Here is a 115,343-nt window from a genome sequence, read left to right as displayed (position 1 = left end):
AACTTAGTGACACTCATCGTTTCGTATTTTGCAGCAACATCTATGCGTTTAGTCGATGCAGGGCTTACTACGACACGGCGACTAACCGTTTCAAATTCAGCTGGCGTTTCTGTCAAACAGATCTTGTTACCCGTGCGAGTTGCTTTGGGATGTTCCTCGTTATGCACGTCATGCCAAACAAATTCAACATCAGCAACTTTTTGAGTTACCTGAATATTTTTATACTTAGCAGGAATTTGTGTGCGCACTTCTTTTGCTTCGCTCACTAATTCTTGTACACGTACTGTTTCGTATTCTGCAGGAATATCGACAGTGCGTGATGTAGCAGGTGAAACTAACACTCGTTTTGTGAGTGTTTTATAAGTGGCTGCCACTTCAACTAAACACATGATTTCGCCAGTCGCTTCATCAATTTTCTGGATTGGGCCAACGCCTTTTTTCCAAATATTGTGAGCTGGTACGTCGACAACATCTTCAGTAACAGTCTCATATTGTGCTGCCACTTGCTCCATGCGAGTACTGGCTTCTTTAACTAAAATACGCTTCTCAATCCAACGAAATTCAGCTGGGAGAGTTTCAACCACATCATAGGCTTCAGCAATAAGAACCGACTCACCTTTTTGCTCATAACGTGCAGGCATGTAATGTTCATGGAAACACATACCAGCAGTTGCATTATTTAGGTTAATGCCGTGCTCTGTAGCCGCTTTTAGTAATTCAGCACTTGCAGGCGCACTGCCTTTACGTAGGTCGACTAACCATTGCGAACCCGCCGCACGAATTAACTTTTTCTCGGTCACAACATCATAAGTAGCTGGTAAGGCGACCATGTTAAAGCTAGCAGGTTGTACCTCAATGGTTTCAGTTACTTGCTGGTATTGTGCTGGCACAATACTCACGTTTTCACTAGCTTCCTTTACCATTAAAGTTTCGGTGTAATTTTCGTATGTAGGTTCTACCCATACACGCGCGTAACACTCACCTGGCTTAGCGTTAGGTGGAAGTAATTCGCCCTCTGGACTGGTTTTAACAACTAAAGCATCTTGCGCTTCTGCTTCACGCTTGGCGACCGCTTTCTCTCTTTCTAACAAAGCACTGTTTCGTTGCGATAATTCTTCAGCGTTATATACAGATACATTAGCGGGTTGTGACAAGTTACTACATGCAGTCAATAAAATAGCAGCAGAAATTGTACTCAGTTTGAAAATAGTTGTCTTTGCAGTTGCCATGATTACTCCTGGATAAATTTGGCGGATTTGATACTAACTTGTAAATATTTGTAAATATTTGTTACATTTTGATAATAGGATACCGTCAATTTAATGACTGTTCAACAACGCAGACTTAATTATCAAATAGAATATAAACAATAGGTTGTGTAAAAGCACAATGTTTCAGCCATTATATTGACTTTACTTTGAAGATAATCCTATCGTAATTGAAACAATTAAATGTTAAAAATATGTTTCAAAACAATTGCTAGTTCGATTATTAAAACAATCAAAAAAAATCATCGCCTAATATTTTTCAGCTTGTTTTATGAGCATTTCTAATAAGGGGCATTAATTTAGTTTTTTTCATTATCGTGAATGAATATTGATAAAAATACCCATGAAGATGTTTTATGGCAGCGACTGAGCTAAAAATGAAATGCCAATATAAAGATAAATCCGAACAGGATAATTTATCATCGAGGTATCAATAAAACAGAAGACAGCACGAATTAAAGAGATTAATAATGCAGCCTCATAAAAATGAATTCGAAATATTTGTTATTATTCACCCCAAAATCACGAATACTAGACACCTTTGTATATTCCAGACTATATTTTACAGCGTGTTAGCCTCGCAATTGATGCTTCGACCTTAACTCATATTGAAGTGATCCAACCGCTTTGGGGTGGTTATGGTCAGTTATTTAGGGCTTATGTAACGGGTAAATCGTACTCGTCAGTGATTGTGAAATATATCTGTTTACCTCAACAGGAATCGCATCCTCGAGGTTGGAATACGCCACTGTCGCATCAGCGTAAATTGCAGTCGTACCAAGTGGAAGTGAATTGGTATCAGCACTATGCAAATCTTCATACACAGCAGAGATTCAGTCCTCTGCCGCGTTGTTTGTATGTAGACCAACAAGCCAATGAAACCCTGTTAGTGTTACAAGACTTGCATACCCTGGGATTTACTCAAGTAAGAAAAACCACCACATCTGAAACCGTACTCGCGTGCTTAACGTGGTTAGGGCATTTTCATGCTAAATACATGCACGTAGAGCCAAAAGGGCTTTGGCCTGTCGGCACATACTGGCATCTAGATACACGACCAGACGAGTTAGCCGCTTTAGCCGACAGCCCGCTTAAGTCGGCAGCCCATCTCATCGACGATGCCTTGAAACAATGTCCATTTCAAACCTTGGTGCATGGCGATGCCAAATTAGCTAACTTTTGTTTTAGTCAGGATGACCATGCTGCAGCAGTCGATTTTCAATATATCGGCCAAGGTTGCGGTATGAAAGACGTAATCATGTTACTCAGCAGCGTATTGAGCTATCACGAACCAGAAGCGTTAATTAATGGCTATCTTAATCATTATTTTGTCGCGCTAACCCAAGGCCTAGCTGAGTGTCATCCGCTAATCAATCCGCTTGAGGTACAACAGGCATGGCGACCTTTATATTGTTTAGCCTGGGCTGATTTCCAGCGTTTTATTAAAGGTTGGAGTGTTGAGCATTTCAAAATCAACCCATATACCGAAGCGCTAACCGAGCAAGCGATAAAACAACTCACCACAGCTTAACGCTCATTATTGCTGATTAATTAACCACCTAAAGGCTATTATCTTATCCCTATTGGCTAAGGCTGCTATTGCCGTCTACAGTTGATAAACACTGTAGTATTTGTTGTCATCCATCGGTTATTTATTACCAACAAACACTGCAATCCTCAGTCTAATTCGAGTAAACATAGCTTCGTTTTGGGTTTGTATAAACAAAGCCATAAGCTAGGAAGTCACCATATGGAAAGTCCGTTTACGTATATTTTAATCACCTTGTTTTTTTCTAGCATTTTACTGTCGATAATCTTTTTCATGACCTGGCAAACCATGGGTAAGCAAAAATATGCGTTGATGTTTTCTTTGTCTTTTTTAGCCTCGACTGTGCTGTGGGCTAATAGTTTATTTAAAAGCCTATTTCTTTCTCATAACCTGTATTGGATGATCGGCTGCAGTGTATCCATGCTGTCGGTGGTGCTCGGGACATGGGGACATTGTTTACGCACTAACACTAAAATCCACCCTGCAACATTGCTTGGCCTAGGCATATGTGGGATGGCGCTAACCTATTACTTTACTTATATTAGCCCACATCTAGGCTTAAGAATGTCGTTGTATTTATACGTTGATGTGCTGTTGTTGATGATCACTAGTGTGGTGATTATTAAGCATCGCACCAAATCACGGCCAGCCGAAATTGGTGCGTCGTTAATGCATTTCATATTTGCCATGTGCATATTTGTTGCAGCGAGTATCGCGCTATTCCAAGGTAAAGAGATGGATGTGGAACTTATCAAGCTCTACGCCATTGTTAACTTTACCGCCCTACCTGCGGCTTATGTTGGTATGTCAGTATTTGTGATTTATATGCTGGCTTCTGATTTGGCCGAAGAAATGAAGTTGCTGGCGATGACAGATTCATTGACTGATTGCTTTAATCGTCGGGGATTTTATAGCCACGCAAAACAAAAATTACTTGAGCTACAAAAGCAGCCGCAACATGCATGCCTCATTTACTGGGACATTGATAAGTTTAAAGCCATTAACGATCAGTTCGGCCATGCTGGCGGCGATCAAGTATTAATCAGCATTACCCAGTTAATTAAACGACATATAAAAAAAGACGACTTAATCGGCCGCATGGGCGGTGAAGAGTTTGTTATATTGATCGAGCGCAGCAATTATCAAGAGTCTATCAATGTTGCCGAGCGATTAAGAGCCATGATTAACCAAACACCTATTGTGTATTGCGGCCAGCAAATTAGCATAACCGCCAGTTTTGGGGTCGTTGAACTCAGTAACCAAGACATAACGATAGAGCAAGCTATCGATCTCGCCGACAGTGCGTTATATCAAGCCAAAAGCAGTGGCAGAAACAAAGTCGTGTTTAGCTAACCTCCGTTAAGGATAACTAACCCTTTGTGAATCGAAGCCACTGCCTAAAACGATGAACGATTGCCCAGATTAAGAGAAGGTTAGTTAACTTCTATTCGAATATTATCGCTTAATGTTTCAAGCTGGGAAATTAACAGTGCGATAGTCACATTCTCCGGTAATCTTAATGTCAGCTTAGCGCTATACACCGTTTTACCTAAACTGGTGACTTGTACACGGTAACATTCTTGGTGGTCTACGCTGACTTCAAGATCCGCTAAAATTTGATTCATGTCATGGGTTAAGCCCGAGCGATCATTGCAATCTAAAGTGAGTTTACATTCTGGCGATAGATGTTTAGATTCACGATCGTACTCAGCATAGACAAACGTTAATTGTGAAAACTGCTGCTCTAATGCTTGTTTTAACGCCGCTTCCTTATCGACATCTATCATTACCCGCATCATGGCCACAAATTGTCCGTCGAGTTTAATGACTTTACTGGTTTCCCAACTTGCGCCTATTTCACGGCTAACTTGAGCAAGTGATTGCAGAAGATTGGGCTTTAAAGTCCCTAATACAGTAGTGATAAACCTATGTTGCATATAACCTCCGATCCCAATAAACCACAATGATGTTGGTATATTTAATGTGGTTTTAATTAAAGCCTAATTACAGACTAGCTATCACGCGAAAGCACGTCTGTGGTCTAGCACACAAATCAAACAAATGAGTTGTCATCAACAACCAAACATACCAATAGATTATGTCATCGAGCAGGTGAAAATGGTTGGTATAATGCTCAACGTTATAGCAGAAGAGAGCCGGGGTTAGTCATAAATTATTGGCCATAGAGATGATTTTTGCTGTAAATGTTATTTTTGCAAGCCACACCAAACTTAGTGAATTTGTATCGCTTACATCACAGAATACTCCGCATCAGTCACCACTTAACCGCCCTAGTGAATAGCAGAACAATGCTATTTTTGACACCTGTCGCACTAACCGCAACAACTTGCACAATATCACCCCACTCGCATGTGCTTTCAGTATCTGTTTGAATTTAAATAACTTATTGGAAAAATTAAGTTTAGCTTTACACTATTAAATACAAAACATAAATTAAGTCATTGTTTTTAATAATGAATAACTTGCTTTACGATTAGCTATTCATCCCTATTGCTGCTTATTGCTACCCGTAGACGCTTTCTCTAAAATGCGCGCCTTGCCCAATCGGGGTGTAAATTAATCTTTAGCGCCGTTATATCGGCGTTAAAACTTTCCATTAAGGGAACATGATGTCTACAAAATTAGCGAATCCTGCACCATTAGGATTAATGGGCTTTGGCATGACAACCATACTGCTCAATATCCATAATGCTGGCTATTTTCCAATTGATTCGATGATCCTCGCAATGGGGATTTTCTACGGTGGCATTGGCCAAGTGATTGTCGGCATGATGTGCTTTATGCGTGGCGACACCTTCGGCACCACCGCGTTTACTTCATACGGCTTATTTTGGTTAACCTTAGTGGGTATTATTTTAATGCCAAATATGGGCGTAGCCGCCAGTCCAGCACACTTTATGGGTTGGTATTTAACGCTGTGGGGCACCTTTACTGCCTTTATGTTTGTGGGATCGTTACGTTATCCACGAGCAAAACAAGTAATATTTGGTTCATTAACCATCCTGTTTTTCTTATTGGCCGCACGCGACTTTACCGATAATGCACTGCTTGGCACTATTGCAGGATTTGAAGGTATTTTTTGCGGAGCAAGCGCTATTTACTTTGCCATGGCCCAAGTGCTTAACGCTGAATATGGTCGCACTATTTTACCTGTTGGGGAGTTAACTCAGACTAAAGCTCAGGTTCAGCCCCAAGCAACTGAAGCGGAAAAAGTAACCTTACACTCGGTTAAAGCATAAATAACCCGAGCTCGGGTTAAATACTTAACAGGTCGATGCATTGCATCGACCTTTTTGTTTGCATAAATTAATGCACCAAACGACAGCCACACACGGTATTACTCGGCTGAAATAAAACCACTGCATAATCTTTTGTTTCATCGCGCTCCAATACCTGAAGACTTAATGAGTGCATACCATTCTTGTTTAAATTTATTCCGCTAACATACGACAAATATTCATAATGTGCCGGTATATCGAGACTGCCCCCGCCTAAATACTCTTGTTTAGTGGTCACTGAAATATCGTACATTTGCCTTTGAGCATCAATTCTATTCACTCTACCCGTCATCGCTAATGTGCCAGCTGAATTGCCCTCTAAGTCATAATAGCGGTAATTAATTTGGGCTAAACCATCTTTAGAAACGAGATCGACCAATAAATAATGATCGCTATCTGCAGCGCCAACTTCATGATTAAACAGTTCTGAACTGCAGCTCAGCATAAAACTCGGAGTCTTGGATGTTAACGAGTAAATGCCGCCAATACTGGCCAGCAAACACAATAGAATGACAATATTGATTACCCATAATCCTTTTCTTGCCATTGCACTAATGCCCCTGAGATCGATGAGATGAAGCGAGTCGAACAGGTAATGAGTCGCAAATGTTCACTTGTTCAAGCCATGCTGAATTGATAAATCGCTTAGGTTGGCGTAAGTCGCTAATTTTTAAATTACGAATAATAGACTGGCCCAAATAATCACCTCTGAGGGTAATGTTCAGTACTTGCTTGTCATGAGATAACGATAAAAAAGCTTTATTCCATACCGTTTCAGCACAACCTAATAAACTTTGTGTGAGCAGTTGTCCTTGACCAATCAGTAACTCATTATTGGTGTTTGAAGCTGAATACAGAATCACATCTACTTGCTGGCCCGAATTTAAGCTCACCGTTTCTATACTCAACGGCATAGTTGGGCTGACAGCATGGCCAAATTGATTAAACCACCATAGGCTTACCAGCGACACGCTAACAACTGCAATAACCACCAGCAAAGCTTGTAATGGCCGAATGACTACGCGGGCTAATTTATTGTCGGTTTCTTTACGGGCACGATGATGCCTCAGCAAATAGCCTTGGCCTTTTACTGTTTCGATAAGCGTTTCATATTGTGGTCCAAGAAAAGAGCGTAAGGTAAAAATAGCCCTGGCGACTGACGCTGAACTCAAATGTGAATCGTCTTCATGACCCGACTCTAATAATGGTTTAGCAACAACTTTCCCTTGATACTCGACCAATAATGTCAGCACATGTAACTCGGCTCTGGGAAGATGCCACACCACTCCGGTTTCCTGGTTAATTAACTCCCCTTTGTCGACACTGAACCTGCAATGTCCCAATTGCATGTAGACCGCCTCAATAATTGACCTAACTTCGACATACTGAAGTGTATGCATAAAATCTTATGAAATCTGTGATCCTTATACCTAAGCGCTTTATTCCTTAGTAAAAGTAAGTCTTTAAATGTGCAAACTGATAAATTTGCGAGCGACATCACATCATTTCATGATTTTAAAAACACACTAAACGGCTGCAAAAATGCATAAATGTGCAAAATAGTGAGACTCACATCACAAAATCCTATGACGTTAAGCACATTCAGCTTCAATAAATCGATGCCACAATCACTAAAAAACCTCATTTCAAGCCGCTATTTTTATCTGTCTTGAATCACATCTTTAATTGCTCCATTGCTTATTGTTACCACATCAAGTTGCTAACCCATTTTTACTAGCAACTCAAAACCCCCAACACTAGAGATTGGGAATAATAAAATAACGATGAGTAAAGGGTGATTATTATGAGCATAAACAGACGTCAAGCATTGACACAAATTATTGGTTTAAGCACTGCAGCAGCTGGGGCAACGTTATTAGGCACATCTGCATTTGCTGCCACAGACGCAGATGGCAACTACCGTTTAGAACTTGGTGAAAAACTTAAATATGCGCCACTTGATGCGATGCAAACAGCAAAACTTGCCTATGAAACGGGTGGCGGTTGTATGCACCAAGTATTTCACGCCATTGTGACTATGCTAGCGGCATCTGGCAGCGTAGACGCCAGTAAGTTTGCCACTATCCCTACCGCATTAGCAGGTTATGGTTGGGCAGGCGTAGTTGGCCAGGGAACATTATGTGGCAACCTTAATGCTGCCGGTATGTTGATTAATTTCCTTGACGATATTAATGGTCAAAACAGCGCCATTATTGGTGCATCGTTCCGTTACTACGAAACCAACGATTTACCGTTATCATCTGCTGAGTTCATTGCGGGCATTGGCTCTACAGATGCTAAATCACTCGAAGTAGGTAAAACCTCTATTGCTAACAGCCCACTGTGCCATTCATCTATTAGTAATTGGTCTGCGGCATCTGGAAAGCCTTTTGCGTTAAAAGGTGAACGTTGCAAACGCCTCTCTGCCAGCATGGCTTTTTATATTGTTGATTTACTCAATCGTGCCAATGCCGGTGAAGATATTTCAGTATTAGCAGAAGCAAAACCGTCTGCTGAAGCGCAAGCATGTCAGTCTTGTCATGGCGTTACCGAAACGATGGGCTCTGCAGCTAGCGTGAAAACGGATATGGAATGTACCAATTGTCACACAGGGCATTACAATTAAGGAGCGCATCATGAAGGTTAAATATCTTAGCGCCATATTAGCGAGTTCATTGTTAATCTTTGGCTGTAATAGCGACAATGATGACGAAGTTGTCACTGAGCCACCAGTGGTTGTTATTCCCCCTGTTGTTGTGCCACCAGTAGTCGTTGTACCGCCTGTTGTTGATGGCGTGAGTATTGATGATGCCAGCACTGTGGTGGTTAAACTCGACACATTTGACTCCATCACTGGCGCACTATCATTCACTGTTGCTAATAGTGAAGGTGAAGCGCTAACGAACGTAGCCAATTACGATATTGTGTATTTTGGTTTTCCTGACCCAGCCTCACCTTCCATAAAGCCTAAAGCTTGGAAACGTTGGCATGTCACTCAAAACTATCAATGCGATAGTACAGCCACCGACAGCTGTACAGGCACATTAGAAGCGACAGATACTGCGGGTAAATATACTTTTAATGTGAGCGATCTCGACTTACAAAGTAAAGCATCGGCAAATGCTGAAATGGTCTTTAAGGTTGCGGTTCAAATTAAGGGCGCGCTTGCCAGTAATGAAATTGAGTTGATTGACCCAAGCAATTAATCATCATTCAGCCTCCCCCCGGCTAATGGCGAGAGAAGACCACTTGTGCTCATTAGCTTCAGGCTATTTGCCGCAGTACTACACTGCGGCTCTTTTTATCATTTTCGCAGCACGGCTTGAATATACAAAACTGGGCTTAAATAAACAGTTTAACGCTGTACAGCTGTGAATATTGAAAACAAAAAAAGGGTTTCAACAGCGCTGAAACCCTTTTTTATTCAACACTGGCTACTGATAAATTTAACGAAGCTGTTGCATTAAGTATGCGTAAACCATTGAACTTAACTCGGCGGCCTGAGTATTGTCTGCCGCGCCAGCATGGCCACCTTCAATGTTCTCAAAATACAACACATCTATGCCCATGTCTTCCATTTTCGCCACCATTTTACGCGCATGCGCTGGGTGTACACGGTCATCACGTGTTGACGTAGTAAAGAACACTTTAGGGTATTTAACCCCTTGTTTTAAGTTGTGATATGGCGAATAGGTTTTAATGTATGCCCACTCTTCTTCGATATCAGGATTACCGTATTCGCCCATCCAACTGGCACCGGCTAATAACTTGTTGTAGCGCTTCATGTCCAACAATGGCACCTGGCACACTACGGCGTTATACAGTTCAGGACGACGAGTAAACGCTGCGCCCATTAACAAACCACCATTACTACCACCTTGAATACCAAGATGCTTGCTTGACGCAATTTTACGAGCAATTAAGTCTTCAGCAATGGCTTCAAAGTCTTCATACGCTTTATGACGATGTTGCTTTAACGCTGCTTGATGCCAGGCTGGGCCGTATTCTCCACCACCGCGAATGTTAGCCAGTACATAAACACCGCCCTGCTCTAACCAGTTTTTACCAATAGTGGCCGAATAGGCTGGTAAGCGCGATACTTCAAAACCGCCATAACCATAAAGTAATGTTGGGTTACTGCTATCGAGTTTAATGTCTTTAGCCATCACTACAAAATAAGGCACTTTTGTGCCGTCTTTTGACTTAACAAAGTACTGTTTCGTGACAAACTTATCGGCGCTAAATTGTTGCGGCATGGCTTTAATTTTATCGGCTTTTAAGCTGGCACCATTTAAGCGATATAAACTGGCTGGTTCTAAAAAGCTGGTGTAATTAACAAAAAAATCATCACTATCACGTTCAACATCAAACACACTTAAGGTGCCATTGGCTTCAAATGGCACAGATTTGCTTTGCCACTCACCTTTATCGTTTTGCATGTATCGTACAAGTTTGCTTTTTACATCATCCAGCCAAGTGACAAAAATGGCATTCTGGCTAAATGCGACTTGTGAAATAGAAGCATGCTTCGTTGGCGATACCAGTTCACTAAACTCAGGTTTTTGCGCAATGAGTTTATCAACGGGTGTGTAAACAATGGCACCTTGTTTGAAAGTACCTTTTGGGGTGACTAAATCGCTTTTTAACTCTATATATAGCTGACCTTTAAAGTAACCTTTTAAATCGGCATCTTTAGGAATAGGCAGCGACACTAACTTACTATCTTGATAAACATAATGTTTAGCGGTGTAGAAGGTTAAACTTTCTGTGACGATATTCAGCGGTGTTTTATCATCAAACATCACATAACCCGACACGGCAACGGAGGCTTTATCACCTCTAAACACTAATTTGGCTGCAGACAACGGTGTGCCGCGTTTCCATAATTTAACCACACTTGGATAGCCTGAATCCGTCATGCTTTGCGCATCACCAAAATCAGTTCCGACAAACACGGTATCTTTATCAATCCAGCTTAACCTTGACTTAGCTTCAGCCAACACAAACGGCTTTTGAGTGCTGTCGACAAACGCTTTTGCGGTTAAATTAAATTCTCGCACCTCAGCGGCATCTGCGCCCCCACGAGACAACGACACAAAGCAGCGCTCGTTTTGTGGGTATTGACATTCAATGCCTTTAAACACCCAATTAACCCCCTCGGCTTTACCAAGGGCATCGATATCAAGCACGGTTTCCCAGTTGGGTTCAGCCTTAGCATATTCCGCTAGTGTGGTACGACGATAAATACCACGCTCGTGGGTTTCGTCTTTCCAAAAATTATACAAATAATCGCCAATACGAGTGGCATAAGGAATACGGGCTTTATCGTTTAAAATCTCTAGGCTGTTTGACACCAAGTTATCAAAACCTGAGTAAGCCTTAATGTGAGTTGCAGATACGGCATTTTGCTGCTTAACCCACGCCAGCGGCTTGGCGCCTTCAACATCTTCTAACCAAATATATTTGTCTTCTTCTGCATTTACTGGTGTTGCCATTGTCATCGCACTCGCTATACATAGGGGTATGATTCGCTTAAGCATTAAAAATTTCCTTTTTGTTATTTGCTCGCGGCATTTTACTAGCATGCATCTACTTTATAGGATCCATGTAGATGTTCAATCGATAAGGAGAGCAAACTGTAACAGGCAAGCCCCATAACAGAGCAAATTATTGCTAGATTATCATGCCAATTTGGTCGACTAAGCAGGTATAATGTCGCGCTAAACATTGTTCTACCCATTCAAACAAATAAATACAGGCACCAACATGGCCAAAACCGCAGCAGCATTACATATATTAGTTAAACATCAGACTCAGGCTGAAGACATCATCAAGCAGCTTAATAATGGTGCTAAATTTGATGTATTAGCCAAAAAGCACTCTAGCTGTCCTTCGGCCAAAAGCGGCGGTAATTTGGGCGAGTTTAAAAAGGGGCAAATGGTGCCACCATTCGATAAAGTCTGTTTCAACGGCGAGCTCATTACGCCACACCTCGTCAAAACTAAATTTGGCTGGCATGTGGTGAAGGTACTTTATCGCACCTAGCAATAGTCGGTCTGAGGAATAGCGCGTCGACAATAGTCGCGCTTAGAATCAATCACACATAAGATGAATGAGTCCAGAGCAGTCTAGCGATAAGATAAGAGGTGAACGGTTTTCATCCGTGATATTTCAAGGCGAAAGTGGGCTTGATATCAACGCCCACTTTTCAAAACACCAACGACTTACAATATTTACTTGCGCAGTTTGATCGACAACTCGCCATCACGAATTTGAATATCATCTACACCATCAGCAAAAGCATTCCAAAAGCCGCGATCGCCAAACTCACCGACCAAATTGACGTTTTTCATATTTCCTAGCCACGCATTCGGAATAGGCACGCCCATTAAGCTCACGCCAACTAGCGCAACAACTGGACGACGATTAGCATCAAGATGAATATCAAGCCCAGTATTCACGCGTAAAATCTCCCCAGCCATAATCGGAAAGTCGTCTGGGATCGGGATCAGCATTTTGGCACTGGCTAAATTATCAGAAAAATCAATCGCGACACGCCGAGCAAAATCAGGATTACGGCCAATCATCGAATTCACTTCTTTCTCACTAAATGTCACTTGCCGATCAGCGTCAAACTCACGATACGCTTCAGGGGTTAACTCATCACTATTTTCACTAGCACTATCAGCTGCACGGGAATCACCACTTGATGCTGTAACCGCTGAGCGAGGTTCAACTTGCCAACCTAACCGAGTCAGTTTTTGATCCAATTGTTGCTCTTCTTTAGCATTTAAGCTAACCGGGGTGAGCGGTGACGGAAAGATATAAGTGCGGATAATAAAAAATGTCAGCCCTGCTGTAACAAGCATTGTTGCTGCAATAATCAGTAACAGTTTGGCTCCAGAGGCTCCACGTTGCAGACTGAGTGGTGGTGATCCATTGATTGATAAAGCTCGCATGATATGCCCTTTGCTATTCTCTTATTGTGCATCATGGTAATGCCCTGCTCGACTAAACAGCAAATAAAAATCAGTTTTATGGTTAGATCTAAAATACACATGGTTAATAATTTGTTAATTAAGTGGGTTTTATGTTACAAAATAAATGTAGAAATAGTTTAACTGCTGAAGACTAAGATCCAGAGATGTGATCCAGAGATGTGATCCAGAGATGTCTATAAAGCAGAGTTAACAACCACAAAATAATAACAAATAGGAATGCTTACTCTATGAAACTATCAACCATTTCAATGTCACTATTAGCTCTTGGACTTACAGCAACGGCCCAAGTACAAGCAAGCGACGACCGTTATGTCATTCAAGTTGACCCGCAAAAAAAAGGGATTGTAAAAGCTCTTGCCAAAAAATTAGGTGCACAAATTAATGTTGATGGTGAAGGTTTTATCGCCGCGACATTTACCGGCAAAGATTTAGATCAAGTTAGGGGATTACTCAATAACCCACACGTTAAGTTAGTTGAAGAAGATCAACGACGTCATTTAATGGGTTTTGCTGACGACATTGGTAATCCAATGGCAACCCAAATAACACCTTATGCAGTTTACCAATCACAAGCAAATCAGGTCACCTTTAACCCTAATGCAGGCATCAAGGTATGTGTAATCGACTCAGGTCTCGATCGCAGTAATGCTGATTTTGTGTGGAATAATATTACCGGTAACAACGACAGCGGTACGGGCAACTGGGACGAAAATGGTGGCCCACACGGTACACACGTAGCAGGAACCATTGGCGCTGCAGATAACGGTTTTGGCGTTATTGGCATGGCTCCTGGTGTTGATATGCACATCATCAAAGTCTTTAACGCCGACGGATGGGGTTACTCATCTGATTTAGCTCAAGCTGCAAATCTTTGTTCACAAGCGGGCGCCAATATCATTAGCATGAGTTTAGGTGGCGGCGGTTCAAACTCAACAGAATCAAATGCATTCCAAAGCTTCAGCGATGCAGGTGGACTCGTCATTGCCGCTGCAGGTAACGATGGCAATAATGTACGTTCATACCCTGCAGGTTATTCGTCAGTGATGATGATTGGTGCCAATGATAGTAATAACGTTATTGCAGATTTTTCTCAGTTCCCGACATGTACATCGGGTAAAGGTCGCAGAGTCACAACTGATGAAACCATTTGTGTTGAAGTTTCTGCCGGCGGTGTAGATACCCTTTCAACCTATCCAGCAGGACAAGCTACTGCGTCAAATTTATCAGCAGACGGATTCGCTCTTTCCTCATCGGCAATGGAAAACGCCGGTTCAGTAGTGGGTAACACTTTTTATATGGGTACCGCTGAGTCAACTAACTCAGGTGCTAACGGCAATATATGTGTGATCGACCGTGGTGTAATTTCGTTTTACGATAAAGTCGCTAACTGTGAAGCATCTGGTGGTGTCGGTGCCATTATTATTAATAACGAACCAGGCATGTTATACGGGACATTAGGCGATACTAATGCCACAAGTATTCCTGCTGTTGGGGCTGCATTTGAAGACAGATCAGCCTTAGTGAATGCGGCAACTGCAAATATTGATATTGGTACATCGGACTTTGGCTTTATGAGTGGTACTTCAATGGCCACTCCTGCTGTGTCGGGAATTGCAGCTTTAGTATGGTCACAACATAACGAATGTACGGGCAGTGAAATCCGTGCAGCACTTAAAGCCACAGCGTTAGACGCCGGAGCATCAGGTAAAGATGACTACTTTGGTTATGGTATTGTGCAAGCTGCTGCTGCAGATGCTTATTTATCAAGTAATGGCTGTGCAGGCGGTGGGGTAACTCCGCCACCAACGGGCGGCGATATTACATTGTCACTTAATGGTTATAAATCGAAAGGCGTTAACCAAGTTGATTTAGCCTTTGGCGGTGCAAGTTCAGCCAATGTAGACATTTTCCGCAACAACAGCAAAGTAACCACTACGGCAAATGACGGTAGCTATACAGATAGCATTTCAGCAAAAGGCGGTGGAACATACACTTATCAAGTATGCGAATCATCTACAGCCACTTGTAGTGCAGAAAAAAGTGTCACGTTTTAATTAGCTAGAAACAATCGTTATTAATGAGGCTATAGCTTAAATAATCCGAACAAAAAATCATCTCAATTTGAGATGATTTTTTATTTTTAAACCACTAAATGTCACACCTCAATTGTGCTTTGCTGATCCTATAAAAGCCCCATTAACATCACGTTAATAGTCATAACCCTGCATAACATAACAAGTACCAAGCGGTAATACCAAGCCCTTATTGCAAGCATGTTAAATCGTAGAAACAACCTTAAAAACGCAGTGCAAAACCCAACATTCACCACAAAATAATCTAGCTTTTTTATATCCCTTTCTTGTCATTAGGCGTATTGAAATGCTAGTACAACATCGGCAGCTGAATAATGAGCTTTATGCTGAGTAAAGGCTAACCAAACAACCAAGCTCCACCTTTGATCAACAGACAAACTCCTGCACCCATCATAAATAAATAGCCAAAAATAAAACCAACGGCCCCACTAGAAGGACCGGTCCCATCTAAGCGAATAATTATTCCACTGATATAAAACAAGATAAAAAAGTTTAGCATCATACTCAACATAAAATAGTCGCCCATGACGGGAAGCGCGCCACCGATAACACTACAAATGAGTAGCAAAAAGTCGCTAAATTTTTCTTTGGTTATATATTTTTTCTCTAAGACTCGGACAAAAAATACCACCAGCATAATCGCTAAATAAAGCAGTGAAATTGATAATGCGGAGTACATTCCTTGTTGTATTGTTACCGCCGTAACTTCTGGTGTTACAGCGATGTCTGGACTTGAGTCTGTAAACAAACTTGCAATAAAATGACCTATGCCGAATATTATCAACCACGCAATACCGAATGAGATGAGATCATCTCGAACAATAGGATGACTTGCCTTATGATTAACCATTTTGGCCAATAGCAGACCGAATAACGTGACTGCAGCCAGTAAACTTAACGCATACCAATATTGGTCTAGATAGAAGAAAGCAAAGCTGGGGGGAATAACTAAAAAGGATTGATAAAACTCGTTTTTTTTCGTTGTCAGACCGGTATCTTTATAAAATGCCAAATACACAATTAACGGTTGAGAAATAACAACGGTAATACAAAGGGTAACAATATCCATATAAAACATCCGTGTAGTTAAACAAAACATACAGCACCATGCCATACCGGGCTTAGTATAAACGCCAATATTGTAAACTCAATCAATAATTCATCGCCGTTAATATAGGCATGATGAACTATCACTATAATCCCTCAACTCAACACCAAGCAGGCATGAATAAGCCTATGAATTATTACAGATCTTTATTCATGTAGTTATTTCAAGTAGTTGATATTTTGTAGAGTAATAAGACAGAGCAATTAAGATAGAGTCATGAAGCATAGAGACGAGACTGAATCACTAGACTGACGTTAATAGTAGCGGCTGCTCAGAGGCCTTAAACATTACATCAATCATATCGACAGTTATCATGAATAGATAATGAGGCTTGCACCAGTATTGTGAAAACGTGATAAAATCACAACTTAGTCCATTAACATTACAAGGTATAGCAATGAACCCGATTCTTGCCATCTTCAAAGAACACAATATCAGTGACGTACAAATTAATGAGTTGTTCCAGACGTTAACTGAAAACCCATTCGCAGCAATGGCAACTATTGGTCAATTAGGTATTCCTGCAGAAAAGCTACAACAGTTGATGGGCATGGTGATGCAAAACCCAGCCTTAATCAAAGAAGCAGTTGAAGAGTTAGGACTAGATTTTTCTAAAGTTGAAGCAGCAAAAGCGCAGCTACAACCATAAGTACTAAGCCATTAAAAATGCACAAACAACAACGGCCAGTATCTTAAGATGCTGGCCGTTTTTGATTTATCCGATCACGACTGCTATTGATTACCTTCAAAGCCTGCTAACCAGGTTTTGAATAATTGGTTAAGCTCGGGCTGTTCAATGTCAGAAAGATTTGCCACCAGTTGGTGTTGAACCTTTACATGCTCCTCAATCGCTTCATCTATTGTGGCAAGACCTTTTTTAGTCAAAGCTACCGATACACTGCGCCTGTCTTCAGTGCTGTGTACACGGGCAATTAAGTCTTTAGATTCAAGCTTATCTAAGCGATTTGTCATCGCGCCAGAGGTTAACATCATCGACGATAATAACGCTGAAGGGGTTAAGGTGTAAGGTTTACCATTACGTCTTAATGTCGCCAGCACATCAAACTCACCCATGGTCAGGTCAAACTGCTTATGACAAGTTGATATTTCAGCCTCAATATGTTTTTGCAAACGCAAAAAACGCCCAAGAATCGCCATTGGCTCGGTATCTAAATGCGGCTTTTGTTCGCCCCATTGCGCTACGACTCTATCAATATCCTCCATACCTCACCCTTATCATTTTGCACTCAAAACATAACTTAAAAACTTAACGTAAAGATACTTCATAAAAAGGTACTTTACAAAAATAACTTATCAGTCCAGAATTAGCACTTATCTTTACATGAAGATATTTAATATAAAGGTAGTTTATGAATATTTTACTGGCCATGATCCCTGCATTTTTTTGGGGTACCACCTATGCGATGACCCAGCTTACTTTGCCAGACTGGCCACCATTATTACTCGGTGCCCTTCGTGCGCTGCCTGCTGGGCTTATCTTACTGGCGATTAAACCGAGCCGACCGCACAAAACCGACTGGTCTATTTTAATTAAACTCGGTGCCATTAACATTGCAGTGTTTTTCAGTTTGATTTTTATCATGGCACTGACGCTGCCATCGGCTATTTCTGGTATCGGGATGATTTCAGTACCGGTTTTTGCGATGTTATTTCATTGGGTAGTCAGTAAAAAACGTCCTAATTTGCTACAAGCACTTTCTGGTGCGGTGTTAATTGGCTTAGCTTGGATGCTGTTTGACCCTAGCTCCATTAGCTTAAACCCCATAGGATTAGTCGCAATGTTTGCCGCAATCAGCTGCATAATTATCGGCAGCACAATGACCAAAGCGTTAGGGTCGCGCATTCATTGGTGGACGATACTCACCTGGCAATTGATTATCGGCGGTACATTGCTATTCGTTGTCGCTGGTATTCAGGCGCTATTTTCACCACAACAATATCTCAATGTGGTCAGCCAATTTAGCCTGACCAATGGCTTCGGTATAAGCTGGATAATATTGCTCAACACCGTACTCGGTTACAGTATGTATGTGTGGTTACTGCAACGTATGTCTGTGGTCGACTTCACATTTGGCGGCATTGCCAATCCGATAGCGGGCATCGTCTGTGGCCTAGTATTAATAGGCGAATCATATACATCACACCAATATTTATTAATGAGTGGGATGATTTTAGCCTCTATCGCGCCAACATTAATTCAGCTACTGCGTCCAAAAAAGCTCAGTACTACCGCGAGCGATTAACTGAGCCTATGGGCGAGTCATTGAGCTAATAACTAAAGCAGAGCTCTTAACTGATTGAGCGCATCGACAGAGAAGCCTTGGTCATAAAAGTAAATGACTTTACCTTGCGCATTGAGCAACACGACTCGAGTATTATTTGGATTTTCATTACCGGTAAAGGCTTGTACTTGGTCGCCATCTTTATAGATGGTGACCACACCTTTCCATAATGGTTTAGGTATGCCTGCACGCATGCCATTATTAATCAGAGGACTGAACATTCTAGGAAACAATCCCTGAATAGTCGGAACTTCATATACCGACACTTGAGTTTGAGTCATGTCTAAGCCAATCAACCAGCGATCAATATCAAACTGTGAATCTTGCTTGTAACCAATCAACAACAGCGACAATTTACCTTGTAAATCCTCAGGTAAAGCCATCGACTCGTTTTCAAGTGTTTGACCTGTTACCGATGGAAAATCTTGCCCTGTAATAGACTGATTGGGATAACTGGTGCTACAAGCACTCAGCAGTAAAACGGCAATAATCATTAAAAAACGCATCTGTAATCCTTGTTTATAAATATCCGATTCTTTTATACGCAGCCAAATGGCAAAAGGATTGCTTGTTGCCAAATTCAAATAATAATTCACAGCATTAAAAAGCTAATGTGATTACTGTACCCTCATTTTACCCAAAGCAAAATACCATAAGCATCTCATTAGCTAGCTATTCTCTAGCTGCCATTCCTCGATGGCTTCTTTAGCAGCCCGAAAAGCCTCAATACCAGACGGCATGCCGCAATAAACGGTTGAATGCAGCAATACTTCCTGAATTTCTTCAATAGAACATCCATTACGTAATGCCCCTCGAACATGGCCCTTTAATTCAGTTGGCGCCTTTAATGCTGCCAATGTTGCAATAGTGATTAGGCTGCGCGTTTGCTTAGAAATAACATCACGCACCCAGACTTCACCCCAACAATTTGCAGTGACTAACGCTTGCAATGGTTGAGTAAAATCAGTGACATTACTAAGCGCTTTATCGACATAAGCGTCCCCCATCACCTGGCGACGTACCTCAAGCCCTTTTTGGTATTGTTCATCATTCATCTGTGGCCCCTTCTATTTTCACTTTTGGTCAATTCATTAAAAATAATCATGTCTATATACACGTTAAACTTAATCTTAAATAACACCACGCTTTTGTTGTAGCCAGTTGATAATTTGCCCAAGTAGATATCAGTTCAGTTTTTACCTTAGCAGGTAAGCGTAGCGGATATATTTTATGACTCTATCTATAAACTCAATCAAATTACTGGCTAAAACACTGCAGTTATAGGTATTATGTTACTGATTTAAAAGCATGATTCTACATCATGATTTTTATTAACTTAATGACTATCAAGGATATGGTATCGCCATGGAAAGAGGCACGTTAGTTCGTTGGAATACCGAAAAAGGCTTTGGTTTTATCAAGCCAGAAACCGGTGAAAATCAAGATGTCTTTATTCACATCTCAACCCTAAAGCACATGGCCAGAAAGCCTATTGTTGGCGATGAGATACTATTTCATCGCGAGAACCAACCCGATGGCAAAGTCAAAGCAGTAAAAGCCAGTATTGAAGGCGTGGCTGTTATGTCTAACACAACCCGTCCAGCTTCTCACACTGGTCAACATCATCGAAACAGCCCATCTCATCAAGACGAAAACTACCGTTCAAGCCCCGTACTTGGCCGCGTAATCATGCTTATTATCCTACTTGGGGTTGGTATTTTCGGTTATAAACAATATCAAAAAATGACCGCTACGCCAGTGCTGACCAATGAGAATGTTGAACAGATGGAGTGGACACCAACCGTATCAAAACCAAGCTCAATCAATCTACAACCACAGTTCAGATGCGAAGCCGGTAAAACACACTGCAGCCAAATGCGCTCATGTGCAGAAGCAACCTTTTACACCCGCAACTGTCCAGGAACTGAAATGGATGGTGATGGGGACGGAGTCCCATGTGAAAGGCAGTTCTGTAATTAAACATTAAGGAATAAGTCATAGAAAGCAGGTTTTGGCTAACCGCTTGCTTGGGCACTAGAGTGCTAAATCCTAGACCCTAGGTATGAGTCTTTAGATTCTAGGCTGAGGCATAAAGTTCCAGCTAGCCTTTATCTATTTGGCACAGGCGGCTATCGCTATTTTTTTGCCTGCTTTCGATACTGGCTTGGGGTCATATTTTTGCAGCGTTTAAAGCTGTGACTAAAATTAGCCCCATCACTAAAACCAAGGCGTTCGGCTATTTCATCAAGTTGCATCGGCGTTAATAATAGCGCTTCGGCTATGCCAAAACGAACATCGTCACGCACTTGGCGCCAACTGGTTTGTTCTAGTGTGAGTTGACGATGTAAAGTGCGAGTCGTTCGAGCCAAATGCTGGGCGATATCTTCCATTGATGCTGCTAAGCCTAAGTGTACTAAGGTGTCTTTGACCAACTTAGCAACAGGTTTCCAGTTTTGCTTTTGTTGCAGTAGCTGGTTGCATTGCGCCTCACATAATCTGGCGGTAGCTTCATTGGCTTTTAATAATGGCAAATCTAATAGCGGTGCTAATCCAGTAAAACCGTTATAACTAGCATTGAATTGGATCTCAGCACCCAGTTTTTGCTTTATACCTTCGAGTGACAAGCCTGCGGGCTGAGGCGACGTAAACTGCAATTTTATCGGTAAGTCATTACTTTCAAATACTTCTCGTTGGATCATCGCAGCGCCCAACATGTCTCTAACTAACACCAGTTCACCTAACTCACCAGGAATGTCGCATGAGAACCTTAGAGATAAATCATCTTTAAGCTCAGTTAATGTTATCTGTGAAAAAACATAGGTTAAATCTAGATAACGTAAGCCTAATTCAATCGCCTTTCTCGCAGTGCTGCTCGCCAATAGAGCATAACCCATGATGCCATAACTGGTCAGGTGATAACGGCAGCCTAACTCCATTCCAACCTTGAATGGGCATGGAGTATTGAGCATGAGGTTATTTAACACCTGTAATTCTTGTTTTTCTTCAACCAATTGCTCGTGATCGGTTAATTGGGCCTCCACCAAACCAGACCCTTGCAGCAACTGATCTTGCTCAATGCCCTGCTCAATGCCATAGGAAACAATAATTTGCACACTGGTAATGCTGCGAAATGTCATAACTTAAGGCCGCCATGTCTTAAAATCACAAATATACGTCCCTTTAGCGCGTAGATCAATGAACAATAGTTTCCTATGCTGGATAGATAATACAATTTATTAACAACGTTTGAATGATCCGTTATCCAGAAAGAATGCTCAACGTAACAAGTAAAAATAGCGATGACGAATAACAAAAGCTAATAACAAAAGCTAACAACAACCAAGCTCGTTGATAAATAACCATAACAAGAATAGAGGGCATCATGACCCAAGTGAAACGAAATCCTACTGTGGTGATCATTGGTGCAGGTATGACGGGCATCTTAATGGACATTAAACTACGCCAAGCTGGCATCACCGATATTGTAGTACTGGAGAAAAAAGACTGCGTGGGCGGAACGTGGCGAGAAAATACCTACCCTGGAGCTGCTTGTGATGTACCCGCTCACATGTATACCTATTCATTTGAACCTAATCCAAATTGGAGCCGCTTTTTTGCCCATGGACCAGAGATTAAACAATACTTTGAGCACGTAGCAGATAAATATGATGTTAAACGAGACATTCGCTTTAACGAAGCCGTTACCGATGCACAATATGCCAATGGCAAATGGACGGTAAAAACCAGCCAACAGCAAACCTACATCGCTGATTTTATTGTGTGCGCCACCGGCATTTTGCATCATCCACAATTTCCAGATATTCCCGGATTAAAAGATTTTAAAGGTACAACATTCCATACCGCCCAATGGAACCACAATGTCGACATATCCGCCTCAACCCGTGTTGGAGTTATCGGTACTGGGTCAACGGCCGCACAGGCCATACCCGAATTGATTAAAACCGGAGCTAAGGTCTCGGTTTTTCAGCGCACACCACAATGGCTAATGCATCTGCCCGATTTTACCTTTTCAAAAACCAACAGAAAGTTAATGGCTCGCTTTCCCATCATCACCAAAATTCATCGCAATATGGGCAAGTTTTTTCTAGAACATTTTTTTACCAAAGCAGTCACGGGACACTTTATCCAAAAGCATGCGTTAAATTTTTTGTGTAAAGCCAACTTACAATTAAGCATTAAAGACAAAACCTTACGCGAAAAGCTACGACCTCATTATCAAGTAGGCTGCAAACGGGTCATTATCAACACCACCTTTTATAAAGGCATTCAAAAACCTAATGCTGAGTTAATAACAGAAGGCATTGAGCGCATAACTGAAACAGGCATTATCACTAAAGACGGTAAACATCACGACCTCGATGTATTGGTGTTATCGACCGGTTTTAATGCATTTAATTTTATGCGCCCAATGAATCTCATTGGGCGTAACAATTTGCACATTGATAAAGCCTGGGCTCATAAAATCAAAGCCTATCGGTCAATGTTACTCAGCGACTACCCTAACTTCTTTTTAATGCTCGGCCCCAACACACCTATTGGTAACTTCTCCGTTATCGCCATGAGCGAGGTTCAAACTGACTACGTTATTAAACTGATCGATAAATGGCGTGACCATGAATTTGATGAGTTTGAAGCCAAGCAACAAGCCATTGACGACTTTAATGCCTACGTAAAGGAAGGGTTAAAAGACACTAGCTGGGTTGGAGGATGCCAAAGTTGGTATTTAGATGCCGATGGCGACCCAATTTTATGGCCCTACACTTGGCAGCGATGGGTTGATGAAATGAAACAGCCGCAGATGGAACACCTTAATACCCGATCATTTTAGTTGGCTTAGCCACCTTTTCACCCTTACATATCCACCCGTATTGATTCACTCGTGCTGATTGACTCATACTAGAAATAACCAGGTTTATGATGAATAAAAATACTATATTTATTACCGGCGCAGCTTCCGGCATTGGCTTAGCGACGGCAAAACACTTTCACAAAAAGGGCTACTGGGTCGGTATGGCCGACATCAATTTGGCGCAATTAACACAAGCCACCGATATATGGGATAGAACTCGAATAAGGTTGTTTCAACTGGATGTCAGTGATTTTTCACAAGTACAACACGCTATGGCTAAATTTTGTGCTGAACATAATAACTGCCTGGCCATATTAGTTAATAATGCCGGCATATTGAACATAGGCTCCTTTGAAGAAATCCCTATCGAACAACATCAGCGCACATTAAGTGTCAATGTCATTGGAGTAATGAACCTATGCCATGCTGCATGGCCCTATTTAAAAAATTCCGGCACAAGTACTATTATCAATATGTCATCAGCCAGCAGCGATTATGGTGTACCAGAATTAGCCAGCTATTCGGCCAGTAAGTTTGCCGTAAAAGCCCTTACCGAGGCGCTGGAACTTGAGTGGAAAAAATACGGCATCAGCGTATGCGATGTTATGCCACCTTTTGTGGCAACCAATATGCTTAAAGCACAGAAAAACAGCGCCAAAGTCATGCAACGACTCGGCGTGAACATCACCGCTGAACACGTAGTCGCAGTGATAGATAAACAAGTGAAACAGCCTAAAACCCATAGAACGGTCAGTGTTTTTTATGGCCTATTACATAGATTAAGTAACGTATCACCGGCATTTATCAATCGCCTAGCGATGAAGTGGCTAAGTCGATAAAACATGTGGTTTTAATCAGTTAACAATAATAAAAGGCCATAAAAATGGATAACGTTAATAAGCCAACACCATTGTCACAAGACACATCATCATCTGACAAACCGTCGCAAAACGAACTACCACAAGACGAACCGCTACAAGGCAGACGTCTACAAGCGCCCAAGCTTGAAGCGAAGCAATTAATGGTCGCCAAGTGGTTATCATTAGCGCCGCTATACAAGTTGCCAGTCACATTATTCAGATATGTATTTCTAGCGATGGACCGAGTACTGGGGCTGACTAAAATTGAAATGGATAAGGTGATTAATTTAACGGTCCCGGTGAGTACTGGCACTCCTCTTTTGGGCACTATTCCTTTGAACGAACATAGCGCCAGCGATAGCAGCCATACCATCGCTAACAGAATAAACCTTCGCATCTACCATCCTAGCGCCACCAAATCTCAAAAAACCTTAGTGTACTTTCACGGTGGCGGCGGCGTTATTGGCAGTATTAACACTCACGATCACTTTTGCCGCTATCTGGCTAAACATGGCAACATGAACATTATCTCAGTCGATTATCGACTGGCTCCAGAACATAAATTCCCCATCCCGATTTGTGATGCTATCGAAGCGTGGAACTATATCAATGCCAACCATCAACAACTTAATATTAATCCACAGCACATAGGCGTGGGTGGTGACAGCGCAGGCGGATATCTAGCGTGTATCATCGGTTTACATTCACTGCAAACATCACTACCAGTACAGGCAAAAGTAACACCCGCATTTCAGTTTTTGATCTACCCAATGGTAGATTTACAAGGCTTAACCGAGTCTTATCGCCGTTTCAATAAACAGTTAATACTCACCCGCGATTTAATGGATTATTTCAGGTTAAAATATTTACACTCTCTCGACGAAGTCACTCTGCCATTAGTGAGTCCACTACAAGCAGCAGACATTAGCGAATCGCCAAAAAGCTACATCTTAACCCTTGGGTTCGATCCATTAAGGGACGATGGCATTGCATATGCCCAGCGCCTAAAAGCGGCAGGCATCAATACACAACATCAGCATTTTGATGATTGCATGCATGGCTTTATTTCAATCACAAAACTCAGCCCGCGCGCCAAACAAGCCACTCATAACATCGCAATGGCATTAAACAGCTTTAATGAATGATCGTTATAGGTAACTGACAGCAAAACCGACTCTAGAAATCGCCAACAGATGATAAAGTTTACTCAGACGCCATGTATTACAGGCTAACAAGCCAACTTATGCTAAAATGCGCCGATCAGCTTTATGAATGTGCAATTCTCATTTGTTTGACTGAGCGTAGTGAACCCTACCGTGATTAACTAATGAGGATACACCAATGAGTAAGTTAAATGCCGAAGAGCGTAAAGCTCGAGATAACGATCGTTTTTCAAAACGAGTGGATGAACGCAGAGTAAAAGGCGAAGATGTCGTTGCGTATGCACTTGCCAATGAAAAAGCGTTTAAGTTTCTGACCAAAGATGAGAAACACAGTCTTAAAGAAAGACAAGCGGCACTTGTAGAAGAAGTCAGTATTAAAAAACAGCAACAAGTTGAGCTTAAAAATCAGCAAGAATTAGACAAGGTTCAAGCTGAATTTACTGATACCGCGCAGTAAAAATCCATCAACAGCCATTGTTAATGATGATGGCTGACCACATTCAAATACTTATTTTTATACATTCTAGCCTATAAAAATCGGTATTTGAAAGCTGGTGAAGTTTGCTAGCGAACAGGCTTGCTGCCATAAAACACTACAGCATTTAATCCTAAATTCACTTCAAGAAGCATTTTAAGTAGCACAAATATTGTTAACTAAATAGCAATTCTCTTATCTTGAACGAGTTGTAAAAATTTATTCCCCCTTCTTTATTCATTCCAAATCATTATTAAAAAGCTTAATCTGTCCACTGACTCTGACCGACAGCTCTCATTGTTTGCTTTATTATAGTTATACTTTAGATAAATAAGGATTTTGTAGATGAAACGGATGTTATTTAAGCTTTGTATCGCGCTGCTCGCGTGTGGATTATCTACAAATGTTTTTGCAAGCGTTAAGACATTGGTTTGTAACGATTGTTCAGAATTATCTATGAGTCAAACTGCCCTAAAAGAGGCTGTAGAGTTTACGCTGCCTTACATCATCGTGGTTGATATTAAAAATAAGGTAGCTCAAAAATATCGAGTTGAACAAAATAATCATACCAAACCAATCTTGCATCCCATCGACATGTCGACTATTGAACAGCGCGAAGTGAATTTACTTTATTCATATACAGATGAATTAGTCAGTACCATCAAAAAAGCTGAACAGAAAAATCAATTACAACCGGCTAGGACTCTGCCTACATCAATCGCTAAAATGCCTATAGCTTATACAGACAAGCACCTTGTTTATGCCGGTCATATTGACGGTAATGGCAGTATTTATGACTTCCTACAAGCAAGCTATTTACGAAATGATCTGCATGATGTTTATTTCAAAGAGCACATTCCAGCGTTAAAAGCGGCAAGTTCCATGGCATTAAAGGCAATACAAATCCCTAGCATGAATGATTTAGGTGTGTTCTTAACGATTGATTTCAATTCAACCGAGGAATTTAATCAACCACAAAATAGCTTCTTGAATGTATCGCTTGATATTGTCTCTAGTTCGTTTTTCATTCAAGGTGGACGAGATGGTTTTAACAACTCAATACCCATGACAATCAAGTCTGCGACAGGTGTTTTTCATTTTGCTGATATGGGTGAAAAAGATAAGTTTGAAGCGTATATCCGGACACTTGCCAACAGTGATTGTGCCTTTTCCGTGTCCGAAAATCAGGTTGATGATAAATACATTTATCAGTATATCTGTCACTAACACATCATTTTAACAACAACGTTATGCTAAAAATGATGGGGCGAAACACCATAAGATTCTCACCCATCAAACGCAATATCAGAGCTTAAAGAAACTGGATATAGGCTTATAAGCATTACCGAAAATAGCAGCTAAAAACTTAACCACTAAATCTCACGTTTCGTACACACAAACAAGGCATTGCCGGAAGCCAAATCCCAAGGGATGATTTTGTCGTAATCGTGTTCAAATATTTGAATATCGAAATACGGGCTTAACAATGCTTCAAGTTCAGTAAAACTGGTGGCGACCATCGCATGCGAATCTTGCCATAACTGCGTCGCATCAGACTGAGTTTTACCAATACTTAGATTGAGCGACTGCATCTCACCTTCACCGCTATAATGCCAACCCGATTCAAACACAAACTGACTATCTTCAAATTCGGCACTGTGTCTCACTAACGCCTTGTTATTGATTTTATGTTTATCAACGGTGTTAAAACAAAACAAGCCGCCGGTATTTAATGCCTTATGCACACTGGCAATACAGGCTTTAAGTGCCTCGATACCTGGAGAATAGTGAATGGAGTACAAAAAGCAGGTAATCAAATCGAGTTTTTCTTCTACATAAAACTCAGTCATATTTTGCAAACTAAACTGCGCTTCAGGGCAACGACGCATAGCAATATCGAGCATAGGCTGATTGATATCGAGGCCACTACTTTGAAACCCTAAGTCGATAAAATGCCTTACATGAGGCCCCGTTCCACAGGCTAAATCTAAATGCTGTTTACCACTGTTACCCAAAATCTGATGCAAGCGCACTATGCTATTGCTTTGCTGCTGGTAATTAATGTCACAACACATTAAATCGTAATAAGCGGACAAATCGGTATAAAGGGCATTGGTAGACATAAAAAGGGATCGGCGACATAGGCAAATTTAGGGTGGCGCATCATATATCAAATCGCACGATTGAGAAATAACTAATCAATAAGCACTAACGACTCACCACAGAATGAGCAAGGTTTAGCGTGAAACAACCACTTCAGTGAATAAGTATCTATACCTTATGCTCTGGCCTTACTCAATCCCGCCTTTACTCAATCAGATCAGCCGAGATATAAGGATTCTATCGCCTCTGGCAGCATGGGCTTATACAGATAAAAACCTTGGGCTAAATCACATTTATAGGTCTTAATGTAATCAAGCATAAATTGGTCTTCCACCCCTTCAGCGATAACTTTTAATCCTAGGTTATGTCCGATGTCGATAATAGTTTTAGCAATCGCTGCCGATGAGCTGCTACTCTCAACATCTTGTAAAAATGCTTTATCTATTTTGAGATAATGCAATGGCAAAAATTGTAAGTAACTAAATGATGAATAACCTTTTCCGAAATCATCCAGTGCAAAAGTAATCCCATATTGATTAAGCCGTAACATAATTTCTTTTACACTGAATTTATCTTCCATAAAAATCGATTCAGTTAATTCAATAATAAGATATTTACCCTCTAACTTATAATGGGTTAATGTATCAATTAAATGTGTTATTAGCGCTTCGTTTTGAAATTCTAAACAGCTTAGATTAATTGAAATAGCCAACTCAGTAATACCAGTATCTCGCCACTTCGCTAATTGTAAGCAGGCTTTAGAAATCACCAAGCAGCCGATATCAATAATCAGCCCAGTTTGTTCTGCTATTGGAATAAATATATCGGGTGGGATCACTGTGCCATCTTGCTGAGTCCAGCGACATAACGCCTCAACACTAACCACTTTCATTGTTTTTAAATCAACTTTAGGTTGATACGCCAAATGTAAACCATTATTTTCAATGGCTTGGCGTAGCGCTTGCTCTACAGCAAGTTGAGTTAATGCCTCTTTTTCAAGCGCCTGACTATAAAAATGAAAGCTGTTTTTACCCAGTGATTTTGACTCATACATAGCTAAATCCGCTTTACGGATCAGCGCGTTGGCATTGTCATCATCATTAGGGAATAGTGAAATGCCAATACTTGAGGTCACAATAAATTGACGAGAACCAATAGTAAAAGGCTGTTTAATCAATGCCAACAAGTCTTGGCAAACCTGTTTTATGGTCATTTCAGACTCTATTTTTTCTAAAACAATAATAAACTCATCACCACCTTGGCGGGACAAAGTATCAAAATCTCTTAAGCGTGTTTGAAGTCGTCGAACCACTTCTTTTAGCAGCAAGTCACCTGCGTCATGGCCTTCTGTATCGTTGATTTTTTTAAAGTCATCTAAGTCTAAAAATAACACCGCTAACTTTTTATTTTCTCTTTTACTCGTCGCAATAGAATGGCTAATTCTATCCAATAATAATGCACGATTAGGTAAGCCAGTGAGTGCATCATGAAAAGCATGATATTCAATAGTAGCCTCATACTGCTTTTGCACTGTCACATCGCGAAAGCACCACACTCGGCCATAAATTTGCTTCTCTTGTATCTGAGGTAAAGACCGGTAATCAAAAAAACGGTTATCGAGTAACTCTATAGTGCCAGTTAAATATTGAAAAGGGTCATGTTTAAGACGATCAATAATAGATAACATATGTTGTTTATCTTTAATAATGCTAAGAAACTCTTCCCAATGCGATACAGGTTTAAAGCCTATATCGTCAAAAAATTCTTGCCCCATGGTGTTAAATGACAATAGTTCGCCATTTAATCCATACACAAATAAAATCTCACCGGTCGAATTAACCGTCGCATTTAATAAACCAATGGAATGTTCAAGCTTATCTTGAACCAGTTTCATCTTTGCTAACTGGTCATTTAGCGTTTGGTTACGCTCGTTCAACTCATTTGAGATAAGAAATAAAGAACGCTCTAACATTTTTACACTTTGCTCGTTTTGAGCATAAGCATCTGATATTGAATTTAAAAAAAGGTCATTTTTTGAAATAAACACATCATCTTTCTGGTTACGTTTAAGCTGACGCAATAGCAGTTTATGCATTGTTAATATCACTATTTCTCAGAAAATAACGTGACAGCCATGGTCTGATTATGTAAACCACACCGACCAATAGACTTAATAGGCGATATTTCACCATACGAGTAGAAACCCGAAATAGCGCACTGAGCAGATAAGCCTTGTTTTATAATTTCTAACTCTTCTTCAACCCGTTGCCGTAAAACGAGTCGACGACCGACACAACTGATTAGAATAGCCAGTTCAGGCTGTATCCCCTCAAAGGAAGAGACAGCATCCTCTGCGGCAAGTTGAGCGCCATCAAGCAAGTCTTCATTATTAGAATGCATTAACTGACATGTCGCGCCTGTTGGCATATTACCTGCAAACAACATGCTTTTTTGCAGTTCATCAATGGATAATATAGTGCGAACCACAATTTCTTGCTCGCCATCGAGTTGTAGCGCTAACGGATATAGTAAAGCAGAAGCAGGCAAACCAGCAGAAAACTCACCTAAAAACTCTTTATATAAATCAAGAGCTGGCCGCCCATCGAGTTCATAAAGCACATTATCTATCGACTGGGTGATCACCCGTTTAGGCCCAAATGGACGCCAGCCTCCTAGACTACCAAAACCAACAGATAATCTTTCACCATAAAGCCCTACCAGCACAATAAGACCACTTTCTATTCGCTGATTATGCCATACCGTGGTTTGACTAAAACGCTCCCCATCACCGGCTAAGCCTCCCGTTGCCATAACGCCTTTAGGCAAGTGTTGCTGTAAACCATCAACCAGTTCAGAACCATTAACCACATGACCATCAGAAATAACGAAAACATGCTTTAGCCCATCAAAGCTTAATTGATCTATCAACTGCTTTGCTAATTCAGCGCAATGCTCAAATTGGTTTATCGAATTGCTGACAACTTGCACCTGGGTATGCTCAAAATCAATTGCGGTAACGCATATACTGTCGTCAAACAGACAATCATCTTGTATTTCACCGCTAGTGCTACAACCCACTATTTGCGCATTAGGAAAAGCTATTGATAGCTCATCATTAAGCTTATTGTCTAACATTAGCTCAGGTGAACCAAATGCCAGCACCAAATTAATCGCTGAATTTTGCAGTAACGGTTTATCCCAATGGCTATGTTGATATATTGTCTGAAAAACGTACATTAGTAGCCTCTCACTAAAGAGTATTCATTAAGTTGTAGCTTAAAACGTTACTGCAAGCAACAGGCACAAAGAAATGGCGCTACACAAGTAAGTAAACTTATTAATTATCGCGCCAACACCAATACACTTAAATATCTAAAAAGTAAAAAACCTCTAAACTTATAGTGTCGAGGTTTTTTAGTATCCAACATCTGGATTATAAATTTTAATCAACTTAGCTAAGCAAGCAGCTATTCACAATGACTTAAATATACAACAACCACTTCAAAATATTGAAGCATCAAAGTTCACCCCCTAAGCGCAAACTAAGGGATTCCTATAAATGACTAGCGTACCCACCGCATCAGCTCATTCGCATCTATCACCGCACGCTGTCTTTTAATTAGGCTTCCTGCTGAGTCAAAGAGGAATAGTTCAGTTACTCGTGCGTTATGCTTGGCGATAAACGCATCGCCCTCAGGCGTTGCTGTTCTAGCAAGCAGAAAGTACACGTTATCACCAAGATGAGACCGAGCTTCATTCATCTGCTCTGTTTGGGTGATACTTGAAACAAGGTTAGGATCATAGACAAATACTACCGCAGGTTTGCCCGTACCAATTTGTTCAAGATTAGACGTAAACCCCTTGGGCATCAGCATTAACAACAACCCAAACAGCAATACTATGGATGCTATGACACTTATCGCAACCCAAGGCATTTTACGAGGCGCGTTGGTAGGTTTATCCATAATGATAGATCTCTCTTTTAAGTGTTGAAATACATACCCAAGCAAAACAGTATAATCAATAAACCTGAGGCTTAGATTAAAAACGTCTGGGATGAATAGACAATAGGTGATTTAGACGGCAATAACGTTTACTCTGCCCTCACTAAATATCGACCACTAAGAACATAATGCAATACACTGTGCATAATGCAAAGTGTACAGGCAACACATCATCACGTGTGCCACTGCATGTCGGCGCAGTTAACGTTCATTTTGTTATTGTTTTAGAATGAGTGACTTGAGTTATTTCTACGTATTTTATCTGAAGGATTAATTTTTAATGGAAAAAGTGTTTGAAAGATTGATGTATGCATCACGTTGGATCATGGCGCCGATTTATTTGGGATTAAGCCTAATCTTATTCGCCTTAGGCATAAAGTTCTTTCAAGAGATCTTTCATATTATCCCCAATATTTTCTCGATAAAAGAAGTCGATTTGGTGCTAATCACCCTATCGTTAATCGACATCACTTTAGTCGGTGGTCTACTCATCATGGTGATGTTTTCAGGTTACGAAAACTTCGTATCACAGCTTGATGTGGGCGAAAACAGCGAGAAACTCAACTGGCTTGGCAAGATGGATGCAGGCTCGCTAAAAAACAAAGTAGCCGCATCTATTGTGGCGATTTCGTCTATTCACCTACTTAAAGTCTTTATGAATGCCGAAAATATCGCTAACGACAAAATCATGTGGTATTTGCTCATCCACATCACCTTCGTGTTATCGGCCTTCGCCATGGGATATTTGGATAAGATTACGCGGAAGTAATAGCAGATTTACGTCCTAGAAATAGCATAGACAATATCGTGGGGCAGAAACCTTACTCTGCCTCACTGATTTAGAATGAAACCCCAAACGAAGTGCATAAAATAGCCAGTTGGGAGATCCAACAAGCTTAATAAAAATCATCAACCTATTTTAGGAGCAAAAATTTACCTTACTCGGGTAAATACCTAACAAAGTCACCATCATCTAGAACATTTTGCAATACCGTGGGTGAGATTGGGATCAAACCTACGTTTAAACCAAAAGGCTTAAACACTTTATTCAAAACCACAACGCTTGGGTTGCTTCTATTATTTTCTATATCAGAAAGCTTTTTACGAGAAACGTTCACTAACTTTGCATATTTTTCTTGGTTCAAACCGAGTACCTGTATGCGTAACTGAATTAAGGCATCTCCTTGTGTAATGTTAGAAAATAGTAATTTAGTCATAACATTATTAATAACTGCCCTACGTAACTTAGCATCCTTAATAGCCGTGTTCGTAGACGAACGTTGCCTAGTTTGAGTTTTATCACTAGTTGTTACATCGCTTGCAAATGACTTACCTCTAAGAGTTCCCTCCAATCTAGGGAGCGGGCCTCTCTGAACAACAACGGGTTTTCCAGCATCTGCAACAGTCATATGGACAACGCTGTTATCAACTCGATTCGTTATAATTTGGTCGCTTCTAGTCTGTATACGTTCACCCTCGCTGTTAAATTTCATATTGCTATCAGAATTATGTTTTTTTAAGAAGTTAACTGTATTCGTTAAATTTTTCTTTTTCATAATAATTCCCATTGTTTTAATTTTTCATCTAGAAAATCAAACCCAAATGTTGGCATATTCACTATTTGATCAGGAACACCACGATCGATTAGCCTTTGCTTTAAACCGACTAGTTGATGTGCTGTTGTCCTTAGTTCATTTATCAATAGTTCTGGATCAATTAAATCACTTAAAGAGTAGGCAATCTCAATAAAATTAAATTTACCACCAAGTTCAAGATCTGGAGCAGCCCATTTCGTTGTTCTTGGTATACCATCTGGATCAGCTTTCATAGGCGCAAAGTCATAAATGGGGGTTAACCTTATACCCTTGTCATCTTTATAGAATGAAGTATTTCGTCCGTGGTTATCGCTATTACCAAACGCAATATTTAATAAGTCACGGCGAACCCATTCAATAATAAATGCCTCAACATCAAAATGCAGGTGCTTCTCTTTGACTGTATTACTCTGAGTGATCAGGTCAACCAACTCACGTATTGTCTCACCATGATCTAAAATAGTAGCTGGCGGTTTTTTTAACATTGAGTACACAGATTCCATACCATAACGTTTGGTAGTCCCATCTACTTGAGTCTCTATATCGAACCTTGGCAACCAAAGTGAATGATAGTTTTCACCTTTTTCTAGTTTCATGTCTGCTACAGGTATAGTACTAAAACCCATAGCGGTTAACTCATGATAATAGTGGTATTCGGCAACTAACACCGCATCATTAACTCCCCTTCTATTCCCTCTTGGGAATTTAACGAGGTAATACATATCATCAATATTTGTATTGTCTTGATAGGTATCTATCCACACGACATCGTTTTTGCTACGTCTTAGTAGCAGTTTTGGGGCTTCTCCACCTGCTCCAGTAGCTCCACCAGCAGCGGCCCCCCGAGTTTGTGCGTAACTCAAAAAGTCTGCACCTCTACTTGCTACGTCTGAAACTTCAAAGTATTGATTAGGAACTCTATTAACTGCTTCTATAGATTCTTTGATACGCAAATTTCCAATGGGAGAAATAGTGCCATATGCTAGCAACACGAACTTTTGTTGATTGGCTGACATCCCATCAGTATCTATTTGAGTCAGCCAGTACTTTCGGCTTGAGCCACTAGGGATGATGTCGTCAATGAACTTCAACCAACCTTGTTGTCCATTGTCATCAAAATAGAATTCAACAGGGTGATTTATAGATACTGCATGGTGATCATCCGCAGAAAGATTAGCAATTATATAGTCAAGTTCATAATCGACTTCGGTAGCGTCAAATGTGTAATCAGCATTATTCGGGAATGTAATCGTCGCAATATCCTTCCATGAGTTATCAATGAAAGCTTGTACAGTTAGTTCATTTAAATTTTCAAGATTAATATCTTCCATTGAATACTCTTTTTTATACTTAATGAATACTATTGTACTCAAAAATATGTAAACCCTCAATAAAAGTAACTTATAGTACTCAATAATTGTTATCACCTTCAATTACTGAGTACTATAAGACTCATTTAGTTGTTTGTTCTTGTCGTTAATTTGGATAATTAGAAGATTGCTACGCTGATAGCTAATACGTCTTATAATACTCAAAAGCTATCGGGCCAGTTTATTATTGAGTTGTATAATACTCAACAATGAGCCATAACACTACGTATTGAGCATTATATAACTCAATAATCGCATGTTTACATAACATCCTTTAAATGCTTGGCTGACTAAACTTAAATAAAACGCCAAACAACAAATTGAACGCTTATTTAAGAAAAATAAATTCGACCTACACTTATGAATACGAGATAAATATCAGTCTTATCGGTATTCGTCATTGGATATTTGGATAAGATTACCCGCAAGTAATATCAGGCTCACTTGATGTAAATAGCAGAGATAAATAGTTGGGGAAAGTTAACTCTTCCCCACTTATTTTTAATAACTTTTTTGAAATAGACGACACAACCACAATCTACATTCGAGGTTTACACTCATTCCTGCGGATGGACTTAATTACTTTTTCATCATTTATCTAGCCACTATCCGGCTATTAAACTGATGTTGATATGCTAGCGGGTGCGTTTAGCACTAACGGTTAACATCAGCAGACCGATTGCAGTAGCAAAAAATAAATACGGTACACCCGCCTGCCAACTTGCTTGGCTATTCACACCAAAAAAATCGACATATAGTGCAGCTTGAATGGGCCCCATGTACCAAAGTGCCGGATAAAGCACTTCAAACATCCGTTTTGTTCCTGTAAACGTGCCACAAAAATAGGCCAAAGATACAGTAAATGAAATGGCGATAATCAATTGAACCAGCAACAACCACTCAGCTCCTCCTGTAAAGCGCAGCACACTTCCCATACTTGCTAAGCCTAATAACATCCATGCTGCTGAATAACTGGCTAAGCTTTGTAATATGGGGGATTGTTTGCTGTAAGTCATCAGCTCTACCGTATTCGATTGTTTTTCTAATTGGCCTAACTGAGAAATCACTAACACGCACCACAACCATGAAATGGGTAAAAAAATGCTGAGAAGTAAATCCTGGCTGATAAACAACTGAATACCATTCAACACCAGCAAACCGATAAACCAATATACCGAATGGCCTTTGAGTATTAATTTTAGCTCTAATCTTAATAAACGAGTAAAAGCGAAATGCTGAGTTAACGTGACAAAAAAACTATCCAGTAGGCTAACCACTTTGGTTTTTAATGTGAAATTCATCCATAAATCTGGTTTGTTTTCAGATAGTGAGTGTGCGCTAAAACGGTCAAAAAAGATAAACGCTAACACTAAACAACCAAGACAAATAAGAAGCAAAGGCAGCGCTCCCCAAAGGTGCATTATCGTCGGCTCTATTCCTTGCCAAACAAAGGTATTTATTTCGCGTGTTTCATCACTGATATTTATGCCTATATTAGTATTACCTTGCTGTAGCGGAAAGCGCTCTGCGACTTCTGCATCTAAATGGTCGACTAATGCTCCGATCCCAGACACGCTTTCAATGGTTTGAACAATAGAGCCAATCCATAAGAAAAAATAAACGACGTTGCCTAACCCGCCTCTAAGCCACTTAATTGACTCAAACATTATCGCGATAGCGGCAATAGCCAATAGCATTGGCAATACAAAAACGAATTGTGGCCATGCTAACGCCCAAAGATCGATTTGATAACTTTCACCATAATAAAGCTGGATCCCAATACTACTCAGCAACATAACCAGCACAATAGAAACCAGAATAAATACACTTGTGCACCACTTGGCTAATAAAAAAGTCAGTTTATTAATCGGGGTTGCTGCGATGAGTTCACAGGTCATTGATTTTCGGTCTAATTCAAGAGCATTTTTGACTAGATAAAAACAGATAAGAGGCAAAAACAACACGTTCAACATCGCAAGGCATATACCAAGCCAGGCGCTATTGTAGATACCACGATAACCATTAATCACTAGCGTTTGATAATGGGCATCGGGGGATGGGAAAAAAAGTAATGTTAATACCGACATCGCCAGAAGTGTTACTACAAAGCTTTGCTGGCGAGTTCGTTGTTTAAAATCAGCGACAATGCATTGCCAAACTTGATTCATTAACTTGCCCTCGCATAGCCAATTTGAGCTTGTCGGTTACTGGTAAAATAAAGGTAAGCATCTTCTAAGGATGGAGTTCTTGAAATGGCTCTTTCATCGGGGCAATTGTCAGCAATAATGTTGAGTTCAACCATGGTGTCTTTACGCACACTATGGCTAACAATAAACTCATGCTGAATTTGCTTTAGTTCACTGAAATTTGCGGTGAGTTGCCAGCATTTATTAGCGATCTTATCTTGAAGTGCACGTGGTGATTCTGATTGAATTAAACTCCCTGAGTGCATAATCGCAATACGGTCTGCAATGGATTCAACATCGGCCACGATATGCGTAGAGAATATAATGCACCGTTCACCTGCTAACTCGGTTAATAACTGGCGAAAATTAGCACGCTCTTGTGGGTCAAGGCCAACGGTGGGTTCGTCAATAATCAGCAATTTGGGATCATTAAGTAAAGCCTGTGCAATACCAATTCGTTGTTTCATGCCGCCAGAATAGCCTTTCAATGGCATATGCGCAGCGTGCGTTAGGTTGAGTTTATGAAGTAAATCGTCGATGGTGTGATTTGCGGTTAATTTATCTAACCCTTTTAAGCTAGCCATGTAGTGCAGAAATTCGATGCCGGATAACTGATCATATACCCCAAAATATTGTGGCAAATAACCCAGCTCTTTCCTCAATACTTGAGGTGACTTAAGAATATCTTGCCCTTGCCAGAAGATATTCCCATGGGTTGGTTTTGTTATTGTTGCGAGAATACGCATCAAGCTAGATTTACCCGCACCATTAGGACCTAACAGCCCCAAAATCCCCGGCTCAACTTGCAGCGACAGCGATTTGATTGCAGGCTTAGCCTTTTTCCCACTTTGGTATTGATGACTAAGTGATTGAATATCCAATAACATTGTATTTCCCTATATAGATCAAGATGAAATAACAATGCAAATACAGCGCCAAAAATAACCTATTAAAATTCAACAAGTTAAACTTAACTTAATTAGAGTATTTACAAATAATGCTGAATTTAACTAACTATTGGTGAAATAAGTAAAGCTTTGAGGCCAATATCGTTCACATCGCATCCTAATCAGACTTAACGAAAAAACCGTTACATATTAAGCAACAAGCGAAAAACAAAAAGCCTCAATACGGTTAGGAATCGAGGCTTTCTCTTTTCTTTTAAAAGAAATTTGGTTTTAAGCTTTTAGGCTTGAAACAACATTTGATCTAACGCAGGAAAAATCAGCTTAGAGCAAGGCTTTTTGTCACGAAGCGTAGTGTTTTTCTACGTGAGTGGAAAAGTAACGCCGCTATAACTGATTTTAACCAGTTAGATTACATCATGCCGCCCATTCCGCCCATACCACCCATTCCGCCCATATCTGGTGCAGAATCTTGTGGTACATCAGCAATCATCGCTTCTGTTGTGATCATAAGACCAGCAATAGATGCGGCGAACTGTAGCGCACTACGAGTCACTTTAGTTGGGTCTAGGATACCCATCTCTAACATGTCACCGTAAGTGTCGTTACCGGCGTTGTAACCGAAGTTACCGGTGCCGTTTTTAACAGTGTTAGCCACAACTGAGGCTTCTTGACCTGCGTTAGTAGCGATTTGACGAAGTGGCGCTTCCATAGCGCGTAGGGCAATAACCACACCGTGCTTTTGATCTTCGTTTAACACGTCAATGTCTTTGATCATGCTTGCTACGCGAACAAGGGCAACACCACCACCGGCGACCACACCTTCTTCAACCGCTGCGCGAGTTGCATGCAATGCATCTTCTACGCGCGCTTTTTTCTCTTTCATTTCAACTTCTGTTGCTGCGCCAACTTTGATTACTGCAACACCGCCAGCTAACTTAGCCATACGCTCTTGAAGCTTTTCTTTGTCGTAGTCTGAAGTTGAATCTTCAACTTGTTGTTTGATTTGCGAAACACGTGCAGAAATTTGCACTTGGTCGCCACTACCATCGATGATTGTAGTGTTATCTTTAGTGATGATTACGCGCTTAGCTGTACCTAAATCTTCTAGAGTGGCTTTTTCAAGTTCTAGACCGATTTCTTCAGCGATAACAGTACCGCCAGTTAGGATAGCAACGTCTTGAAGCATTGCTTTACGACGGTCGCCAAAACCAGGAGCTTTAACAGCAGCAACTTTAACGATGCCACGCATGTTGTTCACAACGAGTGTCGCTAAAGCTTCGCCTTCAACGTCTTCTGCAACGATAAGCAATGGCTTACCTGTTTTAGCTAGACCTTCAAGGATTGGCAACAATTCACGGATATTAGATACTTTTTTGTCTACTAATAAAATGAATGGGCTGTCTAATTCAATGCTGCCAGTTTCTGGCTTGTTGATGAAGTATGGTGATAAGTAACCACGGTCAAATTGCATACCTTCAACAACGTCTAATTCGTTTTCAAGCGCTTGGCCTTCTTCAACGGTAATAACGCCTTCTTTACCGACTTTTTCCATTGCGGTTGCAATGATGTCGCCGATTGACTCGTCAGAGTTAGCAGAAATTGTACCTACTTGAGCAATCGCTTTAGTGTCTGAACATTCTTGAGAAAGTAGTTTAAGTTCAGCAACGGCTGCGATAACTGCTTTGTCGATACCGCGCTTAAGGTCCATTGGGTTCATACCCGCTGCAACTGCTTTTAGGCCTTCAACAACAATAGCTTGTGCTAATACTGTTGCAGTAGTGGTACCGTCACCGGCTGCGTCATTGGCTTTAGAAGCAACTTCTTTCACCATTTGTGCGCCCATGTTTTCGAACTTGTCTGTTAGTTCGATTTCTTTAGCAACTGACACACCATCTTTGGTGATCATTGGCGAACCAAAGCTTTTATCTAAAACAACGTTACGACCTTTAGGGCCTAAGGTTACTTTAACTGCGTTGGCTAGGATGTTAACGCCTGCAAGCATTTTTACGCGTGCGTCGTTACCAAATAAGACTTCTTTTGCTGCCATTTTTTGATGTTCCTTTAAATTTAATGATTAATTGGAAAGTCGATTGATGCGTGAGGCTTAGCCTACGACTGCCATCAGGTCAGCTTCTGACAGGATTAACACTTCTTCACCGTCAATTTTTTCTTTCTTCACGCCATAACCTTCATTGAAGATCACCACGTCGCCCACTTTAACGTCAAGTGGTGTAACTGTGCCATTTTCTGAGATACGACCGTTGCCTACTGCAAGGATTTTACCGCGAGTTGATTTTTCTGCTGCGCTGCCTGTAAGCACGATACCGCCTGCAGATTTAGATTCAACTTCTAAGCGTTTAACGATAACGCGGTCATGTAATGGACGAATATTCATCTATGAACTCTCCTAATGATTTGATGCCCAAAAAGCGAGGCTATTGACTAACAAATAAGGGTTTCCCCCTTGATGCATGTGATATGGGGGTGACTGGTCACAGATCCAAGGGGAATTTTAAAAATAATTGCACTTTTTTTACGTCTGTTTTATTAAAGCAATGCTAATCCTGATAGAATTCGGCTCCTTTGAAACACCAAACGTTTGAGAATAGATGAAAGACAGACACGGGTTGCTCAGCGCACCTATTGGTCGTGTACTGCTTAACATGACTTTGCCTAACCTGATTGGGATTATGACCATTCTGGGTGGCAGTCTGGTGGACATTTTTTTTATTAGCCAGTTGGGTACAGATGCACTGGCAGCAGTGAGCTTTACGTTTCCGGTAACCTTAGTGATTACGAGCATCGGCATTGGCATTGGCGCGGGTGTGTCAACCAATCTTGGTCGTTTGATTGGATCTGGGCATGCGCCCGAATCCAGAGTGTTTTTATTTGATGCCTTGTGCATGACACTGCTTATTATTTGGGGCTTGTCGATACTCGGCTGTGTGTTTATTGAACCTATTTTTAGTTTGCTTGGTGCTAACGGTGCCAGCTTGCCATTAATTAATGACTACATGTGGTACTGGTATTTAGGTGCGCCTGCCTTGGTGCTATTAATGGTGGGTAATCAAGCATTACGTGCCACAGGTGACACTCACTCACCGGCTAAAATTATGATGCTGGCCGCCATTATAAACCTGGTTCTCGACCCGTTACTTATCTTCGGCATTGGCCCTTTTCCGCGTTTAGAAATTCAAGGCGCGGCTATTGCGACCACACTCTCTTGGGTAGTGGCAATGTCATTTGCTGGCCACTTGATTATTGTCAAACGTAAACTGGTTCAGTTTGCTGAGTTTGATGTGGGTCGATTAATTTTACATTGGAAAGTCTTATCCCATATCGCCCGCCCAGCGGCGTTAATGAATGTAATAAATCCTATTGCCAACGGCATTATAATGGCCATGTTGGCACGGATTGATCATGCGGGTGTGGCTGCCTTTGGTGCCGGAATTAGGCTTGAGTCGGTATTATTGATTGTGGTGATGGCGCTGTCGTCGAGTTTAATGCCGTTTATTGCCCAAAACCTAGGTGCCAGCCAACCTGATCGCGCCAAAAAAGCCTTATTGATGTCGTTGCGATTTGCTTTTGTATTTCAAACAATCTTGTTTATTCCGCTGTATTTTTATGCCGAACCTATCGCAAGATTGTTTACTCACGACCCACTGGTTATTGAGTGGTTGAGTTTTTATATTATGGTGTTGCCTGCCTCTTATGGGCCACTTGCCATTGTTATTATGGTTGCTACTAGCTTAAATGCTTACCATAGGCCGTTGAGTTCACTGGTGATTAACTTGTGCCGCTTAATGTTATTAATGTTACCGCTGGCGGCGCTAGGCTCGTATGTTGGCGGAGTGAAAGGGATTTTATTGGCGTTACCCATTGCGAATACATTGATGGGGATAGCTTGTTATTACCTGGCGACGCAAATTAGTGAGCCAAAAGAGATTAAGCACACGGTGCCTTGTTCAGATAACTCATTAGCCACTGACGGCGAGCAAGACGACACTAATAAACCAACCTCTCGCCTTGGCGAATATTAAACTGTGTTAATAATGGCAGCCACACTTGCTTTTTAATCTGTGTCAGTGGATTAATAACAATATATCACTCGCAACAAATCTTGGTTTAACATGAAAAAATCCATTTACGCCGCCATGCTCTCTGGCATTGTTTGCCCTGGCAGTGGCCAGATTTGGTTGGGTAAAAAGCTACTCGGCTGGGGATTTATCAGTGTCAGTATGGTGTGTATTTTGGTGATAATGGATCAAATTATTAGCCGTGCACAAGTGATTGCGGAGCAAATTTTAACAGGCAATATCGGCAACGATTTAACCTCCATTTATGCTGCGGTATCCAACGTTGCCATCGACAGTAGCTCAACCATGCCGATACTCACTTGGATATTTTTAGCCAACTGGGGATTAAGTATCATCAGTGCATTTTGGTTTGGTGCTCAGCAAGATAAGCAACTCCAGCGGCAAGCCGATTCCGAGACAGGCGCAAAAACAAAAACAGCCAAGTAATGCATCTGCATTAGTCGGCTGTTTACGTTATATTTGATCAAGTGCTAAACACGGCGCTTAACAAAACACGCTCTACACATCACGGCAAATCACAGATCAAACTTGGTCTTGTTAAATAAGTTGGTATTACCATAATGTGTATTAAGATGGTGTGTCATAAGTGGTATGTATTAAGACGGCTTGTCGTCATCTTTGGGCTTAATAGGCTCTACATCTATAATATCGTCGCGATTGTCGTCATGGCGCTTATCTTTAATGTCATCATCACGATCATTTTTAATGTCATCATCAAGATCAACTACCTCAATTTGATGGCTACGTGGACGATCATTTTTATGTTCAAAATCACCGTCGAAAGTGTTGCCCTGTTGATCAAATGGCTTTTGCCCTGCAAATGGACCGGACTGTCCAAAAGGACTTTGTCCGCCACCAAAGCCAGGGGGAATACCACCATTAGCCACAACACGAAGTTGCATACGTTTATATAAAAACGCCGCGATAGGAGCGCGGGTAAATGGGGTTAATAAAATTAAGCCAATAAAGTCGGTGACAAAACCAGGAATAAGCAATAACACCCCTGCGGCAGCCAACATCATACCTTCAACAATTTCTTGCCCCGGTGCTTCACCTCGGGCTAATTTTTGTTGCACACTCATTAAAGTACTAAGGCCTTGGCTGCGTACTAATGACACTCCAACAACCGCGGTAAATAACACTAACGCGACTGTGGTCCATGAACCAATTGAGCTGGCAACTTCAATGAGTACATTGAGTTCAATAACCGGTATTAAAACAAATATTAACAATAAAATAAAAAACATATTGGCCTCTAAGGATCGCTTTTTGATAGAGTGACGACTTATAAGATAACAGAGTGGCGACCTGTAAAAAAACTGTTGCCGATGAAACTTAAATGGGGGTGAACGGGTCTCTTTTCAAGACGCGTCACGAATATCACCTCAGTTTAATGAAAATGCGTTTAAAAAAGCGTACTGTGATGACCTTGTGCATGATAACAGCATTAGCTTAAGTAAACTTTAAGACAACTTATGTATAAACCTGAACTGCTATTGATATTAACCACTTGCCCAGATGCTGACATTGCAGCCAGTATTGCGACTGCATTAGTAGAGGCAAAGTTAGCGGCATGTGTACAAATAGGCCAAGCCGTTGAGTCAATTTATTATTGGGACAATAGCATTTGTCAGTCACACGAAGTGCCAATACAGATAAAATGCATGGCAATTGATTACCATGCAATTGAACAGCTCGTGATCACAATGCATCCTTATGAAGTACCAGAATTCATTGCCACTCCAATTACCGGTGGTTTTGGCCCTTATTTACAATGGATAAAAGACAACTCACCATCATGAAAAAACTCGTCGCCATATGCCTGACATCATTGTTAATGATGTCATCAATGATACTCGCGCCAGCAGCACACAGCGCTAATGTGTTGAGTAATAAATTTAGCTTTTTAAGCAGCGAACCTGAGTTAATGAAGGTTAACGATGCTTTTGTGTTTGATTACCAACAACAAGGTAATCAGCTCAAAATCAATTTTGTCATTGCAGAGGGCTATTATTTATATCGCGATAAGCTGCAGTTTTCGGTCGACGGTGCGGTGATTGGTGATATTGAATTACCTCATGGTAAAAACCATCATGACGAATACTTTGGCGACCAAGAGGTGTTTTACTCGTTTGTTGAAATCCCTATTGCGTTTAAAGAAGCGCAAGCCGATGCGGTATTTCATGTCACCTTTATGGGTTGTGCAGAAGGTACCTTGTGTTATCCGCCAACCAAGCACGATGTAACGTTAGCAGCGATTGAAGCAAATGACGGCACGTTAAGCAGTAAAAAAGTGATTGGCGCACCTGATGATACGCAAGCATCAACAACGGCAACCGATACACCAGCGGCACCGATTACTCAGCAAGACACGTTAAACCAAATGCTCCAAAACGATAGCCTATTATGGACTTTAGTTATTTTCTTTGGTTTAGGTATTGGCTTAGCATTAACACCGTGTGTGTTTCCGATGTACCCTATTTTGTCGGGCATTATTGTTGGTCAAGGCAAGAAACTCTCTACCGCTAAAGCCTTCACCCTATCAATGGCCTACGTGCAAGGCATGGCAATTACCTATTCATTATTAGGATTAGTGGTTGCCTCTGCCGGACTTAAGTTTCAAGCGGCCTTGCAACACCCTGCTATTTTGATTTTCTTGGCGGTGATGTTTGTGCTGCTGAGCTTATCAATGTTTGGCATGTACGATTTAAAACTGCCATCGAAGTGGCAAGAAAAAATGAACTCGATGTCGAACAATCAAAAAGGTGGCAACCTTATTGGTGTGTTTATGATGGGAGTAATTTCAGGTTTAGTCGCTTCGCCTTGTACCACGGCGCCGTTATCTGGCGTGCTGATTTACGTGGCGCAGTCTGGCGACTTACTGCAAGGCTTTTTAGCACTGTATGTACTCAGCATGGGCATGGGTTTACCGTTATTAGTGATCGGGACTTCGGGTGGCAAAATCTTACCGCGCGCAGGAGCGTGGATGGACATTATTAAAACTATCTTTGGCTTCTTGCTGATTTCAGTTTCTATTGTAATGATTGGTCGTATTTGGCCTGGTTTAGTGTCCGATTTACTTTGGTCAGTATGGGCAATAAGCTTAATCGCTTACTTAATGCATCAAAACAGGTTGTCAGAATTTAACTGGAAACAAAGCACCCGTGGGGTGTTGTTATTACTGGCTTTGATGGCAAGTTTCTCCTATGGCTTCCAAGCATTGATGAGCAGCTTTGGTCATCAATCCTCAAATATGACCCAAACCAGTATTGATGGCAAAACCAACACCGAAGCCAATCACTTTATCCGTATTAAGTCGCTGGAAGACTTAGAAGTTGAATTGGATAAAGCCAGTATTAGCGGTAAAACGGTGATGTTAGATTTATACGCCGACTGGTGTGTGGCGTGTAAAGAATTTGAAGCAATTACCTTTAAAAATGCCGACGTGGAAACGCGTATGAACCAAATGGTGTTATTGCAAGCTGACGTGACTGCCAGCGATGACATTGATATCACCCTTTTAGAACATTATGGCGTGTTAGGTTTACCGACATTATTAATGTTTAATAGCGACGGTGAGCAGCGTGAAGACTTGCGGGTTACCGGCTTTATGGGACCAAAAGACTTTGCTGCTCATTTAGATATACTGTTAGCAAAGTAAGTTAACAGACTGACTTAACAGACTTACTTAACAGACTAAGCACATTAACTTACTGGGCTGAGTGAATGTGCAAAGTGAGAGCATTCATCAAATCAACTTAATGAATGATCGCATGTTGTGCTGTGTACCGTAAAAGCAGTTGGTAGAATCATTTAGTAATACACTATATAAAACAGTATCTTTAGCCACTAAAGATGCTGTTTTTTGCTTTTAGGCTATTAAAGTCATCGAAAGTTAACTTTTTTCTTATACAATAAGATTTTGTATCCCTCATTCAAGGCGCTTTATGGAACCCGCTATCCTGATTATCACCCTACTTTGCGGAATGCTTGTCAGCCGAGTGGGTTTACCGCCGCTGATTGGTTATCTTGCTGCTGGTTTTGTATTGTTCACCTTAGGCATTGAAGACACTAGCTTACCTATTTTGCAGCAACTTGCTGACTTAGGTGTCACCTTATTGTTGTTTTCTATTGGTCTTAAACTTGACCTTAAAAGCCTGTTTAAAGCCGAAGTTTGGGCGGGTTCAAGCTTACATTTAATTGGTTCGATTCTATTTTTTGTGCCAGTGCTGAAGTTATTGGGCTTTTTAGGCATTGAACAGCTCGACGGATACAGCTTCAATCAACTGATGTTAATTTCCTTTGCATTAAGTTTTTCCAGTACCGTATTTGCGGTAAAAGTGCTTGAAGATAGCGGTGATATGCAGTCGCTCTATGGCCGAGTCGCGATTGGTATCTTGATTATGCAAGACATCTTCGCGGTGATATTTTTAACCATTTCTAAAGGTAACATCCCGTCGGTTTGGGCATTTGCATTGTTATTACTACCGCTTGCAAGACCGCTTATTTATAAAATATTTGATCGGGTCGGCCACGGCGAAATGTTGGTATTGTTTGGCCTTGTTATGGCATTAGTGGTGGGGGCATGGTTATTTGAAGCCGTCGGTTTAAAACCCGATTTAGGCACATTGATTGTGGGTATTTTACTCGCTGGGCATGCTAAATCATCTGAATTAGCCAAATCTATTTATTTCTTTAAAGAGTTATTCTTAGTCGCATTTTTCTTAACTATTGGGTTAAATGGATTGCCGACCTTAGCCGATATTGGTTTAGCGGCGATTTTAGTTGCGCTAATTCCAGTGAAAATTTTGATGTTTGTCTATCTGCTAACTCGCTTTAAGCTGCGGTCGCGAACCTCGCTGCTCGCCTCGTTTAACTTAGGTAACTACAGTGAGTTTGGTTTAATCGTAGCAGCAGTCGCGGCACACAAAGGTTGGTTACCACCAGAATGGTTGATCATTATTGCAGTGGCATTAAGTATTAGTTTTTTATTTGCAGCGCCGTTTAATAATAACGTCAGTAATATTTATCAGCGTTTCCAGTCTAAATTAACCAAACTCGAACGCCACCCATTACACCCAGAAGACAGACAAATCCGTATTGGTAATCCACGCTTTTTGATCTTGGGTATGGGCCGTATTGGTTCTGGGGCATATGATGAATTACGCGCCAAATACACCGGCGAAATTTTAGGGATTGAACACAAACAAGAATTGGTTGATTTTCATCGAAATGAAGGCCGTAATGTTGTGCAAGGTGACGCTAGCGATACTGACTTTTGGGTCAAGCTTGAACGAGCGCCACACTTAGAGTTAGTACTATTGGCAATGCCACATCACGCGGGTAATTTGTTTGCAGTGCAACAACTGCAAAAGCTTAATTACGAGGGGAAAATCAGCGCGATTGTGCAATACGCTGAAGATGCCGAGTCATTAAAAGAATCTGGTGTTAATACTGTGTATAACTTGTATGAAGCTGCAGGTGCCGGTTTTGTAGACCATGTGATTAAAGAGCTACTCGATTCACCGCCAGAACTGGTTCCAAGTTCAGTTGCTGCTAGTAGTGATAAGCCAAATCAATCGGCAATAAATGAAACGACATCTGAGTTGCCATCATAAAACTAATCAACAATTGCAAACGCCTAGATAACTCTCTAGGCGTTTTTGTTTACTACCGCATATTTTCAATTTTGCTTCAGATAAAAAAATCTCAGTTACAGACACGGTTAAGTCATGCTATAACTCAAGTAACAAGTCTTTCCATGTCACCCTTTGTTGGATTTTTTGAAGTATGTCAAACCCTGCTCAACGCGCGACTAAATTATTTGTTCGTACATTTGGCACCAAGCCAGATGATTTATACCAGGCGCCCGGGCGAGTTAACATTATGGGCGAGCATACCGACTATAACGAAGGCCTCGCATTACCCGCCGCAATTAATTTTCATACTGTTATTGCTGTTAAGCATCGCGATGATAATTTATTTCGCGCTGTGACAACGGCGTTTCCTGGGGAAATTAAGCAATGGCACTTTGGTGAAGAAGGCCCCGTTGCTGCAGGCGATGATTGGAGCCACTATCTAAAAGGCGTTACCGCCGCCATGAACCAATCGGGGTTACGAGCCAAAGGCTTAGACTTAGCCATTGTGGGTGACGTGCCGCTGGGAGCAGGTTTATCATCGTCGGCAGCGCTTGAAATCGCTTTTGGTACTGCAATCAGTTATGCCAGCCAGCTAAACTTATCACCTATCGCTATTGCCCAATTGGCTCAGCGTGGCGAAAGCCAATTTATGCTGTTAGATTGCGGCATGATGGACCAAATCATTAGCGCGATGGCAGAGCCTGATCACGCCTTATTGATTGATTGCTTAGAATTAGAAAGCGAATCAGTGCTATTACCTGAAGAACTCAGCTTAATCGTAATCGACTTAAAACAAGACCGTCATGGTTTTACCCAACAATTTGAGCAACGCAAACAAGAGTGTAATCAGATAACCAAGTTACTTGGTCTCGATTCTCTGCGTGATTTATCATTAAGCTTACTCACAGCAGATAAAGACTTACTCAGCGATGTCCAATTTCGTCGAGCGCGCCATATCATCACCGAAAATCAACGTACGAGTAATGCCGCCAGAGCTTTGCAACAAAACAATATTGCTCGTTTTAGTCAGTTAATGGCACAGTCTCAAGCATCTATGCGCGATGACTTTGACATTATCACTGCCGACATTGACACCTTAGTGAGCATGATTGCCACTTTAATCGGTGAGAAAGGCGGCGTGCGTATGAGCGATGGCTGCGTATTGGCGCTGGTTAATCATGACCTCACCGATGAGGTGATTAACCTAGTTGAAAACCAATATTTTAAGCAAACTGGCATCGAAGCAACAATATACTTATGTTCAGCAAGTGGCGGTGCAGGACGCATCGGTTAACAATTTACAGATTAGAGAGGCATAAATGGTACGTTTTAGTGTGCTGGAACCTTGGCAAGATCCCCGTGGTGGTGAGATTGAACGGGTTAGAATTGATAATGGCATCATCGCACTTGAAGTATTAAGTTTAGGCGGCATCATTCGATCATTATGGACTCCAGATCGTAACGGTGAACGCAAAAATATCGTCTTAGGCTGCGACAATGTCGAAGATTATCTAGCTCAACAAGCCTATTTAGGCGCGATAGCAGGACGTTATAGCAATCGAATTGCCAATGGTAAAACCCAATATGATGGCCATCAATATCAACTTAGCGTAAATCAAGCGAGCAATTGTTTGCACGGTGGTGTTGAGGGCTTTAATCGAAAATTGTGGCAACTCGGTACCTTAAGTGATGGGGTTCGCTTAACCTTAATGAGCCCAGACGGCGACATGGGATTTCCGGGCAATTGTACTGTGCAACTCGATTACCGTTTAGTGGGTAATAACTTGTACATTGAAATGCTGGCCAGCACCGATAAAGCCTGTCCCATTAGTTTAACCCAACACAGCTACTTTAATTTAGACGGTAATCGCAGCGACACCAATACACAGCATACCTTACAAGTGGATGCTAAAAAGTACCTCACAATGAATGATGTTGGCGTACCTACCGCAATGCAACCTACCGCAGGTAGCGATTTAGACATGGCAAAAGCCACGCCGATGTCGGTACAAACTGAGCGCCCAGCATTAGCTGCCACCAAGGGTTTTGACCATTGCTATGTGTTAGATAATCCCGGTGCAGATTTACAACGATTTGGTTGTTTAGCCAGCCCGAATAGCGGCCGTAATATGACGGTTTATACTAACCAGCCTGGGGTGCAGGTTTACGGCGCAAACTTTTTGCAGGGCACTGTAGGCAAAAAGCAGCGAGTATTAAGCGATCATCAAGCTGTGTGTATTGAACCGCAAATGCTACCCGACTCGCCGAATCAACCTGACTTGCCCGGCGATGTGTGGGTAACACCTGGCAAGGTTTATCACCACATCACTCGATATCAGTTTGATGCAGAATAATCAGCCAGTAAAATCCAATTTTAATGCCGAAGATATTGGTCAAATTGCTGTTGGGGCTTTTGCCCTGTCAGTGCCGATTGCATTTTCTGAAGAAGCATGGAGATTGTCGGCCAGTTTGCCTGCATTAAATTTGGTATTGGTGGTGGTATTGTCGCTGGCATTTATTACTCTGTTTGCTTATCAGAGTGTGTTTCAGGCAAATATTGTTAAGCGTAGACGAGCATTTTTGTTGCGGGTAATTGCAGCGTATATATTAACGTTATTGGTGGTCAGCATTGTGCTATTGGCATTAGATAAATTGCCATTAATCACCGACCCAATTTTAGCGTTAAAACGGATTATTTTAATCGCGATGCCCGCGTCCATGGGTGCGATTATTGTCGACAGTTTCGACAAAGAATAAACCATATAAGGAATAATAAATTATTCCTTATATGGTCAGTAATCTATAGCAGATATAAGCAGGATAATAACATAGACCACGCAATACACTGAGCCAGAGACTCAATGTTATCTGCAGGTTTAATCGTCTACGCTATCACCCATGTCATCAAAGCTATCATTGTCATCATCTGAATCATCAAATTCTGGAATGTCATCATCGGCGTTAATCGGTTCATCTGGCTCTGGAGCCGGTTTAGCCTTACGCGGTGGCGCTGTATCGGGTACTTTTGATAAATCAATTCGTAACTGATGCTTTGCCATAAACTCACTACGTGCCACCTTCCAAGCATCGCCAAACTCAGCCATAGCGGCTTTTGTTTGTTGCTCGTCTAAGTCGTGTAAGTTAACTTTAACGATGTCTTCTACGTACTCCACAATCGTATTACGGATAGTGTTGTACATGAAAATGCGCCCTGGTGACGCTTCTGGCAATTGATTATCATGAACGACGATAGTGTTACCTTTCGATGTTCTTAATTCACCAAACCAAAGTTGTTTTTTTGCAGTGTTATACATATATGCTAACGCCCTTAATCAACACATATTCTAAAAATGATGCAGGATTATTGAAGATAACATCTTCATACTGCGCCACGATTATCTGTTCTGTATTTGTGTGGGTATTTAAACAGAATATTTCTGAGAATCAATGCCTAAAACGATGAAATTTTCGAGTAATCGCATAAAAATGTTGGTTGTCGTCAATTTTTAACACTTTATCGTCATTTTTCTCACAAAATAAACGCCTCACAAAAGTGATTAACCCGTTTCAGGCCAATCACTTTGTGATCACGACTTTAGCTTAAAAACATCAAGCTTCAAGTTTTTTATCAAAATATATCGCTGATTAAAACCACAATATTAATATGTGTATTGATAAGGGTATTCATTTACTTAACGAGGATCAGCTTGTAGATCTAACACTATCTTGCCTTTGTGTGTGCCCGACTCCATTAGTTCATGTGCCTGCACCACTTGCGAGAATGGGAACACACTATCAATTGGAATGCTCATTTTACCGCTATTTAATAACGGCCATACGAACTCTGCCAAACCTTGAGCAATAAGGGCTTTATTCGCCACGCTTTGTGGTCGTAACGTTGACCCTGTCCAAATCACTCGTTTAGCCATAATACGGAAAATATCCACGTTTGCTTGTGGACCACGTTGCATGGCAACCGACACCATACGTCCGTCGGTAGCAATCGCTTTGAGGTTTTCGTTAATAAAGTCGCCACCTGCAATATCCATAATCACGTTAACGCCTAATCCATTTGTTGCTTCTAAAATCGGCTCAACAAAGTGCTGCTCGTTATAGTTAATCGCTACGCTAGCACCTTGATCAAGACAGTATTGGCATTTCTCTGCACTGCCAGAGGTCGCAAATACCGTTGCGCCTAAACGACTCGCCATTTGAATTGCGGTCGTACCGATACCGCCAGAACCGCCATGAATAAGTACCGTTTCACCCGCGTTAAGTCCACCACGAATAAACAAGTTACCCCACACGGTAAAAAAAGTTTCTGGCAACGCGGCAGCTTGCACAAAACTGTAACCGGTAGGAATGGGTAAACAATGCGCTGCGTAAGTATTCACTAATTCGGCATAACCGCCACCAGGCACTAAGGCACACACTTTATCGCCCACTTTCCATTGGGTAACATCGTCTGCCACGGCAACAATTTCACCAGCCACTTCTAGCCCGATAATCGGGCTGGCATCTGCTGGCGGTGGATAAGCGCCAACGCGCTGTTTAATGTCAGGTCCATTAACTCCAGCGGCATGCACCTTAATCGTCACCTGGCCTTCTGTTGGCATCGCAAGTGTCGATCTAGTCATGGTCATCGCACTGGGTTCGCCAGGCTGCTCAACCACTACATGAGTAAATGTTCTGTTTAAAATTGCCATAAAAATATCACCTTGGTTAATTGTTATTAAAATGTAACTATAATGAATAGCCTGTTACTGGCACCGGTTACCTGTTCACAAAATCGGCATGTTTGTTAGCAAAACATAAAGTAGTATTTTTTTTAATCAAAAAAGATTGCCTATACTCTTTAAACCATTAATATACCCGCCCGTTCAACACATGGAGCAAAATACTTGTTAAAGTACCTGTTCGTTTTACTGTCTATTTTCAGTATTCACGCCCATGCTACACCTATCCGTATCGCATCTGATATTTGGTGTCCTTATATCTGCAACAACCAAACAGGCTACGTTGTAGAACTCACACGTCGCGCTTTTGAAATCCAAGGCCAACCGATTGAATTTCAGATTCTTCCTTATAAACGCGCACTGATTGAACTGCAAAGAAACAACATTGATGCTGTACTGGCATTGACGCCGAACGCCATTGCCGAAAACCAATTGATTAATGCTGATGTGATTGTCGGCTATAACAGCAATGACTTTTATACTCTTGTTGATAGTAATGAAACATTTGAGCAGATTACCGACCTTAATAGCACTCAACAAGCTGCTGTCGTCACTGGCTATGACTATGGTGTTGAGCTCGATGCTTGGTTTGCTGCACATTCTAATACCTACTTTGCCTCGGGTAGAGACCCATTAGCGATGAATATTATTCGGCTGGTAAAAGGACGTCATTCGGTCATCATCGACAACAAAAATGTCATTGAGTACACCGCGAGTCAATTAAACTTAACCAAGCAACTTCGCTACGCTGGCACTATAGGCAAACCGGTGCCTTTATATGTTGGCTTTAATCCACACAATAAAGCTTATGCTGTAACCTTTGCTAACGGCATCGACATGCTAAAAGCCAATGGCGAATATCAGCAGATTATGAGTAAATACAAAATATTACCTGAACTGACTTCTGACGAGGCCCGCCATAAAAACCTGCAAAAATTCCTGCCTATTTTCAATTAATCTCGCTTGCTGTTGTTATGCCATACGGAATTGGCATCAGCAAGGTGCAAAACTTCGTAACACTCTAATCACTGCATAACAGGGTCAATTTAGTTACACTCCGCCTACAAAAAATATAACAAATCATCATTTTGGGATTATTGGCATCAGCTTGCTGACGTCAAAGGAGTATTTATGCGCGTGTATCGTCAGCTGCTGTTACTGGCATTAACCAGTTCAGTTATTATTACCAGTTCGGCTTCTGAAATTGTCCAAAGCAAAGGTCATTTTGTAGACAAGTTTCGTCAACTTGAAGAGAGCCTCCCAACACCAAACGATTACCGCAATGCTGCTGGCGAACCAGGTAAAGACTACTGGCAACAACAAGTTGATTATAAAATCGATGTCACTCTGGATGAAAAAAAGCGTCGCATTCAAGGCGAGCAAGTGATTACTTATCACAACAACTCACCGTATACGCTCAAATATCTATGGTTACAGCTAGAACAAAATCGTTTTAAATCAGATTCGATATCTGAACGCAGCGCCGCATTTAATGGCGTGGATGGTAGTGTTAGTGCTAACAACACTTACGGTGATAATGCCTTTGCCAAAATCAGTTTAGGTGATCTTCGTCGCCAACAATTTTTAGCTGACAATAACTTGGGTTATCAAATAGCGGCTGTTACTGACACTAATAATAAGCCTTTAAAATACACTATTGTCGGCGCCCAAATGCGCGTCGATTTACCCACCCCGTTAAGCCACAATAAATCGACGCAGTTACACATTAATTATGGCTATAACATTTTAGAAGAAGACGCAGTTGGCGCGCGTTCGGGTTACGAGCACTTCCCTGACGACAAGCGTAAAGGCGGTAATGACATCTTCTTATTGGCGCAGTGGTTTCCGCGAGTTGCCAGCTATTCCGACTACGAAGCGTGGCACAATAAAGAGTTTTTAGGCAGCGGCGAGTTTACCCTCGAGTTTGGTAATTACGATGTCAGTATGACCGTACCCAGCGACCACATCGTCACAGCCACTGGCGTATTACAAAACAGCAAAAAGGTGTTATCACCTGAACAAATCAACCGTTTAGATAAAGCTAAAACAGCCAAAAAGCCTGTATTTATTGTCTCAGAAGACGAAGCAATTACTAACGAGTCAAGCACTGCTAAAAGCAATAAAACATGGCATTTTAAAGCTGAAAATGTACGCGACTTTGCTTGGGCATCTTCACGTAAATTTATTTGGGATGCTCAAGGTTACCAACAAAAAGGCAGCCAGAACCCACAAGTGATGGCAATGTCGTTTTATCCTAAAGAAGGTGGAGAACTTTGGCAGCGTTATTCAACTGCATCGGTTATTCACACCCTTGAAGTCTATTCGCGCTTTACCTTCGATTATCCCTACCCTGCGGCCATTAGTGTAAACGGCCCTGTTGGCGGCATGGAATACCCGATGATCAGCTTTAATGGTCCACGCACCATTTGGCACGACGATGAAAGCCGTACTTATACCTTGTCGGAAAAACAATTCTTAATCGGCGTAGTAATCCACGAAGTCGGCCATAACTATTTCCCAATGATTGTGAACTCAGACGAGCGCCAATGGACGTGGATGGACGAAGGCTTAAACAGCTTTTTAGACGGCATAGCCACCCGCGAATGGGACCCTAATTTACCGTGGGGGCGTGAGCCAAGTGACGTTATTGAGTACATGAAGTCTAATGTGCAAGTGCCGGTGATGACGCAGTCAGACAGCGTGTTACAGCTTGGTCCAAACGCCTATATTAAACCTGCTGTGGCACTCAACATTTTACGTGAAGTGGTATTAGGCCGTGAGCTATTCGATTTTGCCTTTCAAGAGTACAGCCGTCGCTGGATGAACAAGCGCCCTACTCCAAGCGACTTTTTCCGCACCATGGAAGAAGCCTCTGGCGTCGACTTAGATTGGTTTTTCCGTGGCTGGTTTTACACCACAGATCATGTTGATATCTCGCTAGATCGCATTTATAAACTGCGCTTAGACAGCAATAATCCTGATATTGATTTTGATCGTCGTCGCCAAGATTATAAAGACAAACCCATGCCTTATTCGGTTGAGCGTAACCAACAAAGTGGCCTAAAAACCTGGGTAGAACTTAATTCAGATAACGTTGATTATCATGACCAATATGATCAATTTAGCGTGACCAATAAAGAGCGCAACAAGTATAACAAAAAACACGCCGAGCTAGACCCGTGGGAGCAACAAACACTCGCACGCGCACTCAAAGAAGATAAAAACTATTATGTGTTTAACTTTGCCAATTTAGGTGGCTTAGTGATGCCAATTTTACTCGAACTCACGTTTGAAAACGGTGATACCGAGTCATTGGTGCTGCCTGCAGAAATTTGGCGCCGTTCACCGTTTGAAGTCAGTAAGCTCATTGTTACCGACAAAGACAAAATCTTAGTGTCTGCCGTGGTTGATCGTCGCGGCGAAACAGCCGATGTCGATATTGAAAACAACTATTACCCAAGACAAATTATTCCCTCACGCATTGAAGCCTTTAAAGAAGAGGAACGTAAGGGCAATAAGTATCGCGACATTATGCATGACAATAAAGAAGCCCTGAAAGAGCCTGAAATAAAAGTGAAGAAGAAATAATGCGTCTATCATTTTATGCAGGATTCATGGCTATCGCGTTAGGTTTGCTGGCGGGCAATGCCACGGCCCACCAGCAAAAAGAAGCTTACACCAGTATTGTATTTAATCAGCGTAGCGGCATGCTAGAAGTCCAGCATCGGTTTTATTTACACGATGCTGAACACGCAGCCCAACAAGTGATCGATAAAAGTACCGATCTGATCGGCGATCCCGTTGGCCGTGAAGCGTTTGCTTATTATGCTATTTCGACGTTTTCGATGCAGGATCAGCAGCAACATCCGTTAACGCTGACCTATGTTGGCACCGAGTTACAGGGCAAGTATTTGTGGGTTTATCAGGAAACGCCGATCACCACTAATATGGATGGTTTTTATCTTAAGATGACCGCCCTGCAAGAGTTGTGGTCAGAGCAAACTAACCACATTAATGTCGAGCGGAATAAACGTGTGACTTCAGCAAGGCTGCACATTGCAGACTCCTGGCATTATATTGAAGTGGCTAAACCAGCCCAATAACTGACAAAACGTTATCGCAGCTAGTTTATCGAAAACACCATACTGGTTTGTCAGCCTTTATGGTGATTTTAAGCTCCAGCCACCACATCGTCTAGCGCACCTGCCAAGGTTGAATACGTCACGCACTGCACGCCGTCAGGCTTAAAGCCTGCTTTGGCTAAGGTTTTAAGTGGCTGAAATTGAAAATCGGCCAACAATACCCGAGTATTATCATGCTTACATTTAGCAATAAACTTATACAGCGCCGAGACACCACCAGAATCTAAAAGCGATACCCCATCAAAATACAACACCACCCCATCTTGGTCGCCACTCAAATGCGCCAACTCGCCAAAGACACTGTCGGCGGCAGCAAAAAATAATGGTCCATTGATTTTAAACACTTTCCAACGCGGCGGTAATTCAACATGAATGTGTTTCTTCTGCTCGCTAATGTCTTGCACCTTGGTCATATCAGCCACTTGTTTCATGAATAATAACGACGCCAAAATGATCCCTGCACTGATCGCAATCACCATGTCAAAGAATATGGTCAGTAATAAACACACCATCAACACCAGTATTTCACTGGCAGGGGCTTTTTTAACCAGATGGACAATCTTAGGCGCTTCGCTCATGTTCCATGCCACCATGATAAGCAGCGCCGACATGCCCGCCATGGGGATATAAGCTAAAACAGTACTGAGCGATAATAAAGACACTAACACCACCACCGCATGGATCATGGCCGCGATTGGGCTTACCGCGCCCGACTTATAGTTAGCTGCCGAACGAGCAATAGCAGCAGTCGCGGTAATACCGCCAAAAAATGGCGCGATAATATTACCGATACCTTGGCCAAGTAATTCGCTATTGGCGCTGTGTTTTTTACCTGACATGCCGTCTAACACCACTGCACACAGTAACGATTCAATGGCGCCTAACATGGCAATCGCAAAGGCGGCAGACAATAGGTCACTGGCTAATTGCCAAGTGAGTACCAATGGCACTTCACCGGATTGCGCGCGAAACCAAGGCCATTCAAAGTCAGGCAGCATAGAGGGAATGCCCGCCCCGATTGAGCCGTCGGCTAAGGTAAAGCTGAACGTAGAACCAATTGTCGCCACATGAAAACCGAGTTGATTTAGTACCAGCGCCACAATGCTCGCAACAACCACGGCAGGAAGATGTGCGGGTACCGCCAACTTGAGTTTAGGCCACAGAATAAACACTACTAAGGTGCTTAATCCCACCAGCAATGTTGGCCCAGAAAACCCTGGTATTTCTTGAACCAAGGTAGCCACCTTACCGACAAAACTTTCTGGCATTTCGCTAATGCTTAAACCAAAAAAATCCTTCACTTGTAATACTGCGATAACAACAGCAATACCACCGGTAAAACCCAACGTGACCGACTCGGGAATATATTGAATAAAACGGCCTAAGCGAAACAACGCCATGATAATCAACATTAGTCCGGATAACAGGCTGGCAAGCAATAACCCTGACAAACCATATTGATGCACTATGGGATAAAGGATCACCACAAACGCGGCGGTAGGGCCAGACACGCTGTAACGCGAGCCACCGGTGAGCGGAATAACAAACCCAGCAATAATGGCAGTATATAACCCATATTGCGGCGCGACCCCAATGGCAATTGCAAGTGCCATTGCCAGTGGAATGGCAATAATGCCAACGGTTAAGCCGGCTAATAAATCTTTAGCGAATGCATTGGCATTGTAGGGAGCGTCTTTTAAAGACTCTCGGAGTGCATGCCCGATACGAAGAGAAAATAAATGTGTGCGGTATTTCATTGCGGCGATCCCATAACCTAGTACGGCGTCAAGATACCCCTCATTATAGGCCGATTACCTTACAGTACAATCGAATTAAGTTAACACCTGATGATAATATAATTATCATCACATTATAATGCACGGTTTATCTAAATCCGTTAATCAAACTACAGATTGCATCGGCGCATCTTGAGTATTTGATGCAGCCAATAACGGCTCAATCAAACGCTGACTCGTATCCGCCTCAGCTTGACTGGCTCGGTCGGCGTAATTGACATTATCGACAGCGCTACAGCCCAACAGGCTTATGACCATCAGTGCCAGCATCGCCTTTCGTAAGGTCGGTTTTACCATCATCAACTGCATCTCCAAACGTGTGTATTACACCATATTGGAACAAGCATACTGATGGACGGGTTAAGGAGAGGTTAAGGTGGGAATAAACTTTCATTGAAATACGAGTTTGGAACATTGACCACTTTTTAGTGATAGTGGCATGGTCATTCAACCGAACCGATCACATTAGCAAAACTCAGCAAAGATCAATTAGCGATTCGCGATTGAATACACGAGAAGGTCACAAAACGGCTTTGGCTCTTAATATCGGGCATTGTTTTGCGCTAATGCCCTTTAAGCCGCCTACTTAATGCACTTTGGCTGATACCCAGTATTTGCGCTGCTGCAGTTTGGTTATTAGCGGTACGGCTCATGGCTTCGTCCATTAACGCTTGGTTCATCTGTGCAATGGTGGGCAGTTGTTTGGGAAAGATAATTCGGTCTTGCGGCGTTGCAGTCAATGACTTGTGTTCATTAATGGCTTCCATAAAAGCAGAGGTGTTAAGCGCTATGCCATCACTGCGGCTTACAGCATCAAAGACCATTCCTTTAAGTTCATGTAGATTACCGGGAAAGTTGTAACTGGCGAGTTTTGACGCTAAGTCGCTTGGTTGAATCGGCACAGGCAGATTCATTTCTGCTGCGGCTAGGGCGATAAAATGATTGATCAACATAGCAATATCTAACTGCCTTTCAGCTAACAGCGGTAATTTAATTTTATGTGCCCGTAAACGGTAGAGTAGATCGCTCCTAAACTTACCTGCTTGATGAAGCTTGAGTAAATCATCTTGAGTTGATACCACAAACTTACATTTTACCGGATAGGCTGTGTCGCTACCTAAAGGGTAATATTGTTTGCTTTCTAACAGCGCTAATAACTTAATTTGGGCATCCAGTGGTAGCGTGCCAATGTCGTTAAGATAGAGTACCCCACGGCCCACTTGATGCAATAAACCTGCAACTGCTTCTAGCTCGCCATTATTGTGATGATACAGTTGACCACACATTTTTTGCTCAAATGACTCACAACTAATACCCGCAAGATTAATGCTAACGAAGGGTTCATTAGGGCTATAAAGTGCATGGCAAGATTGAGCAAACTCGCTTTTACCAGTTCCGCTGGCGCCATAAATTAACAAGGGTTCAGGGCTACATGATACGGCTTCAAGATAGCGAAATTGATCTAATAGCTGTGGCTCGCAAGTTAACATGTTATTGAATGCTTGCGGGTTATCTAAGGTTCGGCTTAAAAATTTCTCTTTGATATAAAGGTAGTTTCTTTCAAGCCCGACCACTTCAAGTGCACGGCGAACTGTTCGTGCAAGTTCATCGACATTGTCTGTTTTAATAAAGTAGTCATAAGCGCCATTTTTAATACAACGAACTGCTGTATCAACCTCATTTACCCCTGTCACTATAATGACTCGAGTGTTAGGGAAATCACTGCGGATCATCGCTAATAACTCTTCACCGGAGTGAAATGGCATGGTGAGATCGACTAGCACTAGCGCATAGTCGCCAACCTGTAAGCGACTACTCACCTGGCGACTGTCGACACAAGTGTCAATTTCAGCTTCGGGAACTAGACGGTTCAGAGTTATCGCGAGTGTGCGTAACCATGCAGCTTCGTCGTCGATTAACAGAATATTTCTGGCTAGTTTCATGGGCTAATCCTGTTGTGCTAATACAAAAATAAGTCGAATTTGCGTGCCTTTGCCTAAGGTAGACTGAATCTGCATTTCGCCTTGATGTTCTTTAATTATTTTACTGCACACCGATAACCCTAAGCCGCTACCACCTTCGTTGCGCCTAGTGGTAAAAAAGGGTTCGGTAATACGCTTTAATGTGGCACTGCCCATCCCGCAGCCATTATCTTGGATACTCAAGATGGCCATATTGTTTGCAACATGTGTGTCTATCACTATTATCCCGGGCTGAGTTGAGCAAGCATTACACGCATTTTGAATGAGGTTAATTAACACCTGATGTAACTGTTGAGCATCGCCTGTAATGCTAGGGCTAGGGTCACATAACAGGGTGCTGATCTGATGAGATTTTGTTTGATTCGCGGTGAGGCGCTGGGCCACTTGAACCACATCATTTAAGCTCACTCGGGTATATTGATCGGCAATATGCGGCATGGCGTAACGTTTTAGGTCATTAACAATTCGACTGATACGTTTAGCACCCTCTTCTATAGAGCCACAACTATACTGTAACTCTTCAATAGCAATGTCTGGATTTAGCCCTGCAATTAACCAGAAAGGATTTTGTTTCTGATAATGCTTAGCGGCAGGCGTTAAGTCTTTCATGGCCGCGGTAAATAGTGATACAGCATGCACAATAAGGCCGGTTGGATTATTGATTTCATGGGCAATTCCCGCAGACAACTCTCCCAATGAAGCTAAACGACTGGCTTCTTCATTAGCTTGGCGTAATCGATGCTGCTCGGTTGATTCTTCAAGTAGAATCACCACCTGATTGTTGGCAATGGGATGAATTTGTAATTGCCAAAATTGCTGCTGATACCGCATGTCGGCAGTAAGCGATTTTTGGGTCGATAACACCTCCAATACTGCGGCTTTAAGCTTAAAAACATCGTTGTCGACATAGTAAAATCCATCTGAATCTAACAGGTGAATATTGTTATCGTTACTCCATAAATGCTGGAGTTCCTGGTTTACTATGGTCACGCCATTAGGAAGCCCATCGAGAACAGATTGGAACTGTTGCGACAATTCAGATATTTCAACTTCAATCCGCTTTCGTTGAATTAATTCGGCATCGAGCGCTTTAGTATGACGGCGTAAACTAGCGCTTATAAATCCGGTGAAAATCATCCCAATAGCAGACATAATCGCCACTAAAATTGCGAGGGCAAACATGCGCTTTTCGGAAGAGGTTAAATCAACTTTTTCACGCCCGGTGCCAAACCATTTATTAACCAGTTTGTCGTATTCGCCCGATAATTTTAACTGCCTAAGCGCCTCGTTAATTTGGTACATCAGTTCGGTTTTTGTCTCATTCGCGACAAAATTAAACGCACCATAAATTAACGCATCACTGGAACTTCGCACCGATGGATATAGCGGAAGTAAACGCCGCGCAACAAAGCTCTCAGCAATAACCACGTCGACTTGGTTTTTTATCAGTAATTGAAAACCGGTTTCATACAAATCAACATCCACGCGGTCAAAATTTTGCAGATGGTCAGATAGAAACACATCAACAAAGGCACCATTTTTAATGGCAACCCGCTTACCAACAAGATCTGCCCAATTGTTTATTAACGCCTTACCTTGCAAAGTATAAGCTTTAGCATGGGTTGCATATATAGGATCAGATTGAGCTAACTTGCGATCCATGTTCACCGGGCTAACCACAGTAATCACATCGATATCGCTGTCAGGATCATGAACATCTTTTACCAATTGCTGAAAACTCTTTCGACGTACAATAATGCGCTTATTGGTCAGCTGGCCAATTCTATCCATCAACTCAATATTAAAGCCTTGATCAACGCCGTTATTCCGCCATTCTAATGGCGCTGTTTTTGAGTGTACGCCAAAGACAATGCTGTCTTGCGCGAGCACCGGCATAGTGATGATGATAAGTAATAGCAATAGAGTTTTCATGCCGCGATATTACCTATTTTCTCCACTTGAAACTGTGCAGCATTACCCGAATTAGCAAATCATTATGTACGTTTTCTTATGATGTTAACTCGATGTGATCTACCTCTACATAAGCTATGCAAAATTGCATATACCCCTTTATAGCTATGCATGTTTGCATAGCGCATTTTTAGGCTTGTGATTGAGTTGTCATTTCTGCCCTCTATTCTGGTTATCTGGTTGTTGATTGCGCCCCCTTAGGCAAAGATTACATTGAGCGAAAATAATAGCTGATCAACTCGATGCTAATTTGGACCGTATTTTTAAAGTGAAGTGAAGTCAGTTTCACTTCAGCCTAACTAAAACAATAAGAGGCTTCTATCGTTAATGAATAAACCGTCATTACGTATAGAAGGGGGAGCAAAAATGAAAAAGATCAATCTTGCAGTCTGTATTGCTACATTAATGGGCACAGCAGGCCTAATGGGCAATGCTGTTGCCGCTGATAACTTAGCTGAATTCCATGTACAAAACCAAGAGTGTGATAGCTGTCATACACCAGATGGTGAACTGTCAAATGACAGCTTAACCTATGAAAATGCCCAATGTGTATCTTGCCATGGCACACTTGCTGAAGTAGCTGAAACCACAAAACATGAACATTATAATGCTCATGCTTCCCATTTCCCTGGCGAAGTAGCTTGTACCTCATGCCACAGCGCACACGAAAAATCGATGGTGTACTGTGACTCTTGCCACAGCTTCGATTTCAACATGCCTTATGCTAAAAAATGGCTACGTGACGAACCGACTATTGCTGAATTGGCCAAAGATAAATCAGAACGTCAGGCGGCTCTTGCTAGCGCCCCACACGACACTGTTGACGTAGTGGTTGTCGGTTCTGGCGGCGCAGGTTTCTCTGCTGCAATATCTGCAACAGACAGTGGTGCTAAAGTCATTCTTATAGAGAAAGAGCCTGTTATTGGCGGTAATGCTAAGTTGGCTGCAGGTGGCATGAACGCTGCTTGGACTGATCAACAAAAAGCTAAAAAAATTACTGATAGCCCTGAGTTAATGTTCGAAGACACCATGAAAGGTGGCCAAAACATAAACGATCCTGCATTGGTTGAAGTGTTAACTTCGCACTCTAAAGGCTCTGTTGATTGGCTGACCGCGATGGGTGCCGATTTAACCGATGTTGGCATGATGGGTGGCGCATCTGTTAACCGTGCACACCGTCCAACTGGTGGTGCTGGTGTTGGTGCCCATGTCGTTCAAGTACTTTATGATAATGCAGTGAAACGTAATATCGACTTACGCATGAACACTCGCGGCATTGAAGTGCTTAAAGATGATAAAGGCACTGTTAAAGGTATTCTGGTTAAGGGTATGTACAAAGGTTACTACTGGGTGAAAGCCGATGCGGTAATCTTAGCAACGGGTGGTTTTGCTAAAAATAACGAACGTGTCGCTAAACTCGATCCTTCGCTAAAAGGCTTTATCTCTACTAACCAACCCGGTGCAGTAGGTGATGGACTGGATGTGGCAGAAAATGCGGGTGGCGCATTGAAAGACATGAAATATATCCAAGCTCACCCAACACTATCTGTTAAAGGTGGCGTAATGGTCACTGAAGCGGTACGTGGTAATGGTGCGATTTTGGTTAACCGTGAAGGTAAGCGTTTCGTTAACGAAATTACTACTCGTGATAAAGCGTCTGCCGCTATTTTAGCGCAAACCGGTAAATCAGCTTATTTGATTTTTGATGATTCTGTGCGTAAATCACTGTCAAAAATTGATAAGTATATTGGTTTAGGTGTTGCACCAACGGCAGATAGCCTAGTTAAATTAGGTAAAATGGAAGGTATTGACGGCAAAGCACTTACTGAAACCGTTGCGCGTTACAACAGCTTAGTGAGTAGCGGTAAAGACACTGATTTTGAGCGTCCAAACCTACCGCGCGCACTTAACGAAGGTAACTACTATGCAATTGAAGTTACACCTGGTGTTCACCACACTATGGGTGGCGTGATGATCGACACTAAAGCTGAAGTCATGAATGCTAAGAAGCAGGTTATCCCAGGCTTGTATGGTGCTGGTGAGGTTACTGGCGGTGTTCATGGTGCTAACCGCTTAGGTGGTAATGCCATTTCAGACATCATCACCTTCGGTCGCTTAGCGGGTGAAGAAGCTGCAAAATATTCTAAAAAGAACTAATCGATTTAGAATTCACTGACTCGCTAGTATCAGTAAGCCACAGTTCATTGCTGTGGCTTTTTTTATGCGTCAATATCTCCATACCTATCAAATTAACATGAACTAGGGGTAAGAGATGAGAATAGAATGATAAAGATATTAAGCTTAGCCATTAACCACTCTCAAACTTGTCATTTGTTTTACTAACAAAACGAATTAACCCGTCAATAGCTGGCCTATTGCAAGTCTTCTCATGTAAAAAATAACGCAGTTAGCAAGGAAAAAGGCTGTTTGCGAGGCGTTTATTATCCCGAGTTCTGGTTAATTAATGCATAATCGACGGCACAGTAAATTTGCATTAACTCACTAGCTAACTCAATGGCTAATTCACTCGCTAATTTACAAAGCTATCAAAGGATAATAATGAAACAGTCTATAGTTCACATCGCGCTAGTGGTGAATGATTACGATGAAGCCATTAATTTTTATGTTAATAAATTGAAGTTTGATTTAATTGAAGACACCTATCAAGCAGAACAAGACAAACGCTGGGTTGTGGTGTCGCCTCCTGGGTCAAACGGAGTGTCGTTGTTGCTAGCTCGTGCATCTAAACCGGAGCAGCATGATTTTATTGGTAACCAAGCCGGCGGACGGGTTTTTCTTTTTTTGAATACCGACGATTTTTGGCGCGACTATAACCGCATGCAACTCGATGGGATTAAATTTGTGCGCCCACCTCAAGAGCAAGACTACGGCACAGTTGCGGTTTTTGAAGATCTGTACGGCAATCTTTGGGACTTACTGCAGTTAAACGATAAGCAGCCAATATAGATAATTAATCCACAAAACTAGCCAAATCCTAACCAAACATTTGATTCCGACACATAGGGAAAAGCGTTTTTCATTTTATGCTGACTAACTAAACCACACATACTGCAAGCTAACTAACATAAAAAAGCCAGTTGGAATATCCAACTGGCTTAATCAAAACCGTCACTCTATTTCAGAGCCGGTATATGTGCTGTAGCACTATTACAAAGCAAATTTATAATAGACGTAAAAACGAGTGTCAGTTAAGTCGTCGCCAGTTGAGTAGTTAACTATGGCGTGACGTGCGCGTACACTCAGGCCGTCGACGTATTTAGCCAGGTCGTACACCACTGAAAAGTCGGTTTCGTCGATGTCTTTGCTTGAGTCGCCATCAATTTCATAGCTAGCCCAGTTAACATAGGTGCTAACGCCGCTTAGTGCTGAGTCGGGTGAAAAATTATAAGCGAGTTGAGCACCGTAGCCGTCTTCGTTAGCACGTGATGACTGAACCACTTGTTGAATGATCACTTTTTCATCGCCAAATGGAGCCACTACGTCGCCATCGCCAGTGGTCACATACTTAAATGTGGCATCAAATCCGTTCCATTTCATCCCTAAATGGAAGCCTGCTTGGTAAGTGTCGAATTGTGCAGCGCTTTGGTCTAGTAGACCTGTAGAGTCTTGTTTTAAATAAGACGGAATGAAATACCAGTTGGCGGCACCCATTTCACCGCTCATATCTAATTTAACATGATACTGGTTGTACACATCTTCCATTGAGTAGTACCACAAGCTGGTTTTAGCTTTTACCGACTCTAACGGTAGATTGTAATCTAAACCTAAAGCGTAAATAGGGTTGTCTTCAACATCGATGAAAACGCCCTTACGTGCAAATTCACCTCGGATACCATCAGCCACACTAGCAAACTCTTCGTTAGTCCAACCCATGTAGTCAGTGATATACAGTGCTGATACGCCCAAGTTCTCAATTGAGGTATTTTTAATACTGGCACCACGGTAAGTGAACGGGATTGCTCTTAATGGGAACGGGTTCATCATAGGAGTGCGTAACTCTTGAGCACCAACGACTATTTTGGTGTCATACCAATTACCGCTAACAAAGTATTCTTGTAAACGGTTAACTGATGTACGTTCTACCACAGAGCCTGGTGCTCCTCCACCAACAAGTCCGTACAGACCATCATCGTTTGCATCCCAAATTGGGTTAGCTGAAGCAAATGAACTGCCAAAGCTTATGCCGTTAGCCTCACCAGAGCGCAGGTAAAAAAGTCCACCGAATGAGGTATCGCGTCTGTCTGTGCTATCTCCATCAAAATTACGTTGGAAGTCAAATAATTGAAATTGACCATTTACAGTACCATCATTAAATAAATTGCCTATTGGGTCAGCCGCAAAAGCTGGACTTGCAGCGAGACATGCAACAACCAAAGGCAGTAGTTTTGTTTTCATCATCATTTTTCTCATCCTAATTATTGTTAACTTTTCTTGTGGTCGAGATATTAAGGTGCCAAATGGCCGACTTATGGCACAACAAAGTCAAAACGAAGGTGGCAGCTACCACAGTAGTTTTCTGACTTTTGGTGTACGTTGTGACATTTAACGCAGTCGGTTTCGGTGCCAAAATGGCGATTTTCATGTGGGTTTGTTGGCTTAACATCCTTGGTTTTAGCGGCTAGCTTTTTAGTGTTGTGGCATGTCACGCACTTAGACATAGTCACAGGCTCACGCGTTTCAGCTTTACCATGGCAGCTAGCACATTTAAGTCCTTTAGCCGCATGAGTTTGATCCAATAAGGTAGTATTGTCAGCCATTGCAGTACTTGCGAAAAAGCTCAATGCAAGACAAAGCAAGGTGTTGCGCAGTGTTAATTTCTTCATTGTGTTATTCCATTATTCATTGGGGAAGGTGCCAAACGTCGGGCATCCATTTAACTGTCTTTACGCCCTATAGCTTGGCCACGTACTTACCGGCTAAATAGCCAAACGTATAACAACGCCCTAGTGACAATCCGAATACAGTCAGTGGGTAATCAACGCCACCATAGAAGCCGCCACCTAAGTTACCGATAACGAATAAACCGCCAATTTTTTTGCCATCAGCATCAAGTGCTTGATGATTTTTATCGACTAGCATTCCTGAACAAAGGGTTGAGATACGCATGCGGCGATGAATGCCATAGAAAGGAGCTTTAACAATGGGAAGCATTTTTGCTGAAGGCTTACCAAAATCGTCATCTTTACCTGTTTTGCAAAGCTCGTTATAACGCTTAATATTGGCAACGAAGGTTTTAGGGTCACATTCAAGTTTTACTGCAAGCTCTTCCAAAGTATTGGCTGAGTAGGTATTTGTCTGAGATGCATACACGCCGATCTTAGGCGCTGGATCTTCAGGCATATAGATTTTCATTTCTTCAGGTGAGTACAGTTTTCCAGGCCAGTCTTTAGCTTGAGTCATGTAATTTGAATCGAAGACCTGAGAGTAATTACCCGCATTTTCTGCATCACGTAGGTAGTTATTCATCAATGACATTTCAACAGTTTCATTGACAAAACGATTACCTTTACGGTTAACAGCAAGGAATGGCATATCACACATTGAAGCAGGACCTGCATCAAAATCGTGTAACATTTTGGTATGGCCAATAGGTTCAATTACGCCACCCGCCCAGTACGCCATAGAGAAACCATCGCCAGTACGATCCATTTGCTTGCGTTCGAAATGCTTTAAATCAGGAATGAAAAAATTACACATCGCTTCGTTATTCTGGTAATCACCAGACGATAAAATCACACCTTTTTTGGCTAGGTATTTGTGATACTTACCATCACGGTCTTTGGCAATAACACCGATAACTTTGCCAGATACATCTTGGATAAGTTGCTGTGCAGGCATGTTGAAGAAGAATTTAACACCCGCTTTTTCAGCCACTTTAGCCAAATCACGCATGCCGTCACCGGTGGTATATGGCTTAGGGCCACAAAATGAGGTAACAAAGTTGAGTTTATGTTCAGTGACACCATGAATACCATGTTGCACTTTTGTGCCTTGGTCTACGATTTGCGCGCCACCTTTTTTAGCACGATCAATCACCCAAGAAACCGCCTCACCAGAGTTATACGCCCATTCTCTTACAAGTTCTGGGTGACAACGGTGAGCGCTGTCACCCATAAGACGGTTTACCATTGCTTCAACGGCAGCCTTGTCGCTGTTGGCCAAATCAATACCAGAACCCGTGTTACCTTGAGACACTACAATCGCTTGTTTTTGCAATACTGCAACTTTAGCGCCGTTTTCTGCCGCAGATAACGCAGCAGGAACACCAGAAGCACCAGCACCAACCACAACCACATCGAACGTTTGTGTCGATGCGATCAGTCTGTCAGAAATCGGTTTCGGCTTAGGCATAAACTCTAACGTTGCGCCGCCATCTGAACTTTTAGCTGCGTTTTGGCAAGCTTCATCTGTTGCAGCAGAAGCCATTCCGCCACTTAGGCCGGTAAATGCAACTGCGCCAGTACCCACTGCAGCACGAGTTAAAAAGCTACGTCGTGAAATACCATTTTGCAGGACATTCGCGGTGTATTGATCGATTGCTTCCGGCTTGTTTGAATCATTATTACTCATTGTCATACTCCTTTTGCCCCCACCGTCACAATGGATACAACATCATTTACTGCGATATTGGACCCGCTCATAACCGTATAGAGCTACTGTGTTCTACTTGCATCAAAAGTAGGGCTCGCTCAGAAAGTGGGGAAAAGTCTTAATATGATAATGGTTAAATATTAACCCCAAATTCGATACGTTAAATGTATGACATATGACATTACTCATAAAGGGATAGTTATTACATCTATGGAGTAGATCTCAAAAAAAATGAATTTTGTGACTTTCTAACAAAAACATTACAAATCGCATCGACGGTGACGTAAATTCAGGATGAATATCAACAGAAAAGCGAATAATCGGAGTTAAGTCACACACTTATAAGTCATCGTGACGCATAAATAGGGGCGTAGAAACATGGATATTTCATCAGCAAAACTATTAAGCATATGTATGAGCATGATAGAATATAGGCAAGAACAAACGTAGGACAATGAACTTGGTTAACTTTACCCCTGTCAAACACATGAAGGCTTCCGATGAAATTGGAAACCAGCTAAAGAATGCTATTTTTGAAGGTAAATATGTAGCTGGCGATAAACTACCATCCGAACGAGAACTTATTGAGCTGTTTCAAATAAGCCGCACCGTTGTGCGAGAAGCAATTAAAGGACTTGAAGCGAGTGGCCTTGTAGAAATTAAACAAGGTGCGATGGGTGGTGCTTTCGTAAAACTGATGACATTTGAACGACTGACTAATGTGTGTCAGGAATTGTTCATCATGGAAAAAATGTCATTCGCCGAAGTCTGCGAGGCACGATTACAAATTGAACCTATGGTCGCAAAATTAGCAGCGCAAAACTGCACACCAGAAATGGCAGAAAAATTGCGTGAAGCCTCACGCAATGAAGAACACATATTAGACTATCCTGATACCGTTTATTTACGTCAAAAAGTGCATTATATTTTAGCTGACATGTCAGGGAATCGTTTTTTAGCTGCTATCGTCAAATCATTGCTACAAGTTATCAGTAATGCGACTACAAAATTTGAACCTAGCCATGACAAAGTCCATCCTGCGGGCCTGCATGACGGTATTATTGAAGCCGTTATTGCACAAGACGGACAACAAGCAGAGGCAGAAATGCGCGAACACTTACAAGCATTTACCCTAAGACTTAACGTTGTAGAAAAAGATTATAGAGACACTGAAAAATAGCTTTTTTTATATCATACAGCCTTGATTATATGCAGGTTCATGTTTATTCATGAGCCTGTTTTTATATCCACAGTCAAACACAATCCTACCAAGGTTTTCAACATGATGACTTAACCCACGAACAATATAACTTAGTCAGCTAAATGACCTTATCACATTGCTAACAGCCTATTTATTCTCGCCACAAACCGCGTAAATTTCTGTTTTTTAACCCCTACTGCGATCCATTTCCCAACAATTTCGAAACTGAGACCTCTTCTTCATTAAATTCTTATCAGTATTTACCTAATAAATCATATGTTATACGTTTGACGTATCACCATTTGAGTATAAACAATAAGGATTAGTATGAAAACGGAAAATCTATGGGTTCCCCTAGCTTTGGCACCTTTGTGTATTGCCCTTTACGGCTGCAACAGTGACTCACCCACAAAAACGGTTCCACAGCTTGAGGCCGCAACACCTGCGAGTATTATTAGCTGTGCCACATTAACAACTGAGTTTAATTATGCCGATACTACAATCACTAGTGCAGAACTTATCCCTGCGGGTGACGTAGAATATGCCGCAGGCGAAATCTACCCATCTCCTTCACATTGTTTAATCAAAGGGCTAATGAACGAAAGAACTGGCATAGGAATGGGCGGAGATGCCGACTATGCCATTGGTTTTGAAATGCGTTTACCTTCTGACTGGAATGGCCGTTTTTATTATCAAGCCAATGGCGGCTTAGATGGTTCTGTGCAAAAAGCGGTGGGTCGCTTCCTTATTTCTGAAAGCAAAGATTCTGGCGCACTAAACAAAGGATTTGCGGTCATCAGTTCCGATACCGGACACGCATCACCTGCGCCCTTATTCGGGATGGATCCTCAAGCACGTTTAGATTATGGCTACAATGCAGTTGCCGAACTCACACCAATGGCCAAATCTCTGATTGAAACAGCCTATGGAAAACAGCCTGACCGCTCCTACTTTGGTGGTTGCTCAAACGGTGGACGCCATACCATGGTTGCCGCTACACGTTATGCCGATTTATATGATGGTTTCTTAGTGGGTAACCCTGGTTTCAACCTACCCAAAGCTGCTGTTTCGCAAGTTTATGGTATTCAGCAATACTCAAGCCTAGTGAATGTTGATGCCGACAATGTACTCACCTCTTTACAAAGTAGCTTCACCCAAGAAGAGTTTGCACTCGTTTCAAGTAAAGTCGCTCAGCAATGTGACGCACTAGATGGTGCAAGCGACGGAATGGTGCAAGATACTTACGGTTGCCAAGATGCATTTGATTTAGATCGAGATGTGCCAACCTGTTCTGCTGACCGAGATGGCACATGTTTAACTGCTGCGCAGAAGTCAGTAATGACCAACATTATGTCTGGGCCACATAATAGCAATACAGATGAAGCCATTTATTCAGACTTCCCTTATGACGCTGGTATGGGAACTAGTGACTATTATGGCTGGGAGTTTTTCATGGCAATGATGAGAGACCCTGGCGCATTGGCATTTATATTCTCAACCGCACCAACCCCGTACGATTCATCGGAGTTCGGCTCATATGAATATGTGATGAGTCTCGATATGGATACCGATGTTGAGCGTATTTATAACATTAATGACACTTACACCGAGTCTGGCATGGAGTTCATGACGCCACCAAACCCAACAGATCTGACGATATTACGAGATCGTGGTGCAAAAATGATGGTCGTTCATGGGACTTCTGACGCGGTATTTTCACCTAACGATACGGTTAATTGGTACAAAGGGTTACAGGACGTTAATGAAAATCAAGCCGACGAGTTTGCTCGCTTATACTTAGTCCCAGGTATGAACCATTGCGGTAACGGACTCGCTACAGACCGCTTTGACATGCTTGATTCGCTTGTTGAGTGGGTTGAACAAGGCCAAGCACCTGAGAGCATAAAGGCTGCTGTTCGTTCTGAAAATACTGAGTTGCCTGCTAACTGGTCTAAGACACGCACTAGGCCATTATGTCCTTTCCCAAAAGTGGCAACCTATAGCGGCACAGGCGACATGGAAGAGGCTACTAACTTTACCTGCGTAACGCCTAAATAATGAGCAGCTGAGTAATAAGCCCCCGCAGTAATAATGACAACAGGGCCACATCATGGCGCACCTAGATTGTTGAGCTAGATTGTGGCGCTAGATTGTTGAGCTAGATTGTGGCGCTAGATGTCCATCACTGGAGTGCATTTTGGGCACAGCTTCATTTAGAGGTAAACAAAAAAGGAGCATTTTATGCTCCTTTTTATTGGTTAAAACCCACCACTTAATTTATTCAAGACTCAGAGAACCGCTGACTAAATTCTTGAATACGTTTTGCATTCACACCAGCATCGCCAATGCCTATCCGCGAAACGCTGCGTAAATCAATACGACTGCCTTGCTCTAGCGTAGAAACAACGATAATGACATCATCTGCAAAATTGAAAAAAGGCGTTGTTGCTGTACTTTCAAAGCGCAGTGTTTTTGGGTCTTGAGCTACAATGGTCCAGCCCATGGTTTTAGCGACCGTTAATGCTTTTTCATAAGCCGCTTCTACCGATAAGTCTGACGCTATAGGCTGAATATTAGGGAAAGCTTGTCGTTGTTGTGCGGCAATCTCTTCTCCGCCATAAACCAAACTATTTTTAGCGCCAATTCGGCTGTCAGTTAAAAACTCAAACTGCGGTGGTGATTGAGTGTTGGTAGTAATATCGTGAATAGGTGGATATTTCACTGGTTCGATAACCAACGCCATAATGCTTGGCGACAATATAGCTAAGCCCAGTAATAGCGCTATTGTAGAGGTTAATATGCCTTTGCCTTTAGCGTTACTGTCTTGCTTAATGGTAAAGCAGGTCACTAATGCCAGCACCGCAACCACGACCACTAAATAACCCAACAGGTTATTGTAATTACGGCTGGCCATAAAGCCGACAATTGGGTCCCACAATCCCAATGACGAGCCAAACACCATCAAAGCCGCAATCGCGACTGCGACGATGGCAACCACCAACGAAATATTACCTACATAACCTTTTTGCATAACATTAATCCTTTAGGAAACTCTAATTAATCCAACTTCACTCAGTATATAGACCAGAATTTTTCGAAATATATTACTGAAATAACAAAATATATTCTAATTAATCTCAAATCGTCATTACTGCAGAACGAGATGGCTTCAGACGAGACAATTAGCCGCTCACGTCACGGCTTCTTTGGATATTATTCTTAATATGCCGCGTTAGGATCAAGCCCTAAACGACGCATTGTGCGAATTAAATTGCTTCTATCCAGCTGTAAACTTCTGGCGACAGCGGCTAAATTACCTCGTTCCGTCGCTAATACCGTTTGTATTATTTGTCGTTGGTACTCATCGGTAGAATCGCGTAGTCCAAGGGTTAACACCTGCGATAATGCAGCTGCCGCATTACTGTCGCTGATATTATCAACCTCGGCTATTGCTGGTGCTACTGTATGGCTCACAACAAACTCGGAACCGAGATGAACACGGCTAATGCTAATAATACTGGCATGACGCCCTTGCTCGCTAATAGCCCTTAACGCAGCACGGCTGAGCAAATGTTCTAACTCGCGCACATTGCCTGGCCAATGGTATTGGGTTAACTGATCAATCGCTGTTTGTTGCAATCTTAGTTTCGCGACGCCAAGCTGATGTTGGCTTTTTTCTAAAAAATAGCCTGCTAGTAAAATAACGTCTTTACCACGCTCGCGTAATGGTGGCACAGGTAAAGGATACACACTCAAGCGATGGTATAAGTCAGCCCTAAAGCGACCTTCTTTTACTTCTAACTGTAAATTACGGTTAGTTGCGGCAACAATTCTGACATCCACTACGATGATATTATCGCTGCCGACACGTTGAATTTCACCATTTTGCAGCGCACGTAACAACTTAGCTTGCACGGCAAGCGGTAACTCACCCACTTCGTCTAAAAATAACGTCCCACCATCGGCCAATTCAAAGCGGCCACGACGATCACTTACCGCACCAGAATACGCGCCTTTTACATGGCCAAAGAGTTCACTTTCAACAATGCTTTCTGGCAATGCAGCACAGTTAATTTGCACTAGCGGTTGCTCACTGCGACGTGATTGCTGATGAATACTTTTGGCAACCAGCTCTTTACCCACACCCGTTTCGCCAGTGATTAATACTGATAGATCACTGGCAGCAACGGTATTTATCTCTGACAATAAATCCGTAATTGCGACACTGTTACCAATAATACTCGACGGGCCAGCAGTAGCTAACATGCACTGCGCCACTTGATGATTACGTTCCACTTGCACTTCTAATGCTTCAATATGTTCACTGGTACTAATCGCAGCGGCCACAGCGGCAATATAAGCGCGGGTTTCGGTTGGGTTAAGCGCATCAAAGCTACCTGCTTTCATGGCGTCTAAAGTTAAAACGCCCCACGCTTTACCATCGATATAAATAGAACTGCCCATACAGTCATGCACGTGCAATTGTTCACTGCCATCATCGACTAAACCGTCGTAGGGATCGGGCAGCGTTGAGTCGGCATCAAAGCGGGTAATATGTGGATTAGCTAAAATTTGCTGTAAGCGTGGATGGTGGTTGATCGAAAACTGTCTCGCGAGGGCTTGTTGCTTTAGCCCTACAACAGCCACAGGGACTAAATGATCATGTTTAAGTTTCAACAAGGCCACTACGTCACATGGTATAGCGCGCTGAATCGCTAAAATCAGTCGTAAGTATCGTTCCGATTTTATCAGGTCACGATTTAAGTCTTCTACAATGTCGATAAAGGGAACAATATTCATAATATGTCAAATTAACCCAATTTAGGTTAATTTGACATATATATTGATCTAGGTCAAATTAACCCTTATGAAAATTATACCTGCTAAATCAGCTAGATAAATATTGGCGTGTTCTGTGCAATGTATGGGTAGACAAGGTAATTGATTGAAGCTTATCGCTATTTTACTCCCTAGAAGGAAATCATTAATGTTAGACACTGCAACTGTTCAAATTATTAAAGCCACCGTTCCGGCTCTGCAAATTTACGCTAATGACATCACCAGCCATTTTTATCCATTACTGTTTGCACAGCATCCAGAAGTATTACCATTTTTCAATCAAACTAACCAAGCCAAAGGCACTCAGCCTAAAGCACTGGCAAATGCGGTTATTGCTTACGGTGCCAATATTGATGAATTGGGCAATTTAAGTGATGCCGTTAGTCAAATCGTTCAAAAGCATGTTGCATTAGGCATTTTACCTGAACAATATGACGCTGTTGGCAGTTGTTTAATACAAGCCATTAAAGCCGTACTCGGTGATGCTGCAACAGATGAAGTGATTGATGCTTGGACCAAGGCTTACGGCCAATTAGCCAACATATTGATTGCGGCGGAAGAATCAATTTATACAGCTAAAGAGCAACAACAAGGTGGTTGGCGTGGCGAGCGTGACTTTATTTTAGTCAAACGTGTAGATGAAAGCTCAGTGATTACCTCATTCTACTTTCAACCTTTTGATAATAAAGGCTTACCAAAATTTGATGCTGGGCAATTTTTGACCTTAGTATTTGATGATATCGACGGCGTATCAATGCGTCGTAACTACAGTCTATCTGACGCGGCAGGCAAAGATTACTTAAGAATTAGCGTCAAGCGTGAACCTAATGGCGTGGTTTCAAATCACTTACATAACAATATTCAGTTAGGCGATAAAGTGAAATTACGTGCACCCAGTGGCGATTTCATCTTACGAAAAAACACCAAGCCGTTAATATTATTGACTGGCGGTGTCGGTATTACTCCTGCGATTAGTATGCTCAATACTGAAGCGGGTTCAGGACGCGATATTCGCTTTATTCATGCGGCCATAAATAGTGATGTCCATGCGTTTAAACACCATGTCGATCAACTTGCCTCAACACATGACCACATCAAACCTTTGTATGTTTACAGCCAACCAGAACAACACTGCCAACCTCATGCCACTGGGTTTATTGATGCATCAATCATTGCAGAGCAACTCCCTGCAGACCGCGATGTAGAATTTTACCTGCTTGGCCCTACCGGTTTTATGAAAGCAGCATTGGCCATCGCCACCAGCTTAGGTGTACCAGAAAGCCAAATTCATTATGAATTCTTCGGCCCAGCTGAAGCATTAACCGCTTAATAGCCCAACAAACCAGTGAGATAAAAAAGCCCTGAGCGGTAACTCAGGGCTTTTTAGTTATTGATAAAAACGATTAAACCTGTGACTGGAGATGTCCTAGAACGGGATATCGTCATCTTCTCAATAATTAAATACTCTATTAGCTTAAATAAACTGGATTGCGCACATGGTTAAGTCATCCTGAAACTCTGAAAAACCGCAAAACTGTTTCATTTGCTGCTCCAGATACTCCAGCATAGCTTCGGGTTCATCGGGTGCTGCGCTGATGGCTTTTTCTAAGCGATCGAAACCAAATAATTCTTTGTGGGCATTTTGCGTTTCGATGACCACATCGGTATACACAAATAAGATATCACCTACATCAACACTAACCCGGTAGGTATCCCAATTTTGCTCACGCAGTACCCCAATAGGAATGCCACCTTGATCTAAGGCAACCAGCCTGTTGGCTTTTTTCAAATAGGCGTGAGGATGGCCTGCATTAGCATAAATAAGTTCTTTCTCTTGGAAGTTATAACGCATTACTGTAGCGGTTAAAAAGCTGCCACGAGGCTTTTTAGTGAAAAAATGTTGATTGATATAATTAAGCACTTCAGAAGAACTACTGTTTAAATCTTTCGGTTCAAAGGTGCGTAAGATGGCATCTATCATGGCGGTTTCTACTGCCGCGGCAGGGCCGTGACCCGATACGTCAGCAATAATCATTCCGATATCACCCTGGACATCCGGGCGACTTTTACCAAGGTCGACAATGTCTAAATAATCACCACCAGCACCTTTCATCGCTTTATAGGTATAAGCCATTTTAACAGAGCTAAGTACGATACCTTTGTCTGGCAACATCAATTGCTGCAAGCGCGAAATTTCTTCTATCTCATCGCGGATCCACACCTGGGCAGCGTTAAGTTGTGATGACGCTTCGGAAAACTGGAAGCTTTTTAGCTGGTACAAAAGCCTAAAATACAACGAGCTAACATGATGCGATTCAGTTCCTGCAGGTAAATTAAGCAGAATAATACAGTCAAATAAGCTCGATTCTTTACCAAAAGGCAGCACCCAACACATTTTTCCATCGTCCTTTAGAGGCACAATTTCCGTAATACTGTGTTGTAACGACAATGCTTTAAATTGTTGATAGAGCCGGGTGTAATGCTCATCACACAAGGATGAAAAATTACAGCTGACTTGGCCATTTTTTTTAATTAAGTAATAATTAAACTCACTTAATGTGACTGCCAAATTGGTTTTAAACCATAAGGTTTCATCAATAATGCTGTTAGCTAATGCTCTATCAATATTCAAGGGTAACCTTACTTTTGGGCTAATTTAGCAGCAAGGGCTTCATTCAAACCAGTGACACCGCTTTTTTTCAAAGTACTTTTATAGTCGTTACTAAAGGTACGGATCATCGATAAACCTTCAGCAACAAAATCGTAAATTTTCCATTCATTATTACGTTGATAAAGCTGATATGAAACCGGAATGATATTTTCTTTGGTATGAATTTCAGTATCTACCGATGCATAAACCTTTTTCTTGATTGTTTCATTGGTGTAATCAACCGTTTGATTATCATACTGTTCTAGCAACACAATATAGGTATCGACTAATACGCCTTTTAACAACACCATAAATTGACGTTTTTCGGTATCGCTTGCCTGTCTCCAATACTTACCTAACACTCGTTGTGCAGAGGCTTGTATGTCGACGTGTTTTTCAATCACATCACTGAGTGATTGTTTTTTCTGTTCGACTGACAAGGCGCTATTTGATGCGATACTAATGATATCTGTCACACCTAATTTAACGCGTTCTGTTGGTTCTTGTGCCGCCAAAGCTAGAGACGGCATCACTAGCATCATGATTAAAAAAATTATTGATTTCATTATTTATCCTGACTAAACATATATTTGCTTATTAACTCTTCGATACTGATTGATGATTCTGTTTCAATAAACTCTTCACCATCTGCCATGTTTATTTCTGAACCACCGGTAGATATTTTAACAAATCTGTCGCCAATAATACCTGATGTACGAATAGAGGCTATCGAATCATCAGGTACGGTAATCGCATTATCTAATGATATTTTAACGACTGACTCATACGCTTTAGGGTCGTAATTAATCGATTGAATTAATCCAACACGTACACCTGACATTTCGACAAAGGCACCTTCTTTTAAACCAGAAGAATTTTCAAATTTAGCCACTAAGGTGTAGTTACCACTATTAGTGACCGATGCTCCACCAATGGTAATTGACATAAATACCAAGGCCCCAATCCCGAATAATACAAACAGGCCGACGAGAAAATTGACGTAATTGTTTTTCATTGAAACCTCTAGTTATAGCGCTAATGAGCTAACGATATAGTCACTAAATAACATAATAATTGCACTCATTACCACCGCCTGAGTGGTGCCATTGCTGACGCCTTCAGCGCCCATATTTTTTTGATTTAAGTGTAAATAAAAGCCGTAATATAAAGGTATCCACATAATAAACAAACCAAATACCAATGACTTTATTTGACCAACCAGCACATCTTTAAAGCTAATGGTATCCATTACACCTTGAATATATGCACCAGGACTTTCTCCTTGAATGTGTACTCCAACGATATAGCCACCGCCAATGCCCACCAAGTCAAAAACGGCCGTCAGCATGGGAACACAAAACAACGCCGCTAATAGTCTTGGCAGCATCACATAGCGGTAACTGTTAATCGCCATGCAATCAAGCGCATCAAATTGTTGCTCGTTACGCATAATACCAATTTCTGAACAGGTCGCAGAGCCAACTCGTGCTATTACCATTAATGCTGTCATCACCGGACCTAATTCTTTAATCAGGCTCAAGGCAACTGCCGAACCCAATAAATCCACTGAACCAAATCGCACTAAGGTATCGTAAAACTGCAGTGCCACAACCATACCGGTAAAGAGCGCCGCAACAATAATGACAATTAAAGACCGATTACCAATAAAATATATCTGCTTAATCACTTGCTTAAATGACACCAGCCCAGTGAATAGGCTGCTGACGATACGCAGTAAAAATAATGTTGCTAGGCCAACACTTTCAATATTTTTACGCGTTGCGGCACCCAAGTTACTGACTGAATTAAACAAGGCATTCATTATTTTTCATCCTTATTTAACAAACGATTGAGATAAACCTCACCATCATCTCTGTAAGTGTTCGGTTGACGGTTGATCATGTTTTGAATGCGTTCATCTGGAGAGTTTTTAATCTCATCAACGGTGCCATTCGCCACCACTTCACCCGCAAACAATACCACCACGCGATCGGCAATTTTAAACACACTTTCTAGCTCATGAGTCACCACCACTATGGTCATGTTCATGGCATCTCTCAAAGTGAGAATAAGCTCGTCAAGTTCAACTGCAGTTGTGGGATCAAGCCCTGCTGAAGGTTCATCAAAAAACAGTAATTTAGGGTCCATAATAACGGCCCTAGCCAGTCCTGCTCGTTTTAGCATGCCGCCTGATAATTCCGAAGGCATTAGATGGCCGGTTCCAGCCATGTTCATTAATTCAAGCTTCATCCGCACCATAATATCAATGGTTTGGGTATCCAATGAAGTGTTGTGCTCTAAAGGTAACCTGACATTATCTGCCACCGTTAATGAACTCAGTAGTGCGCCGCCTTGGAAAGCCACGCCCATTTTTTTGCGTAAGTTACGTAATTGCTTATTTTTAGCCGTAAAAATATTCACACCATCAATCATGATAGTGCCTGACGTAGGGGTTTTAAGCCCAAGCATATGGTTAAGCAAGGTACTTTTACCAGAACCAGATCCGCCCATCACCACCAGAATTTCGCCGGGGTTGACCTCTAAATTGACGTCTTTGAGTACATGGGTATCGCCATATTGGGCAAACAAATGCTCTACAGTAATGATAGGGTTAACCATTGTTACTCACAGCACTTACTGAATCAGCTAAGTTAAACACCGTGTTTAAACGGGTTAGTTGCAGTACTTGAAGCGGTGAACCATTGGCACCAACGATATGAAATTCAGTGTCATTTTCTCTGGCTTCATTGAAGGCCTCAACCAGTGAAGCCATCCCTGAGCTATCGATATATTGCAGGTGGGTGAAATCGACAATGATGTTATTTTTACTCTTAATTAACTTTATGATGTCGAGTTTGATACTGCGAGAGTTGCTCAGATCGACCTCTCCATAAAGCTTAACCACTTGGTAATTGTTATGTGTCTCAATTTCAATATTCATTTTATATCACTCAAATTTAACCGTCAGTTCTAACCAATTACCTTTGCCTTTATGTGGGATAAGTCTTACTTTTTCAGCCACATAATGAATGAGGCAAAGGCCTAATCCACCTGGTTTACATAAATTATTTTCTGCCGGTATTAATTGCTTGTCAGTAATCTGCGAACACACATCTTTAATCACAAATAGCGCATGCTCATCATCACTGCTGACCACGATTTCTATACAGCCCTTTTTCGACATGTGATAACCATGACGAATAACATTGGCACAAGCCTCATCAACGGCCAATACGATTTCATTGACTTTACCTTCGCTAAAAGGAAAATCGCGGCATGCATCTACCACAAATTCGCGAATATTTTTTAATTCACTCGTACAAGATGAAAACGTTTTGATGTTTGACATTGGCTAGTCCGTTACCTTGTAATCAGTGTGATCGTCTGATTTGTCGTCTGCAGGTGCGTCATTTAATAGCTCATCATCTAATAGTTCGTCATCAAACTCTAGATCAAATTCGTCAGATTCAGTCTCAGCCACTTTACCGTCATTGACCAAGTGAGCATCTCGCTGCAAATAGACATCTTTAACATAGCCATAAGGATCTAACGATCCGTCTAATATGGGTTCATATTGCTGAAAATCAATCCGACTGTCTAAACCTTCCAACACAAACTTTCCGGCCCTTTGTTCAAACGACAGAATAGATAAGGGATACACAAAAACATCAACAAAATCTCCGACGGTATTACGTGCAGTACTGGCACCATAAACAGGCCACATAATAAACGGTCCATTGCCAATACCCCAAACACCAAAGGTTTGCGCAAATGTTTCTTCTTTTTTCACTAATCCCATATCGGTAGCAGGATCAAAAAGCCCCACAAGGCCGATTGTGGTGTTGACGACAAAACGTAAAACACTGCTACCGCTGTCGGTCACTTTCCATTGTAAGAGGTTATTTACTGCGTAAAGAGGTTCACTTAGGTTGGATAGCAGATTTGTCACACCTTGTCGGATCGGCTGAGGGATGGTTTCATAGCCTTCTGCTGCTGGTTTTAAAGCATATTTGTCCATGACCTGGTAATTAAAGTCCCAGCTTTTTCGATTAACCGCTTCGAATGGATCACCCGCTGTTGAGGTGCTAGCGCAGCCACTAAAAAATAGTAAAGTGGCGCCAATAACTAACAGTCGACCAATTATTCCCACTCATTCCTCCGGCTTTTTTCAAAAAATATCTGCTAACTATATCGGTATTAAGCACGACATTTAATATCGTTAATGTCACTCAAGAGTGAAAATATAACATTAAAACGGTCAAAACTATTAGTACAATTTTGATTGATCGTTCAAAAACGACTTGTGTCATCTAAAAACCCGTTAAGCGATTAAGCTTAATCATTAAGGCATGACTTAATCTATATATCGGTTACTTATTGAATATTGGTCAGTATTGCTCCGCCGCACATAATTTATTCAGACTATTACAAGCCATTATGAATCATTTATTTAATTTTGTGGGCCTTCACAAAATGATCCAATTGGTGTGTTTGAATCCACCATGTTGCCGCTTCCATCAGCAATTGAGGATTATCATTTTTGTTGGCAAAAAATGCATAAAATGACAAACCGACGTTATCGCCTTTCGCCGCAATTTTTTTATCACACACGGCAATAATTTTCGCTCTTAACTCATCTCTCATTATTCAGCCTCAACTCGGGTTAAGAAGTGGAATATATAAGGCAAAGTGACAACATTCGGCCTATTTCATATCAAATGCCTTACAACATCGTTAATATCATGTGCGGCCGATTGGCTCACTACAAATGCCGGAAAACAGCCATGTATAACGCCAAGGCATCTTCGACAATATGCCTCAATACCTGCTGCAAGTAATCAACAAAAGTGATCATAGAGAAAGCCCAGTTAACAGCGTAGACTTGATGCCTACTGTTTTTGATTCAGAGAACGAGACTCGCCATGAAATTCCTTGTTGATATTCACGCGCATACTATAGCGTCAACTCACGCTTATAGTACCTTCCATGATTACCTTTGTGTTGCGAAAGCCAAAGGTATCAAGTTATTCGCCATTACCGATCATGGCCCAGATATGGCTGATGCGCCCCATTTTTGGCACTTTGTAAATATGAGAGTGTTACCTAGAATTGTTGACGGTGTTGGCGTGCTGCGCGGCATTGAAGCGAATATCAAAAATGAACATGGCGAGATTGATTTTTTTGGTGATTATTTAAAAGAGCTCGATATTGTGTTGGCAGGGTTCCATGAACCCGTGTTCCCACCATCGACTAAAGAGGCTCACACTACAGCACTCATCAACTGTATTGAAAGTGGTAATGTCGACATTATTACTCACCCAGGCAACCCTGCTTATCCAATCGATATTAAGCGCGTCGCCGCTGCCGCTGCCAAACATAACGTGGCGCTAGAGATAAATAACTCCTCTTTTTTGACGTCGAGAAAAGGCAGTACATGCAACTGTATTGAAATAGCTAATGCAGTAAAAGTAGCAGGTGGACTGCTCGTTATGGGTTCTGACTCGCATGTTGCTTTTAGCTTAGGCGAGTTTGAAAAAGCCATTGAGGTCATTGAAACTGTGGAATTTCCAATTGAACGCTTACTGAACCGTAGCCCCGAAGCGTTGTTGAGCTTTCTGACGGCAAGAGGTCATAAGTCACTTGATGAATACTCTGTTTTAATTGAATAAAACATTTTATATCCTAAAACTGCCACAGTGATATTTACACCATAAAGATACTGCTGGCAGAGTCAGTCTCGTTGCTTCTCTAACGTAGAAAACAAAAAGGCCTGCAAAAGCAGGCCTTAAAAGTTTTAATCAACACATTGGATTATGTAATCTCTAGTGAAAATTAGAACGGAATATCGTCATCCCAGCCTTCATCTAAATCTGGAGTGAAGTTTTGTTGTGGCTGTGGTGCTGGACGCTGTGCAGGAGCATTTTGTGGTTGGAAATTACCCTGAGGTGCAGCGGCTGGCTTTGGTGCATAAGCAGGTGCAGCTTGTTGCGCTGGCGCAGATTGTTGCTGGTAACCACCACCTTGCTGGCCAGCATTAGGCTGAGCTTGGTAAGCTTCATTACCTGCAGCAGGCGCAGTTTGATTGTATTGCGCTTGTGGCTGACGAGCTTGAGGTGCTGGTGCAGGACGAGACTGTTGTTGTCCCATATTTTGTCCGGCGTTTTGCCCAGAGCTTTGACCTTGATACTGACCACCACCGGCATTATCACCTGAGTTGCGGCTGTCTAACATTTGCATTTCCATAGCGTTGATTTCAGTCTTATAACGGTCTTGACCGGTAGTCTGATCTTGCCACTTACTGGTTTGCAATTTGCCTTCTAAATAAACTTTAGAGCCTTTTTTTAAGTACTCGCCAGCAATTTCCGCAAGACGACGATACATAACAATGTTGTGCCACTCGGTACGTTCTTGCATTTGACCTTGTTGGTCTTTCCACGACTCACTTGTCGCTATAGTAAAGTTGGCAACAGCATTGCCGTTTGGCATGTAACGAACCTCAGGGTCTTTACCTAAGTTACCGACCAAAATCACTTTATTCACACCACGACTAGCCATCGAAATCTCCTGAGATTTTTATCTGTTTACTTTAACTGAATACTAAGCTGAATGATCTACACGATCTAATTCACAGAGCCTAACACAGCTCGCGCTTCGCTTAAATTGAATTTATCATCGACCTTTAAATAAGCCACTTTCTCTTCGAGCACCACAATGGCCTCTACAACACCGATTAACTGTGACAATTTACTGGCCATATCTTGTGCATCACTTCTATCTTTTACTGTAGCTTCAAGCGTATAGCTTTTCAATAACACAGGCTTTTGCATACCGAGGGTCAAAAATAACCACACACACATTAGCCCTAGCGCAACAAAAAACACCCCAGATGCGCCAACGAGCTGATAAGCTCCGCCGCCTAACATGCCGCCACAAAAAGCGCCTAAAAATTGACTAGTTGAATACACGCCCATAGCCGAACCTTTATCGCCGACAGGACAAAACTTAGCAATCAAACTTGGCAATGATGCTTCAAGGTAATTAAAGCCGGTGAAAAATAGCACTACAGCGCCACTTAACACCCAAAGGTTATCGGCATACAGCCCCATCGCGGCAAGTGACACCATCATGATCATTAACGACAACTGGAACATGGTTTTGGTGTTGTTGCGTTTCACCCCAATGATAATTAACGGCACCATTAAGAAAAATGCACCAACAAAAGCGGGGAAGTACAACATCCAATGCTTTTCTTTGACTAAACCGGCATCCACCAAATCGAGCGGCAATGCAACAAACACCGCGGTTAGCACTAAGTGCAGAATAAAAATACCTGCATCTAGGCGAAATAACTGCGGGTCTAACAACATACGCTTTAATTTTGTCGGAGTGGCGACCGTATCGCCTTTAGGCGCTTGGCTAATAGGATTGGGAACAAAAAACTGCACAATTAACATGCCCAATACTGCCAGAACTGCGGTTAATAAAAACAACCCCGTTAAGCCCATGTATTGCGCCACAATAGGCCCGACCAATAATGACAAGGCAAATGAAAAACCAATACACATGCCGATAATCGCCATGACTTTAGTGCGTTGCTCGTCTCGGGTTAAATCGGCGGCAAGCGCTAACACGGCGGCAGCGATTGCGCCCATACCTTGGACTGCGCGACCAAATACTACCCCGTAAATGTGATCCGATGATGCGGCAATTAAACTACCAATGGCAAACAATACCAAGCCACCTAGAATAATCGGCTTACGTCCGTATTTGTCGGACAAAATGCCCATTGGGATCTGTAAAAAAGCCTGGGTTAATCCGTAAGCACCAATGGCAATACCCACCCATAGCGGTGAAAAGCCTTCAAGGTGCTGACCATACAGCGCGAAGACAGGCATAATCATAAACAATCCCATCATTCGTAAACCAAACACACTGGCTAACGAAAATGCGACCTTTTTCTCCATACCCGACAGTCCATTACTGGCCATGCTGTTGCCCTTCGATAAGTAATTCAACAATATTATAAGGTGCGCATATTATCACAGCGCCAGAAATTAGCTCAAAAGGAAATCACAGTTTTTGATATAAGGTGTTTTATCTGCGCATGTTAAACTTTAGCTGAGTTTTATGCGTACCATGAAACCAACATAGTCAAAATTGATATGAAGTCCCCCAACAAACTATGCGATACTGATCGCTGTTTTGTTTTACATAAGTCATAGAGTGATATAGATGGATAAAATTGAAATACGCGGTGCCCGAACCCACAATCTTAAGAACATCAATCTCACCATTCCCCGTGACAAACTTATTGTGATAACTGGGTTATCCGGTTCAGGAAAATCATCATTAGCCTTCGATACTTTGTATGCAGAAGGCCAACGTCGTTATGTCGAATCGCTGTCGGCGTATGCGCGTCAATTCTTGAGCTTAATGGAAAAACCCGATGTAGATCATATTGAAGGCCTTAGCCCTGCCATTTCAATTGAACAAAAATCAACCTCGCACAATCCGCGTTCGACCGTCGGTACCATTACCGAAATATATGACTATTTACGCTTGTTGTTTGCCCGTGTGGGCGAGCCTCGCTGCCCAACGCATAATCAGCCGTTGTCAGCGCAAACAGTGAGTCAAATGGTGGATAAAGTGTTGGCGATGCCGGCAGACAGCCGTCAAATGCTGCTTGCGCCAGTGGTTAACGACCGTAAAGGTGAGCACGTTAAGTTGCTGGAAAGCTTATCGGCACAAGGCTACATCCGCGCCCGTATTGACGGTGAAGTATGTGACTTAACCGATCCTCCAACATTAGATTTACACATCAAACATACCATTGAAGTGGTTGTCGATCGCTTCAAAGTACGCGAAGACATGAAACAGCGCTTGGCTGAGTCGTTTGAAACCGCTTTAGAATTATCTGGTGGCATTGCAAAAATTGCCAGTATGGATGATAGCAAAGCCGAAGAACTGATATTTTCAGCTAATTTCGCGTGTCCGCATTGTGGCTATTCGATGGCCGAACTTGAGCCGCGTATTTTCTCGTTTAACAATCCGGCCGGTGCTTGTCAAACTTGTGATGGTTTAGGTGTGCAGCAGTTTTTTGACCCTGAGCGAGTCATTGCTAATGATGAACTATCGTTAGCCGGTGGCGCGATTAGAGGCTGGGACCGACGCAACTTTTACTATTTCCAAATGCTCAGTTCATTAGCTGAACATTATAAGTTTGACGTTGAGAAGCCATATGCCGAACTAAGCGACAAAGTTAAAAAGATTGTCTTATATGGTTCTGGCAAACAAAACATTGCCTTTAAGTACATTAATGACCGCGGCGATGTTGTGATCCGTAACCATCCGTTTGAAGGCATTTTAAATAATATGGATCGCCGTTATCGTGAAACCGAAAGTAACTCGGTGCGCGATGAGCTGTCTAAATTTATTAACATGCAGCCGTGTAACAGCTGTGGTGGTTCGCGCTTACGTGAAGAAGCCCGTAACGTATTTATTGGTGAGTTAAACCTACCGCAACTGACCATTTGGTCGATTGGCGAAGCTAAACAATACTTCGACACCGTAGTGTTTGAAGGACAACGCGCGCAAATTGCCGAGAAAATCTTAAAAGAGATCAGTCAACGCCTTGGCTTCTTGGTCAATGTGGGGCTTAACTATTTAAGCTTGTCGCGCTCAGCTGAAACCTTATCCGGTGGCGAGGCGCAACGTATTCGCTTAGCCAGCCAAATTGGAGCGGGTTTAGTGGGCGTGATGTACGTGCTTGATGAGCCTTCAATAGGCTTGCATCAACGCGATAACGAACGTTTATTACAAACCTTGATCCACCTGCGTGATTTAGGCAATACCGTGATTGTGGTTGAACACGATGAAGATGCGATTCGCTTAGCGGATCACATTATTGATATTGGACCAGGAGCTGGTGTACATGGCGGTGAAGTCATTTGTGACGGTACGCTAGAAGATATTCTTAACTGTGAAGAGTCGGTAACGGGTCAATATATTTCTGGTAAGAAGCAAATACACATTAGTGACGAGCGCACCCCAATCGATCCGAAAAAGGTGATTCAGTTATTTGGTGCTTCGGGTAATAACCTAAGAGATGTTGATTTAACCATTCCTGTTGGATTGTTTACCTGTGTTACTGGGGTATCTGGTTCGGGTAAATCGACACTGATTAACGACACTTTCTTTAAAATAGCCCATCGGATGCTCAATGGCGCTACCGTGGACGAACCTGCGCCTTACAGAAGTATTGAAGGCATGGACCATTGCGACAAAGTAGTCGATATTGATCAAAGCCCTATTGGCCGCACGCCACGCTCGAACCCTGCCACCTATACGGGTATTTTCACCCCAATACGTGAACTGTTTGCTGGCACACAAGAATCGCGCACCCGTGGTTATCAGGTGGGTCGCTTCTCGTTTAACGTCAAGGGCGGTCGTTGTGAAGCCTGCCAAGGTGATGGGTTAATTAAAGTGGAAATGCACTTTTTACCTGATGTTTATGTGCCTTGTGATTCGTGTAAAGGCAAGCGTTATAACCGCGAAACCTTAGAAGTAAAATACAAAGGCAAAAACATTCACGAAGTGCTGCAAATGACGGTTGAAGACGCTCGTGGTTATTTTGATGCGATTCCATCTATTTCACGTAAATTGCAAACCTTAATGGATGTCGGCTTGTCGTACATTCGCTTAGGGCAAAGCGCGACAACCTTATCTGGCGGTGAAGCTCAGCGCGTTAAACTGGCCAAAGAGCTGTCTAAACGTGACACAGGTAAAACCTTATACATTTTAGATGAACCCACTACAGGGCTTCACTTTGCCGATATTCAACTATTGTTAGAAGTATTGCATCGCTTAAAATCTCATGGCAACACTGTTGTGGTGATTGAGCATAATTTAGATGTGATTAAAACCGCAGACTGGATTATCGATTTAGGCCCTGAAGGTGGTGCTGGCGGCGGCATGATTTTAGCCGCAGGCAGCCCAGAAGAAGTAGCAGAGCACCCAGAGTCTCATACCGCGAGATTCCTAAAGCCGATGCTGGCGCTTCACAATAAACGTGTAAAGGCTAAAAAAGCCAAATAACAAGCAGAGATCACATACCAAACCTTAGGTGAATAAGAGGAGAGCACACTATGTACACTACTCAAATTCACCTTAAGGTATTGGCTATGATGTTATTGTGCGGCTTACTCAATGCCTGTAGCCAAACACCTCAACAATGCTCGTCAGCTATTATCACCTCTTGGTCTAGCGCCCATAGCCAAATTACTGAAGATATCACCACACTGAGTTCCACTGAATTTCAAGGCCGCAAGACTGACTCTGAAGGCGCCCGCCTCACTCAAGCGTATTTAATCACACGATTTACAGAGATGGGCTTACAACCCTGGCAGCAAACTTTTGCCGTCCCGTTTAGTTTTCAACATCAATTTTCGACCGTCTCTGGGGTCAATATTATTGCCACTATTGCGGCAAAAAATAGCTCAAACCGATGGCGAGTGATTACCGCTCATTATGATCACTTAGGTCAAACGGCCAATAAAATGTATCCAGGTGCTGATGATAATGCCTCAGGCATTGCCGGAATGATGGCAATTGCAGCCCAATGGCAGGAAAATCCGCCGTTAGATGATGTTAATTTGATGATTGTGGCAACCGACGCTGAAGAACCAGGCTTATATGGCAGCTATGAATTAGTGACGTTATTGCAGCAATACCCACAGATGGACATTGAGCTAAGTGTAAACTTGGACATGATAGGCCACCCAGATCGTCGTAGAGCAATCTACATGGAAGGGCAAAAAAATCTGTCAAATTTTGAGTCAATCAAACCGTTGTTGATGCAACAGACCCAATTATGTATTCGCACTCATCACACAAATTTATTAAGTGGGCGGATGAAAAAAAGTGATTGGCTCAGAGCCTCAGACCACTATCCATTTCATAAAGCGGGCTACTCCTGGGTGTATTTTGGCGTACCACCCCACGCGCAATATCATACGGCCGACGACACAATAGCCACGTTAGACATCGACTTTATTGTGGCGGTTGCTGAAACAGTATATCAAATGCTCAGCATCGATAAGCTGACCAAGGCCCCATAAACAGCCTAATTCACGCCAACAAATGTTCATTTTTCAACCAATTAACAAATCTTAAAAATCAAGAATCAGGCCAATCTTAAACTAGAATAGGCAATTTAATGTTTATTTTCAGTTTTTACGTGGTCAACTAGCATTGTTGCTGCTATAATACGCCCCCTTATCGGCGCGGGAAATCGACACGGGGTTGATTTTCTGTCTGTGAAACTTTAGCACGAGCTTCCGAACTTCGTGCGCATCCACAAGGCTACAACTCAATGTCATCTGAAAGAACTTTCCGCGAACTCGGCCTGTCTGAGTCTTTGTTGCGTTCGCTTGACGAGTTAGGTTATGAAAACCCAACTCCTATTCAAGCTGCTAGTATCGACCCGCTTATGGCTGGTAAAGATATTATCGGTCAAGCACAAACCGGTACCGGTAAAACAGGCGCGTTTGCCCTGCCTTTACTAAACAAAATCGACATGAAAATCAATGCTCCACAGATTTTAGTGTTAGCACCAACCCGCGAATTAGCGGTTCAAGTTGCCGAAGCATTTGGTAGTTATGCCAAATTCATGAAAGGCTTCCACGTACTACCGATTTACGGTGGTCAAAGCATGCAACAACAATTAAACGCCCTTAAGCGCGGACCACAAGTGATTGTTGGTACTCCTGGTCGTGTAATGGATCACATGCGTCGTGGCACATTAAAGCTAGATAATCTAAAAGCCTTAGTATTAGACGAAGCCGATGAAATGCTAAAAATGGGCTTCATCGATGATATCGAATGGGTATTAGAGCACAAGCCTACTGACAGCCAACTTGCATTATTCTCTGCCACTATGCCTGAGCAAATTAAGCGCGTTGCAGCTAAGCACTTAACAAACCCAGTGAACATCAGCATAGCGTCTAGCCAGACAACTGTTGAGTCTATCGACCAACGTTATGTGCAAGTATCACAACACAATAAACTAGAAGCGTTAGTACGTGTTTTAGAAGTTGAAAATACTGAAGGTATTATCATCTTCGTTCGTACCCGTAACAGCTGTGTTGAATTAGCAGAAAAATTAGAAGCCCGTGGTTATGCTTCATCTCCATTACATGGTGACATGAATCAACAAGCACGTGAGCGTGCTGTTGAGCAGCTTAAGCGCGGCAAGTTAGACATTTTAATCGCGACTGACGTTGCGGCACGTGGTCTAGACGTTGAACGTATTGGACACGTAGTAAACTACGATATTCCTTATGATTCAGAAGCCTATGTTCACCGCATCGGTCGTACAGGTCGTGCTGGTCGTACTGGTATGGCAATCCTATTTGTAACCAATCGTGAAATGCGCATGTTACGCACTATCGAACGCGCTACAAACAGCCGTATTTCGCCAATGAAAGTGCCTAGCCCTGAATCAGTTGCAGAGCGTCGTTTGTCTCGTTTAGGCGAGCAAATCCAAGAAACCATTAACGGTGACTTAGATTTCATGAAAAACGCTGTAGCTGAATTATGTCAACAGCTTGAAGTTGATACAGATTTACTGGCTGCTGCATTGTTACAACAAGTACAGCAAGAGCGTCCACTACAGTTACCAACGATTACCGAACGTCAACGTGATTCACGTGACGAGCGTAGTGATCGTGGTAGTGACCGTGGTGATCGCAATAGTAGCAGCGACCGTCCACGTCGTGAACGCAGTGACCGTGGCGAGCGTAGTAGCCGTCCAGCACCAAATAGCTTTGGCGATGCAGAAGGCTTAAAAGATAACCCAGACGTTAAAATGAATCGTTATGTTATCGATGTAGGTCGTGAAAATGGTGTTGGTGTAGGTAACATCGTTGGTGCAATTGCTAACGAAGCAAACATCGATAGCCGTTTCATTGGTCAAATCCAATTGTTTGATCAAGTCACAACCGTTGATTTACCAGACGGAATGCCTAAAGACATCCTTTCACACCTAAGAAAAGTGCGTGTGTGTGGTCGTCCTTTAAACATTCGTGAAGCGGGTGATGAAGTGTTTGCTGACACGACTCGCGGCGCAGGCGCTCCACGTCGCCCACGTAGTGATCGTGCTCGCAGTGACCGTCCACGTACTGACCGCCCAGCGGGTGATCGTCCGGCTAGTGACCGCCCTGCAAGTGCAGAGCGTCGTCCACGTAAGCCACGTGACAACGGTTAATCATTCAGTTGAATGACACAAAAAATGGAGCCTAAGGGCTCCATTTTTGTTTTCCGCTTTTACTCTCTACTCTCTATTCTCTATTCTCTATCCTACAAAATAAGTCTAAAAAATAATTAACATCCATTAACGTGGCGATTACCTGTTTAATATCACTATTTCTAGGTTCTAGGCTCTAGGTCGCTACGCGGCTAGATTCTATAGCAAGAGCCTAGATCGCTACGCTGCTAGGACGCTGCGCGGCTAGATGCTATAAAATCTTAGCAGCGAAGCTGTCCCTATTCCTGAGATAGCAAGCGGTGACGAGAGAGATTAAGAGATGACAAGCCGAGAGCCTAGGTGCTAGACCGCTTTATCCGTGAGCGCAGCGTTCGCTTGTTATCGCTTGTTATCATTTCCTAGCAGGACGCAGTCCGCCCTAGCAGCGAAGCGACCCTAGTGATAATCCGTTTCACCAAAGTGTTACAATACAGTCCTGAACGCTTTGGCCTGTTTACGCTTTTGATACATAGGCACAATTTGTACCACAAACACTGCACACACAATCAGCACAATCCCCATCAATGACAATGCATCGATGTTCGCACTGGTAAATACCCCGCTCCACCAGCCTAAACCGACCACTAATTCGGTGGCACTAAAACTCAATACCGGCGTTAACGATAACATCGCACTCACTTGCGCGGTTGGCCAATAATGTAAAGCTTGACCAAAACAGCCATACGCAATCAAAGTATTGGCGCCGCAAAAAAGTACTATCCACCATTGATCGAGCGTCATAGCTTCAAACTGACTAAAGTCACTAAATGGCGCCATAAGCACAATGCCTAATGCGTAAATAAATAACAGTACATTACTGGGTGACAGTCGTTGGCTCACCGACTTTTGTAACAAAGCATAGCTGGTCCACGACATCACCGAAAACTGCACAATCATAATCCCAACCAACACTTGATGATCACTTGCTTGATTTAAATCGAGCTGCGGATGGAAAAACATCAGCATGCCCAGTCCAAGCGTGGCAAAACAACTTAACTGAAATGCATTAAAACGCTCTTTGAAAAACAACACCCCACCAAATGCCAAGAAAAAAGGCGCAGTTTGGAAGTTAAGCTGTGCAGTGCCTGGAGCTAGATATCCCAACGAATAAACAAACGACACGTAATTGCACATCAACAGCACGCCAGCGAGCACCAATTTCAACCATACTAATGAAGGTAAACCGACAAATTGACGTAATGCACCTAAGCGCCATTGAATTAATAAGGTCACGACTAACGCCATGACAAACCGAAACCAGGTCAGAGTAACTGGTGTAATGAATCCACCTGATAGCTTTAATGCTATAGGCAAAATACCCCAGAAAAAGACTGCTATAGAAACAAATATCAGTCCTAAACGGGCATTCGCGCTTTCTTGTTCACTGTTCACGTTGGTTTATCCATCACATCATTAAGGCGTGAATTCTGCCTGAATAACCCAATAAAGTCTTTATCAAGAAAGGTTAACCTTACCCTTGATTGTTCGCATAACAAAAAAGCCTATTTCAACCCCTCCTTTTATCGTGCAAACGCTTTGAATGCAGGTAAAATAGCCGCCATAAAAACCTATGTACCCTACTACCTAAGGAACACTCGCATGAATCTTGCCGATTCCGTTCTTGCCGTGAACAATGATTTACCTATCCGTACCGACAAGCCTGTCCACAGTGGCAAAGTACGCAGTGTTTACTGGTTAACCGACACAGACAGTCGCCGCTTAATCCGCGACAAAGGTTACGATGTACCTGAAGATACTCCGCTAGCAATTATGGTGATCAGCGACAGGATCTCGGCGTTCGATTGTATTTTTCATGGCGAAGGTAACTTGCAGGGTATTCCAGGTAAAGGCGCTGCACTGAATGCGATTTCAAATCATTGGTTTGGTTTATTCGCCGAAAATGGTTTAGCTGACAGCCATATTCTAGATATTCCGCACCCTTTTGTATGGATAGTGCAAAAAGCCCGCCCAATTAAAGTAGAAGCGATTTGTCGCCAATACATTACCGGCTCAATGTGGCGTGCTTATTCAAAAGGCGAACGGGTATTTTGCGGTATCACCTTGCCAGAAGGGTTAAGCAAAGATCAAAAACTGCCAGAGTTACTGATCACCCCGTCAACCAAAGGTATCTTAACCGGTATCCCGGGCGTGCCTGCGCAAGATGACGTTAACATTAGCCGTAGCGATATTGAAGCTAACTACCAAGCCTTTGGATTTGAAAAACCACAGGATATCGACTTGTATGAAACCTTGTTAAAGCAAGGCTTTAAAGTGATCTCAGATGCGCTAGCAAAGCTTGATCAAGTGTTTGTCGATACTAAATTTGAGTTTGGCTACGTCAATGACAAAAATGGTCAATCAAAACTGATTTACATGGATGAAGTCGGCACACCTGATTCATCACGTATTTGGGACGGAGCCGCTTATCGTGATGGCAAGATTGTTGAAAACTCAAAAGAAGGCTTCCGCCAGTTCTTACTGAATCATTTTGACGATGCCGACATTTTGCTAAACAAAGACAGAATGCCAGAGCGTGAAGCGCTTGCTCGTGACAATGACTTACCATTAGACGCAATGATGAATGTATCGCGCACTTATATTGGTGTTGCAGAAAAAGTCACTGGTTCAAGTATTCCATTACCAGCCAACCCAAAAGCGGACATTATTAAAGTGCTACGTGAGCAGTATGATTTAATTGTATAAATTAATTTAACTGGATAATAAATAAGGCGCTAATAGCGCCTTATTTATTATTAGCTGACCACATTAATACCAATAAAAAGAAGATTATCTTCGACCCAAAATCATCATCAGTGAATAGCTACACGACCATCAAGAAGTCTTCAACTGCCAAACACTCAGCGACGGCATCTCCTAGCAATTAATTCCTAGCGATTGAATAGCTTAGCTACAAAAACTGACTTTGCTAACACCCAGAAAATGGATTCGTTCATCGCAGTACAAAATGATAACACCTTGAAATCAGAAAAATCACCTTAACCGTGTTATGTACTATCAGTTTAACTCAACAGGCCATTGCCGCCGAGACAGTGCCTGATGAAAATACTAAAAAAGAAAATATCGAAACAATTGAAGTAAAAGGCAGTGACATTGCTAACTATATCGCTCAATCAGCTAGCGGCGAATCACGTTAAGATTTAGCCATCTCAGAGATTTTCTCAATCTGTTTCAGTTATAACCGATACGCAATTAAAAGACGTCTAGCTGCAAGAGATTATCTCAGCACTTGCAGGATTATCTTTAGCGAAACAAGCTATTTGTTCAGCGGTTACTCTTACGGGATTTTAGACAGCGTTGATAAACTTTATTTCGGTTTTTCCGGTGGATAATTCACGCGGAGCATTTGGTGTATTGTCAGCTTAATACTAATGACATTGGCTTTTACTGGGCTTTATCAGTACTGGTATCGCCGCAAAAAATAGGTTAAATAGATACAAAATCATCGCTACAAGCATTTAACACTTTAAACAGAAGTGCTCATTCTGATGAAATGTGGCATCAATCAGTTAGTGAATTCAATTTCTGCAACGAATCGTCTATCCGTTTTACTTAGTAGAGTATTTGCTCAATATCTATTGTTTATTCAGTAGATTCTGCTAACGTGTTTATAGTGTTATCTTGCGCACATACTGTGCAATTGTTTGCGCCAGCGCACAAAAATGGCCATACTAAATTTATAGAGACCCACAATAACAATAAAGAACATGGAAGCGTCGATGGAAAATTTAATTAAAACTCCTGTTGAGATGTTGTCTCATTGGGTAGATACGCAAGGTGACAAAGTTTACCTTCGCCAGCCGATTGACGGTAAATATGTTGATTTCACATGGCGTGAAGTTCAGCAAAAGATGCAACAAATTGCAGGTTCACTGCGTCATTTAGGTTTAGAACGTGGCGATAAAATTGCTGTGTTGTCGAAAAACTGTGCCGAGTGGTTTATTGTCGATTTAGCATTAATGTACGGTGGTTACATTAGTGTGCCTGTTTATCCAACCGCTAATGCAGAAACTATTCGCTATGTACTTGAACATAGCGGCGCTAAAGCCATTTTTACCGGTAAACTCGATCATTGGGCTGAACAAGAAGCTGCTGTTGGCGGTGAAATTCTCCGTTTAGCCATGCCATATGACACCATGCCAGCACAATATCATTGGGATCACTTGTTAAAGCTGGGTCAGCCGCTCGTTGACGAGCCGTTCCCAACTGCAGATCAAGTCATGACCCTGATTTACACCTCTGGTTCAACCGGCAAACCCAAAGGCGCGATTCAAAGCTTTACCAGTTATGGCTGGGCGTGCGAAGCGGTGATTCGTGATTTACAAACCAATACTACTGACCGACTATTATCGTACTTACCACTAGCACACATTACTGAACGTGTGGCTATTGAAGGCTCGTCATTTTATTCAGGGGCAACGGTTTCTTTTGTAGAAAGCCTCGACTCATTTGTTGATGACATTCAACGCTGTCGCCCAACGGTGTTTTTCTCGGTACCGCGTTTATGGACAGTATTCCAATTAAATATCATCAACAAGATTGGTGAGAAAAAACTCAAAACCTTACTCAAACTGCCCATCATTAGCAGTATTGTTAAGCGTAAAATTAAGAAAGGTTTGGGACTCGACCAATCTCGCTTGAACGGCTCAGGCTCAGCACCCATCCCACCATCATTGATTCAATGGTATTACAGCATTGGCATCGATATTTGTGAAGCGTGGGGAATGACCGAAAACTGTGCTTACTCGATAATTAACTTCCCATTCAACGCCAAGAAGATCGGCACGGTTGGCCGGCCAGTTGAAGGCTGCTTAGTACGTCAAACTGAAGAAGGTGAGTTATTAGTTAAAAGCCCAGGCTTGATGAACGGCTATTACTTACAAGAAGAAGCCACCGCCGCAGCATTTACTGAAGATGGCTTTTTCCACACTGGCGATTTGTGCGAAATTGACGCAGACGGTTACATCGACATTACCGGCCGCGTTAAAGACAATTTCAAAACCTCAAAAGGTAAGTATGTTGCTCCAGTGCCGATTGAACGTAAATTAGCTCAAGACACTCATGTAGATTTAATTTGTGTTATCGGTTCAGGTTTACCACATCCGGTCGCGTTAGTGCAGCTTTCAGAAGGTTCAAAACTTCAGCCTCGTGAAGAAGTCAGAACATCGTTAAAAGAGACTCTCGATGGTGTGAATCCACATTTAGAGTCACACGAACATGTTGATGCCATTATCGTTGTCAATGATGAGTGGACCATTGAGAATGACGTGTTAACCCCGACGTTAAAAATTAAACGTCACGTACTTGAAAAAGCGTTTACCGCCAAAGTAGACGGTGTTCGCGGCGCCAAAGTACGTTGGGAAGACGAGTTGTAATAATCAGCTAACGATTATCTATCTTCAAAAAATACACGCAATATGCGTGTATTTTTTTGACATATTCTGTCAATATACCCGCCATTAACTATGCAGCGTTAACAATATCGTTGTACACCATTTATTAGGCAGAAACTCGAATGTTCATTGCGTTATCCATTATCGGCGGTTTTATTATTTTAACCATTGGCGCTGAAGCACTTGTGCGCGGAGCCAGTGCCGTAGCGCTACGTTTGGGCATTGCCCCACTTATTATTGGCTTAACCATTGTGGCATTTGGTACCAGCGCCCCTGAATTAGCCGTTAGTGTTAAATCAGCATTAGCAGGTAATCCAGGTATAGCCTTAGGTAATGTCGTCGGCTCCAACATTGTCAACATTGGTTTAATTCTAGCTATCACCGCTCTTATTCGCCCTATTACAGTGCAATCTCAAATGGTGAAGCGCGACATCCCTATCATGATTGCCGCTTCAGTATTAATGTGGTTTTTGCTGCTTGATGGTGAAGTGAGCTTTATCGACGGTGCCATTTTATTCAGCGCGCTTGTTGGCTATTTAGTTTTTAGTTATGTTAGTGCCAAAAATAACCCAGAAGATCTGGATGTTGATGCCAGCCCGCAACACCCTGGCTTATCTATCGCATTAATCATTGTTGGTATCGCGATGTTAGTTGGTGGTGGCATATTATTTGTTGATGGTGCCGTCGATTTAGCCAAACAGTTTGGCATTAGCGAAGTCATCATCGGCTTAACCATTGTGGCTATTGGTACCAGTATGCCAGAGCTTGTCACCTCGGTGATGGCAGCTCTTAAAGGCCAAAGTGACATTGCCATCGGTAATGTTGTTGGATCAAATATTTTCAACGTACTCGGTATTTTAGGCGCAACAGCATTAATCCACCCAGTTTCCGCGGCCGGATTTAACGAAATCGATTTTATCGCCATGTTGATCTTCGCGTTCATGGTATTACCGTTTGCTTGGAGTGGCTTACGTATTGGTCGTCGTGAAGGTAGTGTTCTGTTAGCAGGTTACCTTGGCTACACCAGTTATTTAGTGATGCAAGTGGTTTAAGTTAGCGGAAATATTACTCACAATAAAGACCGAATATTGATTCGGTCTTTTCATAAAAAATGCTAAATATTCACTCATATTTAACAAGCTCTACTGAAAATAAATGACATTTGTCATCTTCAATTGATGACCTTTGTGTCTAAGAATATCCTTCGTCTATCGCCATACTACACCTATCCCAACAACATCTTGATTGGGGAAACGTAAATGGAGATAGCCATGAAAACCTTACTACTGATCACCAGCTTAACCTTAGTCAGCCACACTAGCTTTGCTAATATTAGCGATATTGATGCTGCAGCTAACACCATGAATATCACTGAACTGAGTCAATACAGTGAACAAGCTATTGATTATGAAAAAGCCTATGCTGATTATCGCCTAGCCATTACAGCCAACATCATCGGCCAACGTCAACTCGCTACAGATTCATTAAACAATGCCCAGCACACATTAGAATCCCTTTTAGTCCAAGATCCATCTGCAGACCAACAAGCTCTACTTGCTGCGGTATACGGAATGCAAATCTCGTTTGATAATAGCAAAGGTGCCGTATTAGGAATGAAAACAGCGCAATTATTACAACAAGCAAACGATCTCGAACCTAACAATCCGCGAGTCAGCCTAGTGCGAGCAATTAATGCATTTTATACCCCAAGCGTATTTGGTGGCGGCCTCGATAAGTCACAAACATTAGCAACCCAAGCAATTAGTCAATTTGAGCAGCCTTGTAACGAAATCTGTTGGGGACATGCAGAAGCCTATACTTGGCGCGGACTAGCGAAACAGGAACAAGGCGACTTAAAAGGGGCTTTACAAGATTGGCAAACCGCCACTGAGGTTGACCCTCAGTATGGATGGGCAACATATCTGTTAAACCAACAAACAGTAAAGCAGTAATCGACCAGTTAATTATTACTCGCATAGGTTTTAGTTAGCGCGCAGTTACTCTATGATTAACTGCGCTAGGAGGCACAATGACATCATGTTTATCATCTAATAATGAAAAAAGTTACGAGCAAAAAACCGCTTGGGTTTACCTCATAAACTTAGGTTTTTACTTTATTCCCTTGTATTTCATGGACGGTCAATGGTTAAAGATTACGATTGCGATCGGATTATTAGTGCCCTTTATTATTGGTTATTTCTGGGCTTATAACAGTAGCAAAGAGCAAGCCCTCAAACCCATTGGGTTAATGTTTTTCACAGCAATAGCGTCGTCATTCGTCAGCAGTGGTGCAATATCACTATTCAGTTTTTGCTGCTTCTTTGTTGGTTTTTTCTACTCACTTCGCACTGCAATATTGAGTTTTATCGGACTGAGTATTTTGCTTTTAGTCATCGATATCAGTGTGGGTTACTCAGGCTATTTTTTTACTTTTTATGGTATGGGAATTTGCTTAGGTGTCGGAGTGTTTGGTGTGATTGAACAAAATCGCCAACGAATAAAACGCCAGCAACAACAATCAAAAGATGAAGTCGCCAATTTAGCCACCGCATTAGAGCGCGAACGTATTGGCCGCGATTTACATGATGTTATGGGACATCACTTAGCCGCCATCGCCTTAAAAGCAGAACTGGCAGACAAGCTCATTACCTCAGGTAAAATCGACCAAGCGCAGCTGCAAATTCATCAAGTTAGCGTGATAACTCGAGACTGTTTAAGCCAAATTCGCCACACGGTATCGGGTTATAAACATCAAGGGTTAACCCAAACGTTAAACACCTTAGCCAACACGTTAAGAGATAACGCTATTGCTGTCAGCATAGAAGGCACATTCCCTAAACTCAGTGAACTCATGGAATCGCAAATCAGCTTGCTATTAACTGAGTTGATTAATAACACCATAAAACACAGCCAAGCGACACATTGCACCTTGTGTATTGAAACAAGCCAAGACTGGCTCAAACTCAATTTTATCGAGAATGTGCCGGTTAAAATTATCACCAAAGGCAACGGATTAACAGGCATTCAAGAGCGAGTAAGCTTGCTACATGGCACAATCGACTATCAATTAATTCCCCATTATAAAGTGAGTATCCAATTGCCACTAAGTGAGCCCGTTAGATGAAAATTCTATTAGCCGAAGATCAAGCGATGGTAAGAGGCGCCCTCGCCGCGTTGCTCACATTAGCGTGTGATAGCTTAAATGAAATAGAGATTGTCGAAGTCGAAGACGGCGATAAAGCGATGCAACAACTTAAAACAGATTCATTTGACCTGTTACTCACCGACATTGAAATGCCTGGAAAATCAGGTTTAGAGCTGAGCCAATGGTTACAACAACAGCGCAGCCAGACCAAAGTGATTATTCTGACCACCTTTGCCCGAGCCGGTTATATCAAACGCGCATTAGAATACGGTGTCGGTGGTTTTTTATTAAAAGACGCTCCGTCTGATGACTTAATTAATGCAATTAAACAAGTGATGGCGGGTAAACGGGTTATCGATCCAGAATTAGCTTTTACCGCTATTGGTGAAATAGACCCTCTCAACGACAAAGAAAGACGTGCATTGCGCCTGGCAAGCGAAGGCTTATCAACCAGCGATATTGCCAGTCAGCTGTTTATCGCAGAAGGCACAGTACGAAACTATTTATCGGAAGCCATCAGCAAACTCAATGCCAGTAACCGAATTGATGCCGCCAGAATCGCCAAGCAAAAGGGTTGGTTGTAATTAACGGCTTAATATTGCCTTGTATTCAAAGTCTGCTAAGATACCTTAAACATCTGTATATAATTACAGTGATTCGAGATTGATAGCTTGAAATCACTATGGTTTTTACATCTTTGATAATCAATTTAGGTGAGCACAATTTGCTACGACTGGATCTTGTTCCGATCACCGACCTTAAAGGCGTTGCTAAAAAGGTTGCGGAAAAACTGGCTAAGTTAGGTATTAAAACAGTACAAGATGTACTGTTTCATTTACCGCTGCGTTATGAAGACCGTACGCAAATCCATCCTATTGCCGCATTACCTCCTGGCAGTTATGGCACCATCGAAGCAGAAATTCAGTCGACTCAAATCATGCAAGGTCGGCGGCGCATGTTAGTGTGTAATGTCCGTGATCACAGCGGAATGATGAGCCTACGGTTTTTTAATTTCTCGATGGCGCAACGTAACGCCATGGAAAATGGTGCCAGCATTCGGGCTTACGGTGAAATACGCCGCGGCAATCATCATAAAGAGATTGTTCACCCAGAATATCAAATTATTCATCCTGGTGAATCGGTCACATTAAGCGACACGCTGACGCCTATTTACCCGACAACTGAAGGGGTAAAACAAGCCAGTTGGATAAAGCTAACAGAGCAAGCCTTGGCGATGTTAGACCAGGGTGGATTACCCGAGTTGCTTCCCAGTGGATTACAACCAAACAATATTAGCCTGCGTGATGCACTGCATATTTTGCACCGTCCCCATAGCTCGGTGTCCCCTTTTGAATTAGAACAAGGTCAACATCCGGCACAACAAAGATTAATCCAAGAAGAACTGCTGGCGCATAATCTGAGTATGTTACAAATACGCCAGCGCAGTAATCAAGATGCCGCGGTGCCAATGCCTGCTACAGGGCAATTGTTAAGCCCTTTTTTAGCGCAACTGCCCTTTAAGCCAACGGGAGCACAGCAACGAGTTGTTGCCGAAATAAACCAAGATCTTCAACATCCAACACCCATGATGCGTTTAGTTCAAGGCGACGTAGGTTCAGGTAAAACCTTAGTGGCAGCACTGGCGGCATTACAAGCAATTGAAAACGGTTACCAAGTGGCCATGATGGCACCTACTGAGTTATTGGCTGAACAGCACGCAGCTAATTTTGCAACTTGGTTTGAACCACTTGGGCTAAAAATCGGCTGGCTGGCGGGTAAACTCAAAGGTAAAGCCAGAACACAATCCCTTGAAGATATTGCCTCTGGTGCGGCACAAATGGTCATCGGTACTCATGCGATATTTCAACAAGCGGTGGTGTTTAACAAGCTGGCATTGATCATTATTGACGAACAACATCGTTTTGGGGTTCATCAACGCTTAGGATTACGAGAAAAAGGCGTCAGCCAAGGTTTTCATCCACACCAGCTAATCATGACAGCCACTCCGATCCCACGAACTTTAGCCATGACAGCTTATGCAGATTTAGACACCTCAGTAATTGACGAGCTTCCTCCAGGACGCACCCCTGTGACAACGGTTGCGATTGCCGATAGCCGTCGTGAGCAAGTGATTGAGCGAGTCAAACAAGCTGCATTACACGATAATCGCCAAGCTTATTGGGTATGTACGTTAATTGAAGAATCTGAGGTGCTTGAATGCCAAGCCGCAGAAGACACCGCAGCTGAACTCACCATTGCACTACCTGAGCTCAAAATTGGCTTAATCCATGGCCGAATGAAAAGTGCTGAAAAGCAGGCGATTATGGCGCAATTTAAAGCGGGTGAGTTGAACTTATTAGTCGCGACTACCGTCATAGAAGTCGGTGTAGATGTAGCCAATGCCAGTTTAATGATTATCGAAAACCCTGAACGATTAGGCCTAGCACAGTTGCACCAGTTAAGAGGCCGAGTAGGCCGAGGTGCTATTGCTAGCCATTGTGTATTACTTTATAAAGCGCCACTGTCACAAACCGCCACTAAACGTTTAGGTGTGCTGCGCAGCAGTAATGATGGCTTTGTAATTGCTCAAAAAGACTTAGAAATTCGAGGGCCAGGTGAAGTGCTTGGCACCAAACAAACCGGTTTGGCAGATCTTAAAATAGCTGATCTAATACGTGATCAACATTTAATTGCCCCAACCCAAAAATTGGCATCACACGTTTACCAGCAAGTGCCTCAAAACGTAGATGCTATCATTCAACGCTGGATAGGTGATAGACAGCAATATGTCCAAGCTTAAATAGATCTTAATATATTGTTCATTATCATCAGTTATCACTAGACAAGTCTGCTGAATATTGCAGAATGGTATACTAATCGTATTCGTTATCTGGTCGTGCAGCGGGAATTCAAATGGCTGTAATCAGGCGAAGGTTTGAAAGCATAGCCATTTTACGTTGAAAGGCTGCAACGCAGAGTTAAGTAATTAGAAACCCGTCCTTCGGAAGCGTTTCAAGCATTCAAGTACTGCGTTGCATTAACTTAAAAGGGAACAACCATTCCTATATTAATACGCCTTGAATTGAAAAGCTTGAGACGCTCTGAACGGTTAAGATAACTGATGTGATTGATATTATGCAGTATTTTTCGACTCCACCAAGATATTTATATCGATTAGCAATAACCCCAAGGAATTGAAATGCAAGTTAATGAAGAAGACCGAATTACCCCACAAGCCGCTGAGAAACCAGGGTCTAACATGCTATTAATCGCTATCGCGGTAATCGCCCTGTTAGGCGCGAGCAGTTATTTCTATTTTACCAGTGATGACACTGAAGAATTTGAACCGGTTGTTATCACTCCAGTTGAGCTGCCAGAGTCAGTTCCAGAGACACCAATAGAACAAACGCCTATTGAAGAACCGCAAAACATTACCACCACAGATGATGTAGTACCCACAGGAGACTCTGAAACATCTTCGGAAGCTGTAGTTGCAGAACCACTTCCTGCATTAGCTGAGTCTGATGATTTTGTTGAAGCAAAAACATTAGCTATAGCCAACGGTATGAAAATAGCGCCGATGATCTTGAAAAAAGATATTGCCCGCCAATTTGTGGTGTTTGTTGATAACCTAGCCCAAGGCGATATTGTGCGTAAAGCTAGCCCGTTAAAAGGCCCTGACACGCAATTTACCGTGAGTGAAATAACCAACAAAACATATCTTAATCCAGACGGTTATCATCGCTATGATTTGTATGCTAATTTTATAGCAGGCTTGAGCGATAAAGATTTAGTCGCGACTTACACTGAGTTAAAACCACTATTTGCCGAAGCCTTTACTGAACTCGGTTACAGTGATATTGATTTTGATAAGCGTATGCAACAGGCTTTTAGCATGATTGCTAGCGCGCCCATTATTGAAGACCCTATTGAGTTATCGTCAATCAGTGTTAACTATAAATATGTCGATCCAAACCTTGAAGCATTACCTAATGCTCAAAAATTGTTGATCCGTATGGGGCCAGACAACACGCGAAAAATTAAAGAAGCGGTCAAAAAATTGCAACAAAGCTTTGCGAACAAATAAGCTTTTACATCAAGCGGTAAAGCTATTTTAGTAAGCTATCTGTTATCAGCGCGACGGTTACCGTCGCGCTTTTTTATTTAATGGTCACTTTGTTGAATTAACAATCAGCTATTAGGCTTTTTCGTCCATACAGCTTCTTATCTACATTAACTTAGGTGTACAATTAGCAAGGTTAACGAATATTCATTATTACATAATTATTGTTAACACTTAGAAAAGGATAGCCAAGCCGTTATAGAGGGAATGTAGTGCATTTAGAATTTGAGCTTCTATCATGGGGCGCATGGTCGCCGGACTTTCAGACACCTGAGAGTTGGCTACAATGGCAGCAGCCTAACAGCAACCCGTCACCTAAGTCTGACTCGCCAGCATTGAAGCATATTCCTGCTATGCAACGTCGTCGCTTTAGTCGCTTAACCAAAATGATGCTTACGGCGGCATACCAATGCCAACCACAGAATAATTGCCGCAGTATTTTTTCATCTCGCCATGGAGAGCTCACGCGCACCTTGGGCTTGCTCAAAGATATCACTCAAAAACAGGCGTTATCGCCAATGGCTTTTAGCCAATCCGTGCACAATACGGCCAGTGGAATTTTTGGTATTGTTAATAACAATACCGCTTCGTCTACATCGATTGCCGCTGGAGAACAAACTCTCACTCAAGCACTCATTGAAGCCTACGCGCAATTAGCGCAATCGCCACAACCAGTATTAGTTGTTTTTGGTGATGATCCGGTTCCACCGGTATACAGTGAGTTTACTCACGAAGTCGAGCTGCCCCTGGCCTTAGGTTTGTACCTCGCGCCATTCAATAGCCGTGCCCAACAAGCTAAAAAACAGCTTGCAGACATCGTTTTACAACCTGCATCAGCTCAGCGAATAACCCTTAGCGTATCTGATCATCCGCTCGACAATCACAACCAAAACAACATCTGCTTGAGCGAATTAATTCACCATATTGCTAGTAAAAAGCATATCCAAGGTAAATTATGCCATTGGTATTGGTCGCTTGAACATCATGCCTAATCAACAACATACAGCACAAGCTGCTGACACTATTGAGCAAAAAAAAGCCTCAGCCCCAAAACTCAGCGGTTTACGTTATATACCTCGCTGGGTTGGTGGTGTGTGTTGTTATATTGCTTTTGGTTTAGGCGGCTTGTTGAGTTCATTAACTATTTTACCGCTATTACGATTTTGGCCGGGCGAGAAAACAGTGCGCGTAGCTCGGGCCCAAAAAGCCGTCAGCTGGATGTTTAAAGCATTTGTTGCCATGCTCAGTTTTGCTGGAGTGATAGCGGTGAGCACCAAAAATATTGAGGCACTACAGCAAACAAAAGGGAAAGTGGTCATCGCTAATCATCCGACATTAGTGGACGTGGTGGTATTGATTAGTCTTATGCCTAATGCGGGCTGTATTGTAAAACAAAGCTTATGGCGTAATCCATTTATTCGCGGCGTGCTTGCCAGCGCTGGTTACATCCCTAATCGTGGCGCCGATTGGCTATTACATGACTGCCAGCAAGTGCTGCGCACCGATACTAATCTGATTATTTTCCCCGAGGGTACCCGAACATTAACCGGTAATATTGTTAACTCCTTTGCGCGTGGCGCCGCCAATATTGCCTTGCGCACTAAAACCGATATTTTACTCGTGGTGTTACGTACTGATGTTGCAGGCTTAACCAAGCAACAATCTTGGTACCAAATTCCACGGCAAACCATCAATATGTCAGTAGAAATTGGCACAAGCATGTCATACCTGCTGTATGATGCTAAACAAGGTAATGAAGCCAAAATGGCTCGACAGCTGACGCGCGACTTACAGCAATTTTACCTTGATACACTTAAACAGCCTATCAAGTCACATTGATAGCCATACTTATAAGAAAGACAAAAAATGAACTTACACAATCAAATAAAACAACTGATCATTGATTGCTTAGATCTAGAAGATGTCACTGTCGATGATATAGAAACCGATGCGGCCTTATTTGGCGAAGGTCTGGGCTTAGACTCGATCGACGCACTTGAATTAGGCTTAGCAATTAAGAAAGAGTTTGATGTCAAAATTGAAGCCAACTCTGATGCGACTAAAGCACACTTTTTCAGTGTTGCTAGCTTAGCTAGCTTTATTGAATCTCAACGTGTTTAGGAGTCAGCATGCAAAATCGTGAACAAATCCTTGAGATGCTAAGTGGCATTTTAATTGATGAATTTGAAATAGAGGCAGCAGATATCACGCTTGAAGCTTCTTTGTATGAAGATCTAGATTTAGACAGCATTGATGCGGTAGATTTGGTGATTAAATTGCAACAGCTGACGGGTAAAAAAATTCAGCCAGAAGCATTTAAAACCGTGCGCACAGTCAATGATGTCGTTGATGCCATAGAAGGCTTAATAAAAAGCTAATGCGGTTAATCCTGCAGATTATTACGACCTTGGTGATTATTGCTTACCCTATTGCGGTGTACTTTGGTTTGCAGTATTTACCACCAGGCACAATCGCTTTGCTGCTGTGTTTGTTATTATTGCTACGGTTTATGGTCACTAAGCAGCAAGTAAAATCCATGACATTGCCAATACTGGTGGGCATAGGATTAACCGCGGCCAGTTTCATTACTCAACGTAACGACTGGTTACTGTTTTATCCGGTGGTGATAAATCTGAGCATGTTGGGATTATTCAGTTATTCACTGATTAATGGTCCAAGCATGATTGAGCGCTTGGCACGTTTAAAAGAGCCGGATTTACCAGACTCAGCTATATCTTACTTACAAACCATCACTAAACTTTGGTGTGGGTTATTTGTTGTTAATGGTGCTGTGGCTGCCTATACCGCCATAGCAACAAGCATTGAAATATGGACGCTTTACAACGGACTGATCGCATACCTGCTTATGGGGTTGCTGCTCAGTGGTGAATGGATTTATCGTCGCTTTTGGTTGAAAAAACATGAATAAGCTTTTACTCAATTGGTTATCAACAGGACCTGCCACGCAGCAGTTAATCAGCTTTGACCATCATGACATCATGACGGGATCGTTGTTTTGCGCGCAAGTGGCCCACTTACATGCTCAGCTGATTCAAAGTGATGCTCAGCGCTGGCTGCTTGCTGCAAAGCACAGTGACTTATTTGCCGCTGGTTTATGCGCAGCCTTGTTAGCCGGTAAACAAGTGATATTGCCTGCCAACACCCAAAGCGGCACCTTGAGTGAGCTCAACCATGAGTTTGATGCCATTATTGCCGACACGCCGTTATGTGAGGTGCGTGAGTATATCGCGCTCAAAAAAGAACTCAGTTTACCCGCAGCAACTTGGCCTAAAACCAAGTCATTAGGTGAATTAGTGTTATTCACCTCGGGCAGTAGCGGCCTGCCTAAAGCGATCAAAAAAACACTGCAACAACTGGATGCAGAAGTCAGTATTCTTGAGCAAACATTTGCCGAGCATTTGCCTCATTGTTCAGTGGTATCGACGGTTTCACATCAGCATATCTATGGTTTATTGTTTAAAATTTTGTGGCCTTTGGCCGCAAGCCGAGCATTCTTAAGTGAACAAATCGACTTTCCTGAAACCTTAAGCTATTACTTGGCCATCATGCCAAATTTGTGTTTAATCAGTAGTCCAGCTCAATTGACCCGCTTGCCTGATGCTCTAGAAAATCAAAAACAACAACGTATCCCAAGCTTAATTTTCAGCTCTGGTGGTCCGTTAAATTTTGATGCCGCCCAAGCGGTTAAACAATGCTTTAATCAGTTGCCCATTGAAATATTTGGCAGCACTGAAACCGGCGGTATTGGATATCGACGCCAACAGCAACCCATGCAACCATGGCAAGCATTTACCCAAGTGAATGTCGATATGGACCCGCAAGATGGCGCGCTGATGCTGCAGTCTGTTTATTTAGACAATCCAACTCAATGGTTAAAATGTGATGACAAAATTGAATTGTTAACAGATGGCCAGTTCCGTTTATTGCATCGCCTTGACCGCATTGTAAAAATTGAAGAAAAACGCTTATCGTTAGCGCAAGTGGAGCATTTACTGCAAACTCATCCTTTTGTCAGCGAAGCGGCCGTCACGGTTTTAGAACAACCGCGTACCATGTTAGGTGCTGCAGTCTGTTTAAGCGAATTAGGCCAGCAAACACTCAAAGCGGAAGGGAAATTAGCGGTTAATAATGCCTTAAAAAACCATTTATTGAGCCAGTTTGAGCGCATCACCCTACCACGACGCTGGCGTTACCCGGCACACTTACCACTCAACAGCCAAGGCAAGCGTACCCAAGCAGAAATTGTCGCTTTATTTAGTCATGATTAAGTCAGAATTACCGCATATTGTTAGCCATGAAGGCGGTAACAATCTCTATCAATGGCGTTTATTTGTCAGTGCAGATTTAGCCTTTTTCGATGGCCATTTTCCTCAGCAAGCCGTATTACCAGGTGTCACCCAATTAGATTGGGCGGTCAAACTTGGCTGTGAGGCGTTTGGTTATTCAGCCCAAGTGGCCACATTAGAAGTGCTTAAATTTCAGCAACTCATTTTACCCAACACCTATGTTGATTTGGTCATTGAACATCAGCCTCAAAAAGCAAAACTGATCTTTAGCTATCGGGATCAAGATAAACGGTTTGCCTCTGGCCGTATTGTGCTTAAGCCAGCAGTAGTGACTACTGCGCCGACAGTCAATGAGATCGCCTCATGAAACTAGCCTTGGTTATTCCCAATTACAATCATCATATTGCCATTGAACAAACCTTAACTGACTTGGCAAAATTCAATCTGCCTTGTTATTTGGTTGATGATGGTAGTCAAGATGAAACCCGTTATATTTTACAAGCCATGACAGAAAAATTTAGCTGGGTAACGCTCATTAACCATCCTTTTAATCGTGGTAAAGGTGCGGCAGTAACCAGCGGCCTACGCCAAGCTTACCGCGATGGTTTTAGCCATGTATTACAGGTTGATGCTGATGGACAACATAATTTAGACGATATCCCGTTAATGATATCGACTGCAGAACAACAGCCACAGGCATTAATATCTGGCCAACCGATTTATGATGACTCGGTGCCTAAAGGGCGTTTATACGGCCGTTACATCACCCATTTTTGGGTATGGGTTGAAACCTTAAGTCTCGACATTCAAGATTCTATGTGTGGCTTTCGGGTTTATCCATTAGAGGCAACCGAGCAGTTATTAAGCCAACAAGCTCTGGGCGAACGGATGGACTTTGATATTGAAATCATGGTCAAACTGCACTGGCAAGGTACTCCAGTGGTTCATGTGCCGACCAAAGTCATCTACCCAGAAGACGGTATTAGCCACTTTCAAGGCTTGCAAGACAATGTACGCATTAGCTGGATGCACACTAAGTTATTTTTTGCTATGTTGACTCGCTTGCCACAAATTCTGAATAAAAACACCCCCCATCAACATTGGTCATCAATGGGAGAACGTGGCAGTTATTGGGGCATAAAATTACTGGCAGAATGCTATAGATTAGGCGGCCACTGGTTGTGCCGAGCCATTATGTATCCGGTTATTGGTTATTTTTTTCTAACCGGTGCTTCTGCTCGTCACGCGTCGATGAATTTTCTTACCCGAGTGCAGCAACAAGTTCCAGATCATCCAGATTTACATCAACCCACCCATTGGCGCGACAGTCTAAATCACTTTATTGCTTTTGGTAATGCTGCTCTAGATAGAATTGATGCTTGGTGCGATCGTATCAAACTCAATCAAGTCGATTTTAACGATCGTCATATTCTGGCAAACCAAGTGGCTTCTGGTCGAGGAGCCGTGCTGATTGTGTCGCATTTAGGTAATTTAGAGTTATGCCGTGCAATTTCAATCCACCAGCAGAAAGTAAAAGTCAACGTTATGGTATTGACTCAACACGCCGAAAACTTTAACAAAGTATTACAACAGCTAAACCCACAAAGTCGCCTTAATCTTATTCATGTTAATGAACTTGATCCCAGTACTTCTATGCTGTTACAGCAAAAAATTGATATGGGCGAAATAGTGGTTATTGCAGCCGACCGCACCTCATCAAACAGCCAAGGTCGGGTGGTTTACCTCCCCTTTCTCGGTCATGAAGCGCCGTTTCCGCAAGGACCATTTATTCTTGCTAGCTTGTTAAATTGTCCGGTTTACACCATGTTTTGCATTCGCCAACAAGGCCGTTATAAAGTACATGTCGAACACTTAAGTGATAGTTTAAAAGGCCCGCGAGCAGGGCGCATTGCACGCTTAACTGATGCAATGAAATTGTACAGCCAACGCTTAGAGTACTTTGCCAAACAGGCACCATTGCAGTGGTTTAATTTTTACGATTTTTGGCATAAAGACGAATTGATTGATCGTCCGCTGTCGCGCCCCGCTAGTGCTGTCAATACGGGTACAGCACCTAATACTAGTAGTGCACCTAATACTGGTAGTGCACTTAATACAAGTGCTGCGTCAAATACAAATACTGCACCCGCTAACAGCACCACTTCACCTAGTCAGGATAACTAATTCAATGAGCAACACTTCTTCACAGTCATCAGCCGCCGAAAAAACGGTGCATTTAGGCCAAAGCTACCTGAGCCTTGAACAAGTGGTCGCAGTCGCCAAGGGCGCAACGGTCAAACTGGCGGATGCTGCAGACTATGTTGAATATATTCAAAAAGGCGCCCGTTTCATCGACAGTTTGCTGCATGAAGAAGGCGTGGTATATGGCGTCACAACAGGTTACGGCGACTCCTGCACAGTCAACGTCAGCTTAGACTTAGTCCATGAACTACCGCTACATTTAACCCGTTTTCATGGTTGTGGTTTAGGTGATGTATTTAGCCCAATGCAAGCCCGCGCGATTATGGCTTGCCGCTTAAACTCATTGGCTGTGGGTAAGTCTGGTGTCAGTTATCTGCTGCTGCAGCGCATTGAATGGCTACTCAATAATGATATTACCCCGGTAATTCCTCAAGAAGGTTCGGTTGGTGCCAGCGGCGATTTAACCCCGCTATCTTATCTTGCCGCAGTACTTGTTGGCGAACGTGAGGTGATATACCAAGGTAAACGCCAAGCGACCAAAGATGTTTATCTGAAATTCGGCATGATGCCATTAACCCTGCGCCCTAAAGAAGGCCTCGCGTTAATGAATGGCACCGCGGTGATGACAGCACTCGCCTGTTTAGCCTATGACAGATCGCAGTACTTAACTCGCTTATCAAGCCGTATTACTGCCATGGCATCGTTAACGCTTAAAGGCAACGCAAATCATTTTGATGAAATTTTGTTTGCCGCCAAACCCCACCCAGGACAAAACCAGATTGCCAGTTGGATCCGCGAAGACTTAAATCATCATGCGCATCCACGTAATTCTGACCGCTTACAAGACCGCTATTCTATACGCTGTGCACCGCACATCATTGGCGTACTGCAAGATGCTTTGCCCTTTATGCGTCAGTTTATTGAAACCGAACTCAATAGCGCTAACGACAACCCAATTGTCGATGCCGAGGGTGAACATATCCTCCATGGCGGTCACTTTTATGGCGGCCACATTGCCTTTGCCATGGATGCGATGAAAAATGCAGTGGCCAATATCGCCGATTTAATTGATCGTCAAATGGCTTTAGTTATGGACCCTAAATTCAACAATGGCTTACCGGCTAATTTATCTGCTGCAGAAGGAGAACGCCGAGCCATTAACCATGGTTTTAAAGCGGTACAAATCGGTGTTTCAGCTTGGACTGCTGAAGCATTAAAAAATACCATGCCTGCCAGTGTGTTTTCACGCTCAACTGAATGCCACAATCAAGACAAAGTGAGCATGGGCACTATTGCCGCTCGCGACTGCATGCGAATATTACAACTGACTGAACAAGTCGCTGCCGCCGCATTACTGGCCATGAGCCAAGGTATTCAGCTGCGGGTGATACAGAAAGAATTAGACCCTAATTCGCTAACACCTTCACTTGCCACCACACTGGCTCAAGTCAGTGAAGATTTTGAACTGCTTACCGAAGACCGTCCATTAGAAGCAGTACTACGCCAAACAGTAGACAAAATTCAACTGGGTCTATGGGAGGTGTGTTAAATGAAAGGTTTATTACTCACAGAAATGGAAATGGTGATCCCGTTTCACGATGTCGACTCGATGGGCATTACTTGGCACGGTAATTACTTACGCTATTTTGAGGTTGTGCGTTGTCAATTACTGGATAAACTCGGTTATAACTATCGCACTATGCAAGAGTCCGGATATGCATGGCCCATTGTCGATGTGCAAATTAAGTACGTTAAAAGCAGCACCTTTGACCAAAAAATCAAGGTTATCGCCACCATTGTTGAATGGGAAAACCGCTTACGTATTAACTATCAAATTGTTGATGCCGACACCAACTCGCGCATCACCAAGGGCTATACCATCCAAGCCGCGGTTGAGATTGCTACCCAAGAATTATGCTTTGTTACTCCTGAAGTGTTTCAGCAAAAAATTCGCCCATTACTCGATGCGAGCCAAGTGTAATGAGTGTCCGCAGCAGAGTAATTGTTAGACTATTTACTAGCCTATTTATTAGCCTATTGGCGCGAGTAAGCAGCATCATTATGTTGTGTTGCCTGTGTATTGCGGCCACCTCGGCTAGCGAACATCCACCAGCAAGCAATAATGAACCTCTTACTCAAACACAACTGGCTGACATTCAGGCGTTGTATACTCAACCAGCCAGCACTGAAGCCCTCAGCGCGCTAGCGCAGCAACTGAATCTACAACTAGATACTCGTGGGCAGTTTGTTCAATTACGCCATTTACAGGTGCTTAAAAAGCCCTTACTCAGCCAAGGACAGTTTATATTTAGTCCAACCCAAGGATTGGTATGGCAGCAGCAACGTCCTTTCAACACCTTGATGGTGCTTAAAGATCAGCAGTTGATCCAACAAAACAGCCAAGGCAAAATTCAACACTTTAGTTCTGGGGCTAATGGCAATCCGATTGCACAGCAATTACCGCGTTTATTACAAGCCATTATGGCGGGTGATATTGCTGCCTTAAGTACCGATTTCAACTTATTTATGCCTGCAACTAAGTCCGCAGATAAGCCCGAAACTCAGCCCGAAAATAGGTCATGGCAACTGGGCTTACAAGCTAAAGACCCACAAGTGCAATCGTCTATGGGTAACATTACCCTCAGCGGCGACACGCTTATACGTTCACTAATAATGACCAATAACCAAGCGGATGTTCGCGACTATACCCAAATTCAATTTACCCAGACCCAACAAGGGCAACTGAGTGAAGCTGAACTGGCGCTTTTTAGTCTTGGAAATGAGTCCGCTAAATAATGCAGCCAATATCGCTAACCGCGTTGTTATCTCCTATTGGGCGTTTTGTCTTATGGGTATTATTGCTACTGACAATGTTAGTCACTGGCTTAATACAATGGCAACAGGGCGCGCATATTCAAACTGATATTTTGGCGATGTTGCCGCATTTACAACAAGACAAACTCACTGAAACAGCATTAAACAGAGTTGAACAGCAACTCGCTAACCAAGTGTATATTGCAATAAAAGCCGATGACGACAACCAAGCTATCAGTGCCGCACAGCAACTGATGGATGCACTAGATAAACAGCCACAACAGCCCTTTATTCACATTCGTAGCGGCGCGGATGATCATCTGCAAGACTTAGCTAAAGTGTATTTCGAACATCGCTTTACCCTACTCACCGCCGAGCAAGCTAAAGCGATTGAAACAGATAATTGGCGCCAACTGCTTAACGCGGCCCAAAATCAACTTTATAGCGCATTTGGTTTTGCCAACAGCCAGCTGCTCAGCAATGACCCATTACTGATGTTTCCAGCCAACTTACTGGCGTTATCACCTAATAGTGCGCTGCGTAGCCAACAAGGCATTTTACTCACCGACACTACCGATGGTGTGGCTGCGATTGTCATGGCCAAAGGGCGCGACAGTGCTTTTAGCCCGACCGCTCAGCAACAGCAAATTCAAGCATTAGATGCTGCATTTAGCCAATTGACTCTGCATGTCCCCGATGTCAGTTTCCTTAAAGCTGGTGCGCTTTTTCATGCGATTGCCGCCACCGAATCTGCCAAACAAGAAATCAGCCGAATTGGCTTAATTTCCATGTTAGGGATCATCTTATTAGTCTGGTTAGCCTTTCGGTCGATTATGCCGTTATTTGCCGCACTACTGACGTTAACCACTGGGGTGGTGTTTGCGTTTGTCGCCACCTTAAGTATTTTCGGTGAGTTGCACTTACTCACATTAGTGTTTGGCACCAGCTTAATTGGTGTCGCCATTGATTACAGCTTTCACTTTTATTGTGAAAAACAAGCTCACCCAAATAACAACGCCAGTGACACTTTAAAGCAGATTTTTCCGGCGCTCGCTCTCGCCCTTGCTACCAGTGCAAGCGCCTTTATCGCCATTGGCTTTACGCCATTTCCGGGAATGCAACAAGTGGCCGTCTTTTGTGCTGCTGGGTTAATTGGTGCATACCTAACGTTGTTATTGGTGTTTCCATTACTGGGTAACCATGCGCTTAAACCGACACC

General features: G+C 42.4%; 102 protein-coding genes (2 of these 102 only partly in view). 57 read left to right on the top strand and 45 right to left on the bottom strand.

Annotated elements, in window-relative coordinates; genetic code table 11:
- Nucleotides 1-1,229, bottom strand: partial view of a peptidoglycan-binding domain-containing protein gene (locus CXF88_RS01635; protein WP_101085045.1) — the 5' portion only. Its footprint begins 307 nt before the window's first position; 1,229 of the gene's 1,536 nt are visible here — the first part of the coding sequence; the start codon lies at nucleotides 1,227-1,229; its stop codon lies beyond the left edge, outside the window.
- Between the two features lie 580 nt (nucleotides 1,230-1,809).
- On the opposite strand from CXF88_RS01635, the gene CXF88_RS01630 reads away from it, so the two are divergent.
- Together CXF88_RS01630 and CXF88_RS01625 are read left to right on the top strand one after the other, a co-directional pair.
- Nucleotides 1,810-2,799 carry a phosphotransferase gene (locus CXF88_RS01630; RefSeq protein ID WP_101085044.1) on the top strand — a complete coding sequence of 330 codons (990 nt, stop codon included), beginning with the start codon at nucleotides 1,810-1,812 and terminating at the stop codon, nucleotides 2,797-2,799.
- Between the two features lie 219 nt (nucleotides 2,800-3,018).
- Nucleotides 3,019-4,170 carry a GGDEF domain-containing protein gene (locus CXF88_RS01625; protein WP_101085043.1) on the top strand — a complete coding sequence of 384 codons (1,152 nt, stop codon included), beginning with the start codon at nucleotides 3,019-3,021 and terminating at the stop codon, nucleotides 4,168-4,170.
- An 80-nt stretch (nucleotides 4,171-4,250) separates the two neighbouring features.
- Here CXF88_RS01625 and CXF88_RS01620 read toward each other — a convergent pair whose 3' ends face one another.
- A complete protein-coding gene (locus tag CXF88_RS01620) occupies nucleotides 4,251-4,754 on the bottom strand; it encodes an ACT domain-containing protein (protein ID WP_101085042.1) in 504 nt (167 codons plus the stop codon).
- Nucleotides 4,755-5,447: 693 nt separating this feature from the next.
- Between CXF88_RS01620 and CXF88_RS01615 the strand changes: the two genes are divergently transcribed.
- Complete coding sequence (locus tag CXF88_RS01615; RefSeq protein ID WP_101085041.1) at nucleotides 5,448-6,077, top strand: GPR1/FUN34/YaaH family transporter; 630 nt, start codon at nucleotides 5,448-5,450, stop codon at nucleotides 6,075-6,077.
- Nucleotides 6,078-6,144: 67 nt separating this feature from the next.
- Here CXF88_RS01615 and CXF88_RS01610 read toward each other — a convergent pair whose 3' ends face one another.
- Nucleotides 6,145-6,663 carry a hypothetical protein gene (locus CXF88_RS01610; protein WP_101085040.1) on the bottom strand — a complete coding sequence of 173 codons (519 nt, stop codon included), beginning with the start codon at nucleotides 6,661-6,663 and terminating at the stop codon, nucleotides 6,145-6,147.
- Between the two features lie 4 nt (nucleotides 6,664-6,667).
- Nucleotides 6,668-7,465, bottom strand: a complete 798-nt coding sequence (locus CXF88_RS01605; protein WP_101085039.1) for a helix-turn-helix domain-containing protein — start codon at nucleotides 7,463-7,465, stop codon at nucleotides 6,668-6,670.
- A gap of 455 nt (nucleotides 7,466-7,920) precedes the next feature.
- Between CXF88_RS01605 and CXF88_RS01600 the strand changes: the two genes are divergently transcribed.
- Nucleotides 7,921-8,742, top strand: a complete 822-nt coding sequence (locus CXF88_RS01600) for a cytochrome C (RefSeq protein ID WP_101085038.1) — start codon at nucleotides 7,921-7,923, stop codon at nucleotides 8,740-8,742.
- Nucleotides 8,743-8,752: 10 nt separating this feature from the next.
- The gene (locus tag CXF88_RS01595) at nucleotides 8,753-9,322 is read left to right on the top strand and encodes a hypothetical protein (protein ID WP_059747841.1); all 570 of its coding nucleotides are present in this window, start codon (nucleotides 8,753-8,755) and stop codon (nucleotides 9,320-9,322) included.
- A gap of 240 nt (nucleotides 9,323-9,562) precedes the next feature.
- Here the strand turns inward: CXF88_RS01595 and CXF88_RS01590 are convergent, their stop codons facing one another.
- Complete coding sequence (locus tag CXF88_RS01590) at nucleotides 9,563-11,656, bottom strand: prolyl oligopeptidase family serine peptidase (RefSeq protein ID WP_101085037.1); 2,094 nt, start codon at nucleotides 11,654-11,656, stop codon at nucleotides 9,563-9,565.
- 226 nt (nucleotides 11,657-11,882) lie between these two features.
- Here CXF88_RS01590 and CXF88_RS01585 point away from each other — a divergent pair, with 226 nt between their 5' ends.
- Nucleotides 11,883-12,161 carry a peptidylprolyl isomerase gene (locus CXF88_RS01585; RefSeq protein ID WP_011639051.1) on the top strand — a complete coding sequence of 93 codons (279 nt, stop codon included), beginning with the start codon at nucleotides 11,883-11,885 and terminating at the stop codon, nucleotides 12,159-12,161.
- 188 nt (nucleotides 12,162-12,349) lie between these two features.
- Here the strand turns inward: CXF88_RS01585 and CXF88_RS01580 are convergent, their stop codons facing one another.
- On the bottom strand, nucleotides 12,350-13,075 hold the full coding sequence (locus CXF88_RS01580) for an arginine N-succinyltransferase (protein ID WP_101085036.1): 726 nt from the start codon (nucleotides 13,073-13,075) through the stop codon (nucleotides 12,350-12,352).
- A gap of 269 nt (nucleotides 13,076-13,344) precedes the next feature.
- Here CXF88_RS01580 and CXF88_RS01575 point away from each other — a divergent pair, with 269 nt between their 5' ends.
- Nucleotides 13,345-15,171 carry a S8 family serine peptidase gene (locus CXF88_RS01575; RefSeq protein ID WP_101085035.1) on the top strand — a complete coding sequence of 609 codons (1,827 nt, stop codon included), beginning with the start codon at nucleotides 13,345-13,347 and terminating at the stop codon, nucleotides 15,169-15,171.
- Nucleotides 15,172-15,547: 376 nt separating this feature from the next.
- Here the strand turns inward: CXF88_RS01575 and CXF88_RS01570 are convergent, their stop codons facing one another.
- Nucleotides 15,548-16,279 (bottom strand): hypothetical protein, encoded by a 732-nt coding sequence (locus CXF88_RS01570; protein ID WP_101085034.1) that lies wholly within the window; start codon nucleotides 16,277-16,279, stop codon nucleotides 15,548-15,550.
- A gap of 436 nt (nucleotides 16,280-16,715) precedes the next feature.
- Here CXF88_RS01570 and CXF88_RS01565 point away from each other — a divergent pair, with 436 nt between their 5' ends.
- Nucleotides 16,716-16,967 (top strand): DUF2999 family protein, encoded by a 252-nt coding sequence (locus CXF88_RS01565; RefSeq protein ID WP_101085033.1) that lies wholly within the window; start codon nucleotides 16,716-16,718, stop codon nucleotides 16,965-16,967.
- An 83-nt stretch (nucleotides 16,968-17,050) separates the two neighbouring features.
- Here the strand turns inward: CXF88_RS01565 and CXF88_RS01560 are convergent, their stop codons facing one another.
- The gene (locus CXF88_RS01560) at nucleotides 17,051-17,542 is read right to left on the bottom strand and encodes a MarR family transcriptional regulator (protein WP_101085032.1); all 492 of its coding nucleotides are present in this window, start codon (nucleotides 17,540-17,542) and stop codon (nucleotides 17,051-17,053) included.
- Nucleotides 17,543-17,688: 146 nt separating this feature from the next.
- On the opposite strand from CXF88_RS01560, the gene CXF88_RS01555 reads away from it, so the two are divergent.
- Nucleotides 17,689-18,582, top strand: coding sequence for an EamA family transporter (locus tag CXF88_RS01555; RefSeq protein ID WP_101085031.1), 894 nt, complete (start codon nucleotides 17,689-17,691; stop codon nucleotides 18,580-18,582).
- 32 nt (nucleotides 18,583-18,614) lie between these two features.
- Here CXF88_RS01555 and CXF88_RS01550 read toward each other — a convergent pair whose 3' ends face one another.
- Complete coding sequence (locus CXF88_RS01550) at nucleotides 18,615-19,127, bottom strand: hypothetical protein (RefSeq protein ID WP_101085030.1); 513 nt, start codon at nucleotides 19,125-19,127, stop codon at nucleotides 18,615-18,617.
- 162 nt (nucleotides 19,128-19,289) lie between these two features.
- Entirely contained in the window at nucleotides 19,290-19,676 is a 387-nt protein-coding gene (locus CXF88_RS01545; RefSeq protein WP_101085029.1) for a carboxymuconolactone decarboxylase family protein, read from the bottom strand.
- Between the two features lie 310 nt (nucleotides 19,677-19,986).
- On the opposite strand from CXF88_RS01545, the gene CXF88_RS01540 reads away from it, so the two are divergent.
- Nucleotides 19,987-20,601, top strand: a complete 615-nt coding sequence (locus tag CXF88_RS01540; protein WP_101085028.1) for an excalibur calcium-binding domain-containing protein — start codon at nucleotides 19,987-19,989, stop codon at nucleotides 20,599-20,601.
- Between the two features lie 155 nt (nucleotides 20,602-20,756).
- Here the strand turns inward: CXF88_RS01540 and CXF88_RS01535 are convergent, their stop codons facing one another.
- Entirely contained in the window at nucleotides 20,757-21,758 is a 1,002-nt protein-coding gene (locus tag CXF88_RS01535; protein WP_101085027.1) for an AraC family transcriptional regulator, read from the bottom strand.
- A gap of 245 nt (nucleotides 21,759-22,003) precedes the next feature.
- Between CXF88_RS01535 and CXF88_RS01530 the strand changes: the two genes are divergently transcribed.
- From CXF88_RS01530 to CXF88_RS01510, 5 genes are all read left to right on the top strand, one after another.
- On the top strand, nucleotides 22,004-23,470 hold the full coding sequence (locus CXF88_RS01530) for an NAD(P)/FAD-dependent oxidoreductase (protein WP_101085026.1): 1,467 nt from the start codon (nucleotides 22,004-22,006) through the stop codon (nucleotides 23,468-23,470).
- An 86-nt stretch (nucleotides 23,471-23,556) separates the two neighbouring features.
- Entirely contained in the window at nucleotides 23,557-24,330 is a 774-nt protein-coding gene (locus CXF88_RS01525) for an SDR family oxidoreductase (RefSeq protein WP_242445078.1), read from the top strand.
- Between the two features lie 44 nt (nucleotides 24,331-24,374).
- Nucleotides 24,375-25,496 (top strand): alpha/beta hydrolase, encoded by a 1,122-nt coding sequence (locus tag CXF88_RS01520; RefSeq protein WP_101085024.1) that lies wholly within the window; start codon nucleotides 24,375-24,377, stop codon nucleotides 25,494-25,496.
- Nucleotides 25,497-25,692: 196 nt separating this feature from the next.
- Entirely contained in the window at nucleotides 25,693-25,971 is a 279-nt protein-coding gene (locus CXF88_RS01515; protein ID WP_011639067.1) for a hypothetical protein, read from the top strand.
- Nucleotides 25,972-26,445: 474 nt separating this feature from the next.
- On the top strand, nucleotides 26,446-27,216 hold the full coding sequence (locus tag CXF88_RS01510; RefSeq protein ID WP_157822758.1) for a hypothetical protein: 771 nt from the start codon (nucleotides 26,446-26,448) through the stop codon (nucleotides 27,214-27,216).
- Between the two features lie 146 nt (nucleotides 27,217-27,362).
- Here CXF88_RS01510 and CXF88_RS01505 read toward each other — a convergent pair whose 3' ends face one another.
- From CXF88_RS01505 to CXF88_RS01490, 4 genes are all read right to left on the bottom strand, one after another.
- Nucleotides 27,363-28,112 (bottom strand): class I SAM-dependent methyltransferase, encoded by a 750-nt coding sequence (locus CXF88_RS01505; protein ID WP_101085022.1) that lies wholly within the window; start codon nucleotides 28,110-28,112, stop codon nucleotides 27,363-27,365.
- A 197-nt stretch (nucleotides 28,113-28,309) separates the two neighbouring features.
- On the bottom strand, nucleotides 28,310-30,187 hold the full coding sequence (locus tag CXF88_RS01500) for an EAL domain-containing protein (protein ID WP_101085021.1): 1,878 nt from the start codon (nucleotides 30,185-30,187) through the stop codon (nucleotides 28,310-28,312).
- Between the two features lie 11 nt (nucleotides 30,188-30,198).
- A complete protein-coding gene (locus tag CXF88_RS01495) occupies nucleotides 30,199-31,329 on the bottom strand; it encodes an FIST N-terminal domain-containing protein (protein ID WP_101085020.1) in 1,131 nt (376 codons plus the stop codon).
- A gap of 326 nt (nucleotides 31,330-31,655) precedes the next feature.
- Entirely contained in the window at nucleotides 31,656-32,057 is a 402-nt protein-coding gene (locus tag CXF88_RS01490) for a hypothetical protein (RefSeq protein WP_197708399.1), read from the bottom strand.
- A 319-nt stretch (nucleotides 32,058-32,376) separates the two neighbouring features.
- Here CXF88_RS01490 and CXF88_RS01485 point away from each other — a divergent pair, with 319 nt between their 5' ends.
- Entirely contained in the window at nucleotides 32,377-32,865 is a 489-nt protein-coding gene (locus CXF88_RS01485; RefSeq protein WP_011639070.1) for a TIGR00645 family protein, read from the top strand.
- A gap of 169 nt (nucleotides 32,866-33,034) precedes the next feature.
- Here the strand turns inward: CXF88_RS01485 and CXF88_RS01480 are convergent, their stop codons facing one another.
- The 6 genes from CXF88_RS01480 to CXF88_RS01455 form a co-directional block, all read right to left on the bottom strand.
- Nucleotides 33,035-33,652 (bottom strand): helix-turn-helix transcriptional regulator, encoded by a 618-nt coding sequence (locus tag CXF88_RS01480; RefSeq protein WP_101085018.1) that lies wholly within the window; start codon nucleotides 33,650-33,652, stop codon nucleotides 33,035-33,037.
- A complete protein-coding gene (locus tag CXF88_RS01475) occupies nucleotides 33,649-35,022 on the bottom strand; it encodes a HipA domain-containing protein (protein WP_101085017.1) in 1,374 nt (457 codons plus the stop codon). The genes CXF88_RS01480 and CXF88_RS01475 overlap by 4 nt, the downstream gene beginning before the upstream one ends.
- 674 nt (nucleotides 35,023-35,696) lie before the next feature.
- On the bottom strand, nucleotides 35,697-37,229 hold the full coding sequence (locus CXF88_RS01470; protein ID WP_101085016.1) for an ABC-2 transporter permease: 1,533 nt from the start codon (nucleotides 37,227-37,229) through the stop codon (nucleotides 35,697-35,699).
- The gene (locus CXF88_RS01465; RefSeq protein WP_101085015.1) at nucleotides 37,229-38,134 is read right to left on the bottom strand and encodes an ABC transporter ATP-binding protein; all 906 of its coding nucleotides are present in this window, start codon (nucleotides 38,132-38,134) and stop codon (nucleotides 37,229-37,231) included. Before CXF88_RS01465 ends, CXF88_RS01470 begins: the two co-directional genes overlap by 1 nt.
- A gap of 430 nt (nucleotides 38,135-38,564) precedes the next feature.
- A complete protein-coding gene (gene groL / locus CXF88_RS01460) occupies nucleotides 38,565-40,202 on the bottom strand; it encodes a chaperonin GroEL (RefSeq protein WP_101085014.1) in 1,638 nt (545 codons plus the stop codon).
- Between the two features lie 57 nt (nucleotides 40,203-40,259).
- Nucleotides 40,260-40,550, bottom strand: coding sequence for a co-chaperone GroES (locus CXF88_RS01455; RefSeq protein WP_011639076.1), 291 nt, complete (start codon nucleotides 40,548-40,550; stop codon nucleotides 40,260-40,262).
- A gap of 214 nt (nucleotides 40,551-40,764) precedes the next feature.
- On the opposite strand from CXF88_RS01455, the gene CXF88_RS01450 reads away from it, so the two are divergent.
- Nucleotides 40,765-42,195 (top strand): MATE family efflux transporter, encoded by a 1,431-nt coding sequence (locus tag CXF88_RS01450; protein WP_101085013.1) that lies wholly within the window; start codon nucleotides 40,765-40,767, stop codon nucleotides 42,193-42,195.
- 90 nt (nucleotides 42,196-42,285) lie between these two features.
- Nucleotides 42,286-42,678, top strand: coding sequence for a hypothetical protein (locus tag CXF88_RS01445; protein ID WP_101085012.1), 393 nt, complete (start codon nucleotides 42,286-42,288; stop codon nucleotides 42,676-42,678).
- Nucleotides 42,679-42,848: 170 nt separating this feature from the next.
- Here CXF88_RS01445 and CXF88_RS01440 read toward each other — a convergent pair whose 3' ends face one another.
- Nucleotides 42,849-43,499, bottom strand: coding sequence for an FxsA family protein (locus CXF88_RS01440; protein WP_101085011.1), 651 nt, complete (start codon nucleotides 43,497-43,499; stop codon nucleotides 42,849-42,851).
- Nucleotides 43,500-43,727: 228 nt separating this feature from the next.
- Between CXF88_RS01440 and cutA the strand changes: the two genes are divergently transcribed.
- The 6 genes from cutA to CXF88_RS01410 all read left to right on the top strand — a co-directional run bounded on the left by cutA (nucleotide 43,728) and on the right by CXF88_RS01410 (nucleotide 50,648).
- On the top strand, nucleotides 43,728-44,054 hold the full coding sequence (cutA, locus tag CXF88_RS01435) for a divalent-cation tolerance protein CutA (RefSeq protein WP_101085010.1): 327 nt from the start codon (nucleotides 43,728-43,730) through the stop codon (nucleotides 44,052-44,054).
- Complete coding sequence (locus tag CXF88_RS01430) at nucleotides 44,051-45,913, top strand: protein-disulfide reductase DsbD (RefSeq protein ID WP_101085009.1); 1,863 nt, start codon at nucleotides 44,051-44,053, stop codon at nucleotides 45,911-45,913. Before cutA ends, CXF88_RS01430 begins: the two co-directional genes overlap by 4 nt.
- A 286-nt stretch (nucleotides 45,914-46,199) precedes the next feature.
- Nucleotides 46,200-47,870 (top strand): cation:proton antiporter family protein, encoded by a 1,671-nt coding sequence (locus tag CXF88_RS01425; protein WP_101085008.1) that lies wholly within the window; start codon nucleotides 46,200-46,202, stop codon nucleotides 47,868-47,870.
- Nucleotides 47,871-48,042: 172 nt separating this feature from the next.
- Nucleotides 48,043-49,185: a galactokinase gene (gene galK / locus CXF88_RS01420; protein WP_101085007.1), complete on the top strand. Its 1,143-nt coding sequence runs from the start codon at nucleotides 48,043-48,045 to the stop codon at nucleotides 49,183-49,185.
- Nucleotides 49,186-49,210: 25 nt separating this feature from the next.
- On the top strand, nucleotides 49,211-50,245 hold the full coding sequence (locus tag CXF88_RS01415; RefSeq protein WP_101085006.1) for an aldose epimerase family protein: 1,035 nt from the start codon (nucleotides 49,211-49,213) through the stop codon (nucleotides 50,243-50,245).
- Nucleotides 50,235-50,648: a DUF2391 family protein gene (locus CXF88_RS01410; protein WP_101085005.1), complete on the top strand. Its 414-nt coding sequence runs from the start codon at nucleotides 50,235-50,237 to the stop codon at nucleotides 50,646-50,648. The genes CXF88_RS01415 and CXF88_RS01410 overlap by 11 nt, the downstream gene beginning before the upstream one ends.
- Nucleotides 50,649-50,767: 119 nt before the next feature.
- On the opposite strand, the gene CXF88_RS01405 is transcribed toward CXF88_RS01410, so the two are convergent.
- Together CXF88_RS01405 and CXF88_RS01400 are read right to left on the bottom strand one after the other, a co-directional pair.
- Nucleotides 50,768-51,205: a hypothetical protein gene (locus CXF88_RS01405; protein WP_101085004.1), complete on the bottom strand. Its 438-nt coding sequence runs from the start codon at nucleotides 51,203-51,205 to the stop codon at nucleotides 50,768-50,770.
- Nucleotides 51,206-51,583: 378 nt separating this feature from the next.
- Entirely contained in the window at nucleotides 51,584-52,597 is a 1,014-nt protein-coding gene (locus CXF88_RS01400; RefSeq protein WP_101085003.1) for an NAD(P)H-quinone oxidoreductase, read from the bottom strand.
- A gap of 195 nt (nucleotides 52,598-52,792) precedes the next feature.
- On the opposite strand from CXF88_RS01400, the gene CXF88_RS01395 reads away from it, so the two are divergent.
- The 3 genes from CXF88_RS01395 to CXF88_RS01385 all read left to right on the top strand — a co-directional run bounded on the left by CXF88_RS01395 (nucleotide 52,793) and on the right by CXF88_RS01385 (nucleotide 56,730).
- Nucleotides 52,793-53,584, top strand: coding sequence for a transporter substrate-binding domain-containing protein (locus tag CXF88_RS01395; protein WP_157822757.1), 792 nt, complete (start codon nucleotides 52,793-52,795; stop codon nucleotides 53,582-53,584).
- A 174-nt stretch (nucleotides 53,585-53,758) separates the two neighbouring features.
- The gene (locus CXF88_RS01390) at nucleotides 53,759-56,215 is read left to right on the top strand and encodes a M1 family metallopeptidase (protein WP_197708398.1); all 2,457 of its coding nucleotides are present in this window, start codon (nucleotides 53,759-53,761) and stop codon (nucleotides 56,213-56,215) included.
- Complete coding sequence (locus tag CXF88_RS01385; protein WP_101085001.1) at nucleotides 56,215-56,730, top strand: DUF6702 family protein; 516 nt, start codon at nucleotides 56,215-56,217, stop codon at nucleotides 56,728-56,730. Before CXF88_RS01390 ends, CXF88_RS01385 begins: the two co-directional genes overlap by 1 nt.
- Nucleotides 56,731-56,798: 68 nt before the next feature.
- Here the strand turns inward: CXF88_RS01385 and dauA are convergent, their stop codons facing one another.
- The 4 genes from dauA to CXF88_RS01365 form a co-directional block, all read right to left on the bottom strand.
- Nucleotides 56,799-58,526 carry a C4-dicarboxylic acid transporter DauA gene (gene dauA / locus CXF88_RS01380; RefSeq protein WP_101085000.1) on the bottom strand — a complete coding sequence of 576 codons (1,728 nt, stop codon included), beginning with the start codon at nucleotides 58,524-58,526 and terminating at the stop codon, nucleotides 56,799-56,801.
- A 144-nt stretch (nucleotides 58,527-58,670) separates the two neighbouring features.
- Nucleotides 58,671-58,865, bottom strand: coding sequence for a hypothetical protein (locus CXF88_RS01375; protein WP_101084999.1), 195 nt, complete (start codon nucleotides 58,863-58,865; stop codon nucleotides 58,671-58,673).
- Nucleotides 58,866-59,128: 263 nt separating this feature from the next.
- Nucleotides 59,129-60,508 carry a sigma 54-interacting transcriptional regulator gene (locus CXF88_RS01370; protein WP_101084998.1) on the bottom strand — a complete coding sequence of 460 codons (1,380 nt, stop codon included), beginning with the start codon at nucleotides 60,506-60,508 and terminating at the stop codon, nucleotides 59,129-59,131.
- A 3-nt stretch (nucleotides 60,509-60,511) separates the two neighbouring features.
- Nucleotides 60,512-62,479: a transporter substrate-binding domain-containing protein gene (locus CXF88_RS01365; protein ID WP_101084997.1), complete on the bottom strand. Its 1,968-nt coding sequence runs from the start codon at nucleotides 62,477-62,479 to the stop codon at nucleotides 60,512-60,514.
- Nucleotides 62,480-62,884: 405 nt separating this feature from the next.
- Between CXF88_RS01365 and CXF88_RS01360 the strand changes: the two genes are divergently transcribed.
- Nucleotides 62,885-64,675, top strand: a complete 1,791-nt coding sequence (locus CXF88_RS01360; RefSeq protein WP_101084996.1) for a flavocytochrome c — start codon at nucleotides 62,885-62,887, stop codon at nucleotides 64,673-64,675.
- 402 nt (nucleotides 64,676-65,077) lie between these two features.
- The gene (locus CXF88_RS01355) at nucleotides 65,078-65,485 is read left to right on the top strand and encodes a VOC family protein (RefSeq protein ID WP_101084995.1); all 408 of its coding nucleotides are present in this window, start codon (nucleotides 65,078-65,080) and stop codon (nucleotides 65,483-65,485) included.
- Between the two features lie 201 nt (nucleotides 65,486-65,686).
- Here CXF88_RS01355 and CXF88_RS01350 read toward each other — a convergent pair whose 3' ends face one another.
- The 3 genes from CXF88_RS01350 to CXF88_RS01340 all read right to left on the bottom strand — a co-directional run bounded on the left by CXF88_RS01350 (nucleotide 65,687) and on the right by CXF88_RS01340 (nucleotide 69,109).
- Nucleotides 65,687-66,940, bottom strand: a complete 1,254-nt coding sequence (locus tag CXF88_RS01350; RefSeq protein WP_101084994.1) for an OprD family outer membrane porin — start codon at nucleotides 66,938-66,940, stop codon at nucleotides 65,687-65,689.
- A gap of 65 nt (nucleotides 66,941-67,005) precedes the next feature.
- Nucleotides 67,006-67,362, bottom strand: coding sequence for a cytochrome c3 family protein (locus tag CXF88_RS01345; protein WP_011639108.1), 357 nt, complete (start codon nucleotides 67,360-67,362; stop codon nucleotides 67,006-67,008).
- Nucleotides 67,363-67,429: 67 nt separating this feature from the next.
- Nucleotides 67,430-69,109, bottom strand: coding sequence for an FAD-binding protein (locus CXF88_RS01340; RefSeq protein WP_011639109.1), 1,680 nt, complete (start codon nucleotides 69,107-69,109; stop codon nucleotides 67,430-67,432).
- Between the two features lie 475 nt (nucleotides 69,110-69,584).
- On the opposite strand from CXF88_RS01340, the gene CXF88_RS01335 reads away from it, so the two are divergent.
- A complete protein-coding gene (locus tag CXF88_RS01335) occupies nucleotides 69,585-70,310 on the top strand; it encodes a FadR/GntR family transcriptional regulator (protein ID WP_011639110.1) in 726 nt (241 codons plus the stop codon).
- 348 nt (nucleotides 70,311-70,658) lie between these two features.
- Nucleotides 70,659-72,389, top strand: a complete 1,731-nt coding sequence (locus CXF88_RS01330; RefSeq protein ID WP_101084993.1) for a tannase/feruloyl esterase family alpha/beta hydrolase — start codon at nucleotides 70,659-70,661, stop codon at nucleotides 72,387-72,389.
- Between the two features lie 223 nt (nucleotides 72,390-72,612).
- Here the strand turns inward: CXF88_RS01330 and CXF88_RS01325 are convergent, their stop codons facing one another.
- A complete protein-coding gene (locus tag CXF88_RS01325) occupies nucleotides 72,613-73,362 on the bottom strand; it encodes a DUF1499 domain-containing protein (protein ID WP_242445077.1) in 750 nt (249 codons plus the stop codon).
- A gap of 188 nt (nucleotides 73,363-73,550) precedes the next feature.
- Complete coding sequence (gene norR, locus CXF88_RS01320) at nucleotides 73,551-75,131, bottom strand: nitric oxide reductase transcriptional regulator NorR (RefSeq protein ID WP_101084991.1); 1,581 nt, start codon at nucleotides 75,129-75,131, stop codon at nucleotides 73,551-73,553.
- 187 nt (nucleotides 75,132-75,318) lie between these two features.
- On the opposite strand from norR, the gene hmpA reads away from it, so the two are divergent.
- Complete coding sequence (hmpA, locus tag CXF88_RS01315) at nucleotides 75,319-76,500, top strand: NO-inducible flavohemoprotein (protein WP_101084990.1); 1,182 nt, start codon at nucleotides 75,319-75,321, stop codon at nucleotides 76,498-76,500.
- A 144-nt stretch (nucleotides 76,501-76,644) separates the two neighbouring features.
- On the opposite strand, the gene CXF88_RS01310 is transcribed toward hmpA, so the two are convergent.
- The 9 genes from CXF88_RS01310 to CXF88_RS01270 all read right to left on the bottom strand — a co-directional run bounded on the left by CXF88_RS01310 (nucleotide 76,645) and on the right by CXF88_RS01270 (nucleotide 82,464).
- Nucleotides 76,645-77,802: a PP2C family protein-serine/threonine phosphatase gene (locus tag CXF88_RS01310; RefSeq protein WP_101084989.1), complete on the bottom strand. Its 1,158-nt coding sequence runs from the start codon at nucleotides 77,800-77,802 to the stop codon at nucleotides 76,645-76,647.
- Nucleotides 77,803-77,810: 8 nt separating this feature from the next.
- The gene (locus tag CXF88_RS01305) at nucleotides 77,811-78,386 is read right to left on the bottom strand and encodes an ABC transporter substrate-binding protein (protein ID WP_101084988.1); all 576 of its coding nucleotides are present in this window, start codon (nucleotides 78,384-78,386) and stop codon (nucleotides 77,811-77,813) included.
- Nucleotides 78,386-78,835 (bottom strand): outer membrane lipid asymmetry maintenance protein MlaD, encoded by a 450-nt coding sequence (gene mlaD, locus CXF88_RS01300; RefSeq protein ID WP_101084987.1) that lies wholly within the window; start codon nucleotides 78,833-78,835, stop codon nucleotides 78,386-78,388. The genes CXF88_RS01305 and mlaD overlap by 1 nt, the downstream gene beginning before the upstream one ends.
- A 12-nt stretch (nucleotides 78,836-78,847) precedes the next feature.
- The gene (locus CXF88_RS01295; RefSeq protein WP_101084986.1) at nucleotides 78,848-79,642 is read right to left on the bottom strand and encodes an ABC transporter permease; all 795 of its coding nucleotides are present in this window, start codon (nucleotides 79,640-79,642) and stop codon (nucleotides 78,848-78,850) included.
- Nucleotides 79,642-80,439 carry an ATP-binding cassette domain-containing protein gene (locus CXF88_RS01290; RefSeq protein ID WP_101084985.1) on the bottom strand — a complete coding sequence of 266 codons (798 nt, stop codon included), beginning with the start codon at nucleotides 80,437-80,439 and terminating at the stop codon, nucleotides 79,642-79,644. The genes CXF88_RS01295 and CXF88_RS01290 overlap by 1 nt, the downstream gene beginning before the upstream one ends.
- On the bottom strand, nucleotides 80,432-80,761 hold the full coding sequence (locus CXF88_RS01285; protein WP_011639120.1) for an STAS domain-containing protein: 330 nt from the start codon (nucleotides 80,759-80,761) through the stop codon (nucleotides 80,432-80,434). The genes CXF88_RS01290 and CXF88_RS01285 overlap by 8 nt, the downstream gene beginning before the upstream one ends.
- A gap of 6 nt (nucleotides 80,762-80,767) precedes the next feature.
- Entirely contained in the window at nucleotides 80,768-81,169 is a 402-nt protein-coding gene (locus CXF88_RS01280) for an ATP-binding protein (RefSeq protein WP_101084984.1), read from the bottom strand.
- A 3-nt stretch (nucleotides 81,170-81,172) separates the two neighbouring features.
- The gene (locus CXF88_RS01275; RefSeq protein ID WP_101084983.1) at nucleotides 81,173-81,970 is read right to left on the bottom strand and encodes a VacJ family lipoprotein; all 798 of its coding nucleotides are present in this window, start codon (nucleotides 81,968-81,970) and stop codon (nucleotides 81,173-81,175) included.
- Nucleotides 81,971-82,266: 296 nt separating this feature from the next.
- The gene (locus CXF88_RS01270) at nucleotides 82,267-82,464 is read right to left on the bottom strand and encodes a DUF6500 family protein (RefSeq protein ID WP_101084982.1); all 198 of its coding nucleotides are present in this window, start codon (nucleotides 82,462-82,464) and stop codon (nucleotides 82,267-82,269) included.
- A gap of 278 nt (nucleotides 82,465-82,742) precedes the next feature.
- On the opposite strand from CXF88_RS01270, the gene CXF88_RS01260 reads away from it, so the two are divergent.
- Nucleotides 82,743-83,489: a phosphatase gene (locus CXF88_RS01260; RefSeq protein WP_101084981.1), complete on the top strand. Its 747-nt coding sequence runs from the start codon at nucleotides 82,743-82,745 to the stop codon at nucleotides 83,487-83,489.
- A 163-nt stretch (nucleotides 83,490-83,652) separates the two neighbouring features.
- On the opposite strand, the gene CXF88_RS01255 is transcribed toward CXF88_RS01260, so the two are convergent.
- Both CXF88_RS01255 and CXF88_RS01250 read right to left on the bottom strand, forming a co-directional pair.
- Nucleotides 83,653-84,375, bottom strand: a complete 723-nt coding sequence (locus tag CXF88_RS01255; protein ID WP_101084980.1) for a single-stranded DNA-binding protein — start codon at nucleotides 84,373-84,375, stop codon at nucleotides 83,653-83,655.
- Nucleotides 84,376-84,440: 65 nt separating this feature from the next.
- Nucleotides 84,441-85,808 (bottom strand): MFS transporter, encoded by a 1,368-nt coding sequence (locus CXF88_RS01250; protein ID WP_101084979.1) that lies wholly within the window; start codon nucleotides 85,806-85,808, stop codon nucleotides 84,441-84,443.
- Between the two features lie 244 nt (nucleotides 85,809-86,052).
- On the opposite strand from CXF88_RS01250, the gene uvrA reads away from it, so the two are divergent.
- From uvrA to CXF88_RS01235, 3 genes are all read left to right on the top strand, one after another.
- The gene (uvrA, locus tag CXF88_RS01245; protein WP_101084978.1) at nucleotides 86,053-88,914 is read left to right on the top strand and encodes an excinuclease ABC subunit UvrA; all 2,862 of its coding nucleotides are present in this window, start codon (nucleotides 86,053-86,055) and stop codon (nucleotides 88,912-88,914) included.
- A 50-nt stretch (nucleotides 88,915-88,964) separates the two neighbouring features.
- Nucleotides 88,965-89,936: a M20/M25/M40 family metallo-hydrolase gene (locus tag CXF88_RS01240; protein WP_101084977.1), complete on the top strand. Its 972-nt coding sequence runs from the start codon at nucleotides 88,965-88,967 to the stop codon at nucleotides 89,934-89,936.
- 254 nt (nucleotides 89,937-90,190) lie between these two features.
- Nucleotides 90,191-92,083: a DEAD/DEAH box helicase gene (locus tag CXF88_RS01235; protein WP_101084976.1), complete on the top strand. Its 1,893-nt coding sequence runs from the start codon at nucleotides 90,191-90,193 to the stop codon at nucleotides 92,081-92,083.
- A gap of 462 nt (nucleotides 92,084-92,545) precedes the next feature.
- Here CXF88_RS01235 and CXF88_RS01230 read toward each other — a convergent pair whose 3' ends face one another.
- Nucleotides 92,546-93,514 carry a DMT family transporter gene (locus CXF88_RS01230; RefSeq protein WP_101084975.1) on the bottom strand — a complete coding sequence of 323 codons (969 nt, stop codon included), beginning with the start codon at nucleotides 93,512-93,514 and terminating at the stop codon, nucleotides 92,546-92,548.
- A 207-nt stretch (nucleotides 93,515-93,721) separates the two neighbouring features.
- Here CXF88_RS01230 and CXF88_RS01225 point away from each other — a divergent pair, with 207 nt between their 5' ends.
- The 21 genes from CXF88_RS01225 to CXF88_RS01130 all read left to right on the top strand — a co-directional run.
- A complete protein-coding gene (locus tag CXF88_RS01225; RefSeq protein ID WP_101084974.1) occupies nucleotides 93,722-94,825 on the top strand; it encodes a phosphoribosylaminoimidazolesuccinocarboxamide synthase in 1,104 nt (367 codons plus the stop codon).
- A gap of 299 nt (nucleotides 94,826-95,124) precedes the next feature.
- Nucleotides 95,125-95,277, top strand: a complete 153-nt coding sequence (locus CXF88_RS21870; protein ID WP_157822756.1) for a hypothetical protein — start codon at nucleotides 95,125-95,127, stop codon at nucleotides 95,275-95,277.
- Between the two features lie 582 nt (nucleotides 95,278-95,859).
- Nucleotides 95,860-97,515, top strand: coding sequence for an AMP-binding protein (locus CXF88_RS01220; protein ID WP_101084973.1), 1,656 nt, complete (start codon nucleotides 95,860-95,862; stop codon nucleotides 97,513-97,515).
- A 140-nt stretch (nucleotides 97,516-97,655) separates the two neighbouring features.
- Nucleotides 97,656-98,585 (top strand): calcium/sodium antiporter, encoded by a 930-nt coding sequence (locus CXF88_RS01215; RefSeq protein WP_101084972.1) that lies wholly within the window; start codon nucleotides 97,656-97,658, stop codon nucleotides 98,583-98,585.
- A gap of 219 nt (nucleotides 98,586-98,804) precedes the next feature.
- Nucleotides 98,805-99,485 carry a tetratricopeptide repeat protein gene (locus tag CXF88_RS01210; protein ID WP_182743270.1) on the top strand — a complete coding sequence of 227 codons (681 nt, stop codon included), beginning with the start codon at nucleotides 98,805-98,807 and terminating at the stop codon, nucleotides 99,483-99,485.
- Nucleotides 99,486-99,562: 77 nt separating this feature from the next.
- Nucleotides 99,563-100,657, top strand: coding sequence for a histidine kinase (locus CXF88_RS01205; RefSeq protein ID WP_101084970.1), 1,095 nt, complete (start codon nucleotides 99,563-99,565; stop codon nucleotides 100,655-100,657).
- Nucleotides 100,654-101,262 (top strand): response regulator transcription factor, encoded by a 609-nt coding sequence (locus tag CXF88_RS01200; RefSeq protein WP_101084969.1) that lies wholly within the window; start codon nucleotides 100,654-100,656, stop codon nucleotides 101,260-101,262. The genes CXF88_RS01205 and CXF88_RS01200 overlap by 4 nt, the downstream gene beginning before the upstream one ends.
- 140 nt (nucleotides 101,263-101,402) lie before the next feature.
- Nucleotides 101,403-103,478, top strand: coding sequence for an ATP-dependent DNA helicase RecG (gene recG, locus CXF88_RS01195; protein ID WP_101085354.1), 2,076 nt, complete (start codon nucleotides 101,403-101,405; stop codon nucleotides 103,476-103,478).
- Nucleotides 103,479-103,877: 399 nt separating this feature from the next.
- On the top strand, nucleotides 103,878-104,765 hold the full coding sequence (locus CXF88_RS01190) for a DUF3014 domain-containing protein (protein ID WP_101084968.1): 888 nt from the start codon (nucleotides 103,878-103,880) through the stop codon (nucleotides 104,763-104,765).
- A gap of 248 nt (nucleotides 104,766-105,013) precedes the next feature.
- Entirely contained in the window at nucleotides 105,014-105,793 is a 780-nt protein-coding gene (locus tag CXF88_RS01185; protein WP_101084967.1) for a beta-ketoacyl synthase chain length factor, read from the top strand.
- Nucleotides 105,786-106,640 carry a 1-acyl-sn-glycerol-3-phosphate acyltransferase gene (locus CXF88_RS01180; RefSeq protein WP_101084966.1) on the top strand — a complete coding sequence of 285 codons (855 nt, stop codon included), beginning with the start codon at nucleotides 105,786-105,788 and terminating at the stop codon, nucleotides 106,638-106,640. Before CXF88_RS01185 ends, CXF88_RS01180 begins: the two co-directional genes overlap by 8 nt.
- 27 nt (nucleotides 106,641-106,667) lie before the next feature.
- Nucleotides 106,668-106,922, top strand: coding sequence for a phosphopantetheine-binding protein (locus tag CXF88_RS01175; RefSeq protein WP_101084965.1), 255 nt, complete (start codon nucleotides 106,668-106,670; stop codon nucleotides 106,920-106,922).
- 8 nt (nucleotides 106,923-106,930) lie between these two features.
- Nucleotides 106,931-107,179, top strand: a complete 249-nt coding sequence (locus CXF88_RS01170; protein WP_101084964.1) for an acyl carrier protein — start codon at nucleotides 106,931-106,933, stop codon at nucleotides 107,177-107,179.
- Entirely contained in the window at nucleotides 107,179-107,730 is a 552-nt protein-coding gene (locus tag CXF88_RS01165; protein ID WP_101084963.1) for a hypothetical protein, read from the top strand. The genes CXF88_RS01170 and CXF88_RS01165 overlap by 1 nt, the downstream gene beginning before the upstream one ends.
- Nucleotides 107,723-109,090 (top strand): AMP-binding protein, encoded by a 1,368-nt coding sequence (locus tag CXF88_RS01160; protein ID WP_101084962.1) that lies wholly within the window; start codon nucleotides 107,723-107,725, stop codon nucleotides 109,088-109,090. Before CXF88_RS01165 ends, CXF88_RS01160 begins: the two co-directional genes overlap by 8 nt.
- Nucleotides 109,083-109,475, top strand: a complete 393-nt coding sequence (locus tag CXF88_RS01155; RefSeq protein ID WP_101084961.1) for a thioester dehydrase — start codon at nucleotides 109,083-109,085, stop codon at nucleotides 109,473-109,475. Before CXF88_RS01160 ends, CXF88_RS01155 begins: the two co-directional genes overlap by 8 nt.
- Complete coding sequence (locus tag CXF88_RS01150) at nucleotides 109,472-111,292, top strand: glycosyltransferase family 2 protein (protein ID WP_101084960.1); 1,821 nt, start codon at nucleotides 109,472-109,474, stop codon at nucleotides 111,290-111,292. Before CXF88_RS01155 ends, CXF88_RS01150 begins: the two co-directional genes overlap by 4 nt.
- A gap of 4 nt (nucleotides 111,293-111,296) precedes the next feature.
- Nucleotides 111,297-112,859, top strand: coding sequence for an aromatic amino acid ammonia-lyase (locus tag CXF88_RS01145; protein ID WP_101084959.1), 1,563 nt, complete (start codon nucleotides 111,297-111,299; stop codon nucleotides 112,857-112,859).
- Entirely contained in the window at nucleotides 112,860-113,291 is a 432-nt protein-coding gene (locus tag CXF88_RS01140) for an acyl-CoA thioesterase (RefSeq protein WP_101084958.1), read from the top strand.
- A gap of 80 nt (nucleotides 113,292-113,371) precedes the next feature.
- Entirely contained in the window at nucleotides 113,372-114,106 is a 735-nt protein-coding gene (locus CXF88_RS01135; RefSeq protein WP_101084957.1) for an outer membrane lipoprotein carrier protein LolA, read from the top strand.
- On the top strand, nucleotides 114,106-115,343 hold the 5' portion of the coding sequence (locus tag CXF88_RS01130) for an MMPL family transporter (protein WP_101084956.1). It continues 1,171 nt past the right edge of the window; the window shows 1,238 of its 2,409 coding nt (coding positions 1-1,238); its start codon is at nucleotides 114,106-114,108; the stop codon falls past the right edge of the window. The genes CXF88_RS01135 and CXF88_RS01130 overlap by 1 nt, the downstream gene beginning before the upstream one ends.

The organism is Shewanella sp. ALD9, from assembly GCF_002836315.1.
Classification (GTDB): domain Bacteria; phylum Pseudomonadota; class Gammaproteobacteria; order Enterobacterales; family Shewanellaceae; genus Shewanella.
Note: the sequence above shows the minus strand (reverse complement) of the source record. Positions and strands in the feature narration are given on the sequence as shown.

Excerpts from the sequence above, each read along its gene's own strand:
- CXF88_RS01625 (WP_101085043.1), top strand. The coding sequence starts at position 3,019 with ATGGAAAGTCCGTTTACGTATATTTTAATCACCTTGTTTTTTTCTAGC.
- CXF88_RS01620 (WP_101085042.1), bottom strand. The coding sequence starts at position 4,754 with ATGCAACATAGGTTTATCACTACTGTATTAGGGACTTTAAAGCCCAAT.
- CXF88_RS01615 (WP_101085041.1), top strand. The coding sequence starts at position 5,448 with ATGTCTACAAAATTAGCGAATCCTGCACCATTAGGATTAATGGGCTTT.
- CXF88_RS01610 (WP_101085040.1), bottom strand. The coding sequence starts at position 6,663 with ATGGCAAGAAAAGGATTATGGGTAATCAATATTGTCATTCTATTGTGT.
- CXF88_RS01605 (WP_101085039.1), bottom strand. The coding sequence starts at position 7,465 with ATGCAATTGGGACATTGCAGGTTCAGTGTCGACAAAGGGGAGTTAATT.
- CXF88_RS01600 (WP_101085038.1), top strand. The coding sequence starts at position 7,921 with ATGAGCATAAACAGACGTCAAGCATTGACACAAATTATTGGTTTAAGC.
- CXF88_RS01595 (WP_059747841.1), top strand. The coding sequence starts at position 8,753 with ATGAAGGTTAAATATCTTAGCGCCATATTAGCGAGTTCATTGTTAATC.
- CXF88_RS01590 (WP_101085037.1), bottom strand. The coding sequence starts at position 11,656 with ATGCTTAAGCGAATCATACCCCTATGTATAGCGAGTGCGATGACAATG.
- CXF88_RS01585 (WP_011639051.1), top strand. The coding sequence starts at position 11,883 with ATGGCCAAAACCGCAGCAGCATTACATATATTAGTTAAACATCAGACT.
- CXF88_RS01580 (WP_101085036.1), bottom strand. The coding sequence starts at position 13,075 with ATGCGAGCTTTATCAATCAATGGATCACCACCACTCAGTCTGCAACGT.
- CXF88_RS01575 (WP_101085035.1), top strand. The coding sequence starts at position 13,345 with ATGAAACTATCAACCATTTCAATGTCACTATTAGCTCTTGGACTTACA.
- CXF88_RS01570 (WP_101085034.1), bottom strand. The coding sequence starts at position 16,279 with ATGGATATTGTTACCCTTTGTATTACCGTTGTTATTTCTCAACCGTTA.
- CXF88_RS01565 (WP_101085033.1), top strand. The coding sequence starts at position 16,716 with ATGAACCCGATTCTTGCCATCTTCAAAGAACACAATATCAGTGACGTA.
- CXF88_RS01560 (WP_101085032.1), bottom strand. The coding sequence starts at position 17,542 with ATGGAGGATATTGATAGAGTCGTAGCGCAATGGGGCGAACAAAAGCCG.
- CXF88_RS01555 (WP_101085031.1), top strand. The coding sequence starts at position 17,689 with ATGAATATTTTACTGGCCATGATCCCTGCATTTTTTTGGGGTACCACC.
- CXF88_RS01550 (WP_101085030.1), bottom strand. The coding sequence starts at position 19,127 with ATGCGTTTTTTAATGATTATTGCCGTTTTACTGCTGAGTGCTTGTAGC.
- CXF88_RS01545 (WP_101085029.1), bottom strand. The coding sequence starts at position 19,676 with ATGAATGATGAACAATACCAAAAAGGGCTTGAGGTACGTCGCCAGGTG.
- CXF88_RS01540 (WP_101085028.1), top strand. The coding sequence starts at position 19,987 with ATGGAAAGAGGCACGTTAGTTCGTTGGAATACCGAAAAAGGCTTTGGT.
- CXF88_RS01535 (WP_101085027.1), bottom strand. The coding sequence starts at position 21,758 with ATGACATTTCGCAGCATTACCAGTGTGCAAATTATTGTTTCCTATGGC.
- CXF88_RS01530 (WP_101085026.1), top strand. The coding sequence starts at position 22,004 with ATGACCCAAGTGAAACGAAATCCTACTGTGGTGATCATTGGTGCAGGT.
- CXF88_RS01525 (WP_242445078.1), top strand. The coding sequence starts at position 23,557 with ATGATGAATAAAAATACTATATTTATTACCGGCGCAGCTTCCGGCATT.
- CXF88_RS01520 (WP_101085024.1), top strand. The coding sequence starts at position 24,375 with ATGGATAACGTTAATAAGCCAACACCATTGTCACAAGACACATCATCA.
- CXF88_RS01515 (WP_011639067.1), top strand. The coding sequence starts at position 25,693 with ATGAGTAAGTTAAATGCCGAAGAGCGTAAAGCTCGAGATAACGATCGT.
- CXF88_RS01510 (WP_157822758.1), top strand. The coding sequence starts at position 26,446 with ATGAGTCAAACTGCCCTAAAAGAGGCTGTAGAGTTTACGCTGCCTTAC.
- CXF88_RS01505 (WP_101085022.1), bottom strand. The coding sequence starts at position 28,112 with ATGTCTACCAATGCCCTTTATACCGATTTGTCCGCTTATTACGATTTA.
- CXF88_RS01500 (WP_101085021.1), bottom strand. The coding sequence starts at position 30,187 with ATGCATAAACTGCTATTGCGTCAGCTTAAACGTAACCAGAAAGATGAT.
- CXF88_RS01495 (WP_101085020.1), bottom strand. The coding sequence starts at position 31,329 with ATGTACGTTTTTCAGACAATATATCAACATAGCCATTGGGATAAACCG.
- CXF88_RS01490 (WP_197708399.1), bottom strand. The coding sequence starts at position 32,057 with ATGGATAAACCTACCAACGCGCCTCGTAAAATGCCTTGGGTTGCGATA.
- CXF88_RS01485 (WP_011639070.1), top strand. The coding sequence starts at position 32,377 with ATGGAAAAAGTGTTTGAAAGATTGATGTATGCATCACGTTGGATCATG.
- CXF88_RS01480 (WP_101085018.1), bottom strand. The coding sequence starts at position 33,652 with ATGAAAAAGAAAAATTTAACGAATACAGTTAACTTCTTAAAAAAACAT.
- CXF88_RS01475 (WP_101085017.1), bottom strand. The coding sequence starts at position 35,022 with ATGGAAGATATTAATCTTGAAAATTTAAATGAACTAACTGTACAAGCT.
- CXF88_RS01470 (WP_101085016.1), bottom strand. The coding sequence starts at position 37,229 with ATGAATCAAGTTTGGCAATGCATTGTCGCTGATTTTAAACAACGAACT.
- CXF88_RS01465 (WP_101085015.1), bottom strand. The coding sequence starts at position 38,134 with ATGTTATTGGATATTCAATCACTTAGTCATCAATACCAAAGTGGGAAA.
- groL (WP_101085014.1), bottom strand. The coding sequence starts at position 40,202 with ATGGCAGCAAAAGAAGTCTTATTTGGTAACGACGCACGCGTAAAAATG.
- CXF88_RS01455 (WP_011639076.1), bottom strand. The coding sequence starts at position 40,550 with ATGAATATTCGTCCATTACATGACCGCGTTATCGTTAAACGCTTAGAA.
- CXF88_RS01450 (WP_101085013.1), top strand. The coding sequence starts at position 40,765 with ATGAAAGACAGACACGGGTTGCTCAGCGCACCTATTGGTCGTGTACTG.
- CXF88_RS01445 (WP_101085012.1), top strand. The coding sequence starts at position 42,286 with ATGAAAAAATCCATTTACGCCGCCATGCTCTCTGGCATTGTTTGCCCT.
- CXF88_RS01440 (WP_101085011.1), bottom strand. The coding sequence starts at position 43,499 with ATGTTTTTTATTTTATTGTTAATATTTGTTTTAATACCGGTTATTGAA.
- cutA (WP_101085010.1), top strand. The coding sequence starts at position 43,728 with ATGTATAAACCTGAACTGCTATTGATATTAACCACTTGCCCAGATGCT.
- CXF88_RS01430 (WP_101085009.1), top strand. The coding sequence starts at position 44,051 with ATGAAAAAACTCGTCGCCATATGCCTGACATCATTGTTAATGATGTCA.
- CXF88_RS01425 (WP_101085008.1), top strand. The coding sequence starts at position 46,200 with ATGGAACCCGCTATCCTGATTATCACCCTACTTTGCGGAATGCTTGTC.
- galK (WP_101085007.1), top strand. The coding sequence starts at position 48,043 with ATGTCAAACCCTGCTCAACGCGCGACTAAATTATTTGTTCGTACATTT.
- CXF88_RS01415 (WP_101085006.1), top strand. The coding sequence starts at position 49,211 with ATGGTACGTTTTAGTGTGCTGGAACCTTGGCAAGATCCCCGTGGTGGT.
- CXF88_RS01410 (WP_101085005.1), top strand. The coding sequence starts at position 50,235 with ATGCAGAATAATCAGCCAGTAAAATCCAATTTTAATGCCGAAGATATT.
- CXF88_RS01405 (WP_101085004.1), bottom strand. The coding sequence starts at position 51,205 with ATGTATAACACTGCAAAAAAACAACTTTGGTTTGGTGAATTAAGAACA.
- CXF88_RS01400 (WP_101085003.1), bottom strand. The coding sequence starts at position 52,597 with ATGGCAATTTTAAACAGAACATTTACTCATGTAGTGGTTGAGCAGCCT.
- CXF88_RS01390 (WP_197708398.1), top strand. The coding sequence starts at position 53,759 with ATGCGCGTGTATCGTCAGCTGCTGTTACTGGCATTAACCAGTTCAGTT.
- CXF88_RS01385 (WP_101085001.1), top strand. The coding sequence starts at position 56,215 with ATGCGTCTATCATTTTATGCAGGATTCATGGCTATCGCGTTAGGTTTG.
- dauA (WP_101085000.1), bottom strand. The coding sequence starts at position 58,526 with ATGAAATACCGCACACATTTATTTTCTCTTCGTATCGGGCATGCACTC.
- CXF88_RS01375 (WP_101084999.1), bottom strand. The coding sequence starts at position 58,865 with ATGATGGTAAAACCGACCTTACGAAAGGCGATGCTGGCACTGATGGTC.
- CXF88_RS01370 (WP_101084998.1), bottom strand. The coding sequence starts at position 60,508 with ATGAAACTAGCCAGAAATATTCTGTTAATCGACGACGAAGCTGCATGG.
- CXF88_RS01365 (WP_101084997.1), bottom strand. The coding sequence starts at position 62,479 with ATGAAAACTCTATTGCTATTACTTATCATCATCACTATGCCGGTGCTC.
- CXF88_RS01360 (WP_101084996.1), top strand. The coding sequence starts at position 62,885 with ATGAAAAAGATCAATCTTGCAGTCTGTATTGCTACATTAATGGGCACA.
- CXF88_RS01355 (WP_101084995.1), top strand. The coding sequence starts at position 65,078 with ATGAAACAGTCTATAGTTCACATCGCGCTAGTGGTGAATGATTACGAT.
- CXF88_RS01350 (WP_101084994.1), bottom strand. The coding sequence starts at position 66,940 with ATGATGATGAAAACAAAACTACTGCCTTTGGTTGTTGCATGTCTCGCT.
- CXF88_RS01345 (WP_011639108.1), bottom strand. The coding sequence starts at position 67,362 with ATGAAGAAATTAACACTGCGCAACACCTTGCTTTGTCTTGCATTGAGC.
- CXF88_RS01340 (WP_011639109.1), bottom strand. The coding sequence starts at position 69,109 with ATGAGTAATAATGATTCAAACAAGCCGGAAGCAATCGATCAATACACC.
- CXF88_RS01335 (WP_011639110.1), top strand. The coding sequence starts at position 69,585 with ATGAACTTGGTTAACTTTACCCCTGTCAAACACATGAAGGCTTCCGAT.
- CXF88_RS01330 (WP_101084993.1), top strand. The coding sequence starts at position 70,659 with ATGAAAACGGAAAATCTATGGGTTCCCCTAGCTTTGGCACCTTTGTGT.
- CXF88_RS01325 (WP_242445077.1), bottom strand. The coding sequence starts at position 73,362 with ATGCAAAAAGGTTATGTAGGTAATATTTCGTTGGTGGTTGCCATCGTC.
- norR (WP_101084991.1), bottom strand. The coding sequence starts at position 75,131 with ATGAATATTGTTCCCTTTATCGACATTGTAGAAGACTTAAATCGTGAC.
- hmpA (WP_101084990.1), top strand. The coding sequence starts at position 75,319 with ATGTTAGACACTGCAACTGTTCAAATTATTAAAGCCACCGTTCCGGCT.
- CXF88_RS01305 (WP_101084988.1), bottom strand. The coding sequence starts at position 78,386 with ATGAAATCAATAATTTTTTTAATCATGATGCTAGTGATGCCGTCTCTA.
- mlaD (WP_101084987.1), bottom strand. The coding sequence starts at position 78,835 with ATGAAAAACAATTACGTCAATTTTCTCGTCGGCCTGTTTGTATTATTC.
- CXF88_RS01295 (WP_101084986.1), bottom strand. The coding sequence starts at position 79,642 with ATGAATGCCTTGTTTAATTCAGTCAGTAACTTGGGTGCCGCAACGCGT.
- CXF88_RS01290 (WP_101084985.1), bottom strand. The coding sequence starts at position 80,439 with ATGGTTAACCCTATCATTACTGTAGAGCATTTGTTTGCCCAATATGGC.
- CXF88_RS01285 (WP_011639120.1), bottom strand. The coding sequence starts at position 80,761 with ATGAATATTGAAATTGAGACACATAACAATTACCAAGTGGTTAAGCTT.
- CXF88_RS01280 (WP_101084984.1), bottom strand. The coding sequence starts at position 81,169 with ATGTCAAACATCAAAACGTTTTCATCTTGTACGAGTGAATTAAAAAAT.
- CXF88_RS01270 (WP_101084982.1), bottom strand. The coding sequence starts at position 82,464 with ATGAGAGATGAGTTAAGAGCGAAAATTATTGCCGTGTGTGATAAAAAA.
- CXF88_RS01260 (WP_101084981.1), top strand. The coding sequence starts at position 82,743 with ATGAAATTCCTTGTTGATATTCACGCGCATACTATAGCGTCAACTCAC.
- CXF88_RS01255 (WP_101084980.1), bottom strand. The coding sequence starts at position 84,375 with ATGGCTAGTCGTGGTGTGAATAAAGTGATTTTGGTCGGTAACTTAGGT.
- CXF88_RS01250 (WP_101084979.1), bottom strand. The coding sequence starts at position 85,808 with ATGGCCAGTAATGGACTGTCGGGTATGGAGAAAAAGGTCGCATTTTCG.
- uvrA (WP_101084978.1), top strand. The coding sequence starts at position 86,053 with ATGGATAAAATTGAAATACGCGGTGCCCGAACCCACAATCTTAAGAAC.
- CXF88_RS01240 (WP_101084977.1), top strand. The coding sequence starts at position 88,965 with ATGTACACTACTCAAATTCACCTTAAGGTATTGGCTATGATGTTATTG.
- CXF88_RS01235 (WP_101084976.1), top strand. The coding sequence starts at position 90,191 with ATGTCATCTGAAAGAACTTTCCGCGAACTCGGCCTGTCTGAGTCTTTG.
- CXF88_RS01225 (WP_101084974.1), top strand. The coding sequence starts at position 93,722 with ATGAATCTTGCCGATTCCGTTCTTGCCGTGAACAATGATTTACCTATC.
- CXF88_RS01220 (WP_101084973.1), top strand. The coding sequence starts at position 95,860 with ATGGAAAATTTAATTAAAACTCCTGTTGAGATGTTGTCTCATTGGGTA.
- CXF88_RS01215 (WP_101084972.1), top strand. The coding sequence starts at position 97,656 with ATGTTCATTGCGTTATCCATTATCGGCGGTTTTATTATTTTAACCATT.
- CXF88_RS01210 (WP_182743270.1), top strand. The coding sequence starts at position 98,805 with ATGAAAACCTTACTACTGATCACCAGCTTAACCTTAGTCAGCCACACT.
- CXF88_RS01205 (WP_101084970.1), top strand. The coding sequence starts at position 99,563 with ATGACATCATGTTTATCATCTAATAATGAAAAAAGTTACGAGCAAAAA.
- CXF88_RS01200 (WP_101084969.1), top strand. The coding sequence starts at position 100,654 with ATGAAAATTCTATTAGCCGAAGATCAAGCGATGGTAAGAGGCGCCCTC.
- CXF88_RS01190 (WP_101084968.1), top strand. The coding sequence starts at position 103,878 with ATGCAAGTTAATGAAGAAGACCGAATTACCCCACAAGCCGCTGAGAAA.
- CXF88_RS01180 (WP_101084966.1), top strand. The coding sequence starts at position 105,786 with ATGCCTAATCAACAACATACAGCACAAGCTGCTGACACTATTGAGCAA.
- CXF88_RS01175 (WP_101084965.1), top strand. The coding sequence starts at position 106,668 with ATGAACTTACACAATCAAATAAAACAACTGATCATTGATTGCTTAGAT.
- CXF88_RS01170 (WP_101084964.1), top strand. The coding sequence starts at position 106,931 with ATGCAAAATCGTGAACAAATCCTTGAGATGCTAAGTGGCATTTTAATT.
- CXF88_RS01165 (WP_101084963.1), top strand. The coding sequence starts at position 107,179 with ATGCGGTTAATCCTGCAGATTATTACGACCTTGGTGATTATTGCTTAC.
- CXF88_RS01160 (WP_101084962.1), top strand. The coding sequence starts at position 107,723 with ATGAATAAGCTTTTACTCAATTGGTTATCAACAGGACCTGCCACGCAG.
- CXF88_RS01155 (WP_101084961.1), top strand. The coding sequence starts at position 109,083 with ATGATTAAGTCAGAATTACCGCATATTGTTAGCCATGAAGGCGGTAAC.
- CXF88_RS01150 (WP_101084960.1), top strand. The coding sequence starts at position 109,472 with ATGAAACTAGCCTTGGTTATTCCCAATTACAATCATCATATTGCCATT.
- CXF88_RS01145 (WP_101084959.1), top strand. The coding sequence starts at position 111,297 with ATGAGCAACACTTCTTCACAGTCATCAGCCGCCGAAAAAACGGTGCAT.
- CXF88_RS01140 (WP_101084958.1), top strand. The coding sequence starts at position 112,860 with ATGAAAGGTTTATTACTCACAGAAATGGAAATGGTGATCCCGTTTCAC.
- CXF88_RS01135 (WP_101084957.1), top strand. The coding sequence starts at position 113,372 with ATGTTGTGTTGCCTGTGTATTGCGGCCACCTCGGCTAGCGAACATCCA.